96 protein-coding genes and 4 pseudogenes are annotated in these 115,343 nt (G+C 55.5%); 45 read left to right on the forward strand and 55 right to left on the reverse strand.

Annotation, left to right across the window (positions count from 1 at the left end; translation table 11 throughout):
• Window positions 1-95: 95 nt before the first annotated feature.
• Together OPC11_RS16095 and OPC11_RS16100 are read right to left on the reverse strand one after the other, a co-directional pair.
• Window positions 96-527: a PPC domain-containing DNA-binding protein gene (locus OPC11_RS16095; RefSeq protein ID WP_264782577.1), complete on the reverse strand. Its 432-nt coding sequence runs from the start codon at window positions 525-527 to the stop codon at window positions 96-98.
• Window positions 528-568: 41 nt separating this feature from the next.
• Entirely contained in the window at window positions 569-1,612 is a 1,044-nt protein-coding gene (locus tag OPC11_RS16100; RefSeq protein WP_264782578.1) for a lactonase family protein, read from the reverse strand.
• Between the two features lie 109 nt (window positions 1,613-1,721).
• Here OPC11_RS16100 and OPC11_RS16105 point away from each other — a divergent pair, with 109 nt between their 5' ends.
• Window positions 1,722-2,546 carry a glucose 1-dehydrogenase gene (locus OPC11_RS16105; RefSeq protein ID WP_264782579.1) on the forward strand — a complete coding sequence of 275 codons (825 nt, stop codon included), beginning with the start codon at window positions 1,722-1,724 and terminating at the stop codon, window positions 2,544-2,546.
• A 64-nt stretch (window positions 2,547-2,610) separates the two neighbouring features.
• On the opposite strand, the gene OPC11_RS16110 is transcribed toward OPC11_RS16105, so the two are convergent.
• From OPC11_RS16110 to OPC11_RS16145, 8 genes are all read right to left on the reverse strand, one after another.
• Window positions 2,611-4,791, reverse strand: a complete 2,181-nt coding sequence (locus tag OPC11_RS16110) for an ABC transporter ATP-binding protein (protein ID WP_264782580.1) — start codon at window positions 4,789-4,791, stop codon at window positions 2,611-2,613.
• A gap of 3 nt (window positions 4,792-4,794) precedes the next feature.
• Window positions 4,795-5,883, reverse strand: coding sequence for an ABC transporter permease (locus tag OPC11_RS16115; RefSeq protein WP_264782581.1), 1,089 nt, complete (start codon window positions 5,881-5,883; stop codon window positions 4,795-4,797).
• 72 nt (window positions 5,884-5,955) lie between these two features.
• Window positions 5,956-6,777 carry an ABC transporter permease gene (locus OPC11_RS16120; RefSeq protein ID WP_264782582.1) on the reverse strand — a complete coding sequence of 274 codons (822 nt, stop codon included), beginning with the start codon at window positions 6,775-6,777 and terminating at the stop codon, window positions 5,956-5,958.
• A 313-nt stretch (window positions 6,778-7,090) separates the two neighbouring features.
• Entirely contained in the window at window positions 7,091-7,288 is a 198-nt protein-coding gene (locus OPC11_RS16125) for a hypothetical protein (protein WP_264782583.1), read from the reverse strand.
• A 125-nt stretch (window positions 7,289-7,413) separates the two neighbouring features.
• Window positions 7,414-9,264: an ABC transporter substrate-binding protein gene (locus OPC11_RS16130; RefSeq protein WP_264782584.1), complete on the reverse strand. Its 1,851-nt coding sequence runs from the start codon at window positions 9,262-9,264 to the stop codon at window positions 7,414-7,416.
• 95 nt (window positions 9,265-9,359) lie between these two features.
• Complete coding sequence (locus OPC11_RS16135; RefSeq protein ID WP_264782585.1) at window positions 9,360-10,373, reverse strand: Gfo/Idh/MocA family oxidoreductase; 1,014 nt, start codon at window positions 10,371-10,373, stop codon at window positions 9,360-9,362.
• Between the two features lie 221 nt (window positions 10,374-10,594).
• Window positions 10,595-12,151 (reverse strand): glycoside hydrolase family 28 protein, encoded by a 1,557-nt coding sequence (locus OPC11_RS16140; protein ID WP_264782586.1) that lies wholly within the window; start codon window positions 12,149-12,151, stop codon window positions 10,595-10,597.
• 109 nt (window positions 12,152-12,260) lie between these two features.
• The gene (locus tag OPC11_RS16145) at window positions 12,261-14,300 is read right to left on the reverse strand and encodes a pectate lyase (protein ID WP_264782587.1); all 2,040 of its coding nucleotides are present in this window, start codon (window positions 14,298-14,300) and stop codon (window positions 12,261-12,263) included.
• A 765-nt stretch (window positions 14,301-15,065) separates the two neighbouring features.
• Here OPC11_RS16145 and OPC11_RS16150 point away from each other — a divergent pair.
• A complete protein-coding gene (locus OPC11_RS16150) occupies window positions 15,066-15,425 on the forward strand; it encodes a hypothetical protein (RefSeq protein ID WP_264782588.1) in 360 nt (119 codons plus the stop codon).
• A gap of 439 nt (window positions 15,426-15,864) precedes the next feature.
• Window positions 15,865-16,884, forward strand: coding sequence for a hypothetical protein (locus OPC11_RS16155; RefSeq protein WP_264782589.1), 1,020 nt, complete (start codon window positions 15,865-15,867; stop codon window positions 16,882-16,884).
• 497 nt (window positions 16,885-17,381) lie between these two features.
• Here the strand turns inward: OPC11_RS16155 and OPC11_RS16160 are convergent.
• A pseudogene (locus OPC11_RS16160) lies at window positions 17,382-17,626 on the reverse strand (IS6 family transposase); the annotation flags it as partial.
• A gap of 112 nt (window positions 17,627-17,738) precedes the next feature.
• Between OPC11_RS16160 and OPC11_RS16165 the strand changes: the two are divergent.
• From OPC11_RS16165 to OPC11_RS16175, 3 genes and pseudogenes are all read left to right on the forward strand, one after another.
• Window positions 17,739-17,951, forward strand: coding sequence for a DUF4177 domain-containing protein (locus tag OPC11_RS16165; RefSeq protein WP_264782732.1), 213 nt, complete (start codon window positions 17,739-17,741; stop codon window positions 17,949-17,951).
• Window positions 17,948-18,430 carry a hypothetical protein gene (locus OPC11_RS16170; RefSeq protein WP_264782590.1) on the forward strand — a complete coding sequence of 161 codons (483 nt, stop codon included), beginning with the start codon at window positions 17,948-17,950 and terminating at the stop codon, window positions 18,428-18,430. The genes OPC11_RS16165 and OPC11_RS16170 overlap by 4 nt, the downstream gene beginning before the upstream one ends.
• Before the next feature lie 83 nt (window positions 18,431-18,513).
• Window positions 18,514-19,211 (forward strand): annotated as a pseudogene (locus OPC11_RS16175) (IS6 family transposase).
• A 717-nt stretch (window positions 19,212-19,928) separates the two neighbouring features.
• Here the strand turns inward: OPC11_RS16175 and OPC11_RS16180 are convergent.
• Window positions 19,929-21,731, reverse strand: coding sequence for an SLC13 family permease (locus tag OPC11_RS16180; RefSeq protein WP_264782733.1), 1,803 nt, complete (start codon window positions 21,729-21,731; stop codon window positions 19,929-19,931).
• Between the two features lie 638 nt (window positions 21,732-22,369).
• Between OPC11_RS16180 and OPC11_RS16185 the strand changes: the two genes are divergently transcribed.
• Window positions 22,370-22,885, forward strand: coding sequence for a hypothetical protein (locus tag OPC11_RS16185; protein ID WP_264782591.1), 516 nt, complete (start codon window positions 22,370-22,372; stop codon window positions 22,883-22,885).
• Window positions 22,886-22,977: 92 nt separating this feature from the next.
• Here OPC11_RS16185 and OPC11_RS16190 read toward each other — a convergent pair whose 3' ends face one another.
• Window positions 22,978-24,318: a hemolysin family protein gene (locus OPC11_RS16190; RefSeq protein ID WP_264782592.1), complete on the reverse strand. Its 1,341-nt coding sequence runs from the start codon at window positions 24,316-24,318 to the stop codon at window positions 22,978-22,980.
• Between the two features lie 157 nt (window positions 24,319-24,475).
• Entirely contained in the window at window positions 24,476-24,718 is a 243-nt protein-coding gene (locus OPC11_RS16195) for a hypothetical protein (protein WP_026177989.1), read from the reverse strand.
• 488 nt (window positions 24,719-25,206) lie between these two features.
• Here OPC11_RS16195 and OPC11_RS16200 point away from each other — a divergent pair, with 488 nt between their 5' ends.
• Entirely contained in the window at window positions 25,207-25,515 is a 309-nt protein-coding gene (locus OPC11_RS16200) for a HalOD1 output domain-containing protein (protein WP_264782593.1), read from the forward strand.
• 226 nt (window positions 25,516-25,741) lie between these two features.
• Here OPC11_RS16200 and OPC11_RS16205 read toward each other — a convergent pair whose 3' ends face one another.
• Entirely contained in the window at window positions 25,742-26,128 is a 387-nt protein-coding gene (locus tag OPC11_RS16205; RefSeq protein WP_264782594.1) for a hypothetical protein, read from the reverse strand.
• Between the two features lie 729 nt (window positions 26,129-26,857).
• Here OPC11_RS16205 and OPC11_RS16210 point away from each other — a divergent pair.
• Window positions 26,858-27,259, forward strand: a complete 402-nt coding sequence (locus OPC11_RS16210; protein ID WP_264782595.1) for a CBS domain-containing protein — start codon at window positions 26,858-26,860, stop codon at window positions 27,257-27,259.
• A 66-nt stretch (window positions 27,260-27,325) separates the two neighbouring features.
• Here OPC11_RS16210 and OPC11_RS16215 read toward each other — a convergent pair whose 3' ends face one another.
• Window positions 27,326-28,513 (reverse strand): CBS domain-containing protein, encoded by a 1,188-nt coding sequence (locus tag OPC11_RS16215; RefSeq protein WP_007975845.1) that lies wholly within the window; start codon window positions 28,511-28,513, stop codon window positions 27,326-27,328.
• A gap of 220 nt (window positions 28,514-28,733) precedes the next feature.
• On the opposite strand from OPC11_RS16215, the gene OPC11_RS16220 reads away from it, so the two are divergent.
• Complete coding sequence (locus OPC11_RS16220) at window positions 28,734-30,017, forward strand: TIGR00341 family protein (RefSeq protein WP_007975849.1); 1,284 nt, start codon at window positions 28,734-28,736, stop codon at window positions 30,015-30,017.
• Between the two features lie 426 nt (window positions 30,018-30,443).
• A pseudogene (locus OPC11_RS16225) lies at window positions 30,444-30,581 on the forward strand (bile acid:sodium symporter family protein); the annotation flags it as partial.
• A gap of 105 nt (window positions 30,582-30,686) precedes the next feature.
• Here the strand turns inward: OPC11_RS16225 and OPC11_RS16230 are convergent.
• Both OPC11_RS16230 and OPC11_RS16235 read right to left on the reverse strand, forming a co-directional pair.
• Window positions 30,687-31,586, reverse strand: a complete 900-nt coding sequence (locus OPC11_RS16230; protein ID WP_264782596.1) for a lamin tail domain-containing protein — start codon at window positions 31,584-31,586, stop codon at window positions 30,687-30,689.
• Window positions 31,587-32,508: 922 nt separating this feature from the next.
• Window positions 32,509-32,745 (reverse strand): annotated as a pseudogene (locus OPC11_RS16235) (ATPase P); the annotation flags it as partial.
• 69 nt (window positions 32,746-32,814) lie between these two features.
• Between OPC11_RS16235 and OPC11_RS16240 the strand changes: the two are divergent.
• Window positions 32,815-33,675, forward strand: a complete 861-nt coding sequence (locus OPC11_RS16240; protein WP_007975859.1) for a peptidoglycan recognition family protein — start codon at window positions 32,815-32,817, stop codon at window positions 33,673-33,675.
• A 102-nt stretch (window positions 33,676-33,777) separates the two neighbouring features.
• Here the strand turns inward: OPC11_RS16240 and OPC11_RS16245 are convergent, their stop codons facing one another.
• From OPC11_RS16245 to OPC11_RS16260, 4 genes are all read right to left on the reverse strand, one after another.
• Window positions 33,778-34,455 carry a M23 family metallopeptidase gene (locus OPC11_RS16245; protein WP_264782597.1) on the reverse strand — a complete coding sequence of 226 codons (678 nt, stop codon included), beginning with the start codon at window positions 34,453-34,455 and terminating at the stop codon, window positions 33,778-33,780.
• A 254-nt stretch (window positions 34,456-34,709) separates the two neighbouring features.
• Window positions 34,710-35,195, reverse strand: coding sequence for a DUF1917 domain-containing protein (locus OPC11_RS16250; RefSeq protein ID WP_264782598.1), 486 nt, complete (start codon window positions 35,193-35,195; stop codon window positions 34,710-34,712).
• 490 nt (window positions 35,196-35,685) lie between these two features.
• Window positions 35,686-37,167, reverse strand: coding sequence for an MATE family efflux transporter (locus OPC11_RS16255; protein WP_264782599.1), 1,482 nt, complete (start codon window positions 37,165-37,167; stop codon window positions 35,686-35,688).
• Between the two features lie 46 nt (window positions 37,168-37,213).
• Window positions 37,214-37,804, reverse strand: a complete 591-nt coding sequence (locus tag OPC11_RS16260) for a TetR/AcrR family transcriptional regulator (RefSeq protein WP_026177991.1) — start codon at window positions 37,802-37,804, stop codon at window positions 37,214-37,216.
• Between the two features lie 251 nt (window positions 37,805-38,055).
• Between OPC11_RS16260 and OPC11_RS16265 the strand changes: the two genes are divergently transcribed.
• Together OPC11_RS16265 and OPC11_RS16270 are read left to right on the forward strand one after the other, a co-directional pair.
• Window positions 38,056-39,351, forward strand: coding sequence for an O-acetylhomoserine aminocarboxypropyltransferase/cysteine synthase family protein (locus OPC11_RS16265; protein ID WP_007975873.1), 1,296 nt, complete (start codon window positions 38,056-38,058; stop codon window positions 39,349-39,351).
• A gap of 503 nt (window positions 39,352-39,854) precedes the next feature.
• A complete protein-coding gene (locus OPC11_RS16270) occupies window positions 39,855-40,055 on the forward strand; it encodes a hypothetical protein (RefSeq protein WP_073096718.1) in 201 nt (66 codons plus the stop codon).
• Window positions 40,056-40,087: 32 nt separating this feature from the next.
• Here OPC11_RS16270 and OPC11_RS16275 read toward each other — a convergent pair whose 3' ends face one another.
• The 6 genes from OPC11_RS16275 to OPC11_RS16300 all read right to left on the reverse strand — a co-directional run bounded on the left by OPC11_RS16275 (window position 40,088) and on the right by OPC11_RS16300 (window position 44,384).
• Complete coding sequence (locus tag OPC11_RS16275) at window positions 40,088-40,333, reverse strand: hypothetical protein (RefSeq protein WP_264782600.1); 246 nt, start codon at window positions 40,331-40,333, stop codon at window positions 40,088-40,090.
• Window positions 40,334-40,411: 78 nt separating this feature from the next.
• Window positions 40,412-40,591, reverse strand: coding sequence for a hypothetical protein (locus tag OPC11_RS16280; RefSeq protein WP_264782601.1), 180 nt, complete (start codon window positions 40,589-40,591; stop codon window positions 40,412-40,414).
• Window positions 40,592-40,693: 102 nt separating this feature from the next.
• Window positions 40,694-41,569, reverse strand: a complete 876-nt coding sequence (locus OPC11_RS16285; RefSeq protein ID WP_264782602.1) for a DUF502 domain-containing protein — start codon at window positions 41,567-41,569, stop codon at window positions 40,694-40,696.
• Between the two features lie 308 nt (window positions 41,570-41,877).
• Complete coding sequence (locus OPC11_RS16290; RefSeq protein WP_264782603.1) at window positions 41,878-42,744, reverse strand: hypothetical protein; 867 nt, start codon at window positions 42,742-42,744, stop codon at window positions 41,878-41,880.
• Entirely contained in the window at window positions 42,741-44,018 is a 1,278-nt protein-coding gene (locus OPC11_RS16295; protein ID WP_264782604.1) for an MFS transporter, read from the reverse strand. The genes OPC11_RS16290 and OPC11_RS16295 overlap by 4 nt, the downstream gene beginning before the upstream one ends.
• Before the next feature lie 126 nt (window positions 44,019-44,144).
• Window positions 44,145-44,384, reverse strand: a complete 240-nt coding sequence (locus OPC11_RS16300; protein WP_026177992.1) for a DUF2061 domain-containing protein — start codon at window positions 44,382-44,384, stop codon at window positions 44,145-44,147.
• 284 nt (window positions 44,385-44,668) lie between these two features.
• On the opposite strand from OPC11_RS16300, the gene OPC11_RS16305 reads away from it, so the two are divergent.
• From OPC11_RS16305 to OPC11_RS16320, 4 genes are all read left to right on the forward strand, one after another.
• The gene (locus OPC11_RS16305) at window positions 44,669-44,908 is read left to right on the forward strand and encodes a hypothetical protein (RefSeq protein ID WP_264782605.1); all 240 of its coding nucleotides are present in this window, start codon (window positions 44,669-44,671) and stop codon (window positions 44,906-44,908) included.
• Window positions 44,909-45,483: 575 nt separating this feature from the next.
• Window positions 45,484-49,245, forward strand: a complete 3,762-nt coding sequence (locus OPC11_RS16310; RefSeq protein ID WP_264782606.1) for an MMPL family transporter — start codon at window positions 45,484-45,486, stop codon at window positions 49,243-49,245.
• Entirely contained in the window at window positions 49,238-50,011 is a 774-nt protein-coding gene (locus tag OPC11_RS16315; RefSeq protein WP_232423901.1) for a helix-turn-helix domain-containing protein, read from the forward strand. Before OPC11_RS16310 ends, OPC11_RS16315 begins: the two co-directional genes overlap by 8 nt.
• A 393-nt stretch (window positions 50,012-50,404) precedes the next feature.
• On the forward strand, window positions 50,405-51,745 hold the full coding sequence (locus OPC11_RS16320) for a hemolysin family protein (protein ID WP_264782607.1): 1,341 nt from the start codon (window positions 50,405-50,407) through the stop codon (window positions 51,743-51,745).
• Between the two features lie 169 nt (window positions 51,746-51,914).
• On the opposite strand, the gene OPC11_RS16325 is transcribed toward OPC11_RS16320, so the two are convergent.
• A complete protein-coding gene (locus OPC11_RS16325) occupies window positions 51,915-52,784 on the reverse strand; it encodes a universal stress protein (RefSeq protein WP_264782608.1) in 870 nt (289 codons plus the stop codon).
• Window positions 52,785-53,412: 628 nt separating this feature from the next.
• Entirely contained in the window at window positions 53,413-53,841 is a 429-nt protein-coding gene (locus OPC11_RS16330) for a YhjD/YihY/BrkB family envelope integrity protein (RefSeq protein ID WP_264782609.1), read from the reverse strand.
• Window positions 53,842-54,257: 416 nt separating this feature from the next.
• Between OPC11_RS16330 and OPC11_RS16335 the strand changes: the two genes are divergently transcribed.
• Complete coding sequence (locus OPC11_RS16335) at window positions 54,258-55,502, forward strand: inorganic phosphate transporter (RefSeq protein WP_264782610.1); 1,245 nt, start codon at window positions 54,258-54,260, stop codon at window positions 55,500-55,502.
• 1,352 nt (window positions 55,503-56,854) lie between these two features.
• Here OPC11_RS16335 and OPC11_RS16340 read toward each other — a convergent pair.
• The 6 genes from OPC11_RS16340 to OPC11_RS16365 all read right to left on the reverse strand — a co-directional run bounded on the left by OPC11_RS16340 (window position 56,855) and on the right by OPC11_RS16365 (window position 65,094).
• The gene (locus tag OPC11_RS16340) at window positions 56,855-58,060 is read right to left on the reverse strand and encodes an inorganic phosphate transporter (RefSeq protein WP_264782734.1); all 1,206 of its coding nucleotides are present in this window, start codon (window positions 58,058-58,060) and stop codon (window positions 56,855-56,857) included.
• A 412-nt stretch (window positions 58,061-58,472) separates the two neighbouring features.
• Window positions 58,473-60,566, reverse strand: a complete 2,094-nt coding sequence (locus OPC11_RS16345) for an ABC transporter ATP-binding protein (protein ID WP_264782611.1) — start codon at window positions 60,564-60,566, stop codon at window positions 58,473-58,475.
• On the reverse strand, window positions 60,563-61,483 hold the full coding sequence (locus tag OPC11_RS16350) for an ABC transporter permease (RefSeq protein ID WP_007981480.1): 921 nt from the start codon (window positions 61,481-61,483) through the stop codon (window positions 60,563-60,565). Before OPC11_RS16350 ends, OPC11_RS16345 begins: the two co-directional genes overlap by 4 nt.
• The gene (locus OPC11_RS16355; protein ID WP_264782612.1) at window positions 61,483-62,466 is read right to left on the reverse strand and encodes an ABC transporter permease; all 984 of its coding nucleotides are present in this window, start codon (window positions 62,464-62,466) and stop codon (window positions 61,483-61,485) included. The genes OPC11_RS16350 and OPC11_RS16355 overlap by 1 nt, the downstream gene beginning before the upstream one ends.
• Window positions 62,467-62,472: 6 nt before the next feature.
• On the reverse strand, window positions 62,473-64,293 hold the full coding sequence (locus tag OPC11_RS16360) for an ABC transporter substrate-binding protein (RefSeq protein WP_264782613.1): 1,821 nt from the start codon (window positions 64,291-64,293) through the stop codon (window positions 62,473-62,475).
• A 294-nt stretch (window positions 64,294-64,587) separates the two neighbouring features.
• On the reverse strand, window positions 64,588-65,094 hold the full coding sequence (locus OPC11_RS16365; RefSeq protein WP_264782614.1) for a helix-turn-helix domain-containing protein: 507 nt from the start codon (window positions 65,092-65,094) through the stop codon (window positions 64,588-64,590).
• A gap of 6 nt (window positions 65,095-65,100) precedes the next feature.
• On the opposite strand from OPC11_RS16365, the gene OPC11_RS16370 reads away from it, so the two are divergent.
• On the forward strand, window positions 65,101-65,304 hold the full coding sequence (locus tag OPC11_RS16370) for a hypothetical protein (RefSeq protein WP_232423911.1): 204 nt from the start codon (window positions 65,101-65,103) through the stop codon (window positions 65,302-65,304).
• Window positions 65,305-65,399: 95 nt separating this feature from the next.
• Here OPC11_RS16370 and OPC11_RS16375 read toward each other — a convergent pair whose 3' ends face one another.
• The 3 genes from OPC11_RS16375 to OPC11_RS16385 all read right to left on the reverse strand — a co-directional run bounded on the left by OPC11_RS16375 (window position 65,400) and on the right by OPC11_RS16385 (window position 70,109).
• Entirely contained in the window at window positions 65,400-67,574 is a 2,175-nt protein-coding gene (locus tag OPC11_RS16375; RefSeq protein WP_264782615.1) for an acetate--CoA ligase family protein, read from the reverse strand.
• 113 nt (window positions 67,575-67,687) lie between these two features.
• The gene (locus tag OPC11_RS16380) at window positions 67,688-67,867 is read right to left on the reverse strand and encodes a hypothetical protein (RefSeq protein WP_007981467.1); all 180 of its coding nucleotides are present in this window, start codon (window positions 67,865-67,867) and stop codon (window positions 67,688-67,690) included.
• Between the two features lie 85 nt (window positions 67,868-67,952).
• Entirely contained in the window at window positions 67,953-70,109 is a 2,157-nt protein-coding gene (locus OPC11_RS16385) for an ABC transporter ATP-binding protein (RefSeq protein WP_264782616.1), read from the reverse strand.
• A 1,193-nt stretch (window positions 70,110-71,302) separates the two neighbouring features.
• Between OPC11_RS16385 and OPC11_RS16390 the strand changes: the two genes are divergently transcribed.
• The 8 genes from OPC11_RS16390 to OPC11_RS16425 all read left to right on the forward strand — a co-directional run bounded on the left by OPC11_RS16390 (window position 71,303) and on the right by OPC11_RS16425 (window position 81,236).
• A complete protein-coding gene (locus OPC11_RS16390; protein WP_264782735.1) occupies window positions 71,303-71,917 on the forward strand; it encodes a hypothetical protein in 615 nt (204 codons plus the stop codon).
• Window positions 71,918-73,003 (forward strand): hemolysin family protein, encoded by a 1,086-nt coding sequence (locus OPC11_RS16395; RefSeq protein WP_264782617.1) that lies wholly within the window; start codon window positions 71,918-71,920, stop codon window positions 73,001-73,003.
• A gap of 791 nt (window positions 73,004-73,794) precedes the next feature.
• Window positions 73,795-75,561 (forward strand): ferredoxin--nitrite reductase, encoded by a 1,767-nt coding sequence (locus tag OPC11_RS16400; RefSeq protein WP_264782618.1) that lies wholly within the window; start codon window positions 73,795-73,797, stop codon window positions 75,559-75,561.
• Window positions 75,562-75,618: 57 nt separating this feature from the next.
• A complete protein-coding gene (nasA, locus tag OPC11_RS16405) occupies window positions 75,619-77,697 on the forward strand; it encodes an assimilatory nitrate reductase NasA (RefSeq protein WP_264782619.1) in 2,079 nt (692 codons plus the stop codon).
• Complete coding sequence (locus OPC11_RS16410; protein WP_264782620.1) at window positions 77,690-79,030, forward strand: MFS transporter; 1,341 nt, start codon at window positions 77,690-77,692, stop codon at window positions 79,028-79,030. Before nasA ends, OPC11_RS16410 begins: the two co-directional genes overlap by 8 nt.
• Complete coding sequence (locus tag OPC11_RS16415) at window positions 79,027-79,155, forward strand: hypothetical protein (protein WP_264782621.1); 129 nt, start codon at window positions 79,027-79,029, stop codon at window positions 79,153-79,155. The genes OPC11_RS16410 and OPC11_RS16415 overlap by 4 nt, the downstream gene beginning before the upstream one ends.
• 39 nt (window positions 79,156-79,194) lie before the next feature.
• Complete coding sequence (gene cobA, locus OPC11_RS16420; protein ID WP_264782622.1) at window positions 79,195-80,037, forward strand: uroporphyrinogen-III C-methyltransferase; 843 nt, start codon at window positions 79,195-79,197, stop codon at window positions 80,035-80,037.
• A gap of 224 nt (window positions 80,038-80,261) precedes the next feature.
• Window positions 80,262-81,236 (forward strand): hypothetical protein, encoded by a 975-nt coding sequence (locus OPC11_RS16425; protein WP_264782623.1) that lies wholly within the window; start codon window positions 80,262-80,264, stop codon window positions 81,234-81,236.
• On the opposite strand, the gene OPC11_RS16430 is transcribed toward OPC11_RS16425, so the two are convergent.
• Both OPC11_RS16430 and OPC11_RS16435 read right to left on the reverse strand, forming a co-directional pair.
• On the reverse strand, window positions 81,233-81,895 hold the full coding sequence (locus tag OPC11_RS16430) for a type 1 glutamine amidotransferase (protein ID WP_264782624.1): 663 nt from the start codon (window positions 81,893-81,895) through the stop codon (window positions 81,233-81,235). The genes OPC11_RS16425 and OPC11_RS16430 overlap by 4 nt on opposite strands.
• 2 nt (window positions 81,896-81,897) lie before the next feature.
• Window positions 81,898-82,143 (reverse strand): hypothetical protein, encoded by a 246-nt coding sequence (locus OPC11_RS16435; protein WP_264782625.1) that lies wholly within the window; start codon window positions 82,141-82,143, stop codon window positions 81,898-81,900.
• A 290-nt stretch (window positions 82,144-82,433) separates the two neighbouring features.
• Here OPC11_RS16435 and OPC11_RS16440 point away from each other — a divergent pair, with 290 nt between their 5' ends.
• Window positions 82,434-82,808 (forward strand): hypothetical protein, encoded by a 375-nt coding sequence (locus OPC11_RS16440; RefSeq protein WP_264782626.1) that lies wholly within the window; start codon window positions 82,434-82,436, stop codon window positions 82,806-82,808.
• A gap of 257 nt (window positions 82,809-83,065) precedes the next feature.
• Here the strand turns inward: OPC11_RS16440 and OPC11_RS16445 are convergent, their stop codons facing one another.
• The 5 genes from OPC11_RS16445 to OPC11_RS16465 form a co-directional block, all read right to left on the reverse strand.
• Window positions 83,066-85,483: a DUF2309 domain-containing protein gene (locus OPC11_RS16445; RefSeq protein ID WP_264782627.1), complete on the reverse strand. Its 2,418-nt coding sequence runs from the start codon at window positions 85,481-85,483 to the stop codon at window positions 83,066-83,068.
• A complete protein-coding gene (locus OPC11_RS16450) occupies window positions 85,473-86,969 on the reverse strand; it encodes a proton-conducting transporter membrane subunit (RefSeq protein WP_264782628.1) in 1,497 nt (498 codons plus the stop codon). The genes OPC11_RS16445 and OPC11_RS16450 overlap by 11 nt, the downstream gene beginning before the upstream one ends.
• Window positions 86,970-87,157: 188 nt before the next feature.
• On the reverse strand, window positions 87,158-87,835 hold the full coding sequence (locus OPC11_RS16455; protein WP_264782629.1) for a PadR family transcriptional regulator: 678 nt from the start codon (window positions 87,833-87,835) through the stop codon (window positions 87,158-87,160).
• Between the two features lie 527 nt (window positions 87,836-88,362).
• Window positions 88,363-88,848 carry a winged helix-turn-helix transcriptional regulator gene (locus OPC11_RS16460; RefSeq protein WP_264782630.1) on the reverse strand — a complete coding sequence of 162 codons (486 nt, stop codon included), beginning with the start codon at window positions 88,846-88,848 and terminating at the stop codon, window positions 88,363-88,365.
• Window positions 88,849-89,493: 645 nt separating this feature from the next.
• The gene (locus tag OPC11_RS16465) at window positions 89,494-89,676 is read right to left on the reverse strand and encodes an HTH domain-containing protein (RefSeq protein ID WP_306421029.1); all 183 of its coding nucleotides are present in this window, start codon (window positions 89,674-89,676) and stop codon (window positions 89,494-89,496) included.
• Window positions 89,677-90,110: 434 nt separating this feature from the next.
• Here OPC11_RS16465 and OPC11_RS16470 point away from each other — a divergent pair, with 434 nt between their 5' ends.
• On the forward strand, window positions 90,111-90,605 hold the full coding sequence (locus tag OPC11_RS16470) for an Lrp/AsnC family transcriptional regulator (RefSeq protein WP_007981432.1): 495 nt from the start codon (window positions 90,111-90,113) through the stop codon (window positions 90,603-90,605).
• A 49-nt stretch (window positions 90,606-90,654) separates the two neighbouring features.
• On the opposite strand, the gene OPC11_RS16475 is transcribed toward OPC11_RS16470, so the two are convergent.
• Both OPC11_RS16475 and OPC11_RS16480 read right to left on the reverse strand, forming a co-directional pair.
• Window positions 90,655-92,052, reverse strand: coding sequence for an APC family permease (locus tag OPC11_RS16475; protein WP_232423913.1), 1,398 nt, complete (start codon window positions 92,050-92,052; stop codon window positions 90,655-90,657).
• Window positions 92,053-92,249: 197 nt separating this feature from the next.
• The gene (locus OPC11_RS16480) at window positions 92,250-93,629 is read right to left on the reverse strand and encodes an NAD-dependent succinate-semialdehyde dehydrogenase (RefSeq protein WP_264782631.1); all 1,380 of its coding nucleotides are present in this window, start codon (window positions 93,627-93,629) and stop codon (window positions 92,250-92,252) included.
• Window positions 93,630-93,939: 310 nt separating this feature from the next.
• Here OPC11_RS16480 and OPC11_RS16485 point away from each other — a divergent pair, with 310 nt between their 5' ends.
• The 5 genes from OPC11_RS16485 to OPC11_RS16505 all read left to right on the forward strand — a co-directional run bounded on the left by OPC11_RS16485 (window position 93,940) and on the right by OPC11_RS16505 (window position 98,078).
• The gene (locus OPC11_RS16485; protein WP_264782632.1) at window positions 93,940-95,250 is read left to right on the forward strand and encodes an aspartate aminotransferase family protein; all 1,311 of its coding nucleotides are present in this window, start codon (window positions 93,940-93,942) and stop codon (window positions 95,248-95,250) included.
• A gap of 246 nt (window positions 95,251-95,496) precedes the next feature.
• Window positions 95,497-96,024 (forward strand): SprT-like domain-containing protein, encoded by a 528-nt coding sequence (locus OPC11_RS16490; RefSeq protein ID WP_264782633.1) that lies wholly within the window; start codon window positions 95,497-95,499, stop codon window positions 96,022-96,024.
• Between the two features lie 179 nt (window positions 96,025-96,203).
• A complete protein-coding gene (locus OPC11_RS16495; protein ID WP_264782634.1) occupies window positions 96,204-96,398 on the forward strand; it encodes a hypothetical protein in 195 nt (64 codons plus the stop codon).
• An 84-nt stretch (window positions 96,399-96,482) separates the two neighbouring features.
• Window positions 96,483-97,040, forward strand: a complete 558-nt coding sequence (locus OPC11_RS16500; RefSeq protein WP_264782635.1) for an FAD-dependent oxidoreductase — start codon at window positions 96,483-96,485, stop codon at window positions 97,038-97,040.
• A 786-nt stretch (window positions 97,041-97,826) separates the two neighbouring features.
• Window positions 97,827-98,078, forward strand: a complete 252-nt coding sequence (locus tag OPC11_RS16505) for a hypothetical protein (protein ID WP_007981423.1) — start codon at window positions 97,827-97,829, stop codon at window positions 98,076-98,078.
• A 704-nt stretch (window positions 98,079-98,782) separates the two neighbouring features.
• Here the strand turns inward: OPC11_RS16505 and OPC11_RS16510 are convergent.
• The 3 genes from OPC11_RS16510 to OPC11_RS16520 form a co-directional block, all read right to left on the reverse strand.
• Window positions 98,783-99,013 (reverse strand): hypothetical protein, encoded by a 231-nt coding sequence (locus OPC11_RS16510; RefSeq protein WP_264782636.1) that lies wholly within the window; start codon window positions 99,011-99,013, stop codon window positions 98,783-98,785.
• A 162-nt stretch (window positions 99,014-99,175) separates the two neighbouring features.
• Window positions 99,176-99,418 (reverse strand): hypothetical protein, encoded by a 243-nt coding sequence (locus OPC11_RS16515; protein ID WP_007981420.1) that lies wholly within the window; start codon window positions 99,416-99,418, stop codon window positions 99,176-99,178.
• Between the two features lie 78 nt (window positions 99,419-99,496).
• The gene (locus tag OPC11_RS16520) at window positions 99,497-99,892 is read right to left on the reverse strand and encodes a DUF5518 domain-containing protein (RefSeq protein ID WP_264782637.1); all 396 of its coding nucleotides are present in this window, start codon (window positions 99,890-99,892) and stop codon (window positions 99,497-99,499) included.
• Between the two features lie 357 nt (window positions 99,893-100,249).
• Between OPC11_RS16520 and OPC11_RS16525 the strand changes: the two genes are divergently transcribed.
• Together OPC11_RS16525 and OPC11_RS16530 are read left to right on the forward strand one after the other, a co-directional pair.
• Window positions 100,250-101,647 (forward strand): M14 family zinc carboxypeptidase, encoded by a 1,398-nt coding sequence (locus OPC11_RS16525; RefSeq protein ID WP_264782638.1) that lies wholly within the window; start codon window positions 100,250-100,252, stop codon window positions 101,645-101,647.
• Between the two features lie 164 nt (window positions 101,648-101,811).
• Window positions 101,812-102,555, forward strand: coding sequence for a hypothetical protein (locus tag OPC11_RS16530; RefSeq protein WP_264782639.1), 744 nt, complete (start codon window positions 101,812-101,814; stop codon window positions 102,553-102,555).
• A gap of 177 nt (window positions 102,556-102,732) precedes the next feature.
• On the opposite strand, the gene OPC11_RS16535 is transcribed toward OPC11_RS16530, so the two are convergent.
• Window positions 102,733-103,191 carry an NUDIX domain-containing protein gene (locus tag OPC11_RS16535; protein ID WP_264782640.1) on the reverse strand — a complete coding sequence of 153 codons (459 nt, stop codon included), beginning with the start codon at window positions 103,189-103,191 and terminating at the stop codon, window positions 102,733-102,735.
• Between the two features lie 234 nt (window positions 103,192-103,425).
• Here OPC11_RS16535 and OPC11_RS16540 point away from each other — a divergent pair, with 234 nt between their 5' ends.
• Window positions 103,426-103,770 carry a DUF6176 family protein gene (locus OPC11_RS16540; RefSeq protein ID WP_018129147.1) on the forward strand — a complete coding sequence of 115 codons (345 nt, stop codon included), beginning with the start codon at window positions 103,426-103,428 and terminating at the stop codon, window positions 103,768-103,770.
• 538 nt (window positions 103,771-104,308) lie between these two features.
• Entirely contained in the window at window positions 104,309-105,715 is a 1,407-nt protein-coding gene (locus tag OPC11_RS16545; protein ID WP_264782641.1) for an FAD-binding oxidoreductase, read from the forward strand.
• Between the two features lie 220 nt (window positions 105,716-105,935).
• Here the strand turns inward: OPC11_RS16545 and OPC11_RS16550 are convergent, their stop codons facing one another.
• On the reverse strand, window positions 105,936-106,529 hold the full coding sequence (locus OPC11_RS16550) for an SRPBCC domain-containing protein (RefSeq protein WP_264782642.1): 594 nt from the start codon (window positions 106,527-106,529) through the stop codon (window positions 105,936-105,938).
• A 19-nt stretch (window positions 106,530-106,548) separates the two neighbouring features.
• A complete protein-coding gene (locus OPC11_RS16555) occupies window positions 106,549-106,971 on the reverse strand; it encodes an SWIM zinc finger family protein (protein WP_264782643.1) in 423 nt (140 codons plus the stop codon).
• Between the two features lie 184 nt (window positions 106,972-107,155).
• Here OPC11_RS16555 and OPC11_RS16560 point away from each other — a divergent pair, with 184 nt between their 5' ends.
• From OPC11_RS16560 to OPC11_RS16585, 6 genes are all read left to right on the forward strand, one after another.
• Complete coding sequence (locus OPC11_RS16560) at window positions 107,156-107,509, forward strand: HTH domain-containing protein (RefSeq protein WP_264782644.1); 354 nt, start codon at window positions 107,156-107,158, stop codon at window positions 107,507-107,509.
• Window positions 107,506-107,940 carry a PIN domain-containing protein gene (locus tag OPC11_RS16565; protein ID WP_264782645.1) on the forward strand — a complete coding sequence of 145 codons (435 nt, stop codon included), beginning with the start codon at window positions 107,506-107,508 and terminating at the stop codon, window positions 107,938-107,940. The genes OPC11_RS16560 and OPC11_RS16565 overlap by 4 nt, the downstream gene beginning before the upstream one ends.
• A 181-nt stretch (window positions 107,941-108,121) precedes the next feature.
• Window positions 108,122-109,198 (forward strand): peptide chain release factor aRF-1, encoded by a 1,077-nt coding sequence (prf1, locus tag OPC11_RS16570; protein ID WP_264782646.1) that lies wholly within the window; start codon window positions 108,122-108,124, stop codon window positions 109,196-109,198.
• Window positions 109,199-109,820: 622 nt separating this feature from the next.
• Window positions 109,821-111,164, forward strand: coding sequence for a glutamine synthetase family protein (locus OPC11_RS16575; protein WP_264782647.1), 1,344 nt, complete (start codon window positions 109,821-109,823; stop codon window positions 111,162-111,164).
• Between the two features lie 323 nt (window positions 111,165-111,487).
• On the forward strand, window positions 111,488-112,588 hold the full coding sequence (locus OPC11_RS16580; protein ID WP_264782648.1) for an amidohydrolase family protein: 1,101 nt from the start codon (window positions 111,488-111,490) through the stop codon (window positions 112,586-112,588).
• 615 nt (window positions 112,589-113,203) lie between these two features.
• Entirely contained in the window at window positions 113,204-113,779 is a 576-nt protein-coding gene (locus OPC11_RS16585) for a DoxX family protein (protein WP_264782649.1), read from the forward strand.
• 867 nt (window positions 113,780-114,646) lie between these two features.
• On the opposite strand, the gene OPC11_RS16590 is transcribed toward OPC11_RS16585, so the two are convergent.
• Window positions 114,647-115,081 carry a DoxX family protein gene (locus OPC11_RS16590; RefSeq protein ID WP_264782650.1) on the reverse strand — a complete coding sequence of 145 codons (435 nt, stop codon included), beginning with the start codon at window positions 115,079-115,081 and terminating at the stop codon, window positions 114,647-114,649.
• Window positions 115,082-115,343: the final 262 nt, after the last annotated feature.

Genomic DNA, 115,343 nt, shown 5'->3' on the forward strand with positions numbered 1-115,343 from the left:
GTATGGAATGTACCCGGGATGTCTTGGACTACTCCCCGCCTCGATTCGGCTACCCGCGCACGTCGCGGGACACTTCCACTATCGGGAAACCGTGATCATCGGGGCTTGAGTTGCGAGACGGCGTTCTCCCCCGGTCGCCGATGTAGCTGGATGTCGGCTATTTTTCTGATGGTGAATTCGCCGAGGATGTTCACTTCACACCCCGATTCGAGGTGTCCGCCCACCGTTCGGTCGCCGTCAAACGCCGTGACGTGTAAGTGTGGTTCCCCATCCGCGATGAGACCACCGACGTTCGTCACCTCCCACGAACCGTCGAGCGAGAGGTGGACGTTCCGGTCGGACTGGTCCTCCGGAAGGTCGGTTCGGTTCACGTAGTGGATGTTCAGGTTGCTGAACGTTCCGATTCCCGAAACGAGGACGCCCGTGTCCACGTCGTGTGTTTCACAGGCGTCGATGATCGATTCGAGTGCCAAGTCTCCGCGGTCGAGACGGACGATGACGTGTCCGTCGGATTCGAACGTTTCCATGGACCTACAGTGCAGACTGCGTACAGCGGTCGGATAAGTCTTCACCCTCGAATCGGGACGAAACGAACACACATTGGTTTCGGTACCTCCACGGAGTCTCTCGGCTGTGGTCGTCCCGTTTCCGGATGGAGTTCGAACACCGCCACCGCGCCGCTGTCCTTGTTTGCGGCGAAGAGGTACCGACCGGTCGGGTCGAGTGCGATTGTTCGGGGTGTCCGTCCGCCAGAAGGGACGTGACACTGCATATCGAGGTGGCCGGATTCCGAATCGACTTCGAAGAACGCGATGCTATCGTGGCCGCGATTGGATCCGTACACCCACCGTCCCGAAGGGTGAACGCGGAGGTCGGCAGCCCGGTTTTCGCCGTCGAACGACGACGGCACGGTACTCACCGTTTTGGCTTCGCGGAGCGCTCCCGTCCCAGGCCACACTTCGAACGCGGTCAGCGTCGAATCGATCTCGTTGACGACGTAGAGGAAACGTCCGTTGGGGTGGCGGTCGAAGTGTCGCGGGCCGGTTCCCGCCGGAAGCGTCGCATCGGGAACCGACGCCGATTCCAAGGCACCGTCGGGTCGATGGAACAAAGTGACGATGCGGTCGCGCCCTAAGTCGGGAACGTAGACGATGCCATCGGTCGCTCCGGGCGCGATGGAGTGTGGATGTGAAGCAGTCTCCCGTCCGCTAGCCTCGAATTCGACAGTCGTGCCGCCCCCCATTTGACATTCGGAACCGACCGGGAAGGCAGAGACGGTCCCACCGCCGTAGTTCGCGACGTAGACGTAGTTTCCGTGGCTGTCGGTTGACACGTAGCAGGGAGCCCCTCCGCCGCTCGACCGTCGGTTGAGCCTCGTCAGGGTCGCGTCCCCGTCGATGCGATACGCGGAAACGAGGCCACCTGCGATTCGGTCGACCGTGAACACGTACTGGCCAGTCGGGTGAACCGCGAGATAGTACGGATTTTCGGCGGGTGAGCGTCCCGATTTCGTTACCGACCCGTCGGCGGCGTCGAACCGATAGCTGATGACGCCATCACTTCCATCACCCGGCGACGAACACACGAGCATCACCGATCGTGAATCGACCATACTCCACCATTATGGCGCACGGATATGTGCGTTCCTACGATGTGTCGGCGTCGGTGGCTTCGCGTCGAACGACCGAAGTAGTTATGCGCACGACGACCAACGAACAGTCATGTGCGAACGATTAGCAGGGGCTGTCGCAGTCGTCACGGGCGGCGGAAACGGAATCGGTGCGGCAACGTGTGTCCGACTCGCCGAAGCGGGTGCGTCGGTTGTCGCCGTCGATTGTAATCTTGAAGCCGCCGAGGCGACGGCATCGAAGGTGAGGGACCGAACCGGTCGGGAAGCGGTCGGCATAGCGGCCGACGTCGGCGACGAGGGACAGGTGATGGAGATGGCTGAGGCGGTATCGAATCGGTTCGGACACGTCGACGTTCTAGTGAACAACGCCGCGGTCCGCGTCGCTCCGGGACCGGTAACGTCGGCCGACGAAACGAGTTGGGACCGCATCCTCGCGGTGAACCTCAAAGGCGTCGCGTTCTGCGCGAAGCACGTGATTCCGCTGATGGAGATGGGCGGGTCGATAGTCAACGTCGCGTCGAACGGCGCGTCGGTCGCTCGACCCGGCTGGTCGCAGTACGATGCGACGAAAGGGGCACTCGTTTCGATGACTCAAGACATGGCCTGTGATCACTCTGTCGACGGAATCCGGGTAAATGCCGTCTCTCCGGGGTGGGTCATTACGGAGTACCACTTCCCCGACGACGAAGGGGAGGCGCGCCAATTTTTCGCGGAGAAGACGACACCGCACGCCGACGGCCCCGGTGTCCTCAAACGCGCGGCGACACCGCGCGAAATCGCCGACGCCATCCTCTTTCTTGCGTCCGAGGAGTCCTCGTTCATCACGGCAACCAATCTCCCCGTCGATGGCGGCGTCGGAGCGGTCGGAAAGGGATTGTCGTGGCGCGACGCGGGTTTCGAGGAAGCCACCGAGTGATCCCACCGGAATATCGAGAACGAAAGCCGAAACAGGTCGTCGTTACTCCGCCATCGATCAGCGGTCAGTCATCTCCTTCGACGATGGAGTCGCTGTGCCAGTACTCGTGGTCGTCTTGCACGCGGAAACACGCCGTTTGGTGGCGTTCACCGTCCGATGAGTCGTATGAGTCCGGAGCCGTCTTCCGGCACACTTCGCGCGCTTCGGGACATCGCGTGTGATAGTGACAGCCGCTTGGTGGGTTCGTGGGGTCCGGGATGTCGATCTCCCTGATCGGTGACTCCTCGATGGCCGTCTCCTCCTCGTTATGGGAGAGTTCGGGTGTCGCCCATCGGAGGGCCTGTGTGTAGGGGTGTTGCGGGTTGTGGATGATCTGCTCCGGCGGACCGATCTCGACGAGTTCGCCGAGGTAGACGACCCCGATGCGACCGCCCGTTTTTTCCGCAATGTACCGCGCGTTCGAGAGGTCGTGCGAGACGAACAGATACGACGTATCGAACATGTCTTGAAGCTGTATCATCAGGTCCATCATCTCGACGCGCAACGAAACGTCGAGAGCGCTCACCGGTTCGTCGGCGAGAATGAGGTCGGGGTTCATCAGCATCGACCGGATGATGGCGACGCGTTGCTGTTCGCCGCCGGACAGTTGGTGGGGATAGCGTTCGAAGTAGTCCTCGGCGGGGGACATCCCGACGTGTTCCAACAGCCCCAAGATGCGCTGTTTCCGGTCGTTTCCGTCCAGATCATCGTGCCACCGCTTGAGGGGCATTTCGAGGGCCGCTTTGACTCGCCGGTGTGGGTTCAGCGAGCTACCGGGGTCCTGGTGAACGATCTGAAGCGAGCGACGGATATCCTCCCAAGCGATGGTGGCGCTCCCCCCCGAGTCCCGTACGTCCCAGATATCGTGGCCGCGGTATTCGATGCTCCCACCGGTCGGTCGCTGCAGTCCGACGGCCGTCTTCCCGAGCGTCGTCTTGCCGCACCCGGACTCGCCGACCAGAACGATGGCGTCGTTCTCGTAGATATCGAGCGAAATGCCGTCGACCGCCTTGACGATATCCGCATCGGAGAAGATGTCGAAGAATCCCTTTTCCTTCTCGAAGTGGACCTCGACGTCTCGCATCGACACCACCGGTTCGCCGTCGGAACTGACCGTTCCGGCGCTCGCGCTGACGGAGCTTTCGCCGAAACCGGCGAGCGACGACGAATCCTCGGTCATCGGGATGGTTTCGGCTGATTCTTCCCAGTGGTGACAGTGGACGTGGTGGTCATCGTTGACCTGGTACGCTTCCGGGTCGTCCTTCTCACAGAACTCGTCCGCGAGCGGACAGCGAGGGTGGAAAGAGCACCCGGAGGGAACGTTCACGGGGTCGGGAGCGCTTCCTTCGACCGGTCGCATCTCGTCGATGGACGATTCGAGATTTGGTGTCGATTTTAACAGGAGTCGCGTGTACGGGTGGGCCGGGTCCTCGAGTACCTCCTTCATCGGTCCCAATTCGGCGATTTCGAACGCGTACATCACCGCGATACGGTCGACCAGGTCCGCGATCAACGGCAGGTCGTGGGTGATGAAGACGATAGTGAGGTCGTACTGGTCCTTGAGGCTCTGGAGAAGCGAAATGATCGACCGCTGCATGAGCAGGTCGAGCGCCGCGGTCGGTTCGTCCATCACCAACACTTCCGGTTCGAGAATGAGCGACAGCGCGATGAGCGCCCGCTGTTTCATCCCGCCGGACAGTTCGTGCGGATACGAATCCAGTACGCGGTCGGGGTCGAGATAGAGGTCTTCGAGGAGTCGGTGTGCGCGTTGCATTCCCTCGTCGATGTCGTAATCGTGAGCGTTCAACGTCTCGACGAAGTGGGTCCGAATCGAGCGAACGGGGTTGAACGAACTCATCGCCCCCTGGAACACCATGGACACCTGTTCCCAGCGGAATTCCTTCAGGTCACGCCCTTCGAGATCGAGGACGTCTATCGGTTGGCCGTGTTTCGGATGATACGTGATATCGCCCGTGAGAACACCGGGATCGACGACGGCGTCGAGAAGTGCGGATGCGAGCATCGACTTCCCGCTTCCGCTCTCACCGACGATGCCGAGCACTTCGTTCCGCTGTACGTCGAGGTCCACCGAGTCCAGGACGTTCGAATCGCCACGTTCCATGTCGAACGTGACGGACGCGTTTCGTACCTCTAGGATCGATTCTTCCGCCGTGTCGAATTCATAGCTCGATTGTGAAACGGTCATCGTCTATAGTCCTCCGTTGGTCATGCTACCAGCCGATTCGTCTTCTTCGCCCACGTGCGCTTCCGCTTCCGCGGTCGTCTTCTCGTGGCGTGCCCGAACGCGCGGGTTGAACACCCTGTCGAGCGACTGTCCCAGGAGTATCAGCCCGATGGAGATGAACACGATCGCCGCCATCGGGACGAGGAACCAGTGCAGCAGCTCGGGTCTGATGTGGGCGTTCGCGTCGTAGGCCTGTTTCAGGGAACTCCCCCAGTTCAGGTCCTCGAACGGGAGGATGCCGAGATAGTACAGCGCTGCCGCCTCGAAGATGACCCGTCGCGCCGCGTTGGTCAGGTTGATCACGACGTATGGCATCAGGTGCGGAATGATCTCCTTGAAGACGATAGTTGGCGTCGAAATTCCCATCGCCCGCGCCGCCTCGACGAACGATTCCCCTCGGAGTGTGAGTACCTGCGACCTGATGGCACGCGCCAGACCGCCCCAAGACGCGATACACAGCAGAATACCGATCGCGTACGGATTGCCGGGGATGGGAAGCAACAGAGCCAGCGCCATCACGAGCGGGAACGCGGGGATATTGATACAGATGTCGGTGATCGAACTTAGAACGGTATCCGCCGTGCCGCCCTTGTACCCCGCGATGCCGCCGACGACGGTTCCGACGACGACGGTGAACAGCGCTCCGGAAGCGATCATCTTGAGCATCGTCTGGGTTGCGTGAACCACTTGCGAGAACAGGTCACGCCCCATCTTGTCTGTTCCTAATGGGTATTGCCAGTTCTGGAAGGGTTGGACGTACGCCGGTCCCTCTGCCGTATGCGTCGGCTCGATCAAGACCGTCCCGACCGTTCCCATCAGGACGTAAATGGTCAGGATGGTAAATCCGATCTGTGCCCTGCGGTCACGCTTGATGATTTCGAACGGTGCGCGAATGTAAGCATCGTACAGCTTTCGATAGCGGTCGCGTCGGGTCTCCTCGTACTGTGAGACCACCTCGAATGGAGAGTTAACGTTCCCGCCGTCCGTGCGAACGGTGCTCTCGTTTCGTTGGTCGTCACTAGACGACACTGCCTCTCTCAGCGGGTCAGTCATCGTTGACCCTCCTCTGTCGGTACAGTCGATAATTTCGTTCGTAGTATCTCATCGTTCGTTTGTGTGTCTTCTTCAGTACGATTCACTGTTCTGCCCTCCCGCGCGCGGATCGATCAACGAATACGTCAGATCGGCGAACAGCAATGCGAGTACGACCGCCACCGTGATGAGAACGAACCCGCCCATCATCAGCGGATAGTCGCGCTGATAGAACGCCGACAGCGTGTAGTAACCGATGCCCCGGTATTGGAACACCTTCTCCAGAACGACGGAGCCGCCGAACATCTCCCCGATGCTGATCATCAACGTCGTGTACATCGGGAGGACGGCGTTGCGCGCGACGTATTGCGTCGAGATGGTTATGTCGGAGAGTCCGCGAAGGCGGGCCACACGGAGGTAATCGGACCCGAGAACGCGAATGGAGTTCCCGCGCATTCCCAGCGAAGCGACGCCCGAGGCAACGAGCATGGACGAGACCGGCAACGCGGCGTGGCGTATTATCCCTTTGATGTACAGCCAGTTGAATCCGGCCGGGACGCCCGTCGGTTGCTTGCCACCTGTCGGGAACCATCCGAGCCGATACGAGAAAGCCATCAAGAGCAGAAACGCCAACACGTAGAACGGAACCGAACCCATGAGGATCGCCCACGAAGTCAGTCCGACGTCCAGCTTTCCGCCTTCCCAGTACGCCATCAGCGCGCCCACCATGACGCCGATGAAGAAGCTGATGAACAGCGACCAACTCAAGACGAACAGCGTCCACGGCAGCGTGTTTGCGATGATCTGGGCAACGGGGTCGGAATAGTACGTCGACACGCCGAGATTACCCTGTAGCATGTTCACCATGTAGTGGACGTACGCTATCGGTATCGGTTCGCTCGGATTGACGCTCATTCGAAGCTCGACGATCTCCCGAGCCCGAGCCGGGTTGACGCCTTGCCGCTGCAATTTTCGCACCATCGCCCCCATCGGGTTCCCCGGCAACAGCCGCACGAGGACGAACGACAGGGTAGTAACCGCCCACGCCGTAAACAGCGCTTGTCCTACTCTTCGTACACGCCAGTCTATCTTTACCATGTTACACGTATGCAAGCCGTTTCGAGAGCTTCATAATCAATTTATCCCATGTTGTTACCATAATTATATATCTAGTAATATATGTGAGGGTTGCTCGTGCATGGTCCACTGACGGACAACCATATCTCGCTCACTCGAAGGGTTCCCACTCGGTGTAGAGTACCACCACGCTCATGACGAACGTGAGAACGATAGGGATGAGCGTCACCGTCGCAGTCACGTACGATCCGGTTCCCGGTTCGAGATAGAGAAACGAGAACCCCAACAACAGGAGAAAGAAGATATCGATGCCGAGTACAGTTCTCGATGCCGTTTGGAGTAATCCCATGATCAGTATGTCTGAATCCGTTGTATTAAATATTCAGTTCTCACCACTACGAATGTGAAAACGTCCGTCGGGTTGGACGCCCGAGTTGATATGGGGACGGGGTGGTTGATTCCCAACTCTCACCGCTATCCTTTGTACTTCAGCGAACCGTCTGCCATCTTGGGTGCGATATAGAGCGCGTCGTCCACACCGTTTTTGATGCCGGGCTTGACGTCGAGTTGCCAGTGTGCACCGTTGTACGCGCCGGCATCGGGTTGGTACAGCATCTCCGCTTCGGGGAGCGTTTGGTTCCACCACCACATCAGTTCGTGATGGTATTTCGAGTCGCCCGTCGACTGCCACTTCCGGATGTGTTGTTCGATGTTGATGGTCTTCGTCCCGCTCGAACCTTCGGGGTCGCCGATCGGCATCGGAATGTCGCTCTCGGGTGCGAAGTGAAGGATGGATTGGAGCCAATCGATGACCAGATCGGTCGCCCACATCGCGGTGATCCCGTTCGAGGACGACCCGTCGGGCATGATATCGTACTTCCCTTTGTTGCGGCGGTCGTCGAACGTCGCGTCGTCGACCTTCTCCTGTGTCGTGTCGATACCGAAGTCCTTCAGGTTCTGTTTGAGTACCTGGATGTCCTGTCGGTCGGTACCGTTCATGATGGTGAGTTTGAACCGCTTTCCATCGGGGGTCATCCACTTTCCGTTGCTCTTTTCGTACCCCTCACGGCGAAGGAGTTCAGCGGCACGCTTCGTATCGTTCTCGCCGTACTTCGTGAACTTCTTGACCCACTCGGCGGTCTCGTCTTTGCCCCTGCTCAACACCTTTCCCGGGACGCGGCACGGTGCCCAATCGAACGTCCGGTTCACACCTTGGAGCAGTGATTCGGTCTGTTTCCGACTGTAGACGTGGCAAATCGCTTTACGGACGTTGACGTTGTTGACCGGTGACTCGTAGTCAACGCCGTGTCCGCAGTTGAACGAGAACAGTTTGTTGCTGGACCTTCCTTCACGGAATAATTTGTTTTCCTTCGGAAGCTTGCTTTTGAGGTCGTTTTCAACCGGGAACCCCTTGTGTGTTGCATCGATCTTCCCGGCCGAGTACGGCTGAATGGGTTGATTGGTCGAAAACAGTTTGAGCGTGAACTCGTCGAAGTTGATGTTGTCGGCGTTGGGGTGATCCTCGTACTTCTCCATGACGATGATATTGTCGCCGACGTCCTTGATTTTGAACGGTCCGTGACCGATCGGGTCGTCGGTGATCATCGGATATTTTGCCGTCGTGATATCTTCGATGGCTGCTTTCTTCTCACTTTCAGAGCCGGTGGTGAGCTTCTTGTGCCATTTGCTCCACTTCGGGTCGTCGTGTTTGGTGAAGACGCCACGCGCCAAGTTACCGTTGTAGATTCCGATCGTATTTTGGACGGCGAAGATCTCGGAGAGCGGGTCGTTCAGATTGATCCGCACGTGGTAGTCGTCGACCGCTTTGACCGACTTGACGAGCGGTTTACCACCTTCGTCCGAAGCTTTCTGGATCGCCAGTTCGATCTCCTGTTGCATGACCCAATCCTGGGCGACGAACTTGTCCCCGTTGTGCCACGTCCACTTGTCGCTGAAAGTGGCTTCGAGGGTCTTGTCGTCCGGCATTTTCCACGATTCGGCCATCAACGGGTACGCTTCGTTCTGCGTCGGACTGTACACCGCGAGCCGGTCGAAAACACATGCTCCCGGGTGCCAACAGCCGGTTTGCGTCGGATTCCACGGATTGAAGTGACGTTCGGATGGCGTGGCGCCGCTGGTCAGGGGGTCGAACACCCGAAATCGCTTCCCGTTCGTATTGCCACCGTTTTCACCATCGGTGCCCGGCGTCGGTTCGTCTCCACCACCGGAACAGCCGGCGAGCAACGCCGCTCCGCCGACCGCACCCGATTTAATGAAGTTTCGCCTCGTACTGATGCCTCTTCGCCAGTTGTTAGAATCTGGCATGGCAGTACCATATGAACCAACCTATATATATTTATTCCTCACGAAAATGTCCATTATACTTCCCCCTATCGAACGAAAGGGACATTCCGTCCTCGTTACCGCGGCATATCGGCGAGAAACGGATACAAATCGGTGAGCGCGAGTCGTTCGTTGCGACGGCCGGATTCGTAGGCCGCCAACGTGACGACCGTCGCCCAGAACGCATCACGGGCGGTCGACGGGGGTTCGGTGTCGTCGGTGATCGATTCGATGAACGCGTCGGCTTTGCCCGTTCCGCCGCTGGGGTGCGGGTCGTGTTCGACTCCCTCCGCGTCGATCGTGTACGACGTCCGTTCGTCCCATTCACGCCCTTCGAAGTACACCGCGCCCTCGTCGTCCCAGATGTGGATATGCTCGCGTGTTCGGGGAACGATTCCCGTGTCCGCGATGTTCGCCACCGCTCCCCCCTCGAACTCGACGATGATGGACGACTGCTTGTCGAACACCTGTTCGTCGTCGTGGAACTCGACGGTCGCCGTTACGTGCGTCGGGGTCAGTCCCGTCGTCCAGAGGATGGCATCGATGATGTGGGTCCCGACGTTGAGCAGGTGGCCACCGCCGCTTAGTTCGGGATCCATTCGCCAGTCGGTCATCTCCTCGTAGTAGTCCCGCCAGTCGTGAGTGATCTCACCCGTGATGAACGTGGGTTCGAGGTCGCCGAGCGCCCATCGTTCCCGTCCGGCGATGAAGGCCGGATTGAGGTGACGTTGGTAGCCGAGCATCGTCACTCGGTCGCTCCCCTCGACCCGTTTCAAAAGCTCGCGTGCGTCGTCGATCGTCGTTGCGAGCGGCTTTTCACAGAGTACGTGCAGGTCGTGGTCGAGGGCGGTCGTCGCCTGGTCGAAGTGAAGGCCGTTCGGCGTCGCGATTCCGACCGCGTCCAGGGATTCCTGCGTTAGCATCGACCGGTAGCGTGCGTACTGTGCCTCCGTTGGAACGTCGAGCTCGCGGCCCGCAGCGGCGAGGTTCCCCTCGTTCACGTCCGCGAGCGCGACGAGTTCTGCGTCCGGATGAGAGTGAAACTCACGACCGAGACGAATGCCGAGACTACCGAGGCCGACGAGCCCCACACGGAGTACATCTCCAGAATTCGTTGATTCAACCATCGTCTACTGATGGACGTTTGCGAAACGAGTATAAGAGTGTTGTCCACCGATTTCTAACACCACGTCCGGACGACGAGTTTCTACCGGTTCCGAACACCTCGACACGCCGGGGGTCCCGGAGCGTGTTCCCCTAGGAGGAACGGCTCGCGGCGGCCACCGTTGTGGCACCGGCCGATACCGTGATGCTACGACGAATCGACCGTCACGTCCGTCGCCGTTTCGTCGATATCGACACGATCGGACAACGGACCGTGATTTCCGCGTAGCGAGACGGTTCGTGTTTCAGATCCGTTCACTTCCAAGAACGGCCGTTCGGACGGGTGGGCGGTACAACCGCTGATTCGGGTCCGGCCGACGTTCGTAACGGCAACCGCCGGTGACGGTACCTCTCCCCGGAACCGAAGTCCGTCTATCGAAACGAGGTCGGTTTCCTCGAACTCCATCGCCGGGACTCCGGCCGTACGGATTTCCACGTCGGAGAAGGAGACGTCCGCGAGCGACTTGCAGAAGAACGTGTGAGAGGCCTCGTAATTCTCGGCCATCGCGGGGGAGATGTCGGTGTCGTCGAGGGGACGAGTAGCGTCGATGCGGACGTTCGAGAACGAAATCCCCTCGAACGGTTGCTCGGGAATCCCTGCGAAAAACCCCGCAAAGGAGACGTCACGCGCGGTCACATTATGGAAATGGACGTTCCTGACCATCGGCGTCGATTCGTCCACCGAAATCGGGTCGCTGTCGATGTCGGTAAAGTAGTAGCCGTTGATGACGAACGGGCAGACGACGCGGCGCATGACGATGGTGTCGAAGCGCAGGTCTTCCACGACGCCGCCGCGACCGCGCTGGGTCTTGATCCGGATGCCACGGTCGGTTCCCGTGAACGTGCAGTTCGAGACCGTGACGTCGCGCACGTCACCCGACATCTCGCTTCCGATGACGACGCCGCCGTGGCCAGCCTCGACGGTGCAGTTGGTGACCGTGATCCGTGACGCCGGTTCGCCGACCGTCCGCCCCTCCTCGTCCTTGCCGGACTTGATGCAGATGGCGTCATCACCGGCGTTGACGTAGGTGTCGCTTATTCTCACGTGCCGTGAGGAGTCGATATCGATACCGTCGCCGTTCGGAGCATCGGCGGGGTTCTCGATGGTCACGTCGTGGACGGTGACGTTTTCCGAGTAGACGATGTGGGTGTTCCAGAACGGCGAATTCCGAAGGGTAACACCGGAGACGGAGACGTTCTCGGATTCGGTTACTTGAAACAGCGGCGGACGTAAAGTGAAACTGCTGACGTCATCTTTCTTGTCGTTCCGCTCGTCGAACTCGTCGAGTCGCGCCCGTAGACCGTCCGGATACTCCGATTCCGGGGTGTCGTAAAACGACCACCAATAGTCACCCTGCCCGTCGATGGTTCCTCTTCCAGTGATTTCGACGTTCTTCGCGTCCCGGACGAGCAGGCAGGGGTGGAATCCGAACTGGTTCCAACCTTCCCATCGGCTCTTGACGGTGGGAAACGCCTCGTAATCGCGGACGAACAGAAGCGTCGCCCCGGCATCGAGGTGGAGCGTGGTGTCGTCGCCGACTCGAAGCGGTCCCGTTCGATACTCGCCCGGCGGGACGTGTACCGTTCCGCCCGTCTCGGCGCACGCGTCGAGCGCTGTCTGGATCGGTTCAGTGTCGAGTTCGGTTCCGTCGCCGACGGCATCGAACTCCCGAACGTCGTAACGGGAGGATTCCAAGTTTTGCATCACTCGGACGGATTCGGACGAGGGGAATAAACGTTGCGTCGATTCGAACCGTCGTCTCCCGTCAACCGTGGTCAGCTAGTTTCGCGTTCGACTATCGTTCGTCATCTCGTCACTCGACCAACCATGCCCACATTCGAAGCCACGCACGGGTGTTACACTGCGGAACCCACACGTGATGCGAGTTCTCGGGTAACTCGGGATAGCCGCCGACGTCCTCCTGGCTGTCGATGTACTGCCCTTCGCCGCGAGCGACCTTTCGGAGGATGCGCTCGTCGTGTTCGGTTCGGTCACCCGGTCTCGCACCGACGTTCCGGAAGTTGTGCCGAACGGTGTCGTCGGACGACAACGGGTCGAGACCCTCGGGCCAGAGGGGTCGCTCATCGAGCACCGTGATACCGTCCCCGACGAGTTCACCCGGTGCATCGGATTTCAAGTCGTTGTCGTGGATGTACGCCTCCCCATCGCCGAAGATTTTCGGCTTGTCGTTGATGGGATGTCGGTAGACGTTCCCCTCGATACTCGCTTGCGTATCCGGATCGAGCCACGCGCCGTCCTTGAAGTGGAAGACGAGGTTGTTCACAACCACGCTTCTCGTGCCCTCCTTCAAACGAGGGTTGCGGTCGATGTTGTCCGCCCAGAGATTGCCCATCATCGCGACGTTCTCTGCCCCGTTGCCGATCAGAGAGCCGTAGTTGTGTTCGCCCTTGTGGTGGGTGGCGTCGCGGAGCGCCTCCGCGACCAGGCAGTTGGACATGGTGGTATCGTTCGTGTCGTACCCCACCGAGAGATTTTCGTCCACCGACCACGTCGTCGTACAGTGGTCTATCACGTTGTTCTCGGTGCCGTCCCCGGTGTTGATGCCGTCAGGCTCCCAGCCGATGTCCTGTCCCGCGTCCCCCGGACGGACGCGAAGATGTTGAATCACACAATCGTTCGCGACGACCCAGAGGTCGCCACGGATGAGCGTGACTCCGGGGGACGGGGCGGTCTGTCCCGCGAGATACAGTTGGTCGGTGGAGACGGTCAGTCGTTCGGCGTGTAGGTCGATGGTACCGCTCGTCTCGAAGACGACGACGCGCGGTCCGTCCACGTTGAGTGCGGTCTCCAACTGTCGCCGTGTCGGCTTCGTTATCTTGATGATGGGTGTGTCGTCGTTCAGCCACGGAGCAGGGTCGGCGAACCCGTCGTCCGGTTCGAAGTGGGATTTGCTTTGCGGACCATCCCACTGGCCGCCATCGCCACGGGAAAAGCTCGGCGTTCCGAACGTAAACGGCGGTGAAGTGAACGAATCGCCGTCACTCGTGTCGACGACCGCGCGAACCTGGTAGTAGCGGCGACTCGTGAGTCCCGACAACTCCATACTGAACGACCCGGACGAAGAACGCTGTCGGGAGTCGGTCTGTTTCCACCGCTCGGTCGGAACCTCACGATACTCGAAGTAACAGCTAGCCGACTCCGCACCACCCAAGTCAGTTAGCTCACCGTGCAAGGTCGCCGACGTCGCTCGTACGTCAGTTACCGGTTCGGTCGAGACGTAGGGGACGCCCTCCTCGACCGAGACGCTCCCCGAGACCTCCACGGAGCCCACGTCCCGATGAGCGTTCGGCGAAACTCCCGACAGGTCTCGAAGCCGCGCAGTACAGAGCGTTCCCTCGCTGTGGCTCGTCACCGGAATCCCGACGTACGACTGTGCGGGAAGATCTACATCGTCTCCGGAAAGCTGGGCGATACGTGTCCAATCACCGCCGTCGGGTGATCCATAGGCCGAAATCGTATCACCCGTCCGTGTCAGTCGCAACCACTCAGCCGAAATGCTTCCGCCGTCGACTTCGCTTCTGTCCTCCCCTCCCGAGGTCGTACTGAGCGTTTCGACACCGGATTCCGGACGCCACTGCAACGACGCGTCGCCGTTCGGTGTCCGGCGGAGCATCACGTTTTTCGCGTCCGGATCGAGCGTCTCACGGACCATGAGACCCGTCTTCGCGTTGGCGTCGGTCCATTCCAGTTCGGTATTGTGAACCGTCACGTCGAAATCGCCGTTCGTCGAGTCGTAGTAGAAATGGAACGCGTCCGTCGTGTCCCAGATGTCCGCACCACCTCCTTCGATGGTGATGGTGGTCGCCGCCGCTGCCACCCCACTCGTCAGCATTGTTGTCGTCGAACCGATACTTCCAGCTCCGATAACTCGGAGAAACGTTCTTCTATTTGGCATCATTATTCGAACGCCGAATATTTCTAATCGCAATAGTTTATAAATATTTTTTCAGTTGTTTACCATTTATGTACCAACTCGGGTCCGAGACCATCGAATGACTGTGAACTCTGTCACTCGAATAGAATCGTCATGAGAGGACCGATTTCCGGGGTCTCGTTCCCCAGAGGAGAACGGGGGTGCGGTCGAAAACGAACGCGTATTTTCGTATCGTCCGCGTGCACTATTATGTTTTTCAGTTAATAGTGATTAAAACATGAGAACGGACAATTATTCTCGTCGTCACACGGATGTCTACCGTTCTCTAAAGACAAACGAGCCGTGGAACTCCGTCGGTGTTACACAGGTAGTTGTGTAATGGTTGGTCGGCGGTTACGATACTTCGAATCGCTTCTCTCCGATGAGAGGGTCATTCTCTCGTGTAAGAACCGCTAAGCGTGAGCCTACGTCGGTAATCGTGTCGTTCGAATTCTCCAGTCGTCGGTGAAATCCCGAGGATTTACTCGGACTGCAGACGTATCTCATCGGGAAGCCGTTCCCTCCTCGCGAACGAATGTTCGTTCAGCAACCACGGTGAGTCAGTGAAGACGGTCGTAGTCGTGGTCGCAGTCGGCCGTCGTCGCGTTCTAACTGATGATCGATTCGAGCGAAGACCCTTCGACCCCCGTAGCGATTAAGACAATAGCCTCGGAAGGTGGTGACATGAAGCGATATCAGACGGACGTTCGAAATCGCACGCTCCACATCGAAACCGGCGACGGTTGGATGGAAATCGGTTCCATGGACGACATCTGCGAACTCGTCGGTGGAGAGACGTACAGTATCGAGTACGGCGAACGCCAGCGAGCGGCGGATTGGTCCGGTGCCGACGAGGATGGTACGTTCACGTTCGACGTCCCGGAAACGCTGTCCGAGTTGAGTTACGACGAGGAGTTCGTCGCAAACGTCAGTTCCGTTCCGCTCGAGGAGACGGACGACGACGGCTATCCGCTTCGAACGTCCGTGTTTGCCGACATGATGATGCGAATCTGGGACACGAAAGGGAACCTCGAAGCGGAGTAACGATTTGGGACGGCCGATTCGATGCGAGTCGCCCGAAATCGATGGTACATCATCCGCCGAAAGACGCATCGGGTGAGTGGTGCTGGACCTCTTAGGACCATTTTAATTGCATATTTTAATAAACAAACTAAATTATTTTCTAGAAAAATTTTATTAAGATATATTTTGAATCTAAGTTCGGTGTTACACCAATGACGCCAGACAGGCGCACGTTTCTCCGTGCGCTCGGAGCCGGTAGTATCGGTACGACAGCGATAGCGACGAACGCTGTCACAGCAACGACAACCGACGTAACGGCGAGGGCAAGCGACGGGTCGGCGTTCGACCTCGACGACGGGTTCGCCTCGACGACGGGTTCGATGACGACGCACAGGTCATCAGAGTCACGGAGGCGACCCGAAGCGCCGTCGAAAGCGCGTTCACCGCAAGTGGACCGCGCGTGGTCGTCTTCGAGACGAGCGGCACCATCGACCTCGGCGGAGAGACGCTGCAAATCACGAACGACCACTGTTGGGTCGCGGGTCAGACCGCCCCGTCACCCGGCATTACGTTCATCAAAGGCGCGGTACAGATCGATGCCGACAACTGTATCGTTCAACACGTTCGTTCGCGTGTCGGGCCCGGTCCCGACGGCGACATCCAGGGTAACGACTCGCTGAACACACAAGACGGGACGACAAACAACGTCGTCGACCACGTGAGCGCCTCGTGGGGTGTCGATGAGTGTATGTCCGTCGGATACGACACGGACAACACGACCTACGCGAACAATCTAATCTACGAAGGATTGTACGACCCGTACGGGGACGGATCGGACCACAATTACTGTACGCTCGTCGGGGACGGGGCGGACCACGTGGCGTTACTCGGCAACGTCTGGTCCAAAGCCCGAAACCGAATCCCGAGACTCAAGAGCGAGACACGATCGGTCGTCGTCAACAACTTCACGTACTTCTTCGACGAAGCCTCGAACACCGATAGTTCCGCCGAGACGACGTGGGTCGGGAACAGATACACCGGCCTCATGGCACCCGGTGAATCCATCGTGGAGGGGAGTGGAACCGTGTATTCCGAGGACAACACGACGGCGGACCCGCAGCTCGATTCGGACGTCTCCTTCGTCGAACCGAGCACGGTAGACGAAAAACCGCTGTGGCCGAGCGGGCTGTCAGCGATGTCGTCGAGCGAGGTCGAGTCTCACAACCTTTCGAACGCCGGTGCGCGTCCGGCCGACCGAATGGGCAACGACCAGCGTATCGTGAGCGAAATTCGAAATCGAGCCGGAAACGACAGCCTCGATTCCCCGTACGACTATTGGATCGCGGATCTGGACGACGTCGGCGGTTATCCGAGCCTGCCGGAGAACACCCACACCCTAGACGTCCCGAGCAGTGGCTTGCGGGACTGGCTCGAGCAGTGGGCACTCGCCGTCGAAGACCCGAACGCGAGTCCACCGTGAATTCGTCCGCCATGGGTCACGAAGTGATCCCGACGTGAAACGGGGGAAAGGATTACCAGCGAGTGGACGGAACAATCATAATCATGTCTCCGCATGGAGTTCCGATCCCGCTCCCAATCGAATCGATTTTTTAGTCGAATACAGCCACTTACTCGTCACTAGCCCTTAGGTGGCTCCCCGACTCGAATACAACAACAGGATCGAGAGCGGACACAGCGTCCCACAATAAGAAAGTCGGTGGCTGTTTTCAGTCGCAGTTCAGCGGGTCCGTGCGAGTTGTGGAAGTCAGTGATGCCTGTTACAGAGGCGTCCTTGGAGTCCAACCGTCGAAGATGTTTTCCGCCGTGTATTGCCGCGCCTGTGCTCGGGTCAGCTGGTGACCAATCGACCCGCTGTTCCGACGTGAAACCGGGACCCGAATCGGCGTATTCCGCATAGAACTCACTTTCAGGGTTCTGTTCGTCGTTCCAGTGTTTCCAGCCAGCGGGATGCACCGTCTAGTTTAGCTCCTCCTCGACAGGCTTCGGTTGTCAATAGATTGATACGGTCGTTGATGGCTATAGTATTGTACGAACTGTTCAAAAACGATACTGGACGCTCGGCCGACGTCCCACCCCGACGTAGAGAAGCGGTCGATGCGCTGTTTGAGCGTGTGAAACCATTTTTCGACCAGGTTTCTCTTTGTGTAATCGAGCCGATCGCTCAACCCAATTCGAAAGAGGACAGTCCGATAGCCGTAGCCAAGATTCGTCCGGAACCCGGACAAAATGGCGTACAACGACACGTAAGCGCTTGAAACGGACGATATCCAATAATAGGTACTGTCATTCAGTCACAAGGTGAAAGAACTGATGATGAATCAGAACGACCGTTGGGAATACGAGACACTCAGACCGCCTCGTGGGGAAACGAAAAAAGAAGCAGAGGATCCGAAAGCAGAGTTAAACGAACTCGCCGCCGAAAGGTGGCGATTCGTCGAGACGATTGCCTATACCGGTGGTGGGACCAAATATCTCGTGTTCGAGCGCCCTGTCCGGGTGAACGACGCTGAACGGGATTCGCCATGAGTCCCGAACCAGTTGATGGCGACACAAGTACCAACGTCAACACCGATATCGATGTCAGCACAGCGAATACAATTCGTGAACGCGATGGGGAGAGCCGACTCAAGATTTGGCTGTTGCTTGCTGCGAACCGTCTATATGTTACCGCAGTGTTGGCACTCGAAGTGTTCATCTTGTTTGTCACGCTCGTGACAGTCATTCCGTCACCGTTGGTCCCACAGCTCAGCTCGGATGATACGATCGAGACAATGGTCTCGGCGATGCTTGGAGCGATCATCACTGGGGTTACTCTCGTTGTAACGATCGGTCAATTGGTATTGTCTCAAGAGAACGGGCCACTGGGGGAGCAACGTGACCGTATGGAGAACTCGATGGATTTTCGCGATTATGCAGAAGAGCTGCTTGGTGCGCCGAGCCCAGCCGATCCGTCGATGTTTCTCAGTGAACACCGAATCTATCATTTACTTGAATATAATATCTAAACCAACAAATATTAAGGCTTTAATAACTATGATCGTCGGGCACTGTCTAGATAAGGACGAGCTGGTTGAAGAGTTAGTGACACATGCTACTCTCAAACCTGCTCAAAAAGAGTTTAGAGACGGCTACGCTTGAATGCTGGGAGCGTAAGCGGACGAGACGCAGAGCGATTCGTTCGCCAACCAGAAGTCAAAGGCTTCTGGTGACGCCCATCAGAGCGTTCGCCGTCCGGCTCCATACGACCGGTTGTTCACTCAGGGAAACAAAAGCTATTCTTGCACTTATCGGCGTAAATCGATCGCATCAAGCGATTTTTCAATGTATTCGTCGGGTATCTTACATAGTTTCCGACCCGCGTCGGCATCGCCGACGCGGGTCGCGGTCGACGAAACCGCTGTCAAATTCAACGGCAGACAGTCTTGGGCATACACTGCAATAGACACCGAAACAAAACTGTTGCTCGATGTCACAGTGTTTGATCGGCATGGGACTGATCAAGCGGCTGCGTTTCTGTCTGGAGTGGCCGAGAAACACAATCTCTCTAACTCTGTGTTTCTCGTTGATGGCTACGGCTATCGGACTGCCCTCTTTCGAATTGGGTTGAGCGGTCACCTTGACTATACCGAGCGAAACCTCATCGAAAAATGGTTTCACACGCTCAAACAGCGCATTGACCGATTTCATACGTCGTGGACGGGCAGTCGGCTGAGCGTCCATCAGTGTCTTGAACAGCTTGTACATTACTATGGCTGTCAGAGATTACACCAATCGCTCGACAATTGAACACCTGTGGAGGAGGAGCTAAACTAGACAGTGCCCCAGCAAACCATGTTTCAACAGACAGTCAGCAACGATGTAGAGAACGTTCTCAACAAGCCAATGTACCAGAATCTCGGAATTGTTTCGGTGCGAACCCAGTACGGTGGCACCGCTCCCATTTCGAACCCCGAAGCAGTCATCATCACTGTCAGTGCACCGAATTCATCGTATCCCGCACTCTCACGACAACTTGAGTGCCGAATCGAAGCGTCAACCGGTGATGACGTTCGCGTGGACGTTCAGTTCTCAGCATGACAGCGTTCAAACACCACTATGAGAGGAAGTTGATAACGATATACGCGGTATCCATAGTCCTCGATATTGTGATCCGTCCAGATGGAGGGGGATCAAGAATCGGTATAGCTGTTTGAACCTCTCGGTGCGTAATGGTGTGAAAGAATACAATACTGCTCAAAACTCACCGTGATGGTGTCCATGAGGGTTCGCTGGTCGGTGAGATTCGAAATCAGAAGTTGCTGTGATAGAGAAAAAGACTGAAACAGTGGTTAGTTCGGCAGTTCTGTTCGTCCTGTTCGCACGTACGGCCAGCACGGGAATCCGTTGAGGCCGTCACAGTCACTGCCTTCGGTCTTGACATTCGCTTCGCGTTTTATCGACGACTTCCGGAACACGAGAAAGATACACGGGAAGAGAACGCTCTCGAATCAGAATCTGTGCATTTCACACCCCCCAGAAGAACGCGATGCCGAGGACAGTGACGACCGACAGGAGCAACTGTAACGGCGCACCGACGCGGATGAAGTCCGAGAATGTGTAGCCGCCGGGCCCGTAGACGAAGAGGTTCGTCTGATAGCCGACCGGCGTCATGAACGCCGTTGAGGCGGCGAAGGTCACGGCGAGGACGAACGCGAACGCGTTCGCACCGATCGACTGGGCTGCGCCGACCGCGACAGGAATCATCAACACGACGCTCGCGTTGTTACTGATGACGCTCGTCAACAGGCCAGTGGCGACGTAGAACACCCAGAGGACACCGATTACTGGCAAGAACGCCGCGGTCGAAGCCACAGCATTGCCCAGCAGCGCTGCCGCCCCCGTCTGCTGGAGCGCGATACCGAGGGGAATGACGCCAGCGAGGAGGAAGATCACGTTCCACTCGACTGATGAGTAGAGTTCGGTGGGCTTGAGGACGCCGGTGAAGACCATCGCCACGACCCCTGCTAACGCAGAGACGACAATCGGCAGGATGTTCAGTGCCGGGAGGGCGACGACGCCGGCGATGATTCCGACCGCGAACAGAATCTTCTCGCTCCGGTAGGTCACCTCGTCGAACTCGTGGGCGACGATGAAGTCCTGATTCTCAACGAGGCGGGTGAGGCTATCGGGCGGTGCCTGTACGAGGAGCGTGTCACCGACTCGGATACGAATGTCCTCGAATCGGTCCCGGACGACGTCGCCACGGGTTCGGAAGGCGAGGACGTTCGCGTCGTAGCGTTGCCGGAAGGTCGAACTCGCGAGGGTCTCGCCGACGAGGAACGACCCCGACGGGATGACGACTTCGACGAGGACCGGTTCTTCCTCATCGGGATGCAGATCGTCTTCGGTGCGGGGACCACCCGATAAGATTAGGCCTTCCGCGTCCCTGATGTATTCGAGTGTCTCCCGGTTCGTCCTGAGCCGGAGCGTGTCGCTCTCGCGGATCTCCTTGCGAGCGAGCGGTTCTGAAAAGTGCTCGCCGTCTCGGAGTAGTTGTAACACGTCGATGTCGAGTTCGTCGTCTCCCAGTGCCTCCTCGACCGTCTTTCCGATCAATGACGAGTTCGCCGGAACGACGACGTCTGCGAGGTACTCCTGGAGGGCGTACTCCTCGACAAAGTCCTCGTCAGCGGGAATCCGTTTGGGGAGCAGTCGAACGCCGACCGTCATCAGATAGAGGGATCCGACCGCGAACACGATGATACCGAGTTTGGTGAATTCGAACATCCCGAACGCGTGGAGACCGAGCTCGGGAGAATCCGCCCCGAGTTGGGCTGTGATATCGCTTGCGAGGATGTTCGTCGACGTTCCGATGAGCGTCAACGTGCCGCCGAGCATCGAGGCGAACGACAGCGGCATGAGCAGCTTCGATGGCGAGGTCTTCCCGTTGTGTGCGAGGTCGTTAATCACCGGGACCAGAATCGCGACGACCGGCGTGTTGTTGATCAGTCCCGAGATGGGTCCGGTGATGCCAATCGTCGCCGTGAGTTGCTTGCGTCGGTTGGTCCCCGCGAACGCGGCCATCTTCCGACCGAGCAACTGGACGAGGCCGGTTCGGTTGATCCCGGTACTCAGGATGAGCATCGCCAGGACGGTGATAGTGGCCGGATTTGCAAATCCCGAGATTCCCTCCCGAGGCGAGATCTGCGTCCACGGTTCGAGTACGATCAACAGCACCATCACCAAAATCGCGGTGACATCGATAGGGTACCACTCTGTGGCGAACAACACGAGTGCGAGCAGAATAATTGTAAAAACGACGAGCATCCCGGCCGTTACGGACGGGGAGCCAAGGCCCTGGACTGCCAACGAAACGTTAGAGAAGACCACACTAAATAGAGACGCTGACGCGGGATAAGAACTGGTATGTACACCAGCGAATTGATCAGGGTGACACTCCATGAATTGCCCAGGGGTGAAGTCCCGAGGCACCCGCCTCGGTCCTCTGTAGAAACGGGCAGTTCGCTCAGAGACCAACCATCCTACGAACGGTTATCTGCTTGTCGGTCACATTCTAAACTAAAGGGTGGGATTTTTCAAACGCGTCGGAAGGTAGGTTGAGCAGTTCAAGCAGACGGCCACTGAGACCGCTACGCAGCATTCAAACTACCAAAGTGAAGCGTGTGAAGCACGCTATTATTCCCAGCACGAACAGTGCCCGGAGTGCGGGGCAGAGTCTTTCGTTTCGATAAATCCTGAGGAGTGAAACCCTGGGTCCCCAGTCGGTCCGAATAGCGAAAGTGTCGTAAGACTGCCTTCTTGTTCGAACACTCCAACTCGTTACGAGTACTAAGTATAGATACTGTGTCCGCAGTGCACGTCCGTAGCGGACCGACGGAACCAGGATCGTTCTGATAGAACAGTGATGGAATCCTTCTTTACCTCGCTCTTCTATCTACCTTGTAGTGGTTGATGCTCTTAGAACGTTCGCCGACTATGACTCCTTCGCTCGTGAGTGGCACTCAGAGACGCTCAAAGACCGCGATGTGACCCTGGAGGTGGCCCGAAAGCGAGGCCTCCTCAACGAACAAGACACACGTCGGCTGTGGCAATTGCTGGGGCTCCTGGACGAGGATGACGTGTTCATCCAGCTTCCGGAGTGGCTCGCCGAAGAGAAGACGAACGACGTGCAGGGAAGTCTAGCCACAACATTTGTCGGATATCTCTCCCGGGAAATTGAAGACGCAGTTCTCTTCAAAGAATCGTCACCGGCTCATCGTCTCATGCAGATCGCACACAAGATACAGTCACTCGAAAACGGGGTCCAGAATACTGCAGTCGATAGCGACCGCCGAAAGCGGTTGACTGACAAGCTAGAGGAAGAGCATCGGAGATTCGAGACACGGGACGATATCCCGTATCTCTCTGACGAGTGGCTTCCGAAGTCCCAACTCATCACGGTCATTCGTCGGAGCGAGTAGTCATTCGAGGCCAATGACGTCCTCCCCGGCGTGAACGCCGAGGTTCCTCGCGCTGGGGGCGTTTTATTTCTGTTCCGAACTGGACTCAGACGCTACTCGTCGTCCGTCCCCTGTCCAGCCCGTGTCTCTTGAATCACGAGTCGTTCGATTCGAGTATCATCGACAGCCTCGACCTGAAGGAGGTACCCGGTCTCTTCGATCTGATCGCCCACTTCAGGAACTCGGCCGAGGCGACTGAAGACCAATCCACCGATCGTCTCGACATCGTCGCTCTCGAATCGAGAGTCGAGCCGGTCGTTCACGTCCTGAATGGGGACCCCTCCGTCGACAACGTACGCTCCGTCGTTTCTCTTCTCGATCGACGGCTCCTGAGCACCCGTATCGAATTCGTCCTGGATATCGCCCACGATCTCTTCGAGGATATCCTCGATGGTCACGATACCCTCGAAGACGCCCCACTCGTCGACGACGACAGCCATCTGGCCTTCCCCACGCGTCTGAAAGTCTGCGAGGATCGCGTCGATCCGACGCGTTTCCGGGACCGTGAGGACTGCTCGTGCGAGCTCACGCGCTGTGACCGTGCTGTCCTGCTCCGTCTCGGCTTCGTTCGCTCGCAGGATGTCCTTGGCGTGGACGAATCCAAGCGGTTGATTCCCGTCCTCGTCGAGCACGAGGTAGCGCGTGTAGGTCCCCGTCGCGGCGACAGACCGGAGGTCCGGGAGCGACATCGAAGCGGGCACGGTTTCTACGTCTGGACGCGGAACCATGACCTCGCGGGCGACCGTATCCCCGAGTTCGAAGACGCTCTCGATCATCTCGACTTCGTCGAGGTCGATATGTCCCGTCTCCTCCGAGCGGGTGAGGATCATCCGAATCTCAGATTCGGTGTGGGTTTCCTCGCTCTCGGACGCGGGGGAGACACCAGCGAGGCGGGTGAAGTAGTTGGCCGTCCCGTTGAAGACGATGATGCCGGGCACGAACACGTAGTAGAAGAACTTCATGAGTGGGGCGACGAGGAGGGAGATACGTGTAGCTTCCTGGATGGCGAACGTCTTCGGCGCGAGTTCGCCGAACACCACGTGGAGAAACGTGATGAATCCGAATCCGAGGACGAACGCGACGAGATGAACCGTTCCCGAAGGAAGCAACTGGCCGAGGACCGGTTCGATGAGCGTTGCCACAGCCGGTTCACCGATCCAACCGAGGCCGAGTGAGGAGAGCGTGATGCCGAGTTGACTGACCGCCAGATAGTCATCCAAGTTCTGAACGACATCCTGCACGAGCGCTGCCCCCGGTTTGCCGCGTTCGACGAGTGCAGTCACCTGGGTTGGCCGAACTTTGACGAATGCGAACTCCGCAGCTACGAAGACCCCGTTCATGATGACGAGGAAGAAGGCGAGAAGCACCCCGCCCAGGGAGAGGAAATCTACCATGCGAAATTGTAGTTATATCGACACGTGTCAGCGATGGACGTCCGGCGAGACCGGCGGCCACGCAGCAACCGTGTTCGTCTCCGCTGCACGACACACTCATGTGGAGTCGCCTTTGGGCAGTCAGGCGGAGCCGATTCCGGGCGAGTCGGTCGCGACATCAGTCCTCGAACCCAGCGTCGTCGTCTCGTTCGAGGGTGATGGTCAATTCCCCCGACGTCGGCTGTTTCGCTGCGTCTCGGAGCGTCTGAAACTCATCCAGGAGCTCGTGGGCATCGTCTGTACCTTCACGGACGCTCCGTGATTCTTCCCGGATCGTATCGTAGATTCGTTCCAGAATGCGGTGAGCGGCGTACGAATCCGTCTTCGAGTCTATCTTGAACGAGGCCTCATAGCGAGACATACGCGCCATTGGGGCTCCAGTCGGATAAGGTGGTTCCCGACTTCGAGAAATCGAACTCACTGCCGTTGCACGTTCTACTTCAGTTATCAAACCAATTACGCACCTTAAAACGCGTCAAAATCCCAGAATAGAGACTACTTTTCCCAATCGTTCGGAGCAGTCGAATTCGACCACCGAAATCACCGCCAGTTGGCACGCTGAATATGTGGCACGAATGTACAATGACTGACTTAAGAGTGCCGGGGGAGTCTATTATGTTCTAAGAGGCAGTGAGTAACTGCTTCGCTGGATAATCGATATCTATAATCAGAAAGTGACGCTGTCGCTTTCTATCGAAACCAAATACTTCACTACCAGACCGATAAGGGAAAATGAGTGGAGACGTATAATGGAACATGATGCGCCACTCGCTCAGTGTAATCCGGAAGTAACTCTTGTCTCGAAGTAACTCGCCATAGTTGAGAACCCGATCAAGGAACCAAAGGGAGATGACCGACCACGATGATGATTCACTGCCGGACGGGTTCAGCGATGTGCTTCACACACGTTTTTCGAGCGACAACCCGCCAAGTGAGGCAATTGGCCGAGCACTTGCGGTAGTTGAGGGGGTTGTACCAACGGAGCTTTCGTTACTGTCAGAGTCGGTTGACCCGGAAGCACTCGATGCACTGTTCGGGACGCCGATCATCGGTCAAGAAAATAGAGGTGTGACAGTCGAGTTTTCTGTCTCTGATCATCACGTGATCATCAGGAGTGACGGGAGTATTACTATCCTCGTTGGAACGGACGAAGAATGAGTAGAGACGAGACGAACGTTCCGCTTCAAATCGATTTTCACCGTGGTACTCACAAAGTGGAGGTATCCGACTAGAAGCGGTTAGTCATACGAACGGACGAAATATGCTTCCCCGAGGGCGGCGACCCGGCCGATTTCTTTTCCGCTTAGTTGAATCCACTGATGAGTGAATTCAAACATACCCACCACTTAACCGTCCGGTGATGAATAGTATGTACAGAACGAAATCACGCTCTGTCTGTATCAATTGTCTCTGGTAACGGATCAACACGAAACACATAGTCTGCATAGACGCCGTCAAGATTCGTGGGACTTTCTTCAGTAGTATGCCTTCGGCAAAGATTAGCCTCTGCCTCAACACTTCCGTGACCCGTTTCTTCTTGGTAGCGCTCAAGAACGACGAATTTCGCGGGGTCGTCGCACCCACGACGGTGACACTTACGGAGTGAGTCCGAATTTTCTTCTCTCTCGTCTCGAGCTTCATCTGCTTCGTTCTGTTCGTCACGTGGTTCAGTTTCGTCCATACGTTCACGCGCCTGCTCAACTTCCCACGCTCGCTGGCGGTTCTCTTCGTCACGGGCTTGCTTGTCTCGGCTCTTTTTGTTGTCCGCCATACCATATCTAGGTGGACGAGAGGGATAACGCTGTGGCCGCCACTTGGAACACCTTCTGCTAGTAATTATCGCGTCCTCGTGCCGAAATAGTGGGAAGGAATTTGCCTACCGAGAGTAGAGCATCGGACGTTTCGCTCTGATCTCTCGCTGTCGCTGTTTCTCGGCGTAGTGTCTCCAGAGACGAAGGTACGTAACAGACTCTCGGAGTTCGATGTTAATTAGCCCAGGTATTTCGTGCTGGGGCTCACCATAAAACTGTTGTTCGTTTGGTGGAGTCGATCGAACTTCATGCTGTGGTTTCCCATACCGGAGAGAATCGATTGTGTCAGTCATTTTGTGTTCCTCGCTGTTGGGGACAACCACTGTTGATTCCAGTTTTAAGCAGCAGTACTCATCCTTATAGCTTAGTACGTGCTTCGGCACGATGAATTATGTTACCTCTATCTCAGCAGGATTTACTAAAACCACAAGTTAACAATCCATTCGCTTACTGGGACGTTCAGCTCACTTTGGAACCCTGCACGTCCGATTTCGAATAGAAGTACAGTGAGCAACTCCATCCAGTAATCCAGGAATCACCAACTTCGATTGTCGAAAGATCCTGGTGAGCAGCTTTTGGTCATCACTTGGTATTTCAACGAAGACACGATACTCTCGTTTCCATGTGTGATATTCCATCTCCGTGAAAAGAAGCAAACTCTTATCCCCGCAGGAATACTGTTTACTTGAATGGACGATGTCTTCGTCGGGAGTCTCATGTCTTCGCCGGTGTACACTGTAAGTAACGACACGTCACTCCAGAACGCTGGCGAGACGATGCGCGAACACGATATTGGATCGATAATCGTCGTTGGTGATGACGACCATCTCGAAGGGATCATCACTGCAACTGATTTCATTCATGTCGTCGCAGAAGGCGATCCTGATCCGAATGCAACTGTTGCCTCTGTTATGAGTACAGACGTCATTACAACGACCGCAAGTGAATCGGTTCAAACTGCGGCGGACATAATGATTGAACACGGCTTTGACCATCTTCCGGTCCTCGACGGAGAAGTGGTCATCGGTGTTATCACGACGACTGACCTCACGGCATATCTTTCAACGACAGAGGATCCGAGCCCATCATAGGGGCATCTAGCAAGCGAATCGTATCACTCGGAACAGTTGGCCTCCGTGTACTGGAAGTAAAGACCGTTACCCGCCGAGCCACCAGCCGTACAGTTGCGCGTGTTCTTCTGTGTCCGGATGCTTCTTCGATTGGCCGTAGGTTTTGCCTTTGAGAAGTTGGCGTTCGACCGCGTTCGCGGCGAGGCGAAGTGCATGCGTAGCGCCGTAACCCTCCCCTTTAGCGGTGAAGTAACCACGGTCAGTGACCAGTCGAATCCGTGCCAGCACCAGTGGCACCCCTCGACTCTTTTCTTTGTGCTCGTGCAGTTCGATACTGGCCTTTATCACACTCATCTCGCCATACTTCGAGGTCACGCTGTCGATCAACGCAGAAACGTCATCGTAATCCATCCCATCGAGTAACTCGAGACCGAACACCTGCACGGGACGTCGTTCTTCCTGCTCCCAGGTGAGTGCCTCAACGACGTCCGTCTTTGTGATGATTCCGATCGGTTCGTCCGTCTCGTTAGCCGTGACGACAAGTGAGGAAATCTCCTGATCGAACATCGTTTCGACTACCACATCGAGCGGTGTGTCTCGTTGAACCGTCACAGCTGCATCGGACATCAGGTTCCGCACTGGCAGATCGAGCATCCGGTCGGAAGTACCGTCACGCTCACCAAACCCGCCGCGACCACTAAACTCGTCCGACGAACCACCTTGGCTCTTGTTCCCGCCGCGTGTCGTGAATTCGATGACATCGTACAGACTCAGTATGCCTTCGAGTTCGTCATTGTCGATGACTGGGAGGTGTGCAATACGTCCTTCCCGAAGCGTGTTGAGGGCTTTCCCCATCGTGGTCGTCGGGGTCGCACTGATCAGCGTTGTCGTGTATGCATCGTCAACGGTCACCGCGTCGAGAAACGGGGTCACGGCCTCCAGAACGGCATCTGCGGTCACCACACCATAGACGCGGTCTTCGTCCAGCACTGGGAGCGTCTTGGCGTTACTCCCGATCATGAGTCGTGCGACTTCACGGACATCCTCGGTCCGGTCGACGGTCGGGACGTGTTGCACCCGTGAGCCAACCTTCGCCGAGGGTTGATTGGACGACGAGGCCAGTTGTCGGCGGCTGACGACGCCACGATACTCCTCGCCGTCCGTAACGACGACGGCCTCGAGTTCTTGATTCTCGAACGCACCGGCGACCTTCGAAAGGGGTGCCCCGATATCGAACTCGGTGAACTTTGTTGAAACTATCTCAGAAATGTCCATTGTGTACTCACTGCTAGGAGGGTCCGCGGACGGTTATGCTTGCCTCATTTTTTGGTGACACGATGCCGCTCAATTGTAGCGGTACTCATTCGGATGTGAGGAGACATATCGTTACACGGCCCCGAATTCGTTCCACCTCTTTGAAAGAAATCCAACCTGGGAACTGGCACTGAATATAAGTCTAGGTACTGATAAGTATCTAATAGCACGTATCATCTGTATGCGTCTCGTTCAGGTGCTTATTCCGAAAGGTGATCGAGCAGACATTCTTGAGGCACTCGATGAGGAAGGGATCGATTATGCCGTCTGGGAGGAGACAGGTCGCGGTAAATTTGAAGCACTGGTTTCCTTTCCAGTCCCCGACTCTGGTGTCGAACCGGTACTCGATAGCCTCTATGCGGCAGGTGTAAAGGAGAGTTCCTATACAATCGTTGTCCCGACGGAGACGGTGGTCTCCGAACGTATCAAATCACTCAAAAACCGTTATCAGGGGCACCGTATCTCGCGCGATGAACTTATCGCACGTGCCGAGGATCTCGCTCCTGCGTCTTCGACGTTTTTCATCTTCCTCGTAGTGAGCACATTGATTGCGACGACCGGCTTGCTTCTCAATTCAGCGGCAACCATTATCGGTGCGATGGTCATCGCACCGCTCATGGGACCGGCTATTTCGGCCAGTGTCGGGGCCGTTCTCGCGGACTCCGATATGACATCGCGAGGTGTGCGACTTCAGGTAACCGGTCTGCTCGCTGCGGTCGCGACTGCTGCAATCCTCGGTTTACTGTTGAAAGAGACGGTTTTCCTCCCACCGGTCGATATTCGAACGATTCCACAAGTTCTCGAACGAACCTCGCCGAATTTTCTCTCGCTCTTTCTGGCGCTTGGATCGGGCGTCGCTGGCGCCGTGAGCGTTATCCGGGGTGCTGGGTCGTCACTCGTCGGGGTGGCCATCGCAGTAGCACTTATCCCTCCTGCCGCCACTGCGGGCCTCGGTCTCGCGTGGGGACATCCTGGTGTCATCCTCACTGCTGGCGTTCTCGTGCTGGTGAATCTACTCGCTATCAACCTCTCGGCACTCATTCTGTTGTGGCTCGCAGGGTATCGTCCCGAGAAGGGGAAGCATGCAATACGAGCTCAACGGGCAGTTCGCATCCGAATTGCGACCGTCCTTTCTGGCCTCGTCCTGCTGTCGATCGTCCTCAGTGTTGTCACTTGGGCGTCATTCGGAGTTGGAACTGTAGAGACCGAGGCAAACGCAGAAACTAAGGCGATGTTCGACAGTGGCCAATTCGGTGACTTGGAGTTTGAGCATGCCACCGTCGACTATGACATCGATGAGGTTCTCCTCGATCATCCCGCTGAAGTGACTGTTGTCGTGTCTCACGGGCCGAACGCACAAATTCCGTCTAATATCGCAACTCAGATCGATGAACGTCTGACAAAAACGACCGGAGAAGAGATTATCGTACACATTGAGTTCGTGCGTGGACAACATTCGACCTGATATGGGATACACCGATATCTCCCGATGTGGTTCAACAAGACCTCCTATCGATTCTCAGACGAGGCGACGGCAACTGGACGTTCACATCCCGCTGTGCGAACCAATAATGAGAGACCGCTCACAAACTCGCTCTTGTCTATTCAGCGCGAGACAGTGGACGCGCTGAGCGTTCCGTTCCATCGGATGCGGCCGAGCGACACGCCCAAATAACTACATCTCCGGTCCAGCTGTGGATGGAGATCTCGTATGAAAAGTAGCGAATACTCAATGGATAGAGCCACATAATCCCCGCGTTGGTGAACGTATCGACGACCAAGTGCGAAAGAAAAGTGATCCGACTGCAAGCGACACTTGCCTAGACGACGTGACGAGGATCACTCCTCCGAAGAGAAAGCCGAGAAAGAACGGTGAGTGTATGAGTGCCGAATGAGCGACGAACGGGTTCGTACCTGCATGTTCGATGTCGGATTACAAAACAGCGATCTCGCCGTGGCGCGCTTCCCGGCTTTGTTCAGCATCTGGCACGACGTCAGCGCCCCGGCGTTGGCCTCCTACTTTTTGTAGGAAGATAAAGCCACGACGGGTGTTTCCAAACCTGCCGATCGAACCGATCAGGGTACTGTGAAATATCGTGAATGAAGTGGGTCTTGAATGGAAAGAAGATGGTCGTCAGTACGCTTTTGTGGCTACTGATGACCCACTGCTATCGGAGATCGAAACGGTGTCACCGCCGTTGTTCCATACGGCAGTCGAGCGGCCCCAGAAGACATCGCTACTCGTGTCTGACCCGCTCCCCGAATGAAGCGTTACCGTCTGGCCTGGACTGAGCGTCAGACTGGAGAACGTGTACGTTTTCCCCGATTCGTCCGTAACGGTCCACCCAGAGAGATCGATTGATGTGGAACCAGTATTTTCGAAAACGACGTATTCGTCGTTCAGGTTGTCGTTGTCGTTCCCCGCTGCATCCTCGTGAATCTGGGAAATACTCACAGACGCATCACCGCTGCCAACATTTCGACAGGTCCACGCATTCTGTTCGGTGTTCTGGGCTGACGATTCGGCACTGTAGTAGGAACTACTCTTGGAGAATGTCGAGTCGTATACCCGGGCTTGGCCACTCTCGATGAGTTTGTAGTTGTAATCCTCACCACCGTAGTACACGTAGGCGAGAAGACGACCATAGTAGCCTCGGTGGTCCGATTCAGAATCGAATTTGAGCGTTATCTGTTTGCCTTCGAGGTTGTTTTTCATGAACGACTTCGCGTCCTCGCCCTCCGAGTGGAGACAATCCTTCCCAGCCTGTGTATTTGGAACGCCTTCCCACTCATCGGGCGTATTTTCACCGTACGTTTCTGGGGTATCGACGCCCAACAATCGAACGGTATCGGTGGTTCCGTTTTCATATTGGACGTCGAGGGTATCGCCATCAACGACGTTCGTTACCGTCACTTGTTGGCTACCGCTTATCTCAGCGGTGGCTGGTGTGACGATGATTGCGGCTGTTACGCCACAGATGAGCAATGACGATAGCACTACTACAGCGAACGTATATTTAGTATCTTCTACCACGTATAGAAATCAACATCCTATTTTAAATAAATTTGTATTGGTGTAATGGTGAAATAAATAGGCGAATATATCCGCATTGAATTCGGTAGGGATGGGCGAACGTGATTTCGATGTGGTGACCACCGACGCCCATCGCGTCGTCTACACACAACGTCCGGATGTCTTGTAGCTCACACCGGGAACACGTTCGGCGATTGCTTCCATGACGCGGTAGCCATCGTTTGTGTACGCACAGCTATAGTGCGTCGCGACCTCTCGATGGCCCGCCCGTGCAACCATTGCATCATTCGTCTTGGCGACGTTCTTCGCGTGTTCGCGGACGTTCACGAGTTCGGTGTTCTGTTCCGAGCGCTGGACCGTCTCGGAGACTGGCGACCTGTATTCCCGGTTTAGTCGGAATTCGACTGTAGCAATTTGACCCCACGTTCGACGATCGCGTCGGTGATTTCACGGACACGATCGGAGATTTCAGCTGCCATAGTAGAGCATACGGGTCCCGTCATTTAGGCGTCATCGTCATTCCCAATTCGATGGGGACGATTTCGGTTGACTCGATCATGTATTTCCGACCACAGACGCGGTGGCCAGTACCTGTTCTCTCCCCCCTGCTGGTTCATAGCCGATAGACGCCGATACGACTGCCGTACTCACAAGTAACCGTACCGCGTCAGTCCCGAACTGTGTCGATTCGGGACGTCCACGATTGTGTGGGGTTTTGTGTTAGATTCGTGTCCCACTCGGGTGTTATTTCGTCCCGGCCACGCTACTCTCCGACAACCCCGTCTGTGGTCGGACCATCGTCCGTAGTTTTGCTGTTTACTTCACCGGGCAGCTCGACATCCAACTCGTGGACGAGACGTGTCTTTTGGTAGCTCAGTCCGTCTTTGGACCGTTGGCGTTTGATTCTCCCGAGCCGTCCATTCGAGAGTCGCATCGCATTTACCCTCACACTAATGCTCATCCCCATGTCGCCGACAACGACTGCCACGATGACGTTCACGAGGCCAAACGGCATCCCAATGGCCAGCAGCGTTTTGATACCGAGACTTGTCCCGATGTTCTGGCGAATCACTGATGTCGCCGTTTGGGACACCCCGGCGAGATACGGAAGTCTGGTGAGATCGTCACTCAATAAGGCAATGTCTACCGTCTCAAGAGCGGACAATTCAACATATCATCATCTATATCGTAGAAACTTTTATAATATTTTATTCGTAATATTATCGTGATGCCCACAAATAGGCGCGACGTACTGAAGCAACTCGGAACGATCGGCGCAGCCGGACTTGGGAGTGTCGGGCTGACTGGAACGGCGAGCGCACATGTACAAGATCCCTACGCCGACAGATGGATTGCAGCGGACTCTAGCAACTACACCAACGACAACAAGAGCGCGAGCGAAATCAACTGGATAATTATCCATGTCACGGAGGGGAGCTACGAAGGGACCGTCAGTTGGTTTCAAAATCCCGACTCCGACGTGAGTACTCAGTATGTGATTCGCAACTCCGATGGCCATGCTACCCAGATGGTCCACAACGAAGACAGTGCATGGCATGGCGGTGGCCAGAACTACAGTTTCCACTCGATTGGTATCGAACATGAGGGTTTCGTCGGCGAGACGAACTTCACCGACGCACTGTACCAGAAATCCGCCAACATTGTCAGCTGGGCTTGCGACACCTACGGCATTCCCAAACAGCGCCCCACCGGCGTTGCTCCGTGTGACGCCCGCAACGGTGGCGGTATCATCGGGCACCACCAGGTGCCTGAATCTGACTGCAACTACAATGACCACACTGACCCTGGTTCGACGTGGGATTGGGATTACTTCATGGACCTCGTCGGCGGCAGCAATGGCGGCGGTAACAAGTTCGCTGACGGTGACCGCGTTACGCCGACCACCAATCTGAATACACGGGAACAGCCTGGAACTGATCAGCCCATTGTGGCTACGATTTCACCGGGCGAAGTCGGCGAAATCATGAACGGCCCAATCGACAAGGGTGGCTATCGATGGTGGGGCGTTCACTGGCTCGACCGAAACGTCTGGGGCTGGTCGGTTGAACGCTATCTTAGCTACGCATAGGCACTTCGGTCGATCACTTTTAAGAATTCATTGTTCACGGAATTTGATATCGGATGACAATAAAGACGGGTGGGAAATTTGACTACTGCGACGGACGTGGGTTCAGATGCCGGAGTAGTCTTTCGGAATCTTGGTTCCTGCTGTGACAGTCTCACCGTCGCCACCAGGAATCGAGAGGTGATTCCCGTTTCGCTCGACGGTAAAGTGGAGGTGTGGACCAGTCGAATTTCCGGTGGTACCCATTCCGCCGATCAATTGACCGCGCGAGACGCTCTCACCTTCGACCACGTCGAAGCTATTCAGGTGGCAGTACATCGTCTGGTAGCCGTTTCCATGGCCTATTTTGAGGTAGTTACCACAGCCCCCCGCCTCGTAGGCTCGAACATCAACGGTACCGCTGTGGGCTGCATAAATCGGTTCACCAATATTGCCGTTGGCGCCAATATCCACGGCATAATGACCGGGACGTGCACCGTATGGCGATGTGATGTAGCCTGAAATCGGCCAATCGAAATCCGACCCACCACCGCCGCCAGATGTGGATTGGAGGTACCGCTCGACGGACCAGCCCCAGACGTTCCTATCGAGCCAGTGGACGCCCCACCACGTATACCCGCCTTTGTTCGTCGGACCGTTCATGATTTCGCCGACTTCACCAGGATTCACGGTAGCGACGATGGGTTGGTCAGTTCCAGGTTGTTCGCGCGTATTCAGATTGGTCGTTGCTGCGATGCGCTCTCCATCGGAGAACGCACTCGCTGATCCGCTCAGTGCTGCCATTCCGGTGAGTCCTGTAGCTGTAACTCCGAGCGATTTGACGATTGATCGTCGGCTAAACTTTCGTGACATATGCAAATCCACAATCCGAACCAATATATTTAATACTTACTATTATTAAAATATAGTTGGAAATATTTGCATTGATGGCTTTTGATTGTTTTTTGCTCTTCTCTTCTGCACCGCTGCAAGAGACAGAGTGAAAGTCGATCAGACGGGTCGCAAAAGGATTGGTGAGACGGTTCCTCGACGGGATTCTATTCGACGTATCTAGCAGGGGCTGAGAGGCCAAATTCGTCGGCTGTTCCCGCATCGATTCTCTTTGCGGTGTAGATATCTGGTTTGTAGTATAGTTCGTGCGTAACGTCGTGTTCGTCTCGGAGGTGTTCCCGGACTCGGGTGACATCGTGACGCTCGAAATAGTTGGGTGTGTAGACTGTGAGAATGTACTCATCGTACATCGGCAGTTCCTCGTATCCGAATGCAGTCATAGCCTTTACTGCCCAAATGATGCCCTCTTCTGCGTCAGCGAGGAGTTCAGGCCATAGCTGTTCGATACGATCCCCTGACCCTGTGACTTGCCACTTGCCGATTGTTTTCTTCTGCTCGAGTGCTTCGCGATCAATCTTGCGAACAGCCTCGCTGTCTGCTGGTGGCAGATCATCAGGTTCAACGTCTTCAGGGCGTGTAACATCGTGTTCGGAAAAATAGTCATCACCTCCAATTTTCGGTGAGTCACTCACATCACGACTACGGAGCCAATACGGTTCTGTCTCGGTGATTTCAAGCGGAGACTGCATGGTCAACTTCATCTCAATGTCGAGCGGGTGTAAACAACAATGCTTGCCAGACAGAGTGAAAGTGAAACTCATGGTGATTGCATCGTTGCTCCCGGTCGGATTTGCTCAACTCCGGGCGGTCTATACGCGGAGTCCGTCCTCGGCTATGCGGTCGATCACGTCTCGCTGATGGCGACGAATATCTTCGTGTTGCTCCTCGAATAGGGCTTCTGTGTCCGCCTTGAAGTGACGGAATGCGTCCTCGTCACCACAGAGAAACTCGCCATTGATGGCGTCGTGTGCTACTTCGAGTGGTAGTGTTTCAATGTCAGATAGATCGATGAATCACCTTCTCGTTGGAGGTCGCCCGAGAGGAAACAGAGCTTTTGGAATCGCTCGTGAGAGGAAAGACTTTCTGCGAATTTGACGGCGAGGAGGAGGTCACCTCTGACGTCTAATCATCATCTGTCGCTGCATCCGTCGCTGGGTCGACATCGTCTTCGAATCCATCCTGATTCGTCTCGGGCGTACCGCGAACGTCCCCTTCACGCCACGTGCCTCTGCGGAACCAGAGCCACGCGATGAGTGCGCCTGCAACGTTCGAGACAAAGAACGCCAGCCAGATACCTCGGACATCAGGCTGCCCGAAGAACCACAGATTCGTGGGGAGAATGCCCTGTGAAGCGATGTACGCGATGGGAAGGCGAATTCCAGCCAGCGTGAGGATGGAAATAGCAGCCGCGACCAGCGTCTTACCGGCGCCACGGAAGCCTCCTGTGAACGCCCGCATGATCCCGATGAACCCGAACGATAGCGCGACGTAGCGGAGGAATTCCGCGCCCACGTCCAGCACGGCTGCGTCGTCGGTGAACACGCTGACGATGGGCGTCGGCACGAGGAAGATAAGAACTCCAACCACCCCGAGGACGAGGAACAACCCCTTGGCCGCGACGTAGTTCGCCTGCTCTGCGCGGTCGTACTTCCCGGCGCCGATGTTTTGGCCCGACATCGTCTCGACACCACGGGCAACCGCAATCGCAGGCAGGAAGATGACCGAAAAGACGCGCGTACCGATACCGAAGGCCGCAACGACAGACGTCGAGAACAGACCGACGATGAGTAACAGCGCATTGATCGACAGGGCACGACCAGTTCCCTCGATGCTCGCGGGCACACCGATTTGGAGGATTTTGCGTAGGTACTGGAGATCCGGTTTCATGTCCGTGAGGTGAATCTGGATGCCTCTCGTTCCGGACTCCATGATGACGAGTCCAACGAACATCGCCACTCCACGGGAGAAGACCGTCGCGATGGCGGCGCCCTGGATGCCGAGCTCGGGAAATGCGACCGGGCCGATAGCCCAGCCGTTGATGAGGAACGGATCGAGAATCACGTTGAGCACGACCGTCCCGAACATGACGATCATCGGTGTGATGGTGTCGCCCGCGCCGCGCATCAGCGAGATGAAGACGAAGAACCCGAACATGAACGGCAGACCCAGAGCGACCACCTGCATATACGCGGTCGCGCCGGGGAGGACCTCCGGCGACGCTCCCAAGAATGCGAGGAACGGTCGCACGACTGGATAGCCGATTGCACCGAGGAGAGCCGACGCGATCAACGCGAACGTCACGGTCTGTGAGGCCGCGTACTCGGCCTGTTCCGTTTCTTTGGCTCCGGTATGTTGGGCGACGAGAACACTCCCCGCGACTGAGAGGCCCATCCCGAGCGAGATGAGCAGGAACACCATCGGGAAGCCAAACGAGATTGCCGCCAGAGCCTCCGTCGAGTATTGACCCAGCCAGAACGTGTCCGCCAGATTGTAGGCGGTCTGCATCAGGTTCGTGATGACGATTGGGAGCGAGAGGAACAAGAGCGGCTTAACGATGCCGCCGTTAGTGAGGTCTAGTTCCTCCTGTCCCTTGAAGAAGCTCACGCGATTACCTCCGTAGCACGATTTATGGTCTCCGCATTCACTTTGCTCATGCGTCCACTTCCGAGTTCGGAGTCCATCCGAGTCGCAATTCGAGAACCCGTTCGACGAGTTGGCGAGTTCTAGCAGGGTTCTCACCGAGCGCGACCGTCCGTGTGTGACCACCGTTGGAGAGCGTGGTGACGAGTCGTGCGACCTCCCCTGGATTAGCCTCCTCGAAGTGCTCGGCATCGACTCCATCTCGAACGATCGACGCGACGACAGACTGCATCATATCGTCGAGTTCGAGGAATCGCTCCCGGACGCGATTGTGGTACGGAGCCTGTGCTTTTAGTTCCATGAGGCCGACGGGGAAGTCATCGTCACCCGTTTCCGACGGTGTGTACACGGCATCGAGAAACGAAGCGAGGCGCTCGCGCGGATCGCGAGCCTCACACGCCAACTGCGCCTCGAATCGTTTGATTAGGTCGTCGAGGAACGCGTTCAAGAGGTCTTCTTTGGTATCAAAGTGATAGTGGATAGCAGCGGTCGTTATCGATGACTCTTCGGCGATTCGTTGCATCGTGAGGTTTGCATAGCCGTACTTCTGGAGTGCACGGCCTGTCGCCGTTATAATCTCGTCAGTAGTCTCTGTATCCATTCGATACTAGTGCTTACTAACCAATCAGTCAAAAGCCTTGTGACTAACTATTCATTGACCTCGACCACGCGGACAGTCTGGCCGCAGTCGTCGACCGTACAGACGCGGGCGTGGGTTGATCGGCTTGGGCGGGAAGCGGTCGATTCGTATGAGTTGGTGATGGCGATCGGCAGCAGAAAATGCTGTCAAAGCTCTCGGCAAGCTTTCCCTTAATAAGATCATGTAATATCCCGGATTCCATTTAGGAGTGCATGAGCGACGATCCTACCGATAGTTCATTCGCTACTGACTCACTACACGCCGGTCAAGATCCCGATCCTGTGACAGGGGCACGAGCGCCACCGCTCTATCAAACCACTTCATACGTCTTTGAAGATGCCGACGATGCAGCAACCCAGTTTGCGCTCGAGAAGCCCGGCTATATCTATTCTCGGTTGATGAACCCGACTCTTGAAACACTCCAAGACCGGCTTGCTGCTCTTGAAGGCGGTGTCGGGGGCGTTGTTACTGCGTCTGGGATGGCTGCGCTGAATCTCGCAACGTTCCTCTTGGCAGAAGCTGGCGACAATATCGTCACAGCCTCTTCATTATACGGAGGCACCTACACGTACTTCACCCATTCAATCGAACGCCGAGGTGTCACAGCCAAATTCGTTGACACACTCGACTATCAGGCATACGACGAAGCCATCGACGACAATACTGCCTACGTTCATCTTGAGACGATCGGGAATCCAGCCCTCGATACACCCGATATCCAGCAGATTGCCGACATCGCCCACGACCACGGCGTTCCCTTACTCGTCGATAATACCTTTGCGACACCCTACCTCTGTCGTCCACTCGAACATGGCGCGGATCTCGTCTGGAACTCGACCACAAAATGGCTTCACGGCTCCGGAACCACCATCGGTGGCGTGATTGTTGATGGTGGCTCGTTCCCTTGGAGCGATTACCCAGAGAAATATAGTGAGATTGCTCAAGATAATCCCGCCTATCACGGTGTCAACTTCGCGGAAACATTCGGCGACGAGGCGTTCACATACGCTGCGATTGCCCGCGGACTCCGCGATCTTGGAAACCAGCAAGCGCCCTTCGACGCTTGGCAAACCCTCCAGGGACTCGAAACGCTTTCCCTTCGGATGGACCGTCACTGCGAGAACGCAATGGCAGTCGCCGAGTATCTCCAGGACCATGAGGATGTTGCGTGGGTGAACTACCCGGGTCTCTCTTCCCACGAAACCCACGATACGGCTACCGAATACCTCGAAGGTGGCTATGGCGGCATGATCACTTTCGGTCTTGCAGATGGATACGACGCTGCGCGAAAAACTGTTGAATCGACAGAGTTGGCGAGCTTGCTCGCTAATGTTGGTGATGCAAAGACGCTCATCATTCACCCAGCTAGTACAACCCATCAACAGCTTACAGACGCTGAGAAGGCTGCTTCCGGCGTCACTGATGATCTTGTTCGCCTTTCTGTGGGTATCGAAGATCCTGGGCAGATCATTGCTGATCTTGAGAACGCTATCGACGCCGCCACATAGACGGCTCTTATCGTTCCGATACCGAGACGGTATCGACCTCCTCCCGCGCCTACAGTCGCGGGAATCCCACCATGGGATTTCTGGCCGTTCGAGACGAGTCTAAGGTTTCAAGACGCTCCGTTACCAAAGAGGCTTTCCCGATATCTACCCCAATCGGCGTTTCTGCCGAACTGGATTCTGATTGTTCTTCGATTTCTCGCGTGAGGACGAAAACGATGCCGAACCCGACAACTGTGACTGCGATGGCCTCAACGGGTTCCCGTGTTGGCCAAGCGTGCGAACGGATGGAAGAAACTGCCGAACGAACCACTGCTTCAGTCTTTTCTATCCATGTTTCGCCAAGTAACGTTCTCGGCGATTCCCGACTAGCATATACTCATAGAGTTTTGGATCAGAGGATGACACTTCTACTGCCCATATTGAAAAGCTGTCTCAAAATCCCATATAGAAAGTAAATTTTATGCCTTTGTTCGTATATTTATACTCTGACCCCCGGGGGCTTCATGACGAGTGAACGTCACACATCACAGACGCAGATTGAACGATGCGAGAACTGCAAGTGTGAGACCACACATACGGTCTCGGTCGAGATTCGGACGGAAAGTATGAAACAAGAGAATACTGAATTCTCGCGTGAACCATATCGGATTACCACGTGCCAGAAGTGCGGTGAGACAACAAGCCAACGGATGAATAACGCGTAGCGCTCACAGATCTTTCAATCTTTCACGACACTTCATCCACTCTCACTTCTGTGATCGGTTTGGGTGCCCTTCGCTGCTGTCGCACTTGCTGCTCTGTCGTGTTCACCAGCGTCGATGAAGAACAACTCGAATCGTAGTGGCGTGAAACAGGCGACCTTGGAGATGCTGCTGAACATGCCCTCGAAACCCGTCCCTAGACCATGCTCGTTTCGACGACGCTCGAGACCTGCCACGTCTATGAATGATAGCAGCGCGTCCTTTTCGTTGTCATCAATCATACGGACCTTGCGTCGGTAGTGTTCGTAGGTGGATTTCCGCCCATTCGCAGGCCTCTGATGCATCAGTGTCGGTCTGGGTTACCGACCCAGCACTCCCGCGAGTGCCTCCATCGCCACCGGGAGCGCGTCGACGACGTCGGGACTCTCCCCGAACACGGGGTCCCAGTCGTCGGTCGTCAAGTAGTCGCTGATCAAAAACAGGGACCCGACGTCCAGCCCCCGGTAGTCGCCTACAGCGAACGTCGCGGCCGCCTCCATGTCGACTGCGAGCGTCCTATTCAGACGACTCGTCCGTGGGGAGATTACCGGACTTGCGGGCGGCGAAAGCCTTCCCCAGCAGGGTGGGGTAGGTCACCTCTCTTATTCTGTCGAGTACCCGGTCCGTGTTGAGAAGTCGTCCCCTGTATTCTCGGCATGTTCGACCAAATCAGTCGGTGTCTCTTTGTTTTCTGGAGACATCGATGCTTCATAATGCGCGATACGTTTGGTTTCATCCTGCTGCATAGCTGGAGACGGTTTAGTCACATCCGATGAGACATTCTGGCTAAGTTCCTGCAGTCGGTCTGATGAGAGAGCGTGTGTCCGTTTTTCGCCGAGTACAACGCCACTAGTGACGATCGATCGGATTCCCTCTTCAACGGTCATCTCGACATCAAAGACGCGATCTTTTCGGACATGTATAACGAATCCACCCATGACGGGATTTGGAGCCATCGGTAAAAACAACGTTTCCATCTCGGCGTGATCCATCGCCTGTTTGACGGTGGTAGCCGTGTCCGCGGTTTTGAATGCGACGGCGTACGATCCATCCGTCGGATATTCGACGAGCTTGACTTCTTTGAAGCTCTCTGAATCTGAATCAAGAAGCAGTTCGCTCATCTCATTGAAGCTCGTGTATACTGAGCCGATGCCTGGAACCGACGACATGAAATGGTCGAATTGCACGCCAACGCGACCATATCCTGAGCGGTATTCGGCGACGAATCCCAACATAAAGAGAGACCCACCGAGCAGTCCGATCATGATGAGCTTCACGAGCAACTCATTTGTCCCCGGTGAGACTCCGGGGACGCTTTTCACGATAAACACGACCGGGTTCAGAGTGTTCGAGATGAAATTGAGCACAAATCCAAGGACGACAACTGTAACGATGAGAGGAATCGCAATAGCCGCGCCACTGATGAGTGATCGGCGGATGATCTCCTTGGCGTTGTGGTGTGTTACGTTCTTATTCATCGAAAGTCCCCCTCGGCTCTGAAACTAATATCATACCCTTATAGCAATAGCTACCCTTGAAAGCGTTTAGGCCGAAAGAGGTGTAATGAACAGGCTACAATTAGTCTGGCTTCCCCTACGTATTGGATAGAAAGTGATTACAGATATCTGATGAGAAAGCCCACGGTTGAAGCCGAGGAAGGAAACTTCCATTTCACCCTATTGTCGTTGTGAGGACGATACCGGATACTCCGGAGGAGATTATGTTGTTCAATGGCACGCACCTCCACTGAAACAGAAAGTCGGAGTAGGCTAGATTCAGTTCGGTGTCACTCGACCGGAGGTAACTGTGGGGGCTGAAACTCCCGCAGGCCGAAATAGGTGATGAACACGGCACCCATCGCGATAACGGCGACCGCGATCAAGAGTGACTCGCCGACGATAGGGAAGAAGCTCAGCACCCGGCTCGCCATGAAAAATAGAACCGCCCCGGCGGCTGTCGATACACCCGGCTTATCTGTCGGCATCCATTGCCCAAGCATGGATCCGATGCTGATGTACGCGTATAGATAGATGAAGACACCCCCCAATAGACCGAGAAGGCTTACCGGGAGCAGAATGATAGTAAAGGCCATGAACACAAACAACGCCAATAACGTAACGGTGGTGAGGAGACCGACTGTCCCGCTGACGACGGGGTGATTCCGAATCGAGTGGCGCACATTGGCGAGAAACTCGGAATATCGTCGCCCGACCACGAAGGAGACGACGCCGAGCATCACTGCCTGGAGCAGGAATATCGTGAGTGACTCGATAGGAGACCGTTCTTGCATCACTGGTTCGGCAACCACATCGGGATCAACAGCCGCGTCGGTGGCGATCTCTCGGTCGCCACCGAACACCTGATACTGATCGGTAACCGTACCCGAAGACCAGACCGTGACGTTCCCCGCGAGCTGGACGAGCCGCCCGTCAAGCGTTCCCTCAATGCGTGCGGTCCCCCCAATCACGTACAGCGATGTGGTCGTGCGCGTATTGTTGGGAATTGTAACTGTTCCGTCTGCGACGACAACTGCACCGGCGTCACCAGGAACGTCCTGCGTGCCATCGAAAACCGTCGTGACCGTATCGACGCCAGGCTGGGCCGAAACCAGAAGCAGCGCGACGAGAAGTAACGGGACTGTTTCCGGTCTCATGTTTTCTGCTCCCGAGAATGAGCGAGCATAACCATCCGTCGAGCGTACACCATGACGAGAAGCAAGAAGAACAACAGCAGGGCGAGCGCATCAACGATGTTGAGATGGTTGACGAGAGGCATTGTCGTGCTCTCCATGTAGAGGACGACTGCTGTACTCAGGAAGGTTGCAAGGAAGCCGGCGAACCCGACGCCGATCGCCGAGTGGCGGCCGATCGTATCGGGCGTCGACATGTCCGGCCAGAGTGCAAAGTTCAACACGGTGTAGAAGCTCACCGCCCCCGAGTAGAACAGTGGCATGAGCAGGGGTGCCTCCCCGACCCCAGCCCGAATGTCGAAGATATACATGAGGTGGGTGAACCCGAACAGCCCGAAAACGAGCAAGAACAGCCACCGTCGTCCGAAATTCGAGTACAGGACACCGGCCATAATGGCCGTCAAGACGTGGATGCCGCCGATTAGAAGGTGGATGCCGAAGTCCGGTGATTGCCACGACGTATAGATGTAGGCTGGAGTCTCGATAATCCGGAGGAAGCCGAGGCTATCGATGAAGTAAACGCCGAACATCAGGAGGATGAACGACCAGAACTCGTAACTCCACGTTCGGACGGCCGTCGGCCGACAAAACCGGCCGACGCCGAAGTCGGGATCTCGATGCTGGCGTTTCAACGAGTCGAGGAACGCGACGTCCCGGAACGCGAACACACCAAGGAGGACGACGGCAGGGGCCATGGCGGCGCTCATCACGATGCTGAACGACTCGATGCGCCACTGGAGCGGGTAGACGTTCGCCAGGAAGTACGCGCAGGCGGTCGCGGCCGCTGCGACCCAGCCGCGGTCTTCAACGGGAACGAGGTCGATGACTAGGCTGAATGTGGTTGGCATCCCCGTTCCGAGCGAGACGGCACAAAGTATGATCCATGCGCCGAAGGCAGTTCCCGTTCGGAGATAAGGTGCGGCCAAGGTCAAGAGAAACTGGAGGACGATCACGCCCCAGAGTATCCGGAGTTTTGCGTTGAAGTTCCGGCTCCAGCCATACCTGTCAAGCGCGGTCCCGACGCTGATCGCAGTTAGGAAGGCAACGAGTGCGAGGGCGCTCATGCCAACCGACACCTGAAATCGGGATAATCCGACGATCCGGGTTCCTAAGTCGATGAGCCCGAGCTGGACGAAGGTGAGGTTGTAGTAGTAACCGGCAGCTAGTACGGAGATAAACAGGAAATATCCGAAGAGCTGGGACCATTTCCGGGCTCGGAGGTACTCAGTGAGCCGCATTTGACTAATTTACTTTCGGATGGATATTAATAGAATGGGTGTAGTAGCCAAGTGGGGCCTCATTGTCGTCAAGTTTCAGCGGTCGTGCTGATTGCAGGGCGCGCATTCAGTGCCGGGACGACGGATTTATTTGGTCGATGGGACACCCCACGTAACGTGATCCCACATCCGTTCGTAGATGTAGTACGTGCCCGTTTTCAGTAGATTCGTGACTACTCCGATGTTCAATGCAGCTTCGATGTCCCCAACGACAACCCACGCGACCGCGATGGTGATCACTACCATACAAAGACGATAGCAAGCCGTCTTTACGAGTGCCCGTTTTCGCGCTTGAAGAGCAGAGCGGGAAACCCATCCCTTGAACATAATCTCTTCTCATCGTTCAACCTCATAAGTAATTGGAACAGGTTTCATTACTCTGTATGTGTAACCTAAAATGGTTTCTAACGAGACTGTATCGTCGGCAGTAGAACTTTTGACGACTATACTCACAAGGATTGTCAGTAGACACACTCTATTTCTAGCGCACCACTCCCAACAGATGCTCGGAAGCTGATATCCACACCTCGATTCGTTCATACGCCGAGGTTCTGATCCTCTTCTATGACCACACCGAGGCTGAGCATGAGAACAATGTGCCACAAGTTATCATGATTCTTCTTGAACTGATTTCTCTCGTTCCAGAAATTCACGAAGATGCGGTTCTCGCAGTTGCGACGTATATCGACGAGTATCATATGACGCCGTTCGATGCCTTCCACGCTGGTCTTGTCGCAACGAGTGGTGAACGTGTACTCTCAACCGAACAGGATTACGACACCGTTGGTCTTGCTCGGGTATCGCTTGCTCCGTTAGATGAGGATGACTGTGTGGTGGCACCGCTTGGGTGACGTGAGTCGGATATTGGACGTGAGTTAGAGCAGTATACCGAGTCCAGTTCGGCGTCGTTTTAACATTCGATTGAACTGCTGTGTTCTCTTTTTCTTTGTTGCCTCTGTTGGACGGTTCACCACCTATACGAGGAATTTTTGCTTTGATTGGCGGTGCTTTCGGTTAGCCGCAATATAGGCAATCCGTTGTGGTAGTTTCGCTCGAGACCGCGTAGTATAGGTCTCAGAAAGAGGACTCACGCTTTCAAAAATTGCACCTCCGTTGTCAGTTTGGCAGTGATCTGGATGTTTTCTCCCACCGTCTCGAGCAAACCAAAATCCATGTCCGTTCGCATCCGTAATGACAATCCAACAACCATATAATTCCGAGTGGTGGAAAAAGTGATGAATCCATATAGTGTTCTCTGAATTTCTACATCCTTCTGAAGGTATTCTCGGCTTTCCGTATCATATTCCAAGAATACTCCTTAGAATTCGGAAAGGATATGGGGAACTTGTGAGTAGAAGAATACCGACAATGATTGTGAGTAGGCAGCTACAAACAAAACTTCGGAACCGCAGAAAATGTGGTGAAAATGTCATTATCTGACAAACTCGGCGACAAGATAGTCAAGCACAGTCGTCTTTTCATCGTCGCTCTACTCGTCTTTTCGTTGATTCTCGGATCGGGTGCGTCGATGGTAGGACAATCGTCTTCCCTCGATTCGTTTCAAAGTGATAGCAGTTCAGCCGCAAAAGCACAGAGTTACATTAGCGAGAACTTTTCGACGGGATCGAACAACACCACGAGTGCTCAAATCATCGTCCGTGATAACAATACACTCTCTAAGGAATCACTCAAAAACCAAATCAAATTACAGCAAAAACTCCGGAATAATAACACCGTAAACGAAACCCTTACTGAAGACTCTCCAACGGTTGGGATAGCAAATATCCTCGCCACAACGGTTAATCAATTAGACAAAGCGGAAGAGCTCAAATCCCGTGGCGAAAATCTCCAGGAACGAAAGGAAAACCTCACCGAGTGGGGAGAACAGCTTCAGACCCGCTCGGAAGAACTCAATGCGAGTAAAGAAGAACTCCAGCAACGGGGAGAGCAGCTGAAAGAGCGGGGCGAAGAGCTGAAAACGCGAGGGGAAAAACTCCAACAGCGCTCGGACGAACTCAATCGGAGTAAACAGGACCTCCAACAGCGCGGTGAAGAGCTCAAAGAGGAGGGTCAGGAACTCAAACAACGCGGGCAAACACTCCAACAACGCTCTGACGAGCTTAACGAGAGCAAGGCGCAGCTTCAAGCGAAGGGCCAGGAGCTACAAGCGCAAGCCCAACAGTTGAACGAGAGCAAAGCACAGCTCCGGAATCAGAGCGAGGAACTCAAACAACGTGCTCAGGAGCTCAACGAGAGCCGAGCAGATCTCGAACAACGCCAATCGGATTTGGAAACACGGGCTCAAGAACTCAATCAGACCCAACGGGAGCTTGCGGCTCGGAATGAGAGTTTGCAAGAGCGACGAGCCACTATCGAGGAGGCCCACCAGAATGGCACGATCAACGATACCGAGTACGAGCAGCGTCTCGATTCGCTTCGAGAAGAGCAGGCCGAATTGAAGGCCGACCAAGCTCAACTCACGAACGAATCGGCTGCACTCCAGCAGGACCGCCAAGAGCTCGAAGAGGATGCCCAGCAACTCGAACAGCGAGCAGCTGAACTCGAGTCGGATAAGGCAGAACTCGAACAGCAATCCGAACAGCTCCAAGAAAGTGCAGAACAGTTGCAGGCCGAACGTGCTGAACTGGAACAGCGGTCGGCCGAACTACAGCAAGAAGGCAAGGAACTTCAGCAAGCATTTAGCGAACTCCAGCAGGACAAAAAGGAATTGCAGGAAAAACAGGCCGCGCTCGAAGCGGATTCACAGCAGCTCAAGGAGCGCGGTGCACAACTCAAGGAAGATTCACAACGACTTCAAGAGGACTCTCAAGAGCTGAAAGAAGCACAAGCGGAGTTGGAGAACGATTCCGAGCAGCTCAAAGAAGAAGGTCAACAGCTCCAAGAGCAGTTCGAGAATTTCAAAGACGCTCAGGAAGCACTCAAAGAGGACGGACAGGAACTCAAGAACGACCAGCAAGCACTCCAAAACGGGGCTAATTTCACGCTTTCCGAGCAGCTGTCGATCCTCGAATCACACAATCAGTCGGAGATCGATAATGCGACCACGACCATTCTGGCCGAGAACTCCAGTTTTGGTGGTGCAAGTGCCGGTGGTGACGGCGCGTTCGCGTTCATGCCGACCAGCTACAAAGCCGGGAGCACGGATGCAAACGCGACAATGATCGTCGTCACCCAACAGGCGGAGGGTGAAACCACCAGTAGTCAGACGTCGAGCGATCGGATCATGAATTCACAGCTCGCCATGCAGACGATCGCTCACGAGCAGTTCAAGGCAGAACAGTCGAGCGTCCTCGTCTTTGGAAGTGGCATTATCTCGGACGAGACTCAGCGTTCGATGAGCGACAGTATCCTTATCGTTGGGCCCCTCGCGGTCATCTTCGTTCTCGGCGTCTTGATATTTGCCTATCGAGATCTACTCGACATCATTCTGGGACTCTTCGGTATCAGCCTCGTTCTCGTGTGGACGTTCGGCTTCATGGGCTGGACTGGTATCGACTTCAACCAGATCTTCATCGCGGTTCCAGTGTTACTTATCGGTCTCTCGATCGACTACGCCATTCACGTCTTCATGCGCCATCGCGAGGAGCGAGATCGTACTGAAGGTGTCGAACAGTCGATGAAGGTCACGTTATCGAGTCTCGGAATCGCGTTGATTCTCGTGACTGTAACCGCTGTGATCGGGTTCCTCTCGAATCTCGTCAGCGACGTGCCCCCGATTCGTCAGTTCGGTATCGTGAGTTCGGTTGGGATTACGGCGGCACTGATTATCTTCGGCATTCTTATTCCCGCTCTGAAGACCGAACTCGATTCGTTCTTGGAAGCCCGTGGTTGGGACCGGGAGAAACGGGCGTTCGGTACCGGAGGAGGACGGCTTGGCGCGGTGCTCGCTGGCGGGGCGACGGCAGCTCGCAAAGCACCACGCATCGTACTCGCCATCGCCGTGATTCTCACCGTCCTCGGCGGTGCTGGTGCAGCACAAGTCGACACGAGCTTCTCGCAGGAGGATTTCCTGGCGAGCAATCCGTCGGGCGTAATGACCGAATTGCCAGAACCCTTCGCCCCCGGTGAGTATACGGTGAAATCCTCGCTGGAATACGTGAACAACAATTTCCTGCGCCAGGATTCCAATGCGGAGATACTGATACGAGGAGATATCACCCAACCATCCACGCTCGAGACGGTTGACAAAGCAGAGAACGAGGCGGCCGAGAAGGATTCAACGGTCGTTCTCTCCAGTGGGGACCCCGACATCGATAGTCCGTTGTCCGTAATGCGGTCCGTCGCGAACGAGAACGATTCGTTCAAAACGACGTTCGAAAACGCGGACACGAATGGTGATGGTGTCCCGGATCGGAACCTAAAGTCGGTCTACGACAAACTGTATACTGTCGCCCCTGACCAAGCAAAAAGTGTGCTCTACCGTACCGATGACGGTCAATATAAAGCAATTCACATGACGGTTTCGGTCAAGGGCAGTGCAAGCGGTGGTGCGGTTAGCGAGCAGATGAAAGCAGTTGCCGAGACGATTGAACAGGAAAGCACCCTCAATGCAGTCGCGACGGGTCAGCCGATTATCTTCAAGATCGTTCAAGACCAACTGCTCAACTCGGTCATCGAAAGTCTCCTCATTACGCTCGGAGCGACGTTCATCTTCCTGATGATCACGTACTACTTCCTGCACGGAAGTGCGACGCTTGGTTTCATCACGATGCTTCCTGTGGCGTTCAGCGTCTCCTGGATTCTTGGGACGATGTACCTCCTTGGAATCTCGTTCAACGTGATAACCGGATTGATTACCAGCCTGACCGTCGGACTGGGAATCGCCTACAGTATCCATCTCAGCGAGCGCTATATCCACGAACTCGACGAACAACCGTCGGTGTGGGTTGCAATGCGAAAGAGCGTCACCGGTACTGGTGGAGCACTTCTCGGCAGTGCCGCGACGACCGTGGGCGGGTTCGGTGTTCTCGTGTTCGCCATCCTGCCTCCCCTCCAGCAGTTTGGAATCATTACGGGTCTCACGATCATCTACTCGTTCCTTGCGAGTGTCTTCGTGCTACCCAGCCTACTCGCCCTGTGGACCCGGTACTTGGGACCAGGTGGTGCGATGACGGCCGAACCGGCAGACAAATCTACCGTGGATAATGTGGGAGCAACGGATGACTGATTCGACGGAAGCCAACGCGATAGCTGCGCTACAGCGACTGGGGCTCTCCAAGTACGAAGCACAGGTCTTCTGTGCCCTGCAGCCGATCGATAAGGCGACTGCGAGCGAGATCAGCGAAACCAGTGACGTGCCGCGCTCACAGGTCTACGGGGCTGCCGATGGGTTAGAAGAACTAGGTCTGGTGGATGTTCAACAATCCAACCCCCAACAGTTCCGTGCCGTGGGACTGGACGAAGCGCGTGCCCATCTACAGGCCAAGATCGAACGTGAGCAGGATCGTGCCTTCGAGGCACTCGATTCTCTGCAACAACAGCCGATCGACGAAACGGAAACCCAAGAAGATATTTGGACGCTCAAGGGCCAAGAAACGATCAACGATCGTGTCACCCAACTCATCAGCAACGCGAACAACCGAATTATCTTCGGCGCACGCGATCCGATGATACTAGACGAGAATGTGATCACGGCGCTTTCGAACGCACAAGCGGACGGTATTGATGTCTTCATCACGAGTGGAAATTCCGCGGTGTGTGAGCTTTTCGAAGAGCGTGGTCTCGAAGCGTGCCAGTTCCCGATGAAGCCGGAGGATAATGATCGGAGTGGTCGTGTTCTGGCAATCGATTCTGATGTTATTCTCATGAGTGTCCTCGTTCCAACCCACGATAGGACTCAAAACGAGGTCGCCTTCTGGAGCGATGGAACTGGGTTTGCCAGTATCCTGATCGGTCTCTTGGAGACCTGGTTTTCAAAATTCATTGAGACGTAGGCCTGTTGGAAAATCGAGGCAGTGAATGCGCTATGAATGTTTAATTCCTGCTCGGACAGGGTATGGCACGCGTTCGAGCAGGAAGGAGGAGGTGGCGGGCGCAGGGGGGAGTATGGATCGGGAGTGATGGCGCCAGACCCATGTGGGAACCCGTTCAGGGTGTCAGCGGCGACCGCGCCACAATCAGTCGCTTAGTGGGGTTCGGTATATGCTTTGTGCTACTGTTCGAAAATAAGACAGTCAGACAAAGATTCCGATCAGCCAAATATGTCATACCCAAATGATATTGATCTCCAAGTATCTTTTTAATATTGACGAAGATGATAGAAGTCTGTTCAGTTGCCCGTATCGATTTCCGTTTCCTACAAGGTCCTCAAAGGGCAATGAGTGAACATGGTAGATCTGATTACTGTCGGAGGATTGCTTCTTGCACTCTTCCTCGTTATCATGAACGGGATATTTGTAGCCGCAGAATTCGCTTTCGTCAAAATTCGACCAACTCAGGTGAAGACACTTGTTGAACGGGGTAAGCCCGGTGCAACCCACGTGCAAGACGCCATCCAGAATTTAGACGATTATCTCGCTGTCAGTCAGCTTGGGATTACTCTCTCCTCGTTAGGTCTCGGATGGGTCGGAGAACCTGCCGTAGCAGCACTCATTGAACCCATTCTTGGACAAATCCTTCCTGCCGACGTGATTCATTTTGTCGCATTCGCACTCGGATTCGGCTTTATCACGTTCCTTCATGTCGTCTTCGGTGAACTCGCACCAAAGACATTCGCTATTCAAGAGGCTGCACGTATCTCGCTGCTTGTTGCTCCTCTTATGAAATTCTTCTACTACGTGTTTAAGCCCGGAATCATCGTCTTCAACGGCACTGCGAACTATTTCACTCGACTCCTGGGTATCTCCCCAGCCTCTGAAAGTGAGGAAACCCATTCCGAAGAGGAAATCCGGATGATTCTCACTCGATCAGAGGAAACAGGGCACATCGATCTTGACGAAGTCGAGATGATTGAAAGCGTCTTCGAACTTGGGGACACCATCGCTCGCGAGGTCATGATCCCGCGCCCTGATGTAGAAACTGTGGTCGCTTCGATGCCCCTTTCAGAACTTCGGTCAGTTGCCGCCAATGGGACCTATACGCGATATCTTGTACTCGATGAAGAGGGCGAACATCCAGTCGGATTCACCCACGCAAAGGACATCCTCCGAGCAATCGAAACGGAAACGAATCAAGATGACTCTCTCACGGCTCGTGACCTCGCACGAGACGTGCTTGTAGTCCCGGAAACGAGGCGGATCGACGAGATCCTTGCGGAGTTTCAGACGCACGGGGGCGGGCAAATGGCAGTTGTGATCGACGAATGGGGGGTTTTTGAGGGAATTGTGACCATTGAGGACATTCTCGAAGAGATTGTGGGTGATATCCGAGACGAATTCGATACAGCACCTCAAGAACCATTCATCAAAACGCAAGATGATGGAACATACATCGTCGATGGGAGTGCCCTTATTCAAGAAGTAAACAGTTGGCTGGATACTGAATTCGAGGCTGAAACTGTGGAGACGATCGGGGGGTTCGTTTTCAGCAATTTAGGGCAAGCACCCGAGGTCGGTGACCAGATTGAACAGGGAGGATACGTTTTCAAAGTGGCTGCTATTGATGACGCTCGTATCACCCGTCTTGAAATTCAACGAGTTCAATCAACTCGAGAGATGAATGACGAGTGAGATATTCATATGAGTAGTCTGACTTAATCGTACGATCGCAGAGTTGCCGCGAATCTGCCTCTCTTTGATATCATTCGGACTGGGAGGCCCCCGCGTCTCACTTTGTGTCTACTGACTCTACGGGTCGTGTCTTGATAGTATTACACAGACCGAAAGAAAGCTAATCAAATTATGAGTTACCAGCAACTGTAATCACCGGAACTGGAGCAGAACGCACGGTGGTTTCGGCAACACTGCCGAGCAGTATTCGATCGATTCCCTGTCGTCCAGTCGTCCCCATGATAACAGCGTGAATATCATTTGATTCGATGGTGTTCTGTATCTCCGTAGCAGGGGATCCTGATCCGATATGACCGATTACGTCTGTAAGACCACGTGTTTTAGCCTCGGTTACGATCTGGTCAACCGCTTTTGTGGCAACTTGTTCGAGTTCCTCCGTCAAAAGTTCCGATCGGATATCGAGGCCTAGGGACGCGTCATCGACCACCGATAGAACATGGACGGTAGCGTTGAGGGATTTCGCGAGTTCGAGTCCATGATCGGCCGCGGTCGTTGCTTCCGCGCTTCCATCTGTGGGAATGAGGAGATTTTTATACGGAAATTCCAATTGTTCGTCTGGTTTCATCCGAGCGGTTAGCACGGGAACCGGAGAGAGACGGACGACTTTTTCGCTCACACTTCCGTGAAGATACCGTGACACACCTCCGCGACCATGGGAAGGAACTACAATTAAATCATGATCATATCGCTCAGCATAGTCTACAATGGTCGGCGCAGGATTTCCTTGGACTACGTCAGTAGTGTACTCGACACCAAGCGAATTCAGGGTCTTCCCTGCCTCCTCAACGACTTTTTCCCCCTCTTGTACCAATGTGTCGACGACCGTATTTTCGACGACAGCGACACTGTCCCGTGTTGTATCGGCCACGAACAGGAGTCGAACGGTCGCGCTTGTCCATGTGGCAATTTCACCAACATGGTGAAGGATCTCCGCTGCGTCGTCATTTCCATCGACCGGTAACAGGATGTTTTCATACATGGTCCTATATGCCAGTATACGAGCGGCCGTTTCTAAGGTATTTCCTCGATATCCCTCCAACAGTCCGAGCCGTCTCTGAAAGAGTTATTTTACTCATCACGAAGCTTATACAGTGATCAAAACATAACGAATCATGAACCGTCGAACTGTCCTTACTGGACTTTCTGTTGGTCTTGTGGGCTGTCTCGGACGAGGTGCAGATGGAACACAACCAGAGAGGTCGACTCACACCAACGAGACGCCAGCTACCGTTTCGCCGCCATCAAACGGAAAATCCAATGGGATCACGGCGAAGTTGGTCGTGGTTGATGGCCAAATGCCAGCCCCAGGCGAGTCAGTCTCGGCTACCACCAACTGTGATACGAAAACAACAGTATTGACCGGCTGGTTTCGTCCACCGACTGGTTGTCACGAGATGGTTCTCAAATCGTTTGAGTATAACCCAACCGAGGATAAAGGGACGATTGTCCTTTCGAGCAAGTGGGGAGAATCACGATCGCCGGAAGAAGTAGACTGCGGTGGAGTCACGTTCAAATACAAAATAGCACTCACTTCAGAGACAGCCATGCCTGGGGCGATACGGGTCGTTTACCAGACTCCAGACGGTGAACAAGCGAATGCATTTCGTCTACAGACAGATCCCTGTTGAGAATGCGATGACGAGTGCCACTATCAACACGAGTGGATTGAGCAGTTCGATGAATGGGACTGCAGGAAAGAGGGCAAGGAGTGCGCCTGCAACAATTGTTGCAATCACCGCAAACCCAATCGTAAACAGGACGATAAGCCCATCACGTACTTGGTCGAGAATGGATTCGTCGGTTTCAGCTGCATAAATCTCGGAGAAGGCAGTATGCAATCCACGGAAGATCTTCAGTGCCCCCCATGTGAGCGTTAGAATCCCTACAATGGACGCACTCGCTCGTCCTTGTTCACTTCCGAGAGTAGTTTTCGCGAGATTACCAATCGCGGGAGAAAGGGATTTTGCGAAACTGATCACCTGAGTTTGCACGTTATTGCTGCCGATCGCTGCAAACGCTAGAAATGCAATGATCAAGAGGGGTGAACCGTCTCAGGGTCAAGCCTCGAGGCACTCGGCCTGCTCCGCCTGTAGAACAGATAGCAGGACGAAACACGTTCAAGTTCGTAGTTAACCGAACGCAAGTTCTCGCTGTCCCCAGAATTCGGAAGGTTCTGGTGTGTGAACAAGACGCGAAGCGTCTTCTAAAGGCCGTAAACGGTAGGGTAGCCTCGCTATCACATGTGCGACTGATAGCGCAAACTCCCGTGAATAAGTGGAAGGCAACTACTGAGTCGGTACGTACCCTCTTGCTCAAAACATGCAGACTTCGGAATAGGGACGAAGAAGTGATGCATAGGCTAGCGAATAATTGCAGGTTGGTCAGAGTCACCTCGGAGCGGGCTTCATGGATTTTATATAGGTTCCAGCAACGTTGATTTAGAGAGAAACCAATGGTATCAGTGCTAACCGTCGCCGGGGTAGTCGTCGCCGTCTTCGTTGGGTTCAATATCGGTGGCTCATCGACGGGTGTAGCGTTTGGTCCAGCAGTCGGCTCACGTCTCCTTCGAAAGGCGACCGCAGCAGCCTTGTTCGTTGGCTTTGGCTTTCTCGGAGCATGGACCGTCGGTCGGAACGTCATCGCGACGATGAGCAGCAGTATCGTACCGGCAACCCAATTCACGCCTGCCGCGAGCGTCGCTGTCTTGTTCTTCACAGGAGCGTCACTCCTCATTTCAAATCTCTATGGCGTTCCAGCTTCGACTTCAATGACAGCCGTTGGCGCCATCGTTGGACTTGGCCTCGCATCGAACACACTCAATCAGGCACTGATGTTTACTATCGTCTCAGCATGGATCATCGCGCCGCTAATCAGCCTCGGCATCGGAATCGTGGTCGGGCGTTACATCTACCCGTATCTGGATCGCTATGTCGCGTTCACAAAGTTCGATCTCCATTTCATCCAACTCGACCGCTCTGGGACGATTCCTCGACTCTACCTGAATCCGAACGCGACACGACAGGACATCCTCGGATCACTCTCGGTGGTTGTCATTGCGTGTTACATGGCGTTTTCGGCGGGGGCGTCAAACGCGGCGAACGCTGTGGCTCCCCTCGTTGTCGAAGGGGGGTCGCTCACCGTCAATCAGGGCGTCCTGCTTGCAGTAGTGGCCTTCGGTCTAGGCAGTTTCACCATTGCCCGTCGTACGCTAGAGACGGTAGGAGACGATATTACGGAGCTACCGATTCTCGCTTCACTGATTGTCTCCATCGTCGGTGGCACAGTCATCACGATTCTGTCCTACTTCGGAATCCCGGCGAGTCTCGCGGTAAGCACGACATCGACGATTATTGGGCTCGGATGGGGTCGAGCAAGCCGAGCAGCGACACTCGTAGAGTTTGCGACGCCGGAACGTGAACATCCGGATTTAGAGGTCTCGACAGGAGCACTGGTCACCTCCCGTGCTGAAGATATGCCTGCAAGTCCAACGATCGGTGATATTGCCCGTCACGAGGAACCGGCAGAAAAACCGGAGGAACTGCCAGACGTGCCTGACGTGGGTACGGAAGGGCCGGCGGATCTCGATCAGCGGAGCCTGTTCGACTCGGCGGCGGCCAAACGTATCGTTACAATGTGGGTGTTGACGCCCTCGCTAGCGGTTGTTGCCTCCTATCCGGTATTTGTATTTTTGCTGTGAACGTCGCTTAACAAGCCCTCCCTTGTCGATCCGGTCGTCAAATTATGACATCTTTTGTGTTCCCAAAGTAGTTGGTACAGGAGGCCCTTGTAAGATGGAATGAGTACTGACCTCACTCAATGTCCTGACTGTGGATGGACCGGTAATACTAGTGATTGCGAGATCGATGAACTCGAACGAAAGTGTCCTGTCTGCCACCACGTCTTTCGACGTAATTCGTGATTCTCGCGCCTACCCCACCAGTCTAAGCCACTAATGAACGGAGACTCACATCGGATGCTGAACCATCCGACGCTGGTCTTTCGTCTGCCAAGGCTCAAAAGACCAAATGAACGAAACCATCCACAGAATATGAACCTGATGAGACGGCACAGGAACGCGCGCAGTGGAAACAGTTTTCATTCGACGTCGATGTCCCCGGACTCGTAACAGTCTCCAACGAGAACCACGACAAGCCCGCAACCCACCAGTACACCGTCTCCATCGACGACGGGACGCTTGAGGCGTCTCCTTCCGAGGACGACAACGAGACCGAACCCGAAGATTGCGACTGTGACGGTCTCGGTGACATCCCGTGCTGGCCGTGCGTGCGAACGGGCCGAAAGAAGAACTGCCGAACGAACCACCGCTTAGCTCTTTTTATCCATGGCACGCCAAGTGACGGTCTCGAATCTCACCAACCAGCGAACGCTGACGGAAAGCAAAGATTAGGAATGAGACTATTAGAGTTTAGACTATAATAGTTTCACCACTAACTTCGAAGCACATACATACCCGGTGTATCTACAACTAAAGCGATATCTGTTGGTGGAAGCAGTGGATATGATTTCCCTGGTCACAGGAATGCTACATATCCACAGTTTCGGCAGTAAATCCTGTCACCATCATGGAAGAGGATCCCATCGGCACACTGTGCACACTTTCCTTCGATGGTCCCGTCGGTAACTGATTCTGACCGAGATTTGTATATCACTCGTTCCAACGCGGCGAGGCGACGACGTTGCTCATTGAGTTGCTTCTGCAGACGTTTTGTGTTGTGTCGCTGATGTGCTAGCGGACCACGTCGCCGTCTCCGCTGGCAATACAGCATGATTAATCATATCTCATCTACAAGCATGGTTGTTGTGCGTGCTCTCGCAAGGATCACTCATTCCCTGAAAAGGGGAGATGACCCTTTAATCGGGAATCTGCAGCACTCGAAGATGGCAGTTTCGGACCAACACTCATACTGACTCGTTCTGATCGGGACTTCGAATCCCGGTGTTCAATTAGAACCTGGCTAACGACGGCACGGAAATAGTGTACTCGCCAGCTTTCTCGGTAGGCAGTCCTCCTTTTATTCTTAATTCCGTTTACAGAATTACGGCAAATATCCGATACAATATAAATCCCGTGACTCCTGCACCAAAGAGCGTGAGCAGCCAGATTGCGACTGTATAACTTGTTTTTCGGACGGAGATACTTTCTGTCCCTTCAGTTAGGCCACTTCCAATGATACTCCAGAGGATAATATTGTTGAATGAGATCGGGTAGCCGAGAATTATCGCGGTTTGAGCGATGATAAACGCCGGAATCAGCGCTGCAATTGATCGTAGAACGCCAAGCGACGAATAATCACGGGCGACTGCTTGGAGAATACGTGGCGACCCCATCCACGCTCCTAACAGAATCCCAATTGCTCCGATCGATAGCAAAATCGTCCCTGGAAGACGCAACTGTGATTCAAACAGAGGTTCCAATGGACCGGTCGCTAAGCCGACTTGACTGCCACCGCTCGAAAAGGCGACTAAACTTCCGAGACCAATCAAAAAGAGCCGAACTCCACGGTCGATCGAACGATTGAGTGTTCGTCGAAGTAACCCGGCTGCGAATAGTCCCAGAATCAAACTCGTAGACACCATCACGAGATCATACGCCCCGATTATCGTCGGGACGCTCATTTCTAGTGAGTTAGAGACGTAACTCGCGATGGTTCCCTGTGCAGTACCAGGAGCAGGAATCAGTGCCGAGGGCATATTCGCAACGATAATACCAACGATTCCACCGAGGATCGGGAGCGTAATTTGTTCGGAGAGACTGGTGCGACGGAGCAAGTAGCCCGTTGTATAGGCGATTGTGATCGACATCACCGGCACTGCTGCCCAGAATGTTACAATCTCACGGTAGGTCCCATATGCAGGCTCTCCACCAAGTGCCAGTCCCGCGCCAACGATAGACGCCGTGGTTGCAAACGCAGCTGGAATCGGATATCCTGTCCGAACTCCAAGTGCAATAAAGCCTGCTGCTGTCAGTAGACCTGCAATCGCTGCGAGTGGTGTTAATTGAACGCCCGCTATCAGCCCTTCTCCCACCGTTTTCGAAATATTGCCACCTTGTGTGATCGCTCCTAAAGCAGCAAGTATTCCCAGAAGAAATGCGGCGCGCATCGTCGATAGGGCATTTGCACCAACCGCTGGTGCAAAAGGTGGTGAATTACTACTCGCGCCTAGTGCCCACGCCATCGCTAGACTCGTGGCGATCGCACCAGCCACAACAATGAATGATGTCAGGATAGCCATCTGCTCTTTGTAATGTAACCTCGTGCCATATTCATCGTCAATAACAATAGCTCCGCTGCTTGAATGAGCGCCCTGAACCATCATTCAAATATTTTTTGAGAAATCGCCCCGTGATATTCGATCAGAAGTTTATGTACGATCGTCCGCTGTAACGTCGACTGCAAACACATGGCTGCCTTCCGTGCAGGACGACTAACTGCTCGTCGTAGGTCGTCGCGAGATCGTACCCGACCGTGAGCGGCTTGTTCGAGTGCAGTTCCTCTCCGACAGCTGTGAGTATCGACATGTGTAGTCTCCGTGAATGGTTCGCCGTGAGACCACCGGTGGATTCAGCTTCGCACCGCCACCGATGGACTACCGGATGGTTGCTCGCGCTGTTCCGTGATTCGAACGCGGGCGACGCGGGTATCGTCTACGCCTCCTTGGCGGACTCACGCTCGCGTCGCTCGCGTTCGCGTGCATAGTGGGCCAGCAGTTCGCTTTCGATGTTTTCGACGGGGAAGTGACACGCCGCCTCGTGCTCCCCGTCCTCGAACGTCGAACGGGCGGGGTCTTCTTGTCGACACTCCTCGGTGGCTTTCGGACAGCGGGGGGCGAAGTTACAGCCACCCGGAAGCTCGATCGGGTTCGGCGGTTCACCTGGGAGCAACACCCGTTGACGGTCGATCTGCGGGTCGGCCTTCGGTGACGCTGAAAGGAGAGACGCCGCGTACGGGTGCCTGGGGTTCTCGACGACCTCGTCAGTGGTACCCATCTCGACGATTTCGCCGAGGTACATCACCGTCAGCCGGTCGGTGATCTGCGAGAGGCTCGCCAAGTCGTGGGAGATGTAGACGATGCCGATGTTTCGCTCGTCGGCCATCTCGCGCAGGATGTTGAGGATGTTCGCCTTCAACGAGACGTCGAGCATCGAGGCGGGTTCGTCACAGATGAGCAGTTTGGGCTCAAGCACCAGCGCCTGTGCAATTGCTACACGTTGGCGCTCGCCCCCCGAGAGCTGGTCGGGGTGCTGGTCGAGGTACTTCTCGGGGGGATTGAGCCCCACGTCTGCGAGCGTCTGGCGGACTCTCCGATCGATCTCGTCGGGGGTGTGTCCTTGAATCTTCAGTGGTTCGCTGACCGCGGCCCGCACCCGCTGTCTGGGGTTCAACGAGTCGAACGGGTCCTGAAAGATGAACTGGACCTGCGAGCGGAACTCCTGGGCATCCTCCTCCAGCAGGTCGTCAACCGGGTCCCCGTCGATGAGGATATCCCCACCAGACTGCGACTGGAGCGCTGAGATTACTTCGGCAAGTGTCGATTTCCCGCAGCCGGACTCGCCGGCGACTCCCACAATCTCGCTCTCACGGACATCGAGGTCGACGCCGTTGACGGCTTTGACGTAATCCGGTTCCTCGCCGAGAAGGTCCTCGATGATGGGCTGTGACTGCTCGAACCACTTCTCCAGACCGTCGGTCTCGACGATAACCTCGCCCAGGTCACGCGACTCGGATTCTTCGGGCACGTCGATGCCCCACGTTTCGGGATCACTCGCCTGCTCTTGCATCTCGTCCGCCTTGTCGGCGTAGTAACAAGCGGACACCTGTTCGCCGCTTCCGACGAGGGGCGGGTGCTCGCTCTCACACTGCTCGGTCGCGAACGGACACCGGTTACGGAAGACACACCCCGTCGGTTCCTCGGTGAGGTCCGGAAGCGAACCCGGGATGGATATCGCCTGTTCATCGAACTCGTCGACCTCCGGGAAGGCGTTCTTTAGCCCCATTGTGTACGGATTCCGGGGGTCGTGGAAGACGTCGAACGTGTCTCCCTGCTCCATTACCTTCCCGCCGTACAGCACTGACACCTCGTCACAGGTTTCCGCGACGACGCCGACCTCGTGGGTGATCAACAGTAGTGAACTGTCGATCTCCTCTTGAATCTCCATGAGCTTGTGGACGATCTTGTCCTGGACGATGACGTCCAGCCCGGTCGTTGGCTCGTCCGCAATGATGAGGTCTGGGTCGAGTGCGAGCGCCATCGCGATTGTGACGCGCTGGCGCATGCCACCGGAGAACTCGTGAGGATACTCGCTCGTCCGAGCCGGGTCGAGGCCGACGATCTCGAAGACTTCTGCCACTCGTTCGTTGGCTTTGGCCTTCGATATGTTCTTGTGCTTGCGAATCGCCTGGCGTATCTGTGCACCGACATCCATCACCGGGTCGAGCGAGTCCATCGCACTCTGGGGAATGTAGGCGATTTCCTCCCAGCGGACGTCCCGCCACTCCTCTTCGGACAGGCCGACGAGGTCGCGGCCTTTGAACGTGACACTCCCAGATCGGACCGCACCGTTGTCGTCGAGCAGTCCAAGAACGGCCTTCGCGAGAGTCGACTTCCCGGAGCCGGACTCGCCAACGAGGCCATAGTTATCTCCCTCCTCGATGGAGAAGGAGGCGTTGTTAACGGCGTGGACTTCGCTGTCTGGGGTCTGGTACGTGATCTTGAGGTCGTTGACTTCGAGTAGACTCATTCTTGTTCAGTCTTGAGTTCGGGGTTGACGATCTCCTCAAGCGCACGGCCGACGAGGAAGACCGCGGTAGTCACTGCAGCGATACCGAACGCTGGCGGGAGAACCCACCACCAGGCGACCCGGATCGCGCCCGAGCGGAACACCTGCTGGAGCATTCGCCCCCACGAGGTCGTCGTCGGGTCGCCGAAACCGAGGAACGCGAGCGACGCCCCGACCACGATGGACCACCCGACTGCGTACGCCGTGTACAGGAACCCGATGCCCAGTACGTTCGGTGCAACGTGTAGGAACATCGTGCGGAGGTGGCCCGCCCCTCTCGCCCGGGCCGACTTCACGAACGTTCGCTCTTTGACTGTCATCACCTCTGAACGGATGACTCGCGCAGGCATTTTCCAGAGGAAGATCACGAGGATAGCGGTGATGAGCCAGACATTCGGCGTCACGAACGACAGTATCACCAGCGCCATTGGTAGCAGCGGGAGCGCGAAGGTGAGGTCGGTCAGCCGCATCAGGCCCTCGTCGACCCGGCCACCGAAGTAGCCGCTCGTGAGTCCGACGAGGAAGCCCAACACGCCGGTCCCGACGCCACCGAAGAATCCCATGATGAGCGTTGGCCGGGCACCAGCCAGAAACTGACTCAGGACGTCCTTGCCGAAGGCCGTCGTCCCGAAGAGCGCCTTCGAGTTCGGGCTCTGCAGTTTCATAATCGAGTAATCCTGGCGGAGCGTGTCCTCGATCGGATGGTGCGGGGCGATGTGTGGGCCGAACAGTCCCATGAACACGAAGACCATGAGGATGATGAGTCCGACCTTCGCGGCGGTGTCCTGCCAGATAACACTCATGAGGTGGTAGGAACGGTCGAGCTCGGTACGGAGACGGTCTCTCAGGGTATCGGCGTCGAGCGAATATCCAGACATCAGACATCACCTGCTTCGATGGTCGGGTCAAGTTTCGCGTACGCTAAGTCGGCAGTGAGATTCATCACGATAACCGCCAGCGCCATGATGAACACGGCCGCTTGGACGGTCGGATAGTCCTGGTTGAGTATCGCCTGGACGAGTGCGCGACCGATACCCGGCCACGCGAAGACCACTTCCAGGGTGATGACACCCTGGAAGATCATCCCCGTCCGGAGAGCGAAGTAGGTCACCAGCGGAAGCAGAGAGTTGCGACCGGCACGGGCGAGCTGCTCTCGCTCCGAGAGCCCCTTAGCACGATGGAGCTTGAGGAACTCGGAACCCTTTCTCTCGACGATAGAGTTGCGGGCCAGCATCAAGAAGTCGCCGCTGAAAAACAGCACCGACGCCGTGAAGGGGAGGATGTAGTGTTTCAGGAAGTCGACGGAGAGGAACGTTTCTGCGTAGCCCTGTGGGTTCGCCATCGGGCTGCGCATCCCGAAGGCGGGCAGCCAGTTCAGTCCGTACGAGAAAATGATGAGCAGGAAGATACCGGTGACGAAAATCGGGGTCGCGCGGAAGAACGTGGTCGTCACGATAGACCACTGTTCGAACCACGACCCACGGTTCCAGCCGGCGTACATGCCAGCGATGGAACTGACGATCGCCGTGACGACGAGCGCCGGCAACAGCAGGACGAGCGTGTTGACCAGTGCGGGGACGACGATGGTTCCGACCGGCCGTTGCTGCGTGAGAGAGACCCCGAACTGGAACGTGAACAGGTTCCTGACGTACTTCAGGTACTGCACGTATATCGGTTCGTCGAGGCCGTACATCGCGCGCAGCTTCGTGACCTGATCCGCCGTTAGCGAGCCGGAAGCGACCAGACCGCTGAACGGGTCGCTCGGAAGGAGCCGAAGCGTCGCGAAGATGATACTGACCGACACCAGGGTTAGTATCGCCGCGATCGCGGTCCGTTTGATGAGGAATCTTCGAAAACTCATGGATGATCAGGAGAAGTCGGGCTGGTCGAGCCCTGTGTGGGTGGCGTGACCGTGCTCAACACGCTTGGCAAAGGCGTCCCAGGCATCACCCTCCGGCCAGACGAGGGTGTCCTCGCCTTCGAACGTGTATCCCGCCTTCTGGAGCATCGTCTTGGCCTTGCCGACGTTGTACTTGTACGGGTCCGTCTCGGCAGCGAAGGGCGTCAACAGGCTCGTAATCAGACGCTGCCCCTCGATGGCGGTACCCCGCCCGCCGAGCACATTCTCGACGAATCCTTCCTTGTCGACCGCGTGGCTGAGCGCCACGCGGAACGTTTTGTCCCGGAATAGCGGGACGATGTGGTTGAGGTGAACGTCCGTCGGAACGTAGTTCTTAGCGATCTGCTTCTCGACCCCGTTGGCCTTGGCCGCGCGGTCGGCTTGCTGGTTCGAGACGGTCGTCCCGATAGCGTCGATATCGCCGGATTGCATCGCGCCGATGAGGGTCGAGATGTTCCCAACATTGGTCTCAACCAGTTTGTCGATACCGTCACCGGGGACGAAGTGCTTGCCGAGCATCTCCTTGCGGATGTCGTCGTCCCAGAGCCAGTGGTCCTCGTGCTTCTCGAGCCTGAACTCGGTTCCTTGCTCCCAGTTGACGAACTTGAATGGGCCGGTCCCGATGGGGTTCTTCGGGTTGTGCTGGCCAGGGCTGTCGATATCCTTCCAGCGGTGTTTCGGGATGATGGCGCTGCGGACGGCGCGTTGAGTGAGGAAAGATGCGTCGGGTTCGGTGAGATTGAACCGGACGCGGCCGCCGCCGCTGTTCGACACGACTTCCACGCTGTCGATGGTCCGGTAGAACGGTCCCTGCTGGGGTGCCGTGTGCTGCTTGTATTTCTCGACGCTGAACTTCACGTCCTCGGGACTGAACGATTTGCCATCGTGCCAGGTAACGCCTTCACGGAGGTCCATCTCGACGGTAGTCTCGTCTACGACCTCGTGCTTGGTCGCGAGACCTGGGACGATCTCCAGTTGTGGGGACGCGTCGTAGAGGCCGTCGTAGACGTTCAACAGACGCTTCTCCTCCATTCCCCCGGTCGACCAGGGCAGATTTGTTCCTTGCATTCCGGTGAGAACGCCTTTGACCCACGTAGTCGAGTTGCCCTGGGGCTGGAGGTTCACTTGCGTCCAGATGAACGAGTCACGTGTCGTCCCGTTCCCCGGCGTCGGAACGTATCCCTTCCAGTCGGCGGTGTTGGCCACCGTGATCACGTCGGGGAAGTTCGAGGCGATAACGTACGCGTCCTTGCTGAGTTTCTTCTGGATCTTCTTACAGAGCTCGGCGCGTTTTTCCACATCGCCAATCGTCGCAGCCTGTTCGTCCAGCAGTTCGGTAATCTCGTCGTTCTTGTAGTTGTAGTAGTTCCCTCCCGTCTCAGGATGGGCGCGCATCAGGAACGGATTCGGGTCGAGTCCCCGCTGTGGGTCCGGCCCGTGGAGATTCATAACGACGGGCGTCGGGTGTCCGATGTCGGCACGCCAGTACTCGCCGTACCGGGTGCTCGGCTGGACGTTGACGAGGTTCGTCGGGACACCGAGCGAGTTGAACGAATCCTTGATCATCAACGCGTGCTCGCGCATCCACGGCGTCTCCGACTGCGCGAAGTGTATATCCACGGCGGACACCGGCTGCCCCTCGACCGCGTTGTACTCGAACTTGACGGCTTTGTCGTTGACCGATTTCCCCTTTGTCTCGACTGGCCACTCCTCCCAGAACTTGGTCTTGATGGTGCGACCATCGCCACCGCTACCGTCGCTGTTGTTTTTGCTCTGGCACCCGGCCAATCCAGCGATTCCAGCTGTGCCTGCGATCCGGATGAATCTGCGCCGAGAAACAGAACCTGTCTCAATCTCGAATTGTTTTCCCTGCGTCATTGCATGCCATCCTTTCCCACTTACTGGCGTGAATCTACTCCCGATGCCGGCCAATCATCATCATTTTTTATATACACACCCGTACACACCGGATTCACCCGACCCGCGACCACAGCATGAATGATAATCGGAAATATATATTGTTAGATTAGTAAATTTACATGTGTATTCGGAGGGAGTGCGCTTCAGGCAGGGTCCAGCCGATTATTTGTCGTCTGACTCAGCGTTCGACGACTCTTCTTCGGTGGAGAAGACGAGGTCGAAGAGTTGCTTCTCGGCGAACCGGAGACGTTCGCTGAGCGTCGACTGGGCGATGTCCAGTTCCTCTGCAATGTCGTCCGCCGACGCCTGTCGTGGCACGTCAAAATAGCCCATAGAGTGGGCAGCCCTGAGGACGGTCAACTGTTGCTGCGAAAGTTCATTCCGGAGGACGCGGCCGAGCTGTCCGCTTCCGAGCGGTTCGCCTGTCGTCTCTACCTGATTCACGCTCAGGAGTTCGAACCGACTGAACTGCTCCTGAATTCGGTCCGCCAGCCGCCGGAAGTCTTCCCATACATCCACCGTGACGACCCCGTCGAGGTGGTCTCCGTGCAGTTTCAGCCGGTTCGGCACACCCTTCTCTCGTAGAATTACACCAAGGATGAACGGGTATGGCTCGTGAGCGACGATAGTCAACCGGTACGTCGGCTGTTCGGAGGAGTCCGTCGACACCTTTTCGTGGTGGAACAGTTCTGCCCGGGAGAGCGATTCAATCGCCGCTTCCAGGTCACGCTCACTATCAGTCGTGACCAGAAGCGACTCGATCCAGTCGCCTTCGTCGGCGTAGAAGGCGTTCTCAAATTCGATTCGGCGAACGTCAGGGACCAGCGTCCTGAAGTCGTCGATGACGCCGGACGGGGTGGTCTGGAACTCGATGCGTAGAATCTTGAATCACCCTGGTCAGATGTACACTCCCTTTGAGTGTACTATATAAAACGTTGGTCACTTAGTTAAGATTCGCCTCTGGCTGTGTCAGCTCACTCACCAGTGCGAACGAGTGCGTCGACGGCGATGGGGCCGTCTTCAGTGACGACGACAGGGTTCAAGTCGAGTTCGACGACGCCGTCCACGGAGTGAGCTAGGCCCCCGACGTTCACGAGCAGGTCGACGACCCGATCGACCGGCAGAGAGTCACCATCTCGTCGGTCGATGAGCAGGTCCTCAAGGACCGTCTCTTTGACCGCTCGCCGTGCGTCCGATCGCGAGAACGGCGGGACCAGTGTCGCGCTATCGTCCAGTGCTTCCACGAGGACACCACCGGCGCCGACGGTGACGAGTGAGTCGAACACGTCCCCGGGGGCAACCCCCACCATCGTTTCGACACCGTCGTCGACCATGGGCTGAACCAGCACGCCTTCGATGTCGCTATCGTCAACGTGGGACTGTGCTGCCGAAACCACGTCGTCATAGGCCTCGCGTGCATCCATGGGGGAGTCGACACCGAGCATGACGGCACCGGCGTCGGTCCTGTGTGGGAGTTCCGGCGAGTCGATTTTGAGGACGGCGGGTCCAGGTATCGACGCCACGCTAGCGGCTGCCTCGTCAGCGTCGGTGGCCAGTCGAGTCTCGACCGTCGGGACGTCGAACGCGGAGAGCAGCGACTCGGCCTCCGTCCACGTGAGGACCCGTCCTCGCGGCAGGTCGCGCTTGAGTACGTCGGTATCGTGATTCCTCGAACCGCTTTCACTGTGAGTGGTAGATAGCAAGTGCCGTGGCGGCCGGTCGGCGAGACGGTCGCGGTCGGCAGCGAAGTCACACGTCGACGCAACGGCGTCGAGACACCGACTCGGGTCCTCATAGACCGGCACCGACTGGCGCAGCCGAGCGTAGGGTAGCGTCTCGGTCGGGTCATCGGGTTCCTTGCGTCCAGTCCAGAGCACGTACACCGGATCCTCGGCCCGGTCGGTGATATCTTTCAGATCGGCGGCGATGTCGGCTGCGCGGTCATTGACCCCCGAGAGACCGATGGCGAAGACGTACGCGTCGAAATTGTCGTCAGCGAAGAGTGCATCGGCGATCTCGGGAATCGAATCGGCACCGTACCCCCGAATGTCAGCGGGATTGTGTAGTTCGCCATAGGTCAGGAGTTCGTCCATCTCCAGTAGCACACGTTCGGTCTCCCCATCGATGTCAGGGAGGGCGAGGCCACGCTCAGCAGCCATGTCGGCGAGCAGGCTCGCGAGACCACCGCTGGTCGAGGCGATACAGACGCGGGCACCGTCCGGGGCGTCGTAGGCGGTATGCGCGTTCGCACGGCCGAGGAGGTCGGGGATGTCAGGGACACGCTGGACCCCCGCCTGGTCGAAGGCCGTCGCCCAGGCGTCGTCATCGCCGGTGAGCGATCCCGTGTGCGAGAGTGTGGCTTCCTCCGCAAGGTCGGACTGGCCGATCTTCACCGTCAGGACAGGTGTGCCGTTGCGGACTGCAGCTTCGGCGACCCGCATGAACCGTTCCGGGTCGTCGATTCCCTCGACGTACGTGCAGATGACGTCAACGCTCTCCTGTTCGGCGAGATATGCGACGTAATCCGTGAGCGTCAGGTCGGTCTCGTTCCCAGTGGAGACGATGTGACTGAAGTGCAGGTCCTGGTCAGTCGCCCGCTCGAAGAACGTCGTGAACGCCAGTGCCCCTGACTGGCTGACGAGACCGATTCCACCCGGCCCAGGTTTGCGTGAACACGTCGAGGTGAGCGTCGCACCCCGGGCGGCCATCACGCCGATACAATTCGGCCCGACCACCCGGATTTCGACCTCGGCAGCCGTCGCGGCGAGGTCCCGTTCCAGTTCGGAGCCCGTCTCGTCCGCCTCGGCGAATCCCGCCGTGAGGACGAGCGCGATAGGGACACCTCGCTCGCCTGCAGCACGGACGACATCGACGACGTACTCGCGCGGGACACTCACGACGACGAGGTCGACGGTCTCCGGCACGTCTTCGATGGTGTCGAAACACGGGCGGTTCCAGGCTTCTTCCCGGTTCGGATTGACGGGGTAAAGGGTCCCATCGAAGCCGTAGTTGAGGAGGTTGTCGACGAGGTTGCCCGAGTAGAACGATTCCGGGCTCGCGCCGACGACCGCGACGGAGTCGGGATCAAACAGCGATCCCAGTTCCGGCGTCGTTCGTGACTCTGTGCTTTCGGTTCCGATTGTCGTCATGGCACTGAGTCGGTTCCTCCAGCACCCGCGTGAACCTGTCCCCGATGGGGGTCGATTATCTTCACCCTATAAGTACCACTCCACGATCACACCGCGATTCTCTGGGTGAGGTGTCACCGAATCCCCGTGGCCGCTGTGCGGTCGAGAATCCTCTCGGCCCAGTCTATCTCGTCCGGGCTCGGGGTGTAGGCTTCGTTGATTACGGGGGTCTGGTTGGGATGGACGGCGAGTTTGCCGTCGAAGCCGAAATCCACGACCGTCTCGGTGGATGTCTCGATGGCCTTTTCCAGCATCCCGGGGTCGTCGCTCGGACAGTACAGGAATGAACGTTGACCATACGGACAGGCATGTAGCCTGCTAGAAAAACCCGAGGGGAGCTCAATCGCTGCCGATATCCTGGTCGACCCGGTTCGGTTCGTCTGACTCGTCGTTTGCCGGGTGGAAACACGCTGCTGAGTGATGGTCACCTGTCCACTCGGTCAAACCGAGCTCTTGATCCCAGCAGCGGTCGGTCGATTTCGGACAGCGCGGGGCGAACCGACAGCCAGTGGTCGCCCGTGAGGGGAGCGCCGGCTTCCTGTCGAGAGTTATGCGCTCGCGGTTCCCTTTCGGGTCCGTCTCCGGGACCGCTTCGAGCAGGGCCTCTGTGTAGGGGTGTTGTGGGTCGCTCACGATTCGTTCTGTTCGTCCGCGTTCGACGAACTTGCCGAGGTACATGATCGCCATTCGATCGGCGATCTTCGAGAGACTGGTGAGGTCGTGAGAAATGTACAGCACACCGATACCCTCGGTGTTGGCTAGCCCACGAAGGAGATTGAGCACCTCTGCCTGCAGCGAGACGTCGAGCATCGAGGCGGGTTCGTCACAGATGAGCAGTTTGGGCTCGAGCACCAGCGCCTGTGCAATTGCCACGCGCTGGCGCTCGCCCCCCGAGAGTTCGTTCGGGTACATGTCCAGATACCGTCCGGCCGGTGCCAGTCCCACCTTTTCGAGTGTCTCCTCGACAACCGTCTCACGTTCGTCGAGTCGATACTCGTGGATAGTCAGCGGTTCTTTGACGAGCTGTTCGACCGTCAACCGGGGATTCAGTGATTCGTACGGATTCTGAAAAATTATCTGTAACTTCCGCCGGAACGACTGGAGGTTCTCCTGGTAGTAGTCGTGTGAGTGACCGTCGAACATGAACTGGTCCACCGTGGGATCCTCCAAGAGTGCAAGCGTCTCTCCGAGCGTCGACTTGCCACACCCCGACTCGCCGACGACGCCGAGGATTTCGCCGCGCGCGACGCTCAACGAGACGCCGTCGACCGCGCGGACGTGGGACTCCTCCTGCCCAAACATCTCTTTGATCACCTCGCCACGTCGGTCGTACCACTCGCGGATATTGCCCGTGAGTCCCGTGATGGAGGGTTCGATACTCTCGAACGGCAGGCGTCCCAGCAACGAGTCCCCGCACTCGTACCACTTGCGAAGCCCCTCGACTTCGAGTAACACTTTGCCGTCCGGCGTGCGTGACCCTTCCACGGCACCACCCCACGTCGAGGAGTCCTCGGCCTCGGACCGCATCCGATTCGATTGTTCCACGTGATGACACGCGATCCAGTGGTTTCGGTACGGGAGTTTCTCGAGGTCCGGAACTGTCTCGGAACACGTGTCGGTGGCGAACGGACACCGCGGCTCGAAGACACACCCGGTCGGTTTCGAATCCAGATTCGGTGGCTCTCCCGGGACCGAGACGAGGTCCCCATCGTGTTCGACGTCAAGGGCCGGATACGCGTTTCTGAGCCCCATCGTGTACGGATGCGACGGGTTGAGAAGGAGGTTGTCGATGCGGCCCTGCTCCATGACCGTCCCACCATACAGCATCGACATCTCGTCGCAAGTCTCCGCAATGACACTGAGGTCGTGGGTGATCAACAGTAGCGAACTGTCCGTTTCTTCCTGAATTTGGAGGATGTTGTCGATTATCTCATCCTGGACGACGACGTCTAGCCCCGTTGTCGGCTCGTCCGCGATGATGAGTTTCGGGTCGAGTGCGAGCGCCATCGCGATGACAACCCGTTGGCGCATCCCGTCCGAGAACTGATGGGGGTAGTCCTCGGTCCGTCCGGGGTTGAGTCCGACGGTTTCGAACAACTCGCGAGTGCGTCGGCTGGCGCGCTCTTCGGAAACCGTCCTGTGGATCTGAACGGCCTGCCGTATCTGTCCACCGACGGTCATCATCGGGTCGAGCGCGTCGATGGCAGTCTGTGGGATGAAGGCGATTTCCTCCCAGAGAAGGTCTTGTCGCTCCCCTGGCGTCATTGTCCGTAAATCTCGACCCTCGAATTCTATTGTCCCCGACTCTATCACCGCATGGTTCGGTAACAGGCCAAGAATCGCCTTCGCAGTCGTCGATTTGCCCGATGCTGACTCCCCTGAGAGCGCGTAGTTGACACCGTCCTCGATCGTGAATGAGACACCGTTGACGCTGTGGATTGGTCCGTCACCCGTATCGTACCGCACCACGAGGTCTTTGACATCGAGGAGTGTCATTCACGTCCACCTGTGAGAAACATCCAGAACACAACTGTGGTTCCACGCCACTCCATATTTCCGAGTGTGCACCGGATCCTACGGTCAAGCCAGACCATTCTGTGACGGAATATTCCGGTTATTGGTTATAAATCTCCGTTTGTGATACATCCCCAACACGAGTCCCCATATTGCCGCATTCCGTCAACGCTACCGAGATCAAACAGGGCGCGTTCACCGACCAGATGACAGACTCTCCGCTGATGCGGAACGATTGTGGTTAACCAACGACCCGGCCAAACCTGACTGGTGTTGGTTAACGCAGTCAGACATATCGTTCCCGTCCACAGGGGTTTTCCGGTCACTTCGACGAGATCCGCAAACAGGACCGACCCTCCTGATCGAACAGCTCGAAGACGCTGTCTTGCATCCAGCCGGCTCTGTTGAAACCCTATTGTCTTACCATCTTTCCTGCTGGAATATCCGTTAGGTAGGTGTGCAAGCTGATTGATAGAGAAACTACCAATGGCGATGATAATTATGCGATCCTTCTGCATACACAGCGCTTATCCAGCATATCAGACGAGCCGGTCGGACATTGAGTAATCTCCGAAACAGCGAGACGACCAGTGAAGATCGAGAGTCGAATACAGACCGCGATATTCCACAAAGCGAATAATTTCTATTTTGCCAGTAATCGGCGTTCAGTAACCCGATCCCACGACTGATTACAAGGCCTCATATCATGATAATATGGATGTCCGGTAATGGGAAGCGCGGGATTTGAGTAACCCAATCACGAGTGAACATAGTGGCATTCACGTCCAGAAATCCTTCCAGCCACGGAAATACTCCCTTCCCGCGATTCAATTCCAAATCCGATCGACTCGCAGTGAACCTGGTCAACTCTCTCTGACCGGCTATCTTCAAATTGGTGCGGTTTCTTCACACAAAAGAGCAATAGCACCAGTAAAATGCCGACTTAGTGTTTTTCATCACTTAAGGTACGGCAGCTATCTGTCCCACTCCAATGGCGAATAATAGGAGTCCAGCAATGAATAGGAGACGATGCACTGTGATGTGTGACTCAATGACATTCATGATACATCCAAACACTGCATCTACTATTGTTATGCACAACCTGACCGAGTATAATTGTAATTCCCGAACTATTTTGAACGCTGGTGTAGGCACTCGATCTGTCCGGCTGGACGATTGTCGATAAGGCTAGTCATGACTATCTTGTCCCGTCCGGAGTCACAGTACCACCAGGAAAAACAGTGTCATTCAATACTGAGAGTGGGTCCAATTCAGCCTCGAAATTATACTGGGGATCCAGGTGTGCTGTCTGGAACAACGCCGCCAAGACGGCACAGAACCGCGCACAGGCCGAACAATGTGCCTATGACGTCGATGAGTCCAAGAGCATCAACGTCACTAACGAGAGTTACGAGAACCCCACAGCCCACCAGTACACCGTCTCCACCGACGACGTGACCGACGAACTGATGGCCTGCACGTGCCCGCACCACGTCCACCGAAACGCCTTTTGCAAACACATAGCCGCCGTCGAAACCGCAATCGACGATGGGACGCATGAGGCGTTCCCCTCCGAGGACGACAACGAGTCCGAACCCGACAACAGTGACTGCGCTGGTCTCGGTGACTTCCCGTGTTGGCCGTGGGGAATCCAGAGGGGAGAAATCAAAGACCATCACCTTGCACTACGTTTCACAACAGTACAACACATTAAGTATCTGATTCATTATTGGACAGCGAGAATGGAGAGGAACTTTTTAAACAATACCTTCAACGGTATGAGCAAGTAAATGGTTGATACGGGTACCATCGGTCGGCTAACAGCTGGCTTGATTCTCCTGCTCGGTAATGGCTATTTTGTCACAATCGAATTCGCGATGACGCGTGTTCGCCAGTTCACACAAGACGAATTCCAAGGGTCACGTGGTCTTGAACGTGCCTGGAAGATGACCGAACGATTGGAAATTTTCCTCTCTGGGTGTCAACTCGGGATTACTATCTGCAGTGTTGGTCTTGGTGTCGTCGCTGAACCCGCACTTGCCGCAGTGGTCGATCCACTCATTATTGCGCTTGGACTCGAAGGAATACTTGGAACGGGTGAGGGTGGACACACAGCGGTTGCGGCAATCACTTCGTTGGCAATCATCAACCTCCTTCATCTTACGGTTGGAGAACAGGCACCGACGTACCTCGGTATCGAACGATCCAAACAAGTCGCAAAATACGGTGCTCCCGTCCTTTACTGGTGGACACGTATCTTCTCGCCAATCATTCGTCTTGCCGATTGGACAGCAAAAGCATTGCTTTCGTTCTTTGGAGTCGAAATGACCCGGTCCTGGGCTGAAGAGGAGATTGAGGAAGGTGCAGACACGCGTCAGGGGTTGATTAATCAGATGGGATCGACCATGGCGAATATGGACATTCCTGCTGATCGACGGGAAGAAATCATCAACGCAATTACAATCGATCATATCCATGCATCTGATCTTATGGTCGATCGAGATGCAATTATCACGGTATCAACGGAAGAGTCATTTGAGAGAAATCTCGAAACAATCCGCTCACATCCACATACGCGCTTTCCCCTCGTTGGAGAGAGCGTAGACGACATTATCGGAACAATTTATCTTCCTGCTGTTGTCCAGTCACAGGAGGCACTCGAACAGAAGGAGTCAAACCTTGCTGACATAGCGTCCCCCGCATTGACCGTTGCACCGGATATTCCGATTAGCGACCTAATCGACACGTTCCAAGAAGCAGATCAAGAGATTGCACTTGTAATAGATAATGGTCGAACAGCGGGAGCCATAACTGCAACCGACGCGTTTGAAGCGATTGCTGGTGAACTCAAAGATCCACTCGACAGGTCGAAGTAATTTTCGGACTGGTTATAGTTCTCGTCTCTCCTAAGAACGCAACCGACGACGGCACACTCAATGCCTTCCCCTCCGAGGACGAAGATGATTCCGAACTAGACGACTGCGACTGTGACGGCCTCGGTGGCTTCCCCTGCTGGCCGTGCGCGAGAACGGGACGGAAGGAATTGCCGAACTAGCTTATTCCCCCTTTGTTTATGATGCGTCCATAAGGTCGAAATCTACCTCAGAGGAAAACCACCACTAGTAACAGTGCGTGGATACCGAGTAACCATTACAGTTACCTCGTGGTTTTGCTTTCGTGTCCGGTCACAACGGGTGTGACTCATAAACCCCGTGATAATTTGTCGCGGGTCAGCCGCGTCTGTGTGTTCAAGGATGTCTCTGTTTCAGCAGTTATCGATCAAGGACCCATGCCGCGAATCTCCTGATTTGTTATCAGCGGGGGTTCTTACTTCGATTGAGTTCTTTTCAAGTATTCGGATCTCCAGACATACTCCTCCCTACTTCAGCAGTAATCTCAACCACCCCGAGGTTGCCGACGACGCATGCGAGGTGAGTATCTTTTCGACAGAACAAATTTTCCATTTCCTCTATTTTTGCCCGGTATGAGAACTAGAACACCTAGTATACCTTGAACATACGAATTCTATATTCAGAAATAAAGGTTGGTCGTATTCATATGTCCATCACTCTTATCTGATGGGCATTTGTTTGGTGTTAGTGGAAAGAAACAGATGTCCATCGTCATCTCAGGGACATAGTTGACAATTCCAGGAAAATTAGAAGACATGGTTCATAAAAAGGAAAAGTGGAAGCGAGAGGAGTACGGTGACGATATCCGAGCAAAGATACTCGAGTTCGCCGAGAACGGGTGGGAAACCATTCCGGAGGACGAACGTGAGGCGTGGTTCTGCCGGTTCAAATTCTGGGGCGTGTTCCACCAGCGAACCGGACAGGAGAGTTATTTCATGATGCGACTAACCAACTGTGGCGGTATCCTCGAACCGGGACAACTCCGTGCCATCGGTGAGGTCGCACGCGATTACGCAACCGGCCCGGCCGAAAACCCAGAATTCGGGAACGGGTTCGTGGATTTCACGACGCGCCAGTCGATTCAACTTCACTGGATAAACCTGGAGGACGTCCCCGTAATCTGGGACAAGCTAGAATCCGTCGGCGTCTCGACCCGCTCGGCTGGCGGGGACACGATGCGGAACATCTCCGGGTGTCCCGTCGCGGGCAAGGACAAACACGAGTACGTCGAAACTCGGGGGCTGCTCGACCGAATTCAGGCGCAGTTACGCGACGACGATGTCCTGTGTAACATGCCGCGAAAGTTCAATATCTCTGTAACCGGATGTCGCGAGGGTTGTGCACAGGACTCTATCAACGACGTTGCGCTTGAACCCGCTCGAAAACTTGTCGACGGGACGCAGGTCAAGGGATTTAATATGCGAGCGGGGGGCGGTCTCGGTGGGCGCGAACCCCGTCGTGCCCGCTCGCTGGACATTTTTGTCACGCCCGACGACGCCTACCAAATTGTTCGTGCTTTCGTCGAACTGTACCACGAAGAAGGAAACCGCCAAAACCGGCGGAAGAATCGAGGCCGGTTCTTCGTCGATGACTGGGGGACAGACGCCATCCGCGAAGAACTCGCCGAACGGGTCGAGTTCCCGCTTCTCCACGCAGGAACGGATTTACGCGCCCAGTATACGTACAACGCTGGGAGACCCGATGAACGGGGAAAACACGACCACGTTGGCATTCACGAACAGGCAGACGGTGACTACTACGTCGGTCTGAACGTCCCCGTCGGCCGCGTTACCGCCGACGAGGCCATCGAACTCGCCGATCTCGCGGACGAGTACGGTAGCGGCGAACTCAGGCTTACCCGCCGACAGAATCCAATCATCATCGACGTGGACGGTGCGCGACTTGACGACCTGCTCGCCGAACCACTGTTGGAAACCCACGCACCCGAACCGTCTCCGTTCACTCGAGGGGCGATGGCATGTACTGGGACCGAGTTCTGCTCGCTTGCGCTTACCGAGACGAAGGTAAGGACGACAATGATGCTTCGCTGGCTTAGGGACAACGTCGACCTCCCGGACGACATCTCCCAACTGAAGATTCATTTCTCGGGGTGCACCGCAGACTGCGGGCAAGCGATGACGGCCGATATAGGTTTGCAGGGGATGCGTGCTCGCAAGAACGACCAGATGGTCGAGGCGATGGACGTCGGCGTCGGCGGCGGTATCGGCGACGAACCGGCGTTCATTGAATGGGTCCACCAACGAGTTCCGGCCGACGAAGTTCCGGGACTCATCAAGAACCTCGTCGAAGCGTTCGCCGCGCTCCGGGAAGAGGGACAGACATTCCGTGAATGGGTGGACGCGACCGGCCATGAGTCGATCATCGAACTGGCCGTCGCCGAGGAAACCAGCTACGAAGACCCCTGCCTCCATGATGCGAAACAGTCGTGGTACCCGTTCTCGACCGGCGATGGCCCCGCACCGACCGCTCCCGACGGCACCCCCATTACGAGCAATGACTGAGTACGGCGCCCGACATTCGACCGTCGTTCTGTCCGGCACTGACGGAGTGATTCATCCATGAGAAACACCGTCCCGACGACGTGCATGCGCTGTGCGGTCGGCTGCGGACACATCAACCAGAGTCTCGACGTTGGCTACGGTATCGACATCGTTCGTGGCGACGTTACTCATCCAGTGAATCAGGGACTCGCCTGTCAGCGTGGCATCAGGGAGAGCAAATCTCCTGAGGGAAAATGGCTGACGCGCCCGTTGATTCGTGAAGGTGATCGACTTCTCCCGACGACGTGGGACGTCGCCCTCGGCCGCGTGGTGGAACAGTTCACGTTGACCGTCGAACGCGACCCGGACGGCCTCGCCGTCCTCGGGAGCGGACAGCAGACGAACGAGGCCGCGTACGTCCTCGGGAAACTGGCTCGTGGCGGATTCGGTACCCGTTACTATGATGCCAACACGACACTCTGTATGGCCAGCGCGGTGACGGCCTACTACGACGCGTTCGGGAGCGACGCGCCACCATGCACGTACGACGACATTCCTGATGCACGCACCCACCTCGTCTGGGGAGCGAACCCCGCTGTCGCCCACCCGGTCATGTTTCGATGGATTCAGGAAAGCACGAGCGACGACGACAGCGAGTTGATCGTCGTCGACCCGATCGAATCCGAGACAGCCGCTGTCGCCGACACGCACGTTTCGCCCGCCCCCGGCGGTGACCTCGCCCTCGCTCGCGCGGTGTTGGCCCGCCTTGTCGAACGGGACGCGATAGATGACGCGTTCATCGCCACAGTGACAACCGGTTTCGATGCACTCCGCGCCGAACTCCCGACCGCGGAGGACGGAGCGGCAACGGCTGGTGTTGATCTCGACACAGTCGACGAACTGGTCGACTCGATCGCCGACCCGACGCTGCTCTACTGGGGGATGGGCATCAATCAGAGCACGCAAGGAACAGCGACTGCGGGCGCCCTGATAGACCTCTGTCTCGCAACCGGAAACCTCGGTCCCGGAACGGGGCCGTTCTCTCTGACCGGACAGGCGAACTCCATGGGAACGCGCGTCTGTTCGTCCAAGGGTACGTGGCCTGGCCATCGGTCGTTCGACGATCCGAATGAACGCGCGGTCGTCGCGGAAGCGTGGAATGTTCCCGCGGAGCGATTGCCCAAAGATTCCGGACCCGGACCGGTCGGAATCGTCGAGGCCATCGACGGCGGTCCGGTCGAGGCGGTCTGGACGGTCGCGACGAATCCCGTCGCCGGGTTGCCCAACTCGTCCGCGGTCCGCGACCGACTCAACGAGGCGTTCCTCGTCGTGCAGGACGCCTTCCGCACTGAGACCGTCGAACTGGCCGACGTCGTCCTTCCCGCCGCGACGTGGGGCGAGTCGGACGGGACGACGATGAACATGGAACGACGCGTCTCCCGCGTTCGGTCCGTGATGGACACCCCGACCGGTGTCCGAACCGACCTCGATATAATCACCTCCATCGCCGAAGGGATGGTCCCCGGACTGATGGAACGACCCGACCCGCGGACCGTCTTCGAGGAGCTGGCCGAGCTCACGGCAGGCACATCTGCGGACCTCTCCGGAATCGGCTACCCCCGCCTCGAAGAGGAGAAGGCCGTCCGTTGGCCCGCGCCCGATCCGAAATCGAGTGGTGGCTACCGGTACTACGACGACGGGAACTGGTCATTCGAGACGGCATCTGGTCGCGCTCGATTTTCGACTGGGACTCATCGAGGCGTCCCGGAGCCCACGAACGAAGAGTACCCTCTCACGCTTACGACGGCACGAACCGCGGACGGGTACAACACCGGCGTCCGCTCCCGCTCCCTTGACCCGTCTAGTCCGACCGCGCGGATCCATCCGGAAACGCTCGAATGCCTCGGTATTGACGGAACGGATGCCATCCTCGCGTCCCGACGAAGCGAGGTTCCGGTTCGAATCGATCCGGATTCGGCGGTTCCACGGGATGTCGTCTGGCTCCCGATTCACCATCCACGGACGAACGAACTGACGCTTCCCGACAGGGACCCGCGGTCCGACGAACCGAACTACAAGCAGTGTGCGGTGCGACTCGTGCCGCGTTCGCCCGACCGAACCGCGGCCGCCGGAGCGGAGGTGGCGAGCGATGACTAACAAGGTCGAACAGCTGTTAATCGCGACCGTCGGGTTCTTCTGGGCGTTCCTGATGTGGTTCTCGACCGCCGCGTTCAGCACGAGTATCGGGGATTTCTACGGTCTCACCACCGGCCAACTCGCCCTGCTTGCCAGTTCGGCCATTTGGCTCGCGCCGCCCGGCCGCGTCGTCGCCGGGTGGGCGGCTGACCGGCTCGGCGCGCACAACACCTTCGCCATCATCCTCGCGTACTCCGGCGTGGTAAGCATCGCGTCCTCGTTCGCCGCGAGCTACGAGATTTTGTTCATCGAACGACTCGTCGTCGCCTCGGCGGGAATCAGCTTCGTCGTCGGCATCCAGCACGTCGCACAGTGGTTCGACGAACACGAAATCGGCACGGCAGAGGGGTTGTATGCTGGAACCGGAAATGTGGGTGCAGGCGTCGGCGCGCTGGTACTCCCGCGGCTCTACGGAACGCACTTCGGCGACGCTTTCCTCCATCTCGGGATCGGCGCGCTCGTCATTGCGGCCGTCTATAAGTGGCGTGGTCAACCGGCAAAGGACCAGGCGACGGCCGAAGCCGCACGGAGCAATACGTCTTTCAGCGACATGATGTATGTTTGGACGCGGTACGCCGCCATCGGGCTCATGCTCGCCTACGCGATGTCCTTTGGATTGGAAATCGCGATGAACTCGTGGCTACCCACGTACTACACTGATGGTTTCGCCGAGTCCATTCGACAACTCGGATTCACCGATACGGCGTCCATTCAGGTCGCGGCCGGAACGTTCGCCGCCGTCCAGTCGTTCAACGCGTCGCTGTGGCGGCCGTTCTCGGGATACATGTCCGACCTCTGGCAGCGAAAGGGGTGGACGCCGTACCCCATCCTCGAGAAAGACCAACCATTCTCGCCGCGTATTCACTGGCTACTCACCGCGCTTATACTCATCTCGATACTAATGATCGCTCTCACCGCCGTGGGCCTCCTCGGCCTCCTTCCGTTATCGGTTGTCGTCTTGGCTTGCTCCGGAATCGCAGTGAGTTTCGGTACCGGTGGCGTGTTCGCCATCGTTCCGCTCGTTTTCCCTGACCGACCGGGGACGGCGTCCGGGTTCATCGGCGGCATCTCCACGACGGGCGGCATCGTCTACCCGCTCATGTTTGGCTTCATGCCCAATATTCACACGGGGTACGCCTTCATCGCCATCGTGTTCTTCGTTCCCATCATGCTGTTTTACCTGTGGGCGATGCACTCACAGAAGGGAATCGGCGACCACGGCATTGGTTCGAGGGAACGCTGGCTCGGCAAGAAACGGACATCCGGTGCATCGACAGGAGGTGATGACTGGTGACGGAGTACGATTCGTGGTACAAGTGGGGGAAGACCGTGCTGTACGTCGAGATGCTGATCGCAGTGCTCGTAACAGTGTTTTCCCTGTACATGGCGTTCAACGGCCAAGCGGGATGGTTGATCTAACATGAACGTCACCCGGACCGTATTGGAGGAAGTGGAACCATGAGTACAACCACGGGTACAGTCTCACTCGTCGGTGCCGGGCCGGGCGACCCGGAACTCCTCACGGTCAAAGCCCGACGCCTACTCAATGAGGCTGACGTAGTCCTCCACGACTCACTCGTGGGCGACGACATCGTTGAGTCACTACCGGACCACGCGACCGTCATTCACACCGGCAAACGGGCAGGGGGCGAACGCACTCCACAGCCGGAAATCAACGCTCGGATGGTCCGAGAGGCCCGGGCCGGCAACGACGTCGTCCGCTTGAAGGGCGGCGACCCGACTGTCTTCGGGCGCGGCGGTGAGGAAGCCGAACATCTGGCCCGTCACGGTGTCCGGTTCGAAGTCGTTCCCGGCGTGACGAGCGCCGTCGCCGCCGGCGAAGTTGCTGGTATCCCTGCTACCCATCGCAATTGTGCGTCCAGCATCACCATCGTCACCGGACACGAGAACCCCACGAAGGACGGTACGTCCCTAGACTGGGAGGCTCTCGCCAGGAACGTCGAGGCTGGCGGAACGCTCGTTATTCTCATGGGTGTCGGTCGACTCCCCGACAACGTCGCCGCGCTCTGTTCGAATGGCCTCGACGCCGAAACACCCATCGCGATGGTCGAGCGTGCAACGCTGCCCGACGAACGAGTCGTCACCGGGACACTGAACACGGTCGTCGAACGCGCGAAAACTGCCAACGTGAGTCCTCCGGCGGTCACCATCGTCGGTGACGTCGTCAACACCTACGATATCGTCGAACATTGCTTGGCCAACTCCGCGGGTTCGATGGTCACCTCATGGTCATCTTCGTTCACCACCGACGGGATCGGGGAGGCAACTCGCAGCGAGTAGTAAGATCGCTTTCGCCGTCCATTTCTACGAACTCTCGCTGAACATCCCGACGAGCGTTCAGTGAACTAACGCTACTCGACCGTACTTGCGACCTCCCTTACCAGACAAAACGTCTATCCTGTCCTCTCGCATAGTCGTGACTCGCATAGGGTGATCCACGTGATTATATTATTGGAAATTTCTGTACAATAGTTTTAAACATAAAGATAGTTGAATAATCAACTATGGACCTCCTAGAACGGTTTCGTATGGCACAAAGGATGATGGCGAATCCATTTATGCGGAGACAACTGTTCCTATCGTCTGTTATCGGTCCGGTTCAGAGTCGAATTCATGGGAACGACGGCGAATACGTTATGGATGCTGACTGGGACAACCTCCTCATCTTGGACGCCTGTCGATACGACCTATTTACCCAGATTTACGCCAAATTATCGCTTGACGGTGAGTTGTCCAAGTTCCAATCTCGGGGGAGTTCCTCATCGGAATTTTTACTGGAGAATTTCGGCGGTCGATCGTACAACGACACCGTCTATGTAACCGCCAATCCACACGAGAAACGAGTTCTCGATGATTCGTTCTACTTCACGGACCGTGTCTGGATCGACGGATGGAGCGATGATGACGGAATCGTCCCCCCGGAAGTACTCTCGGAACGTGCGCTCTCGGTCCACGAAGAATTCCCAAACAAACGTCAGATAGTCCATTTCATGCAACCACACACCCCTTTTATCGGCGAGACGCAGCTCGATATCGATAGCCGATTAACCGGCGGACTCCGGGACATGATGCTCGATGAGTCATCGGAGATGGACTTCGGATTCGCTTGGGAAGCATTGCAGGATGGTGAAATCGAAGACGGAATCTTTTGGGAGGCGTATCGAGATAATTTGATCCGTGTACTCGAGGAAGCGATCCCGCTCGCCGAAGAGCTTCCGGGAAAAACAGTGATCACGGCCGATCACGGAAACGCAATCGGAGAGTGGGCGACACCATTCCCGATTCCGGTCTACTTCCATCCAAGTAAAATACGGATGCCGGTACTCAACACCGTTCCGTGGTTCGTGCCTCCGTACTCGAAACGAAAGCAGATCGTCAGGTCAGGGAAGTCGGGGTCGGCAGATATCTCCGACGAAGCGGCTGAATCAGGCGATGACACGATCGAGGAACGCTTGTCTGCGTTGGGTTACGTCGATTAACACCGATCCGAAATATTCAACATCATTGGTAGCCGAGTCGCGTCGCTGGCGGGGGGACTCGTCACCGAAGTCGAGTCGTGGAGGTTGCCGCTGTTCGCGATGATCTCGTCGACAGTGGCTGGCGGGGATTCAAGGTGAAACTGTAGGCCGACGACCCGGCCTTCGTAGACGAACGCCTGATTTAGACATGCGTCGGTCCGGGCCATCCGGGTTGCGCCCTCGGGCAGATCGAACGTGTCGCCGTGCCAGTGGAACGCGTCATACTTTCCGCCCAGGTCGGCGAACAGCGGTGACTCGGTCGCTTCGTCGGTTGCTTCGACGGAAAACCAGACAATCTCCGACGTGTCGGCCTCGTGGACGCGCCCGCCAAGTGCCTCAGCAACCAATTTCGCTCCGAGACAGATTCCGACGACCGTCTTATCCGCGTTAACCGTTGCTCGAATGAAGTCTGTTTCCGCTGCGAGCCAGGGAAATTCGTCGGTATCGTGGACGCTCATCGGTCCGCCCATGACGATTAGCCAATCGAACGTATCGAGGTCAGGCAGCGACTCGTCGTTGTACAGGTGCGTCCCTTTCAGGTCGTGGCCCCGGTCAGTCGCCCAGTTGCGAATCGTTCCGGGCCCCTCGAACGGGACGTGCTGGAGGTAATGGATCCCCATCGTCACTGCCCCGCTGGGTCCACACTTCGGGACTCGCTCGGACTACTCTCGTCGTGATCACTGGTTTTCACGCGGTCACCAACGCCGGTTTTACCCTCCCCAACGATCCGAACTCGCATGCGGTCGAGATATTCCTCGTCAGTGAACATGATCGACTGTTTGAGGCGGTCGAATTCCCCTGTGCTGATTGGCGGGGCTGGCAGGACCTCGGAGGCCCGGTCGTAGCCCGAGATTGATTCGTTACTCATCTCTGATTGCCTGTCTGAACTGAGGAGAGTTGACGATGTAAATCAAGTAGTAGTTTTGAAGCCAGTAGGTTCAAAATTCTGAACACGGTCAACTCATGCGAATTGAAGAGACAGAGTGGAGCGGAATCTGGGAGGTCCTTGGCTGCAAGTGGACGTTCCATATCATTCGCCTCTTAGAGAAGGAGAGCGAGCAATCCGTCTTCATAGAAAGCCCCACATCTATGGTGGATATTGCATACTTGTTGTATCCACCCATAATATTTATTAACCTTCTTCATGAATAGTTAAGGATGGATAAGGATGACGAAGTCGAGGAACTAATCGTTCGGAATCTCTCTAACGACGCGGAGAAATCGACGTTCGAGAACGGGTACTCGGAGTCGGTCACTTTAAAGGAGATGAAAGTGGTCCGTGTTACACTGGAACCGGGATGGGGAGTGTCCAGTGATGATGACGCGAACACAAATAACAAGTACTGCCAAAAGTCGCATCACATCCTCGTTGTTTCTGGAACACTCGGTCTGGAACTCGATGACGGGACCAAAATTGAAATCGCTAGCGGGAGCGGAGCAGCGATACCGCCGGGTCACCATGGTTGGACGGTTGGCGATGAAGAGCTCGTCTATCTTGAATTCCAGCGAGGGACTCCGTCCACCCTGAAGTAATTTGCCAAGATCCCAATATATTGGTCCGACACAGCTCCATCACACAACACCTCATCTGTGCGCCAGCACCCGTCGCCAGCGCCAATAAAAACACTCTGAAAGAGGGGTAGATTCACACGTGACTCGCACTACGCTTCGAGGAGATCGTGTCGACTTGACCGTACACAGGGTCAACACGGAAAGCCACCAAGCCCATCTCAGTCACAGTTCGCTGGTTGGTCGGTATCGCTGGCTTGTGCATAGGGTTCCGGTTATTGCTAGATTTGTGTTCCACCGTCCGCGACAGCGGAAGCGTTCGGTATCTCCAAGTGTGCTTCGGTCTGTTCGGACATTGGTATCCACTCTAAATCCTCCCCGTAGTGGAAGGTGCGGTGGTCCTGGGTCGGGTCGACGACCGTCAGCGAGAGCCAGTCGTTGTCCAGCAGTTCGGTCAACTCCTCGTGGTCGGCCAAGATGCCGGTGACGCGTTCGACCGGCGCATGGACGACCGTCGAGAGGCGGAGCGGCTGGTGATACGGTTTGTCATCGGCGGCCATCAGCGACTGGAGGGGGAGACCGGTCATCAAGTCGCCGCCGGTTCCCTGGTAGACACCGACGTTGCCGACAGGGTTCTGCGTCACCTTCGACCCGCTGCCATAGACTGCGTTGTCGACTGTCGAAAAGTAGTACTGAGTATTGATCCACTGTGTGACGACCATGGGGCCAGTGAGGATCGCTTCGAGCGCGTCACCATCCGGGTCGGTCGACCAGTCGTAGGAGTGGAGGAAGGCCCGGCCGTCGAGATTGAGGTTGCTCGTCAGTTCGCGAGGGGCGACGACGAAGCCAGCGTTGCCGGCCAGTCCCCACTCGGGACGCGTTTCGGCCCAGTCGGCGGCACGGCGTTCCGTCTCACTGACCCCCATCGAGCTGTCGGCACCCATCGACTCGGCGCGCTCGGCTGTCGCGTTCTCGCGAGCGGTAGCCAGGTCTGCACGCAACCGGTCGATATCCCCCGCGTGACTTTCGGGGATGTCGTCATCGTACAGTTCCACCTCGTCGGTCGTGGTGTTGTGCTGGCCAGCGACGAAGACGGTGTCCTCGGGGATGTCGAAGCCGCGGTCGCGGAGTGCCGTCTTGACATCCTCGTCGTTACAGATTGCTGCAAGTACGCGGGCATTCGGGCCGCCGGGGTTGCCAGCACAGGCGCCACAGTCTAGGCTCGTCTCGTACGGGTTGTTAGTCGTCTCGCTGGCGTGCCCGGCGAAGACGACGAGGCGGCCGAACTCCTCCCAGCCCATCAGGTCGAAGGCGGTCGCGGCGTACTCGACTTTTTCATCGTGGGTCAGTCCCACCGGGAGGTCACCGACATAGGTGTGCTGGTGGTGGATCAGCGGCTCACAGAACTCGTGTTCGTCGGGTACCGACGCTTCAACAGCGTCTAACAAGTCGTGGACGCGCCCGGGAACGAGCGTGCGGGCCGCGAGTGCGAGGCCGTAGCCGCTGCCAGCGTTTTCGACGTAGCCGTAGGCTGTGGCGGCGTTGGCCTCTAGCGTCTTGATAATCTCATCGGCGGCCTCGCGGATGTCCCACCAGCGGTCGTGGCTCGCCTGCGTGTCGTTGTCGGTCGGAAAGTCGTGGATGTAGTGCTGTGGTTCGAGGATCGGTGGACAGGCCTCGACCGCTACATCGGTGTCGTATCCCCGGTACTCGATCGGGATGCCGAAAAAGCCAGCGTACCCGTGAGTCTCATAATCTCCCCCCGCCTCGATGTGACGGCGAATGACTTCCGAACGAGTGTCGATACAAAAGACAAGCTGGGCGTCTGGACGGCTCGACGGATCGCTATCGGCCATCGACTCACTCTCCTCGGCGATCGCCTCGACGAGATCGTCACGGTATGTCGCTTCCCACGCACGCAGGAACGCCTGAGCGAGTTCGTCGGCTGGCTCCATGTCGGTGCCCTCGTTCGAGGGCTCGAGGTCAACACCAGTCGCATCTGACAGTGCCAGACGCACCGCGAGGTACTCCTCCAGCGAAATCGGGTATTTCGACTGCCACTCTCTCCCGTCATCGACACGCTGCTTGATCAACCCCGTCCAGCCCGGGAGGGCAGCTAGTTGCTCCTCGAAAATAGACACCCACTGGCTCTGCGGGTACGGCTCCAGCACCGTCTCGATCGTCTCGATCGGCGTCTCGGGAAGGTCAGTGATGACCCCTTCGTCTGGGATTTCACCGTCGTATTCGACCACCCCACGAAAAGCGGCGTAGAACCCTTCTTCGCGGTTCGGCATCGCCCAGTGGGCACTCCCCTCGTCGAGGAAGTTCGATAGCCACTTCGTCAGCACTTGGTCAACATGGTTTGGGGCGGTATCGGTGACACCTTCCACGACGTCGGTCGCGTCGGAAATGCGGTCCAACAGCGTATGGGGTTCCTCCTCGTAGCCTGCCTCGGCAAGTTCCGATTCGAGTATCTCCGGGTCTATCTGGCCACGTTCCAGTGCCGTCTCGAACGTCTCGGGGTTGGGGTAGCCGCGACCACCTAGCAGGTCGGTTGCCCGTTTGACCGCCTCGCCGAACGGCTGGTCCTCGAACCCCGAGAGCGGGTTGGCCGTCACGAACGAGTGGATGGGCCAGAGGGACCCGATGCTAGTCGCTGCTTCATCGATGCTATCGTGGATGATGGATTCAGTACTCATTATATTCCTCTGTGGAGGTCAGGAGGGTGTCCGACGCGGGTTGGCTGGCGTTAATCAGTGCGACGTAGAGACGCTGACTGCGCTCGTGGATACCGGTCTCGATCCCAACGTAGATGCCAACGAAGATGACGGCAATGACGCCGTGGAGCAGAGTCAGTTCAGTCGGGGCTGTGACCATCGGAAGTCCGAATAGGAGTCCGGATATCGTCTCGTAGACGGCGGCGTAGACGACGATGGCTGGGAAGAAGACCAGGGGGACGGCTCCGTAGCGGGCCGACCGCGAAAGTGAGGTAGTCTGGACCGCACTGCGGGCCGCGTGAAGCGTGGTGAACACGACGAAGAAGGTCAGCAGGAGTCCGGCGTCCATGTTCGTCCCTTTTCCGGTCAGCGCCGCGAATAGTATACCGCCGGCTAGTCCGGTCAGCAGCGTCACCGCGAAGGTGACGACGCTCGTTGGGTACCCCACCGTGTGTGAGGGCCCCTCGCTCGGAGTGGTATGTTCAATCTGCCCCCCGGAGGAGAGGAATTGGTATGCCTTGTAGAAGCCGTGCAGGATGAGGTGGGTGATGGCGGCCCCGAAGAACCCGAGGCCAGCCTGCATGATCATGAATCCCATCTGGCCGACCGTTGAACAACCGAGTTTGCGCTTGACGTCCGTCTGGACCGACTTCAGGAGTTTCCCACCAATCGCGCTGGCCGCGCCGACGGCGACCACTGCCAGCATGAAGGTGGTATCGACGGTGACGACCGGGGCAAAGCGGACCAGCAAGATGCCACCCGCATTGACGAACCCGGCGTGCATCAGTGCCGATGCCGGTGTCGGAGCGGTCATCGAGGAGAGGAGCCAGCCGTGGAAGGGAACGAGCGCCGACTGGATTATCGCCGCGAGGACGAGGGTCCCGGCAGCCACGAGCCACACCGCTCCGTCGAGCGAATCAGACGCCGCGGCGATCCCGGAGATCGTCGTCGCACCGGTCGTCCACCACAATACGGTCAGCGCGACCCCGAGTAGCGCGCTGCTGGCGAGGAAGTACCGGCGAGCGACCGTCGCGGCCGCCCGTGCCTGGCGCCAACCGTCGACAAGACCGACGAGTTTCGCCATCACAAGCCCCATCGCCAGCCATAGGAGCCAGAACAAGGCGATAAGGTCGGCGGCCACGAGCCCCATCACAGCAGCCGTGAAACCGAACACGGCGAGGAAGAAGTCGGTCTCATGGGCGCTACCAGCCATGTAGCGGCGAGAGTAACTGTGAACAATCCCGCTAAAGAAGGTGACGACCACCCACATCAGAATGGTCAAGCCATCGATGGCGACCACACCGGGGATCTCCCACGACCCACCGAACCGGACTCGGGCGATGAGGACGGCGATACTCGCGGCGAACAACGTCCACACGAGCCACGTTAGTACAATGGGCACGGACGGCGATTCCACCGTCGTGTCCGGGAGCGCTCCGATCGTCGGTTTCGAGCTACGTCCTGACATCGTTCATCCTATTGTCCGACCATCCCACGTACCGAGACGAACTCGGAATCCGCTTCTGGTCGTATTCAACACAATAGAGAACAAAATGACTATTAAAACTATCTATATTCACAAAACGTTCGTAAATTGGCCATTATAGAACAGTATGGTTTTGTTGAGTCTGTATTTAAACACCCGGTATAGGAGGGTCAGGTCAGGAGATTTGTAACCTGTACCGACGTGTCGTCGGGGAGACGAGCCCGGATTGTGGTTGGTTCTGTCTCGCCGTCGAGGGCGACCAGATACTGCTTGTCAGGAAACGAATTGTACGCCCCATCTTGGTCGTGTACGTAGCCAGCGACCGTGACCGACGACGGGAGTGCCTGCTTGAGAAACACAACCTGGCGACAGACGTTGTACTCGACAAGTCGATTCTGTCTCGTCTGAGGTGGCATCGAGTCAGTCAGGAGCCCCTCCTCAAACGCATCTCCGACGAGCGAACGGAGCGGCTTCAACCGCGCTTCGATACCTGCAGGTGACCCTGAATCGGGTGCAATCCACCGGTCGTACGCGTCTTCGAGAACCTGACACCTCGTGTGTCCGACGATGAGTACTGCTGTAATGTCGTGCTGCGTTTCGAGGAGTTCGATATCGCTGTCCAGTACCACCTGACCTTCGTACTGATCCCAGGTCTGATTCCCGAGCGTCTGCACTCCGATGACGTTCCAGGTAGCATCGACCGGCCACAGCGGTTTCCAACTGCAGTCGCTCATCGAGCACGAGACGACGAGGGCCGTCTGGGTGGCCGAGCCATCTTCCCGGTTTCTTCGAGAACCGGTCCATTCTTGAACTGACTCGATAGCAGATTTGAGATCGTCCCCGCTCATCGTAAACCAGGCCACCTCTGTTCAGACGCATTAGTGTCGGCCATCGGCTCTCTGTAACGGATTTGAACCTGAAACGAGATAGTGTTACCGAAACGTTCGAAATGTTCGTCACGAAGAACAGTTCGTTATTGATGCGAGGTGGTATGGAAGATCTCCCAAGGACGCCCTTGTTAAGCAGTCGTTCGAACCGATCGGTGGACGTACGGTCGTTGAGGACGATAGGATTGAGAACATCGAAGGGGACAGAAACGACATCGATTAACGTCATACTGCTGGCGTTCGACAACGACACGCGTCTGGGGACTTCCTTGCAGAAGAAGTGGTTCGACGTCACCGTCCGGGGAGTGTTACGGATAGCTACCACGGCTTGAGCCGAAATCGACGAACTCAACTGCGGTGTCAGCTCCCGACCGAGAGGCAGCACTTGCTGTCCTTGCGGGATACTCGGATAATCTAGCTGGCTCGATCGGTTCGGTACGGGCCGCCGTCCGTCGCGCGACCGAGCCAGACGTCAAACACGTCGTCGTTTAGGAATCGTCCTCCGTGTGAGTATTGGAATTGAACTTGCCGAAAGGTGTCGTCTCGTGGGTTCGAACGAGAACTTCATCAGCAACGGTAAGCCCCATATCGAGGAGTGCCTGTGCGACGGGTGTGATGTCGCTGTCCGACTCGCCGACAGCAGTCACGAGGAGATTTTGTTCCCCGGTGACCAGTTCTTGAACAGAAACGACACCATCGATTTCTAGAATATCGGGGATAAGGTCACCACGTTCGACTATCGAAGCGGTGCAGTAGAGCAACATTTGGAGCGGATAGCCCGATTTTTGATAATCGACATTGGCACTGTATCCTTTAATTACCCCATCGGATTCGAGACGCTGGATGCGCTTGCGAACGGTACTGTCCGAGGTATCGGTTCGCTCTGTGATGTCTCCAGAAGACATGTTTCGAGCGTCTTCCTGGAGTGCATACAGAATTGCTCTGTCGACGTCGTCGATCTCTCCTTCAACCATACCCGTGTGTCCGCGACAAAGCCACTTTACCTTTGTATGTTGCTCGAGATCCTCACCGATATCTATATTTTCGTCTCCTCTCTTTGGACTATTCTCGAGGACAGAAAGACAACTACAACGACAACTACAGATGGGGACTTCACTAGTCAACGGGAGAGTTCATTAATAAAACGACTACGATAAATACCGAAGGCATTTCAGGTTGGTTCTACTCCTTTGCAAGCTTATCGTACGTTTCGGCATGCTCTTTCCACTCGAGTGCTGCCATTGTACGCATCACTTCGCGGCGTTCTTGTGCTGTCTCCGCTGCTTGCAGCTGTTTCCGGAGATTGGCACGTTCAGCCGCGGAGTTAGCTGGCTTGTCCGAGTTCATTCGATATCAACTGGCACCCGCTCGAACTCCATGGTCCGAAAGGCACTGTCAAAGGCAAACAGATGCTCTATCTCATGCTCTCAAGCAAGCACTGCACTCGTTTGATCAACAAATGAAATCTGTTGATCATCAAAACGCTCGAACTCCTCACACGCCGCATCAAACGTCGCAAACTCCGAGAGCACACAGTGACTCGTAAACACCGACCAATACTCACGGCTTCCATGCCATCGAACACACCATTCGCTGCGTCGTGATTCACATCGTCCTCGTCAAAGGCAGCGTACAACCCACCAGTATCGACGAACAGCGGCAGTCTGGCGACTCTTCACTTTGCCCTGGTCCTCAAGCTGTCCAAGCTTCCGTCGAGCAGTCTCTCGTGAACACTCAAGCGCATCTGCGACATCACCAGAGGTCACAACGGGCCCCTCTACTTCCTCGAAAATGGCGAGCACGTCGGTGAGCGTTACCGTCTCGACGTACCGCCCTGTATCACCGAGATCTTTGGACAGTCTCCACAATACACACTACCGAAGTATACTCCTATTGGTGTATGCCATGTGGTGAATACCAACCTTCATCACCATATGGCGGATACAAAATCGTAGAAAGAACGGTGCCCTCGGGCGTGTGTAGAAACGCGCCGGGTGCTCTAACATCCGGCACCGGTCTTCCGAAATCCAAGGCGGACTTTTCCTTTGTGTGCGCGGGACAATCAGGGCCAACGTGTTTGCGTATTGCAAAGTACGGTCGTCATGTTGTTAGGTTACTGCCTATGGTGTTGCGTTGTGTCCTTTAGGACCATATATTGAAAGAAATAAAGGTTCCAAGATGGGTCGGCTTAGTTGGACACAAAACAATAATATCAATAGCCTTCTAACTGAGTTCTATGGACGATAAGGATCTTCGAATTCTTAAAGCGATCGGGATACTCGAATCGGGAAGCCCTGACAAAATAGCCGACGAGACTAGGATTCCGAAATCAACCGTTCACTATCGTCTCGAGAAGTTACAAGAAGAGGGGATCATAAAGAACGAAATCTTCGATATCGACTTCGAACAAGCAGGATTAAATCTCACCCTCATCACGGAAGTCTGGGCCGAATACGACTCTGGGTACCACAAACAAGTCGGAGACAAACTCGGTAACGTAAATGGCGTTAACCAGGTGTATTTTACCCTCGGTGACACTGACTTCATACTGGTTTCGCACCTTGCATCTCGTGGAATGGTCGAGGATCTCATCTCGGAATTCGAAGAAGTAGACGAAATCTCGAGGACGAGTTCGAAGTTCGTTATCACGACAATCAAGGACGAGTCAAATCCACTCAATGACTACGACATTGAGAGCCTAAAAGACGCGCTTCTTCCGGACCTCTCGTAACGAACACGTACCTCAAAGACCACTGAGGAAAGCTGAATTCGACGGGACGCTACTCGTCCAAGTCGGGAACACTCATGTGGGCATCTGCTTCCCTTTGCGTGGGAAGCCCCCCAGCGATCGCGAGTAGAACAGCGCCGAGCAGACACCATATGCCTACAATAGCCCATTCGTAGGGCCACGTGAGTGCCGAGGGTGACCCGGGAAGGTAGAGACCGATAAAGAAGACGGTTAACACCAACCCTAGTCCACCGACGATGTATCCAGCTGGGAGCTTAAAGGGTCTGTTGAGTTCGGCGTTGCGATATCGAAGAGTCAAGAAAGAAACAACAACGAGGAACCACGCCGTGACCATTCCGAGTCCGCCCGCATTCACGATCCACACCAGCATCTGCTTGCCGAACAGCGGTGCGAGTGCAGCGAGCGCTCCGACGAGTACGATTGCAGTCGATGGGGTGCTGTATTCGGAGTGAATCGTCCCAAGCGAGTCAGGCAGCATGTTCGACTCGGCGAGCGCATAAATCGCTCTGCTAGCGCCGAGCACGAAGCCGTTCCAACTCGTGAGGATACCTGCGAGACCGGCGAGTGCCATGATTCGTCCGATGATTTTGCTGTTGAACGCGATTTCCATCGCGGTTGCAGCAGGGAGTGAACTTTCGACGAGCGTCGTCCCTGAAGCAACCTGTCCTGCTGCCCAAATCACTGCAATGTAGAACGTGGCAGCACAGGCTACAGAGAGGACGATAAGTCCTCCGAGCGTTTTCGGGGAAACGTCGGCTTCGCCCGCTGCTTGAGGAATCACGTCGAATCCAACGAACATGAATGGCGTCATTATTGCTACGGTAAACACGCCCTCAATTCCGGCATTCGCGAAGGGCGGGGAGGATGGTGAGCCCCCGTTGAACAGCGCTCCGAGCAAGAGCGTTACACCGGAAACCGTGATTATGAGCGCGAGAATCGCTTGGAACTGCGCCGCCGGGCGGACGCCCCGATAGTTGAGGTAAGTAACGACTATCGAGCCAACGACCCCCGTGAGGACCCACGTTGCGTAGACGGGTTGACCGGCGACCGTCCACAGTTGGAAGACGTTGAACCCGGGGACGATGTACGCAAGTGCGCTCGGGAGTGCAACTGCTTCGAATGCGACGACGCTAACGTAGCCGAAAATAATCGCCCACGTGCAGGCGAACGAGCCTGCTGGTCCTAAGGCACGCATGCTATAGGCGTGTTCCCCGCCGACAACGGGCATCGCCGATGCGAGTTCACCATAGATGAGCGAAACGACACCCACCATGAACCCGCCAAGAACGAATGCCGATATCGCTCCATTAACACCGCTTTTGTCGATGAAATAGCCTGTCTGAACGATCCAACCCCATCCAATCATTGCGCCAAGTGCGAGTACGAACACATCGCGTTTCGAGAGGATGCGTGAGAGTTCATCTGTCATGGTTATGTGCGACACTCACATAGTCAAACTTTCCCACCATATATCTTTCTGTGTTCAATTTCCATTCAAATTCATAAACACAGTCCAATAATAAGGTCAGTTAGGGAACCTTAATCAACTGGAACCTCTCGATGTCCGTGGGTGCTTTCTCGATGCGGTGGGCTAAAGCAGGCGAATGGAAGGACGGAGTTCACTACCTAGACGCTGTCCGACACCTCGTCGATCCAGATCGTTTTCTTCGTGACGAACTCTTGGATTCCGTGGTGGGAGAGTTCTGTTCCGTGGCCCGAGGCCTTCGTACCACTGAATGGAACTCGTGGATCCGATGCGACGACTTGGTTGACAAAGACATTGCCAGCGGTGATCTTCTGGGTGAGTGCTTCGCCGCGTTCGGTATCTCCCGTCCAGATACTTGCACCGAGTCCGTATGGGGTATCGTTCGCCACGCGAATTGCCTCCTGTTCGGTTTCGACTTTGAGGACGGTGGCAACCGGGCCGAACAGTTCCTCAGTCGCTGCCGGTGCATCATCCGGGACATCGGTGAGGATCGTCGGTGGATAATAGTAACCGGCCTGATCGAGCGGTTTACCTCCGAGGTGAAGTGTCGCACCAGACTCGACGGACCGCGTGACTTGTTCATGGAGCGACTCTAACAGATCCGCTCGTGCTTGCGGCCCGATATCGGTTTGCGCTTTCGATGGATCTCCGACCGTGAGTTCGTTCATCTCCTCGGTAAACCGTTCGAGGAACTCATCGTGGACTGTTTCGTGTACCAGAAACCGTTTGGCGGCAATACAGGACTGTCCGTTGTTCTGTGTTCGAGCTTTGGCCCCTTGTTTGGCAGCACGTTCAATCGGCGCGTCATCGAGTACGATGAATGGGTCGCTCCCCCCGAGTTCGAGTACGGTTGGTTTGAGTTCGTGGCCGGACGTCTCCGCAACCGCTCGCCCCGCCCGCGTACTGCCTGTCAGGCTCACCCCCTTGATTCGGTCGTCTTCGATGAGCGTCGACACTCGTTCGGCGGGAATTTGAAGGGAGGTGAAAACGCCACTGGGGTATCCGGCGCGTTCGAAGACCGATTCGATGGCTCGTGCACAGCCGAAGACGTTCGGTGCATGTTTGAGCACTGCAACGTTTCCTGCAGTGATGTGGGGCGCAGCAAACCTGAAAACCTGCCAAAATGGATAGTTCCAGGGCATTACTGCGAGGACCGGTCCGATCGGTTCATACGAGACGTACGTTTTCGAACCGGGAACGGTACCGATCCGATCGTTCTGTAGAAACTCCGCGGCGTGCTCAGCGTAGTACTCACAGACCCACGCACACTTTTCGACCTCGGCAACCGCCTGTTCGATGGGTTTTCCCATTTCGGTGGTCATCCGAGTCGCGTACTCGTCGGCGTTCTCGCGCAGCACGTCAGCCACATCCGCCAGCAGCGCTTCGCGACGTTCGATCGGCTTGGTCCGCCACGATTCGAATTCTCTCCATGCCTCGTCCAATCGGGCGCTGACCGTTGGCTCGTCGTGTTCGTCGTACGTTTCGATGACGTCTTCGGTTGCTGGGTTGATCGATCTCATTTTCGTCTGTTTGAGGTGGACGGGCTGTGACCCCCGTATATCTCAACGGTCCCGCCACCCACTGATAAGTGTTCCACTTTTCGTAGTATTGTAGAATTGAGTCCCACTCACATCCTGATTTTGGGACATAGTTTGATTCATACTCTCGGTGCGAATTGTCGAGGATGCCAATTGATTCGTTCTGTTTTGTTCCAGTTTCGAAAATTCGCCGCACTATTCTCCTATTGTTTATGGACCAGCAATATCTACAATTTCTGGATTGTGTCTCATTAGGAATGATTTATTAGGATTCAATCTCAATAATCACGTAATGCAGAAACAAGAGACAAATAGGTCGATCGAATCCTCTTACGACGACCACGTCATGCCTATCTGGAAATCACTGAACGTCCCGGTCAAGCGAGCATCCGGTTGTACCCTCGAAGACTTCGATGGGAACGAGTATCTCGACGTGTTTTCGGGAATCTCGGTGACGAACGTCGGCCATGGTAACGAAGCTGTCGTCGAGGCTGCGAAAGCCCAGCTTGAAGAGTTTATCCACGGCTGCTCGTACGTACACCCGAATGAGCCAGTAGCTGACCTCGCCGAAACGATCGCTGACATCACACCGGGAGACTTGGAGAAGAGCTTCTTCTGTAACTCCGGGACGGAAGCAGTCGAAGGAGCGATCAAGCTCGCGCGAAAGTACACCGGGTCCAAGGAGGTCATCGCACTCGAGATGGGGTTCCATGGGCGCACGCTTGGAAGCCTTGCACTCACGGGAAACAACGCGTACAAACAGGATATGGCCCCAACGATCAACGATGTCTCCCATACTGCGCCACCGTATGCGTACCGATGTCCCCGTTGTAACGGCGCTCAGTGTAATGCTAGCTGTGCCGACCAACTCGAACGGGTCATTGGCTCGCATACGAGCGGTGACCTTGCGGCAGTTGTCGTCGAACCCGTTATGGGTGAAGCCGGTATTATCGTTCCCTCGGATGCATGGCTCAAACGTGTCCAAGAGATAGCTCACGACCACGGTGCACTACTCATTGCAGATGAGGTCCAGACCGGCTACGGGCGTACCGGAAAATTGTTTGCGAGCAGCCATTTCGATATCGAGCCGGATATCCTGACACAGGCGAAAGGAATCGCAAACGGACTCCCGCTTGGCGCGTTCACCGCATCGAAGGAGGTTGCGGACGCGTTCGAGGCTGGAGACCATCTTTCGACGTTCGGCGGTAACCCCGTCGCCTGCGCAGCAGCGCTGGCGACTATCGATGAATTACGAGACGAGATCATTACGAAAGCACACCAAAACGGTGAGTGGCTCGCATCGAAGCTTGAAACGCTCGAAGCAGACTACGACGTGGTTGGTGAGACGCGTGGCCTTGGATTGATGCAGGGCATCGAACTCGTTGAGCCTGGGACGATGGGGCCGCAGAATATCGCCCCTCGGCCGGATAGTAAACTTGCTTCCGCTACTAGTGAATTCCTCCGGGAAGAGTCGAATGTCGTCATAGGCGTCGGTGGATACTACAAAAACGTCATGCGCTTCCAGCCACCGCTGACAATTTCGCGCGATCAACTTGGAGACGCAGTCGAAGCGCTTCGAAAGGCGCTTGAAAACGTTGCCTGAAACCATCGGTGATACATTCAACAACCCAATAGCTGTTGGCCTCTTATCGAGTGAGGGCAGCGGCAGATGGGCAATAGCGTCTGGATGACTCCGATCGAAGGAGAAGAACAGACCTCACTGTCTGCACTTGTCTCGGGGATTGTTCGAGGAGGCGAAGATTCGGTTTGAACACGAAGCCCACTACGACTGGGTTGCGTTCCCTTACGTGATTCGGACGCTGGCGCGTTAACGAAGTACTTCGGGAAAGTGGCTGGTGAAGACGAGTACAAATATTGGGGCATTGAGGGCCGTCAACGGAGTACGCCGACGTATATCGATGCGGCGCAGAAAGCGTTGGTTCGAGAATGTTCCGCGCCAGATCTGTCGGTCGAAACGATCGACTGTGAAGTCTCACATCAAGCGCAACGACAGGCAGGCGTCACAGAGTACGATCCGACAACAGAGGTGATTACGATTGCGCTAACCTGGACGGCCTACGAACGACACGGGTGGGAGCAATTCAGTTCCACTGTCCGGCATGAACTGATTCACGCGTGGCAGTACCACGAGTTCGGTGAGGCAGATCACGGGCGAACGTTCACCCGCTGGACGGACCATCTCGATACTTCGAAACACTGCGAACGCTTCGCTACACCAAAGTGGTGGCCCGTGTGCGAGGACTGTGGCGGTCGGATTGCCTGGTATCGACGCTTGAAGACCGTCCGAAACCCGGAGCAGTACAGCTGTAGCAAGTGCAGCGGTGCAATTCGCGTCGAGGAGAGTGAGGGCCACTGACCGATTTCCGTTTAAGTAGTTCTCGAGATAAGCAATAGATACGAGGAAGATTTTTGCGGACTACTGGTTTCTGCGTGACTCTGTTCTATCGCTCCTAGTTCACATAAGAGCCTGTTCTGGGTAGTATCATATACTAACACACGGTTTGAGACGGCACAGCAACGCGCACAATGGGAACAATGTGCCTTCGACGTCGATGCCCCGGACTCATCGACGTCACCAACGAGAGCCACGAGAATCCCGCGGACCACCAATACGTGGTCTCCATCGACGACGTGACTGAAGAATTAATGGCCTGCACGTGCCCGCACCACGTCCACCGGAACGCCTTCTGCAAACACATGGCTGCTGTCGAAAATGCAACCGACGACTGAGCGCGATCTGCTCGGCCACTTCCACCGCTCGTGGACTCATTTGTTGGGAGTAAACTTATGCGAAAACCAACCGTGCTATAGTCCATGTCCGATGTTACAATCGTCGGTGGCGGTCCAGCCGGACTCAGTGCAGCACTGTTCACAGCAAAGAATGGCCTTGATGCAACCGTGTTCGATACTGACAAGACGTGGATGCACAAAGCACACCTCTTCAATTACTTGGGAATTGAGAGTATCGATGGAACGGAATTCCTGGAGAAAGCCCGCGAACAGGCCGACGAGTTTGATGTAGTCCAGCACATGGACACAGCGGTAACAGGTATCGAAACGGACGACGATGGGTTCCAAATCACGACTGATGATGGCGACCATCACGCAACATATGTCGTCTTAGCGACCGGGGCAGATCGCGATATTGCTGAGCAACTCGGCTGTGAATTCACCGGTTCGGGGACTGTTTCAGTCAACTTGAGCATGGAAACGAGTATCGAGAACGCATACGCTACCGGTGCAATGGTCCGTGATCAAGAGTGGCAAGCAGTCATCTCCGCTGGTGATGGTGGTGCAGCTGCCCTCGACATCTTGAGCAAAGAGGAAGGTGAACACTTCCATGACTTCGATACGCCGGCAGACGCTGAATAAGTGAACAACGTCGGAGTTTATCTTATACAAATTTCTCATCATGAATTTCCCCGAGAAGCGCGAGCTTGCCGTATCTCATTCCCATCCCGAACTAGATCTTCACAATATGGACAGACACGAGGTTTCTCAACCTCATCCGGTGTGAACACACGGACGTATTGCTGAGTCACAAACGACCCGCAATTATCACAGCGAGGCATATCTGTTCCATTCTTTAATACTCTAATATATTTCGCTTATCCAGATTTTACGCAGCTCGTGACGCTACCGAGACAGCACACAACGCGTACAGATCGAACAGTTTCTTCTTCGATCGATATCCCTGGACTCATCGACGTCGCCAACAAGGGCCACGAAAACCCGGAAGACCACCAGTACACCGTCTCCATCGACAATGTGTGTGTATGGAGACAGCAATCGACAAATGCAACGTAACTCCGGTGACGGAGAGAGTACTACTTGATGTCGTCAAGTACTGACAGTGCGTGACTGAGGTCATCCACTACGCGTTACATATCTTGGGAGACCAACGCCAACAACAAGCAGTACGAAAAACGAGATCATGAAGGCCGTATCTTGAGCGATACCGTTTGATTCCAGTAAGATGTTGGCAGCGTACGCTGCGGGGAGGGCTACGACGACGAAGGAGATCGTTATCCAATTTTCACGGCTTACCATCGATAGTTTCGGATACACACTCTGTTCAGAAACAATTTGTGCGTAGTAGCGATCACGCCGCAGAACTGCTTCTTGTCGATTCTACTCAAAACAATTGCAGAGTAAAGGGTGCAACAGAAGTGCCTGGTAGTACACGAGTCCGGGGAAGCGGACCACGGGCGAACGTTCGAACGGAGGACGGATGCGCTCGACACTTCACAGTACTGCGAACGGTTCACGTCGCCGAACTGGTGGGTCATTTGCGAAGCGTGCGGTGAACGAATCCCGCGCTACCAGCGCTCGAAGGTCGTGAAACACCCGGAGCAGTACAACTGTGGCGACTGCGGTGGGTCACTGCGCATCGGGGAGGTCACCGAATGACGCAGAAGTACCGCTGTCCGCACTGTCTGCGGCTTGTTGGGACCATGACGGTGGCGGGCCCGTCGCGGGTCCATGTGAGTCCATGCGGGCACCGCCCCGCTACTCCTGATGTCGTACTTGCAATGGGCGATTTGCACCCACCGCGCTCTGATGTGTGGGTGACGGACTTCCTCGCTGACTCAAACTAACTCACCATCGGTTTCGTCCTTCTCTTGTTCATTTATCGTTCGTTTTTGTTTGGTACAGGTATTTACATAGGTTAGTAGAGTATACTATCTCGACATGTATTCACGTGCGGTCTGGCTGGCATTGTTTACAGTGGGTTCGAGCGAAGTCAGTGTATATTCCGTAGATGGCCCTAATCGATACGTCCAAGTCGTCTGAAGGTACAGGTATTTTGAATGGTTCGCCACAATACTAAGAAGATATGAGTGACCAAGTTGCATTTGATCTTCGCCGTGCCTTGCTCTATATCGCTGCCGCTACCGGATTGGCGGTCATCATTGGTAGTCTCAGATATGGCACAATTGGGGGCGGTATAGCACTCGGACTGGCAATCGGGATTGGCGCAACAATCGGTATTGGTTTTCTCGAAGGAGTTTCTCGCTACCGAAACAGATAGAGAATCCGCTATTACACTGACGTAGCCACCCGATCTCGAGTACAGAATGGCAACTGAAACGGGGTTACTAACTACAGAGCATCTACGTATCGACGGTCCGCAGAAACAGTGCCTGTAGAACGCCGAAGAACACACCAAACGCGAGCGCGTACCCGAGATTTTCACTGATTGGGCCGCCGAAGCGCACGCTCAATGGGAGCAGTATCACTGCGGTACCGAACAGCACCATGAGACCAACCCATTTGATGGGGTGTGATTCAGCCCATCTAGTAAGTCGTTTGTTGTACGAACGAACCGAAGCGAGAGGACCCATATCTCTAGTAGGATGTAGAATTCGCATAATGGTTAGGATGCTGTTCGACTTACGGCACGAATTGCGGGTAGATTGGCTCCTTGGTGTCGGAGGTAGACTTTTCCCACTTAGAGATTAGAGAGTAGAAATCAGCTTCGTGTTGGAGAGAGGGTCCGCCTTGTACTACTGATGGTTCGAATCTGAAAACCATTTCCAGAGGTCGATCCCAGTCCAGCATGTGTACACGAGTGAGAGCGAGATCAGGAGATAGAATAGATCGAGATGAGTAACGATCACATCGAGACTGTTTGTTCCGGGTGGAGAGTAGAGCAGTGTCGCAACGAAGACCGCGATTCCAACACCAACGTTACTGATGTGCCAGAGAAGGGCATCGGCTTGGATAATCTTCTCACCGAGTGCATCCATGTGTGTTAGTAGACTCCTTGTATTCTGATCGTATCTCCACAACTTGTCGCGGTATACGGTAGCATGTATCAGGAGAAGTTACCCGACGGACATTCGTTGTGAATCAGTCGTTCCTGCCAGCCACCGACCGACCTTCGCGCCCAGAATTCCAATGAACGCGGAGATGAGAAAGCCGATCACAATGAAAACAAGGACTGTCATGGTCGCTATGACACGGAACCAAAGCGGGCCAACTGGCCCAAGAGTGGTTCGAAATAAATCGAGGGAAAGCCACAACACTGGTGCCCCACCGATAACGCCTGCGCGGAACCCCGCATTCGTTTCGCCTGATAGCCGTCTGTGGGAGAGGTACCCAGCTAGTAGGCCGCCGAAAAAGACCATGCTGAGAGACAGATTGTTCCCCATCCCTGACTGCCAATACAGCAATACGGTGAGTGGGATCGAGGCGAGGCCACCGATGGTAGAATACTTCATAGGAAATGTACGTGCAGAATACGTTAATAGGTTTTGATGGATTATCTTCGTACATTCTCGTCGAAGCGCCTCCATGAACCTCCAATTCTTAGTAGCGAAAATTCACGAGCACAGTGTTAACCATAGTTATACACACGCACCACATATTGCCCACAGATTGGCTCGGAGGTACTGTAAGGATCCTACTGTCTCTTATCATGAAGCAGAAAAATCGACTGCAAGCTGAATGTCGGGACTGTACTGCACGATCGTACAGTCGTTACTTGGCGTGCGAGATTCGTTTCACGAGGTTTAATTACCATTCATATTAGTTAGATGACTACTATTATTGTGCGATCCCACGAAATAATATAGCATATGAATGGCTCCGACTCAAACCCGGTTCGCACGTTCAAATCGCTCGACAGTACGGTTCCTCGGTACGAATCGTTTCTCACAGTCGACGAGCACCGCGAACGCAACCAGGCGCTCGCGCGCACCCACGATCACGTCGCGTACGAGGAACTCGGCGAGAGCAAGGGCGGAGAGACGATCTGGACGGTTACTATCGGTGAAGGTGATCAAAGTTCACTTTTGTTTGGTGCGCCTCACCCAAACGAGCCGATTGGCTCAATGACAATCGACTTTCTTATCCACGAGCTCGCGACAAACGACGAGCTACGGGCGTCTTTAGACTACAAATTCGTCTGTATGCCGATTGCCGACATAGACGGTGTCCGTCTCAATGAAGGATGGTTCGACGGGCCGTTCACGCTCTCGAACTATATCCAGAACTTCTACCGTCCACCGCCAGATGAGCAGGTCGAAGCAACGTTCCCAGTCGAATATGAGAACTACTCGTTCGATGAGCCGATATCAGCGACTCGTGTATTGGCAGATCTAATCGAAGCCCACCAGCCAGACTTCATCTATAGTTTCCACAATCTCGAATTCGGTGGCTGCTACTACTATCTTACCGAGCCCCTCGAACCGCTTCACGATGTCCTGTCATCACTCCCAGAAGAGTATGGAGTCCCGCTCCATCACGGTGAGCCAGAGTGGTTCGAGAACGAAGCGTTCGATGATGCCATCTATCGCCTTCGAACCTTCGAAGATCAATACGAGATGGCACACGAGGATGATAACGTCGAACCCGAAGAGGTGCTGCTGGGTGGCAATGCCTATGACTACGCCAGCCGGTTCGATGACGATGTCGTTGAATTCATCGTTGAATTACCGTATTTCTACGACCCACAGATTCAGGACCAAACTGAACTGAATCGCACCCGTGAAGAAGTCATTCGAGAGGGTGTCGAGAGTCGGCGAAGACTCCTCGAAGAGATGGGGAATGTCGTCGAGTCCGTCGGTGAGTACCTGCCGGACACGCCGATGGCACGCGAGGCGATGGGTGTCGTCGCTTATTTCAAGGATGAAGGTGAGTCAAAAGTCGAATGGGCGGAATCAATCCCCGAGACAGATGACCCAGCAACGGTTGCCCAGTACGTCGACGAGCGGTTTCTCAGACAGTGTCATCTGTTGAGATATGCCGGAATGTTGTTGCGGTCGATCGATCACACCGCAATGAGTGTTGACGAGGAAACGCACGAGCAACTCATGGACGCAAAGGGAGTGCTCGAGGACATCCTGCACGCCCGAACCGGTGAGATACGGGAGCGCCTCGATTACGAGACGATTCCGATTTGGAAACTCGTCGCGATTCAGGCTCGTGCGGGCTTGGTGTGTTTGGACTTTCGGCAGAGCACCACTGATGAATGATTCGGTACGTTTGGCAAGAGCCAGACATGCAGATACCACATCGTCGATCAAAACATCGAAGTCTCTGGATCGTAGAAATGCTCCATTGTCGATTCAGAACTCAATCACATTCATACGAATCAGTTCAGAAAGCATATACGCTGTTCTGACGCCTTTTTGAATAGATGCCCTCTCGACGACACTTCCTCCATGGGGTTGGGGGAACCGCTCTCCTTGGTACGGCTGCCGGCAGTGCTGCTTATCTCGATCTCGGATTCGTTCGAACGAAAGCTGGCGGAGGTGGCACCAATACAATTGATCTTGATTCACCGAACAGAGAGGTCTTCATTCCTCCGGAGGATTTCGATGCATACGCAACCCAAATGCATGAGCAGTATGGTGATGCCACTATCCCGTGGACCAACCCCGAGTCACTCGCTGGTGAGTTTGTTGGTGCATACATGCGGCAGGAGACAATCGTGCCAACAGAGCAGTATGCGATGCAGGACGCCACCATTCTCGCTCATCGCCTTGGTAGCCGTCGCTACAAGATACGGCTGTGGAGTGCTGGTCGGTTACTGGGCAAAAAATATGACGTCGATCCCTGGGGACTCTATCAGGAAGAAACCGCCTTTACATGGCTTAAGCAGGAAATTTCGGTAGATTACGATGGGCAGCTGTCGACTGATACAACCCAGTTAAGTAGTGGTCGTGCTTCGGTTGCTGGAGGGACAGTGACAGTTCCCGATGGCTCGTATGAGATGGGACTCAACCCTGGAAATGAAGCCAGTTACCGATCGCGCTGGGAAGGGTTTGCGACAACCGACGTCCCACTCATTGGTGCATGTGAAGTGCAATTTGAGACCGGTACGAAGCCACGATTCGATTGGTCGTTATCGTATGGGGTTGGAATTCGTACGCCGTTCTAATATGAGTACACGCTCATCTCGTCTCGTAATCGCTTAGAGAGGAATAATGGGACTGTTCTCATTCAATTCATCCGAGAACTACTGAGAAAAGGGATAAATCGCTGCTAATACACAAGCACACGCTATCCAACTCCGTTTGGCAAATACATTTATTCTCTCAGCTCGGAAGGGATGAATTCAACTCCGTGGAACAACGTGTTTTGTATCTTCTCGAATGAGTCGGAGGAGACCGTCCGGATACAGTGGGTCATCTTCATGATCAAACTCGGCGAGTGATTTCCACTCTCCGGTAAAGATCACGTCGCCATCATCGTGGCCTTCCAACTGTGTCACCTCCCAGAGGTCGTCGGTCGGCTCAATTTCATAGATGAAAATGACTTCGTGTCCGGCCGTGCCAGCAAACGAAAACACGTTCTCGATGGAACCGAGGTAGTCACCGACCTTGACGGAGATATCAAGTTCCTCATCGAACTCTCTTACAATCGCAGCGGGGCTATACTCACCAAATTCAATGCCGCCTCCAATTGGTCGATAGAATCGCTCGTCATTATCGGTATCGTATAGTCTTGCAACAAAGATTTCGTCGTTACGATGAGGGAGGCCAAGAGCCATTGGCCGGACTCTATCTGAAGACATAGCTAGGTGTGAACAAGCCGTCTGGAAATTCTTTTCTGAATATGAACAAAATTATAGAACTCTCTCCCGTCTCACCGCTAATTACGCACCACAAACTGCGCACAGATCGATTTGGGATTATGGGATAGTCTATATCTTGGCCCAGGTGAAACCAGCCGAATGTGTTTTTTAGATAACTCTGATCGTTGCCCATTATCCCAAACGTATTTATCACAAATGATAAATATCTAACCAATGGCTGAGACTACGCTATTTCGATATCGACTCAAACCAGGGCGAATAGAGCGACTCCGCGAGTGGGTAGAAGAAGTGGATTCCCGACGGGACGAAGCCATCGAAACATTGCAAGATGAAAGCGTCTTTTCTGAGGCGGCATTCCTCAACTCGACAGAGGATGGGGATTACGTCATGTTCTACATGGAGGCAGAGGATCTCGAGACGGCTCATGATGTTTTCGAGTCTTCCCAGCATGACCTCGATCTAGAGTTCAAACAACTTCTCGGAGATATCGTAGCTGAAGACCAACCAGAGCAGAGTATCGAACCCCTGTATCATTTAGCCAATCCAGACCGTCCGTGATTGCACGACGTGTGGATCTAACTGGTCGCTATATTTTATTCGAGCGGGCCAAACTGGCTTCTGAAGCACTTCTCATGGCAAGGTTTCACGCTTCTCCCAGGGTCGCAGTGGTGGGTAAATCGACTTCCGCTTATTAGAAGGGCGTTGGCACACGCATAACCAATAGTTGTGGTTTCAAAAACAGACGAACAGTGGTTATTTGAATAGCTCACTATTGAGTCCATCATACCCCTTCCAATAGCCGCGAAGCCACACATATCCAAGGACGAGGAAAATGACACCCGCGACGACTGACCCAATTACATCCATAGTAAGAACTACAATTTAAATCGCTAAGAAGTTACCGCTCGTGAGAGTCCACTGCTGCTTGTACGATTATTGGGTAAAGCCTGGCTTCATGCTGAATAGAGAGGATGCATCCAGCAGACCGCCATTGTGACAATCGTTAACATGGCATGGGTCGTAACACAAGTAGCACTCTCCGTACTCTGCATCAAGGATGAAGAGGTAACGAGGGAGATGCAAAACGGACTGTAAAATGACACCAACGGTAAGAGACGCTGACCAAACAGCCGTTGAAGACCTTCGAGAAACGCTTCGGGGCACCCTGATTCGGCCCACCGACGAGGACTATGACGAGGCCCGGGGCGTCTGGAACGGGATGATCGATCGTCACCCAGCACTCATCGTCCAGTGTTCAGGCACTGCAGACGTGATTGTAGCTGTAAATTTCGTACGGGAGTACGACCTCGAGATCGCAGTGCGCGGCGGCGGTCATAACGTCGCCGGCACCGCCGTCTGCGACGACGGTATCGTCATTGATCTCTCTGCGATGCGAGCCGTGTGGGTCGACCCTCTCGCACGGATAGCCCGAGTGCAGGGTGGCGCCCTGTGGGGCGACGTTGACCATGAGGCCCAGGCCCACGGACTTGCGACCCCGGGCGGCATCGTCAGCCACACCGGCGTCGCCGGGCTTACCCTCGGCGGGGGGATCGGCTGGCTGATGCGCAAGCATGGCCTCACTGTCGACAACCTGCTCTCCGCCGATATGGTAACCGCCGATGGCGAGTTCATCCGTGCCTCGGAAGACGAGCACTCCGAGCTGTTTTGGGCGTTGCGGGGCGGTGGTGGAAACTTCGGGATCGTGACCTCCTTCGAGTTTGCCCTCCACCCTGTCGGTCCCACTGTGCTCGCCGGCCCCGTGATCTGGGCGGCGGACGACACCGCCGCCGCGCTGCGCTTCTACCGCGACTTCGTGCAGGATGCTCCCGACGAGCTTGGCACCGTCGTCAGGTTGGGACCCATCCCTCCCCTCTCAGTCGTCCCCGAGGAGCTTCACTGGCGACCCGCCGTGGCCATCAACGCCTGCTACACAGGTCCGGTTGAGGAGGGTGAGAGCGTCCTCCGCCCGCTGCGCGAGCACGGCACACCGCTTCTCGACTTGGTCTCCCCCAAGCGGTATGTGGCCCACCAGAGCGGGCTCGACAGCACCGTTCTCCATGGATGGCACTATTATTGGAAGTCGACCGACCTTCCTGAGCTGTCCGACGACTTGATTGAAGTTCTCGTCGACCACGCCTTTTCGACGAAGTCACCCCGCTCATATGCGGTGCTATTCCACCTGGGCGGAGCGGTGAGCCGCGTCCCTGGTGACGCCACCGCCTACGCCAGTCGGAACGCACCACACAACATCAACATCAATGGCGTGTGGCGTCCCGACGAAGATTTTACCGAGTCGGAGACCACGTGGACCCGTCGATTCTTCGATGCTCTCGAACCCTATCGAGAGGGCGTCTACGTGAACTTCCTTGACGTTGACGACGACACACGACGGGTCCGCGAAGCTTATGATGAGCAGACCTACCAGCGACTCGCCGAGATCAAAGCCGAATACGATCCCGATAACGTGTTTCACCTCAACCAGAACATCGAGCCGGCAGGCTGAACATCTCTCGTTATTTGTTGAGATGGTAGTTTGTGAACGGTGAGAACGCGAAGTTACGATCTATTCAAAATGGACACCCGACAATCTATAGAGATGATTAAGGAGTCAGAATAGCTTTTATATTTCAACAAGAGGCGTTATCCATCTTAGACGGAATTCATCGACCGCAGGAGCAATCGTTATACTGTACTGTAGTGTTCCCTCAGTTCCCGCCAACCAACTAGCCGTCCTGTTCGACGAATGCCGCGAGATTGTCGAGTGTTGATTTTATTCCTGCCTTGTGGTCCTCCGACTGGATGCCTGCTGGCACGTTCTCGGCGCGAACGGTCACAATTACTCCATTCCCTTCGGACTCAAATGTCCAGATCAGACGCATGGTACCCGCGAACGCCAGGTCGTCGCTCTCGAAGAGGACTTCCTGCTCGATTCGATGGTTTGGTTCAAGTCGAGGAAAGCGTACTTCCATCTCGTCGGATGTCTCTGATGTCTTGCCTTGCCCAGCTTGTTTGTCCTTGTAGGTGAGCCGCATTCGGTACGAGCCCCCTTCGCGGAAATCGAAATCGAGCATTTCGCCGGTCATGTTGCTCGGAGGAAGCCAACGTTCCATGGCACCGGGCTCTGCGAACGCTTGGTAGATGGCTTCTGGAGAAGCCTGCATTCTTTTCCTCACGGACTCTACTCTCTCAACCATACATCCAGTAACGCACCAAGGATGGTGGATGTTGCGCCGCGTGCGCTTGCGCTCGGTCGAACCAGCCGCACACTCGGTCAGCGTTCGCTGGGCACCATCGGACAGCGTTGCTTGGCGTGACATAGCTGAAAAAGGAGCAGGATTAGCAACAGTCGGTGAGAGCGCCCTTTCGGGTGGCTGCCGCGCCACAGTCTGCACACGTCCAGTCGGTGTGATCGACGTTGCCGTACTTGTCGTAGCCCTTGTACGGGCCACTGACACGCTCGTCTTCGTTCTCTTCCGATGGGAACGCTTCAAGTGTTCCGTCGTCCGTCGCGGTTGCGACGGCGGCCATGTGTTTACAGAACGCGCTCCGGTGAACGTGGTGCGGGCACGTGCAGGCCATCGCGTCTTCGGTCATGTCGTCGATGGAGACTGTGTACTGGTGGTCAGCGGGATTCTCGTGGCTCTCGTTGGTGACGTCGACCATTCCGGGGGCATCGACGTCGAAGGAAAATTGTTCGGCCTGTGCGCGTTTCTGTGCCGTCTCGTCAGCTTCAAGGGCTGCGGATTGCTTTGTACTCATGGTCTTTCCAGAGTGGTATTTGGAAGACCGGTGCCGGGTGTTAGAGCACCCGGCGCGTTTCTACACACGCCCGAGGGCACCGTTCTTCCCACCATATTGTATACGCCACATGGTCATAAAGGTTGGTATTCACCACATGGCATACACCAACAGGACTATACTTCGGTAGTGTGTACTGTGGCGTATGTCCAAAGACCGCAGCGATTCTGGGCGGTACGTCGAGACGGTAACACACGCTGACGTACTCGCTATCTTTGAGGAAGTAGAGGGGCCAGTAGTGACCTCTGGTGATGTTGCCGATGCCCTTGAGTGTTCACGAGAGACTGCTCGGCGGAAGCTTGGGCAACTTGAAGACCAAGGCCACGTGAAGAGCCGTCAGACCGCCGGTCGAGTGGTCTGGTGGCTCGTCGATGCGGATTCGGTGAATGAGGTGGATCCAAGTGACCCAATCTTTTCACGGACGACCTACAGCTCTGGGGAGTCCACTGATGCGTCCGAACGTGTGGATGATATCCTCTATGGGAATCGGTCGAAATGAGTCGGCCACTGCCGCTGTTCGTGGATACTGGTGGATTGTACGCTGCCTTTGACGAGGACGATGTGAATCACGAACAGGCGAATGCTGTGTTCGATGGCATGGAAGCCGGTGAATATGGGCCGGTGTTTACGAGTCGGTATGTGCTTTCGGAGTTTGCGACGTTGATGTTGTACCAGATTGGGCATACAGCGGCCGTTGAGGCGCTTTCGACGGTTCGCCAATCTCAGACGTTCAATATCTTACCAGTGGGAAAGGCGACGTTTGATGCAGCGTGTGAGGAATTCGAGCGTTTCGACGACCAGCAGATTTCGTTTGTCGATCAGACGAGTGCAGTGCTTGCTCGAGAGCACGAGATCGAGCATCTGTTCGCCTTCGACAGTGATCTTTCGACGATGGGGTTCGAGCGGGTGCCAGTCGATACAGAAGCGTAATTCTCCAGAATTCTTTTAGCTGAGCGGTCCCAGTGTTATGATATGTACCGCTCACATTTGTGCATCGATACGGTCATGCAGTCGATGAGCGGTATCTCTCTGTTTTCATAGCTGGTGGCAGGGGTCGTTAGGTCGACCTCACGGAATTGCCAATCAACTACTCACAAGCTACCAGTATACAATGTCACAAACATACGACCTTCGCGACCAGATCGAGCACCTCGAATCACTCACAGGAGACGGCACTGAACTCGTCACCGTTACTGTTCCCAACGGCAAGTCGTTGGGATCGATTCGAGAACGAATTGCCCAAGAGTACGCCAGTGCCGGGAATATCAAATCTGATCAGACACGGGATCATGTCCAGCAAGCGCTCAAGCGTGTCCAGCGGATCCTCCGTCGATACGAAAGGATACCCGAGACGGGACTCGTGGTCTATGCAGGAATCGTTGACGGAGACCTGATCTCGACTGCCTTTGACAACTTACCCACTCCAGTTACGGAGTCGACGTACCGATGCGACGATCACTTCGATCTCACACCGCTGATTGAATCAGTTACGCCAAATGAGATCTTTGGACTCATCGTCATCGAACGTGGTGGTGCTGCCATTGGACGACTTGTTGGAGAGCGCATTATTCCGATTCGGACGTTCGAGAGCCAAGTGATGGGGAAGTCCAAGGCGGGTGGACAATCTGCTCAGCGGTTCGAGCGCGACCGCGAACGGCAAGTCCACGAGTTCTTCCAACAGGTCGGTGATATCGCTACTGACGCATTCACTGGTAATGAAGGATTGATCACCGGCCTTGTCGTTGGAGGAACGCTTGCGACTGCAAAACGGTTCGTGTCTGACGGCTACCTCGACCATCGGTTGCGCAATCGACTGCTCGGAACGTACTCGATTGAGTATGCGACCGTACAAGGGTTGGACCAGCTTGTCGAAAAAGCGGACAAACAGTTATTAGATGCCGAACAGCGAGAAGGACGCGAGCGACTTGATGAGTTCTACTCGCGACTTCGGGCTGGGGAGTTGGTTGCGTATGGTACTGAGGAAGTAGAGCGAGCGATCGAGTTCGGAGCGGTTGAGTCTGTACTCATCGCATCAACAATGCCGCGAGACCAACGAGGGGAGTTAGAAACAGATGTCGAACAGCAGGGTGGCAGCGGATATGTGATCGACAGTGATACCGAACGTGGGTCGCAGTTTGTGAAGGCCTTCAGTGGTGTTGGAGCTCTGCTTCGGTTTCCGGTGAAGTAAGTGGAGTTGTGATTTTTCTCTTCGGATACTAGCGAATAGATAACGAAAACTCAAACGATGGCCGCAACGTCGAATGTGATGACAACGACTGCCGTTCAATCATCAACGCGATCAGCTCGTGGGCCACCGAGAGGAACCAAATGACCGGAGTTCCGTGCAACAGTGATTGGTCTGCCACTGCACGATGAGCGGTCATGACGTTCGGGTCGACTCCACGGGCTGCGAACTTGAGATCGACATCAAACACTCTACGTTCGCACAGTAGTCTAACGAACGCGACGCCCACGAAGCAGGCTCGTCGCACGTGTGGGCACAACCTAGTTCCTGGACCACATTATTTATCGCCGTTCTACGAAGAATAATATAGTATTCAACACATGGTGCAGCCCGAACTATCTCTTAATGTTTTTGCGACAGTAATCTAGTGGCAGTTATCGGTCCCTGTCTGTCTACCCCGACGGTACCACCTCTGTATAGAATCTATCACTTCACGAATTGACATTCAGATGTCATCAACGACTCCAGTAATCGCTCGTACAGAAATGAATCGAAAAGTCGGTGAGGACGACTTTCATAATGGGCGTAATGATAACGTTCGTTGTCGTCCTCTCAGAGAGGTACCATGCCCAGCGAATCGGAAGTCGTGGAAACATGTGAGGGTACTGCTGTTGAACTCGTTCGCCTCTTTTGGGTTGACAACGCGGGCGTTGAACGCGGACGAGTGGTTAACGCAGACGATATTGAGAATGTCTTCGCGAATGGTGCGAACATCGCACAGGCACAGCAGGCATTTACCGATACCGACTATCCAACTGAGAAAGCACCGCTCAGCCGTGTCGGAGAGGTTAGACTCGTCCCCGATCCCGAGACGTTTCGGCTACTCCCATATGCAGATCGTGGGGCTGCGATGATGTGTGACCTCTATCAACTTGATCAAACGCCGTGGGCAATCGATCCTCGATCGTGCCTTCAGATGTTTCTCGACACACTCGAGTCACAAACACGCGCTGCGTTCGAACCTGAATGGTATCTTGTCCGGGAGACAGAAGACGGATTCGAGCCCTTCGACCAGAGCGGTTGTTATACGGCCGATGGCATACAGAATGCGCATGATATCATTCTCGAAATCGTCGATAGCCTCGCTGCTCAAAGCATGGAAGTGTCTGTCTATTATCCCGAATACAGTCCTGGACAGCAAGAAATCGCAATTAAGCATAGCGATGGCCTCACGTCAGCTGACAACCAGACGTTCTACAAACAGACGGTAAAAGCGGTCGCCAAAAACCACGATCTTCGAGCGACATTCTCTCCAAAGCCGTTTCCAGAGCACGCGGGCAGCGGCTGTCATCTCCATCTTTCACTCTGGGACGGAAACGAGAACAGGTTCTACGATCCAGATCGCACGTCCAACTACAGTATCTCTGAGACGTGCCGACAGTTCGTCGGAGGTGTGCTTGACCATGCGAGAGCACTTGTTGCACTAACGGCACCGTCTGTTGTCTCGTACAAGCGGCTCCAACCGGATGCGTGGGCATCGGCATACACGGCGTGGGGGTACGACAATCGCGAGGCGATGGTTCGAATTCCCTCATCACAGTGGACGGCACCAGCCGAGACGACACGAATCGAACTCAAAGCTGCGGACAACACGGCAAATCCATACTTGGCGCTTCTCGGGATTCTGGCAGCCGGTCGAAACGGCATTGAGCGTGAGCTTGATCCAGGCAGGCCAGTCGACGTTAATCCGAGAGATCTTTCTCAATCGGAGCGGGACCGCCGTAATATCGAACGTCTCCCACAGTCGCTTGGCGAGGCACTTGACGAACTCGAAAACGATGACGTCCTCAAGCAGGCAATGGGGAACGAACTCCATCGAACGTACGTCGCGGTGAAACGAGCAACTTGGCAAGACGCACTGAGCACGGTAACCGACTGGGACGTTGAGACCTACACTCGATTGTACTAGATGGAAGACAACCCCGATTTTGTTATCTAGTTAGATGTGATACTCGATGAGTAGGTGCAGGGAGGAATTATGTGTTTCGTGAATTTGTTCCGGTAGGCGGTAGCGACACACCGCATTGTGGTTAGGTGAAGTTGGACAACAGTTGATCGCAGAGATCAGAGGCGACGTGACGGCGAAAGAGACCGAGAATTCACTCACTACGGTTCTTGGGGAAAACCGGACGGACATCCTCGTGACTGCACTTTGTGGGTTTCTATGTTCGTAGTCTCCGCTGTTACCGAAAACGTACGAACGCTTATCTAGACGGCCATTCCAAGTCCGGCATGCCAATCCGAGAGACTGTCAAATCCACACCACTCATCGATAATCACGCACACGCTGTCGAACCACTCTCACACGAAACAGTTACCGAGTCGTTTGCGAGTTTCTTCACCGAAGGTAACCTCTCACAGGAGAACGCTCGCCATACTCTGAACTATCGGTCGGTACTCTCTCTGCTTGCCGATCAGTTCGATGACGAGGACGAGGAAACACTGCTTGAACGCCGAGCGGACGTTGACCTTGGAGCGTACACACAGGATCTTCTCTCACAGACAAACATAGAGTGTATCCTCGTAGACGATGGCTTCCCGGATGTCTCACCCTCGGAATTCGCGACGTACACAGACGTTGCGATCAAATCTATTCATCGGATCGAGAACGCCGCTGAAGCGATGATTCCCAAATACAGCTCGGTCGACTCGTTTGAAGATGAGTTCGTTGCTCATTTGGATGATGTCCTCAGCGAAGAGTTCGTCGCGCTGAAAACGGTCGTTGCGTACCGCACGGGTCTTGACGTACACGACCATGATCGTGATGCAATTCGAACTGCATATGAGAATGCCCGTGAGGAGTGGAGTGGACGGCTTGAGAACCCAGTCCTCAACGACCATATTGTCCACCTCGCAGCAGAGGCTGCTGCGCGCCATGATGTACCGCTGCAATTCCACACTGGATTCGGTGATGTTGATGCACACCCCAGATTCGTCAACCCGACGTACCTCTACGAGTTCCTTCGAACGCATGCGGATACGCCGGTGGTCCTCCTCCATGGCGGCTACCCGTACACGCGGGCAGCCGGATACGTCACCGCAACGCTTGATAACGTCTACCTTGACCTCTCACTTGCCACGCCATTCATCCAACACGGTGTTGAACCTCTCATCTCGCAAGCGCTCGAGCTTGCACCAACGACGAAGTTACTCTATGCTTCGGACGCGTTCTCCGTTCCGGAACTCTACTTGCTCGCGGAACGTCGGTTCCGTGCTGACCTCGCGAGCGTGCTTGAGCGACTTCACCAAGACGGCTTTATGACCGAAGAGTATGCTGAAAGAGTGGCTCGCGGTATTCTCCGTGAGAACGCCGTTCAGCTCTACGACCTCTGACTATTGGTGATTACGATTGCAGTGATTTCGACTCACATGAGCAGGCCCAAGCCGTCCTCGATCAGGACCCGAGTGATCCGTATCGGCTTGATGCTGACGACGACGGGATCGCCAGTGAGTCAATCTGATTGACGGGAAGTTGGACACTTACTCGTCTAAATTGGGTTAGAGTAGATATATCTGAGATTTGTTTTCAGCCATGGGTTATGACTGATCGCATATTGTATACAGGTACGGAATCGCCTTGTGAAGGTGAGTTATAACAGATCACCACTCTTGGGATAGTGTTCGTCACCAAGCGAGATGACGGTCGAATTCGGGCGATTCGATTGAAAGACCGAAAGTGTCTCAATCCACTTCTCAGATGTCTCCCTGAATATTAAGGTAGTTCCTTTTGTCCCGTTCGCACGCATGGACAGCCTGGAAGCCATCGAGGCCCTCACAGTCGCAGTTGTCTGGTGGCCCGCTCCCGTCGCCATTCATCGAGACAAAAATGAGTCGATAGCGAAGCCAAATAATTTCTATAACTAATACAAATCCATGACACAGCCTATCAGAATACACTTATATACTTTTCCGTTGTTTTAGAAGGTAGGAAGTTTTTCTTCCGATACCATGACTGCATCCACCATCTCTCCAGATACTCGCAACACCTTCGAAAGCACCATCGGTGGCTACACGGTCGGCACCCGTGCGCACAGCCTCTCAGCTTGGTTCGTCCTCGCGCTTCGGCTCATGATGGGGTGGGCGTTCGCATACTCGGGATTCACGAAAATCGTCGCCGCCGAACCGTTCTCGGCCGGTGGCTACCTGGCGAACGTCGCCGCGACCAACGGCAACCCGATCGCAGGCCTATTCTCCTGGATGGGCTCGACCCCGTGGTTCGTCGAATTCGCGAACGTCGCCGTCCCGTGGGGCGAGCTGTTCATCGGTCTTGGACTGCTCATCGGCGCGGTCGTCCGTCTTGCGGCGTTCTTCGGCGCGCTCATGATGCTCATGTTCTACTTCGGGAACTGGGACATCGCTCACGGCGTTATCAACGGCGACTTCGCGTACATGCTCGTCTTCCTGGCCGTTGCGGCGTTCGGTGCCGGCCGGATCCTCGGTCTCGACGCGTACATCGAACAATACGAGATCGACGGCCAGGCGCTCGTCGAGCGCTACCCCATCCTCGAGTACGTTCTCGGGTAGACTCTGACACCTGAGCCTATACTGCTTCCCTGTTAGAATCGATCCACCATTCGTTCTTCGCCTTTATTCCTATATGCCAAATTGAGCCGTCTCACTCGTTCAGCGAATGAATCGGCTTGATATTTGTAATAGACATGAGTTCTTTGGTTCAAAATTGATTTTGAGTCTCCACTACTGCTTTACGATGAACCGAGAGTATTCTCTGTCTGTCACCCCTCTCAAGGCGTCTCATCGGTCTATTGCTTGTCCCGCTTGGAGTGGGACTGACTCCATTGACGTTGTTTGCTGGAGCGAGTACACTGCGAGGTTGTGAGGGTTTCAATCCGGATTTTTTAGGCGTTGAGTTCACCCGAGCCGAGATTACAGGAGTTAATTTGCAAGCGATGACGGTCTCGTGGTACGACGGGTGTAATTGGCACACTGGCTCTCTGTTTCTTTTTGGATTACGCTCTGTCTGATTGGTGTGGGATTGTTTCTGGTTATTGATCCGATGGTACGCCAGACGAAGTGGTAAGGTCAAAGAGGCGGTCCAGATTAGGTGAACTTGAGGTTAGTATTGTATACTAACCCAACATCGATGCCCTTGTCGGAGGAACCATCAAAGACGGTGAGAAGATCATTTGGAGACATCAATGAGTGTACAAGACAAGTTCCTAAGAGTGGTTTTCTGCGTCGCACACAAGGCTTGCTCCTCGTGTTGACTTTCTCGATGTCGGCGGGGAAAATCTTTATCCAATCGGTAACAAGGATCATTCACGCCAATTCCTCATCACGACTATTACTCCTCGGTCATTCCAATGAGATCTGCACTGCAATCTGTGAATCGGAATATCTAAGACGAATTGAAGTGGGAGGGAAATGACTCTATCACTCCCCGACTGGTAACATCGAATTCGACCGATCATCGACGACAAATTCATCGATCGATAGTTTTCCAGCCCCGATTGATACGAGGGCAAAGGAAACCAGACACAGCACAATAGTGAGTTCCGAGTCAGAGAATCCCTCTGGAAAATGAACCAGCAACGTCGCGGCGAACATATTAATCGCAACTGCAAATGCGGCAAACCGGGTGAGGAAACCCACTAGAATACAGAGACCACCAACGAGTTCAACGAGTGCAACGACCCACGCAGCGACAGATGGTGCAGGAACACCAAGACTAGCGAGGAATCCCGTAAACTGAGGTATCGACATTGCGGCTGGGCCGACAGAAAACAATTTTCCAGTACCGTGGACGATCATGATGCTACCAACGGCTAGGCGAATCAGAAGCGTACCGATCGAGAGATTGAACGACATAATTAGTATTTACCGAAAGGGAGGAAATAAGTTCACGATGCAGCGAAATATTCCGACTCCCTCTCTTTTCAAGTATTACTCAATCCTGCTATTCTAGGGAAACGTAATCAACCAGGTTTTGGCTGGGGTGTCTGTTGTGTTCAATAGACACAAGGATCAAGATCAGGATCGTATTTCGTTGCAGCTGCCGTTCGTTGCGTCCGGGTTGAGATATTCCGCTCAATTGCATCGAGCAGAATTTCAGGGAAGTGCCTAGCGGTGC

This window comes from Haladaptatus sp. T7 (genome assembly GCF_026008575.1).
In the GTDB taxonomy this organism is placed as follows: Archaea; Halobacteriota; Halobacteria; order Halobacteriales; family Haladaptataceae; genus Haladaptatus; species Haladaptatus paucihalophilus.

Excerpts from the sequence above, each read along its gene's own strand:
- OPC11_RS16095 (WP_264782577.1), bottom strand. The coding sequence starts at position 527 with ATGGAAACGTTCGAATCCGACGGACACGTCATCGTCCGTCTCGACCGC.
- OPC11_RS16100 (WP_264782578.1), bottom strand. The coding sequence starts at position 1,612 with ATGGTCGATTCACGATCGGTGATGCTCGTGTGTTCGTCGCCGGGTGAT.
- OPC11_RS16105 (WP_264782579.1), top strand. The coding sequence starts at position 1,722 with ATGTGCGAACGATTAGCAGGGGCTGTCGCAGTCGTCACGGGCGGCGGA.
- OPC11_RS16110 (WP_264782580.1), bottom strand. The coding sequence starts at position 4,791 with ATGACCGTTTCACAATCGAGCTATGAATTCGACACGGCGGAAGAATCG.
- OPC11_RS16115 (WP_264782581.1), bottom strand. The coding sequence starts at position 5,883 with ATGACTGACCCGCTGAGAGAGGCAGTGTCGTCTAGTGACGACCAACGA.
- OPC11_RS16120 (WP_264782582.1), bottom strand. The coding sequence starts at position 6,777 with ATGAGCGTCAATCCGAGCGAACCGATACCGATAGCGTACGTCCACTAC.
- OPC11_RS16125 (WP_264782583.1), bottom strand. The coding sequence starts at position 7,288 with ATGGGATTACTCCAAACGGCATCGAGAACTGTACTCGGCATCGATATC.
- OPC11_RS16130 (WP_264782584.1), bottom strand. The coding sequence starts at position 9,264 with ATGCCAGATTCTAACAACTGGCGAAGAGGCATCAGTACGAGGCGAAAC.
- OPC11_RS16140 (WP_264782586.1), bottom strand. The coding sequence starts at position 12,151 with ATGCAAAACTTGGAATCCTCCCGTTACGACGTTCGGGAGTTCGATGCC.
- OPC11_RS16145 (WP_264782587.1), bottom strand. The coding sequence starts at position 14,300 with ATGCTGACGAGTGGGGTGGCAGCGGCGGCGACCACCATCACCATCGAA.
- OPC11_RS16150 (WP_264782588.1), top strand. The coding sequence starts at position 15,066 with ATGAAGCGATATCAGACGGACGTTCGAAATCGCACGCTCCACATCGAA.
- OPC11_RS16165 (WP_264782732.1), top strand. The coding sequence starts at position 17,739 with ATGAATCAGAACGACCGTTGGGAATACGAGACACTCAGACCGCCTCGT.
- OPC11_RS16170 (WP_264782590.1), top strand. The coding sequence starts at position 17,948 with ATGAGTCCCGAACCAGTTGATGGCGACACAAGTACCAACGTCAACACC.
- OPC11_RS16180 (WP_264782733.1), bottom strand. The coding sequence starts at position 21,731 with ATGCTCGTCGTTTTTACAATTATTCTGCTCGCACTCGTGTTGTTCGCC.
- OPC11_RS16190 (WP_264782592.1), bottom strand. The coding sequence starts at position 24,318 with ATGGTAGATTTCCTCTCCCTGGGCGGGGTGCTTCTCGCCTTCTTCCTC.
- OPC11_RS16195 (WP_026177989.1), bottom strand. The coding sequence starts at position 24,718 with ATGTCTCGCTATGAGGCCTCGTTCAAGATAGACTCGAAGACGGATTCG.
- OPC11_RS16200 (WP_264782593.1), top strand. The coding sequence starts at position 25,207 with ATGACCGACCACGATGATGATTCACTGCCGGACGGGTTCAGCGATGTG.
- OPC11_RS16205 (WP_264782594.1), bottom strand. The coding sequence starts at position 26,128 with ATGGCGGACAACAAAAAGAGCCGAGACAAGCAAGCCCGTGACGAAGAG.
- OPC11_RS16210 (WP_264782595.1), top strand. The coding sequence starts at position 26,858 with ATGGACGATGTCTTCGTCGGGAGTCTCATGTCTTCGCCGGTGTACACT.
- OPC11_RS16215 (WP_007975845.1), bottom strand. The coding sequence starts at position 28,513 with ATGGACATTTCTGAGATAGTTTCAACAAAGTTCACCGAGTTCGATATC.
- OPC11_RS16220 (WP_007975849.1), top strand. The coding sequence starts at position 28,734 with ATGCGTCTCGTTCAGGTGCTTATTCCGAAAGGTGATCGAGCAGACATT.
- OPC11_RS16240 (WP_007975859.1), top strand. The coding sequence starts at position 32,815 with ATGCCCACAAATAGGCGCGACGTACTGAAGCAACTCGGAACGATCGGC.
- OPC11_RS16245 (WP_264782597.1), bottom strand. The coding sequence starts at position 34,455 with ATGGCAGCACTGAGCGGATCAGCGAGTGCGTTCTCCGATGGAGAGCGC.
- OPC11_RS16260 (WP_026177991.1), bottom strand. The coding sequence starts at position 37,804 with ATGGATACAGAGACTACTGACGAGATTATAACGGCGACAGGCCGTGCA.
- OPC11_RS16265 (WP_007975873.1), top strand. The coding sequence starts at position 38,056 with ATGAGCGACGATCCTACCGATAGTTCATTCGCTACTGACTCACTACAC.
- OPC11_RS16270 (WP_073096718.1), top strand. The coding sequence starts at position 39,855 with ATGACGAGTGAACGTCACACATCACAGACGCAGATTGAACGATGCGAG.
- OPC11_RS16275 (WP_264782600.1), bottom strand. The coding sequence starts at position 40,333 with ATGATTGATGACAACGAAAAGGACGCGCTGCTATCATTCATAGACGTG.
- OPC11_RS16280 (WP_264782601.1), bottom strand. The coding sequence starts at position 40,591 with ATGGAGGCGGCCGCGACGTTCGCTGTAGGCGACTACCGGGGGCTGGAC.
- OPC11_RS16285 (WP_264782602.1), bottom strand. The coding sequence starts at position 41,569 with ATGAATAAGAACGTAACACACCACAACGCCAAGGAGATCATCCGCCGA.
- OPC11_RS16290 (WP_264782603.1), bottom strand. The coding sequence starts at position 42,744 with ATGAGACCGGAAACAGTCCCGTTACTTCTCGTCGCGCTGCTTCTGGTT.
- OPC11_RS16295 (WP_264782604.1), bottom strand. The coding sequence starts at position 44,018 with ATGCGGCTCACTGAGTACCTCCGAGCCCGGAAATGGTCCCAGCTCTTC.
- OPC11_RS16300 (WP_026177992.1), bottom strand. The coding sequence starts at position 44,384 with ATGTTCAAGGGATGGGTTTCCCGCTCTGCTCTTCAAGCGCGAAAACGG.
- OPC11_RS16305 (WP_264782605.1), top strand. The coding sequence starts at position 44,669 with ATGATTCTTCTTGAACTGATTTCTCTCGTTCCAGAAATTCACGAAGAT.
- OPC11_RS16310 (WP_264782606.1), top strand. The coding sequence starts at position 45,484 with ATGTCATTATCTGACAAACTCGGCGACAAGATAGTCAAGCACAGTCGT.
- OPC11_RS16315 (WP_232423901.1), top strand. The coding sequence starts at position 49,238 with ATGACTGATTCGACGGAAGCCAACGCGATAGCTGCGCTACAGCGACTG.
- OPC11_RS16320 (WP_264782607.1), top strand. The coding sequence starts at position 50,405 with ATGGTAGATCTGATTACTGTCGGAGGATTGCTTCTTGCACTCTTCCTC.
- OPC11_RS16325 (WP_264782608.1), bottom strand. The coding sequence starts at position 52,784 with ATGTATGAAAACATCCTGTTACCGGTCGATGGAAATGACGACGCAGCG.
- OPC11_RS16335 (WP_264782610.1), top strand. The coding sequence starts at position 54,258 with ATGGTATCAGTGCTAACCGTCGCCGGGGTAGTCGTCGCCGTCTTCGTT.
- OPC11_RS16340 (WP_264782734.1), bottom strand. The coding sequence starts at position 58,060 with ATGGCTATCCTGACATCATTCATTGTTGTGGCTGGTGCGATCGCCACG.
- OPC11_RS16345 (WP_264782611.1), bottom strand. The coding sequence starts at position 60,566 with ATGAGTCTACTCGAAGTCAACGACCTCAAGATCACGTACCAGACCCCA.
- OPC11_RS16350 (WP_007981480.1), bottom strand. The coding sequence starts at position 61,483 with ATGTCTGGATATTCGCTCGACGCCGATACCCTGAGAGACCGTCTCCGT.
- OPC11_RS16355 (WP_264782612.1), bottom strand. The coding sequence starts at position 62,466 with ATGAGTTTTCGAAGATTCCTCATCAAACGGACCGCGATCGCGGCGATA.
- OPC11_RS16375 (WP_264782615.1), bottom strand. The coding sequence starts at position 67,574 with ATGACGACAATCGGAACCGAAAGCACAGAGTCACGAACGACGCCGGAA.
- OPC11_RS16380 (WP_007981467.1), bottom strand. The coding sequence starts at position 67,867 with ATGCTGGAAAAGGCCATCGAGACATCCACCGAGACGGTCGTGGATTTC.
- OPC11_RS16385 (WP_264782616.1), bottom strand. The coding sequence starts at position 70,109 with ATGACACTCCTCGATGTCAAAGACCTCGTGGTGCGGTACGATACGGGT.
- OPC11_RS16395 (WP_264782617.1), top strand. The coding sequence starts at position 71,918 with ATGGTTGATACGGGTACCATCGGTCGGCTAACAGCTGGCTTGATTCTC.
- OPC11_RS16400 (WP_264782618.1), top strand. The coding sequence starts at position 73,795 with ATGGTTCATAAAAAGGAAAAGTGGAAGCGAGAGGAGTACGGTGACGAT.
- nasA (WP_264782619.1), top strand. The coding sequence starts at position 75,619 with ATGAGAAACACCGTCCCGACGACGTGCATGCGCTGTGCGGTCGGCTGC.
- OPC11_RS16410 (WP_264782620.1), top strand. The coding sequence starts at position 77,690 with ATGACTAACAAGGTCGAACAGCTGTTAATCGCGACCGTCGGGTTCTTC.
- cobA (WP_264782622.1), top strand. The coding sequence starts at position 79,195 with ATGAGTACAACCACGGGTACAGTCTCACTCGTCGGTGCCGGGCCGGGC.
- OPC11_RS16425 (WP_264782623.1), top strand. The coding sequence starts at position 80,262 with ATGGACCTCCTAGAACGGTTTCGTATGGCACAAAGGATGATGGCGAAT.
- OPC11_RS16430 (WP_264782624.1), bottom strand. The coding sequence starts at position 81,895 with ATGGGGATCCATTACCTCCAGCACGTCCCGTTCGAGGGGCCCGGAACG.
- OPC11_RS16435 (WP_264782625.1), bottom strand. The coding sequence starts at position 82,143 with ATGAGTAACGAATCAATCTCGGGCTACGACCGGGCCTCCGAGGTCCTG.
- OPC11_RS16440 (WP_264782626.1), top strand. The coding sequence starts at position 82,434 with ATGGATAAGGATGACGAAGTCGAGGAACTAATCGTTCGGAATCTCTCT.
- OPC11_RS16445 (WP_264782627.1), bottom strand. The coding sequence starts at position 85,483 with ATGAGTACTGAATCCATCATCCACGATAGCATCGATGAAGCAGCGACT.
- OPC11_RS16450 (WP_264782628.1), bottom strand. The coding sequence starts at position 86,969 with ATGTCAGGACGTAGCTCGAAACCGACGATCGGAGCGCTCCCGGACACG.
- OPC11_RS16455 (WP_264782629.1), bottom strand. The coding sequence starts at position 87,835 with ATGAGCGGGGACGATCTCAAATCTGCTATCGAGTCAGTTCAAGAATGG.
- OPC11_RS16460 (WP_264782630.1), bottom strand. The coding sequence starts at position 88,848 with ATGGTTGAAGGAGAGATCGACGACGTCGACAGAGCAATTCTGTATGCA.
- OPC11_RS16470 (WP_007981432.1), top strand. The coding sequence starts at position 90,111 with ATGGACGATAAGGATCTTCGAATTCTTAAAGCGATCGGGATACTCGAA.
- OPC11_RS16475 (WP_232423913.1), bottom strand. The coding sequence starts at position 92,052 with ATGACAGATGAACTCTCACGCATCCTCTCGAAACGCGATGTGTTCGTA.
- OPC11_RS16480 (WP_264782631.1), bottom strand. The coding sequence starts at position 93,629 with ATGAGATCGATCAACCCAGCAACCGAAGACGTCATCGAAACGTACGAC.
- OPC11_RS16485 (WP_264782632.1), top strand. The coding sequence starts at position 93,940 with ATGCAGAAACAAGAGACAAATAGGTCGATCGAATCCTCTTACGACGAC.
- OPC11_RS16495 (WP_264782634.1), top strand. The coding sequence starts at position 96,204 with ATGTGCCTTCGACGTCGATGCCCCGGACTCATCGACGTCACCAACGAG.
- OPC11_RS16500 (WP_264782635.1), top strand. The coding sequence starts at position 96,483 with ATGTCCGATGTTACAATCGTCGGTGGCGGTCCAGCCGGACTCAGTGCA.
- OPC11_RS16510 (WP_264782636.1), bottom strand. The coding sequence starts at position 99,013 with ATGGGTCCTCTCGCTTCGGTTCGTTCGTACAACAAACGACTTACTAGA.
- OPC11_RS16515 (WP_007981420.1), bottom strand. The coding sequence starts at position 99,418 with ATGGATGCACTCGGTGAGAAGATTATCCAAGCCGATGCCCTTCTCTGG.
- OPC11_RS16520 (WP_264782637.1), bottom strand. The coding sequence starts at position 99,892 with ATGAAGTATTCTACCATCGGTGGCCTCGCCTCGATCCCACTCACCGTA.
- OPC11_RS16525 (WP_264782638.1), top strand. The coding sequence starts at position 100,250 with ATGAATGGCTCCGACTCAAACCCGGTTCGCACGTTCAAATCGCTCGAC.
- OPC11_RS16530 (WP_264782639.1), top strand. The coding sequence starts at position 101,812 with ATGCCCTCTCGACGACACTTCCTCCATGGGGTTGGGGGAACCGCTCTC.
- OPC11_RS16535 (WP_264782640.1), bottom strand. The coding sequence starts at position 103,191 with ATGTCTTCAGATAGAGTCCGGCCAATGGCTCTTGGCCTCCCTCATCGT.
- OPC11_RS16540 (WP_018129147.1), top strand. The coding sequence starts at position 103,426 with ATGGCTGAGACTACGCTATTTCGATATCGACTCAAACCAGGGCGAATA.
- OPC11_RS16545 (WP_264782641.1), top strand. The coding sequence starts at position 104,309 with ATGACACCAACGGTAAGAGACGCTGACCAAACAGCCGTTGAAGACCTT.
- OPC11_RS16550 (WP_264782642.1), bottom strand. The coding sequence starts at position 106,529 with ATGTCACGCCAAGCAACGCTGTCCGATGGTGCCCAGCGAACGCTGACC.
- OPC11_RS16555 (WP_264782643.1), bottom strand. The coding sequence starts at position 106,971 with ATGAGTACAAAGCAATCCGCAGCCCTTGAAGCTGACGAGACGGCACAG.
- OPC11_RS16560 (WP_264782644.1), top strand. The coding sequence starts at position 107,156 with ATGTCCAAAGACCGCAGCGATTCTGGGCGGTACGTCGAGACGGTAACA.
- OPC11_RS16565 (WP_264782645.1), top strand. The coding sequence starts at position 107,506 with ATGAGTCGGCCACTGCCGCTGTTCGTGGATACTGGTGGATTGTACGCT.
- prf1 (WP_264782646.1), top strand. The coding sequence starts at position 108,122 with ATGTCACAAACATACGACCTTCGCGACCAGATCGAGCACCTCGAATCA.
- OPC11_RS16575 (WP_264782647.1), top strand. The coding sequence starts at position 109,821 with ATGCCCAGCGAATCGGAAGTCGTGGAAACATGTGAGGGTACTGCTGTT.
- OPC11_RS16580 (WP_264782648.1), top strand. The coding sequence starts at position 111,488 with ATGCCAATCCGAGAGACTGTCAAATCCACACCACTCATCGATAATCAC.
- OPC11_RS16585 (WP_264782649.1), top strand. The coding sequence starts at position 113,204 with ATGACTGCATCCACCATCTCTCCAGATACTCGCAACACCTTCGAAAGC.
- OPC11_RS16590 (WP_264782650.1), bottom strand. The coding sequence starts at position 115,081 with ATGTCGTTCAATCTCTCGATCGGTACGCTTCTGATTCGCCTAGCCGTT.